This window comes from Pseudomonas sp. GW822-FHT03F04, from assembly GCF_058801405.1.
In genome coordinates this window covers 1-114910 of the sequence record NZ_JBXANF010000001.1, presented here as the reverse complement: position 1 = coordinate 114910, position 114910 = coordinate 1, and the positions used below count along the sequence as shown (strand labels likewise).

Below are 114910 nucleotides of genomic sequence, written 5' to 3'. Positions count from 1 at the left end.
GAATGAAGATTTCACGCGGTTTTGCCCTGGCATCGCTCCTGACCCTGGCGGCAGGTCCGGTATTTGCCGGTTTCAGCCTGAGCGACGTTGCCGGTGCGGTGTCGGGCATGCAGGGCGGTGACAAGGCTGCGGCAGCGGCGCCAACCTCGGAAACCGCCGGTCTGTTGAGTGCACTGAGCGCGCTGAACGTCACGCCGCAGCAAGCGGTCGGCGGTACCAGTGCCATGCTGGGGCTGGCGAAAAACCAGCTCAGCAACACTGACTATTCGCAGTTGGCCAAGGATGTGCCGGGGATCGACAAACTTTCCGGTGGCGGCGGCAATCTGGCGGCGTTGAGCGGGTTGCTCGGATCGTCCGGCAAATCCGCCGGGCTGGAAAACGCGCTGGGCAACGTCAAGGACACCAATGACTTGAACAATGCCTTTGGGGCGTTGGGCATGGACAGCGGCATGGTTGGCCAGTTTGCCCCGATACTGCTGCAATACCTCGGTCAGCAGGGTGTGGGCGGCTCGCTGCTGCAAAGCCTGGGCAGCATCTGGGGCACCGGCGCCGGCAGTTGATTCAACGGCGCCCGCCGCGCAGTTCGGCGATGCGCTGGTCTTTCTCGGTCCAGAGCTGGTTGACCCAGTTCTGGATCTTCTCGCGAAACACCGGATCGTTTTCGTAGTCGCCCTGCCACAGCGCCGGGTCGAGTTCACGAGTACGGATATCGATGATCACCCGCGGCACGTTACCGCTGATCAGGTCCCAGAAACCCGGAATCTTCGGCTGTGGGTAAACCACGGTCACATCCAGAATTGCGTCCAGCTGTTCACCCATCGCCGCCAGCACAAACGCCACACCGCCCGCCTTGGGCTTGAGCAGATGGCTGAACGGTGACTGTTGCTGAGTGCTTTTGGCCGCGGTATAGCGCGTGCCTTCCAGATAATTGACCACCGTCACCGGCTGACGCTTGAACAGTTCGCACGCGGCTTTGGTGATTTCCAGGTCCTTGCCGGCCAGTTCCGGGTGCTTCGCCAGGAACGCCTTGGTGTAGCGTTTCATGAACGGGTAATCCAGCGCCCACCAGGCAAGGCCCAGGAACGGCACCCAGATCAATTCCTTCTTGAGGAAGAACTTGAAGAACGGCGTGCGTCGGTTGAGGGTCTGGATCAGCGCCGGGATATCGACCCAGGACTGATGGTTACTGATCACCAGATACGACGTGTCGCCACGCAGATCATCGCCGCCCCGGATGTCCCATTGCGTCGGGATGCACAGGCGGAAGATCAGTTTGTCGATTTCCGCCCAGGTCTCGGCAATCCACATCACCGCCCACGAGGCGTAATCGCGAAAGCGTCCCGGCAGGATCAGCTTGAGCAGGGCGAACACCATCAGCGGGCCGAACAGCACCAGGGTGTTGAGCAATAACAGCAGGGTGACGAAACAGCCGGTGAGCAGGCGGCGCATAAGCAACTCTATGAAAGCGGATGGGCGCGCCATGATAAGTGGCTTCGGGCGACAGGCCAAATCGCGGGTTACGAATGTTTCACCTTTGGCGCGTTAGCCTTGCGGGAACGATCAAGTGAACAGCGGTCTAAAATCTCGCGTCTGACGCCCCATTTCTCAAGGAAGCCCCTTACGTGAAATCCCTCCTTGCTTTGCTTTCCCTTGTTGCCCTGCCGGTGCTGGCCGCCGAGCCGACCCTGTACGGGCGTTACGAATACATCGCGCTACCGGAAATCGGCGGGCAAGTGTTCAAGGCAAAAATGGACACCGGCGCGCTGACCGCCTCGCTGTCGGCCAAGGACATCGAGACCTTCACCCGCGACGGCGAAGACTGGGTGCGTTTCCGTCTCGCGACCAAGGACGCCAGCAACAAGGTGTTCGAACACAAGATCGCGCGGATCAGCAAGATCAAGAGCCGCTCCGACGAGGACGACGAGGATCGCGACACCACGGAAGCCGCCAAGCGCCCGGTGGTCGATCTGGAGCTGTGCCTGGGCAACGTCAAGCGTACCGTGGAGGTCAACCTGACCGACCGCAGCCATTTCAACTATCCACTGCTGATCGGTGCCAAGGCGCTGCGTGAGTTCGGCGCAGCGGTAAACCCGGCGCGTCGATTCACCGCCGACAAGCCAGACTGCTAAGTGGTCTCATTGACGTAACGTCAGGCTTGGGGCACCGTTCGCGCACTTAATCCACAGGCTCGGACGCCATGCCTCATATCCTGATTGTCGAAGACGAAGCGGCAATTGCCGACACGCTGATTTTTGCCTTGCAGGGCGAGGGCTTCACCACGACCTGGCTGAGCCTCGGCGCGGCGGCGCTGGAGCATCAGCGCCAGACGCCGGCCGACCTGATCATCCTCGACATCGGCCTGCCGGACATCAGCGGCTTTGAAACCTGCAAGCAACTGCGCCGGTTCAGCGAAGTACCGGTGCTGTTCCTCAGCGCCCGGGATGCCGAAATCGACCGCGTGGTGGGCCTGGAAATCGGCGCCGACGACTACGTGGTCAAGCCGTTCAGCCCTCGTGAAGTGGCGGCGCGGGTCCGGGCAATTCTCAAGCGCATGGCACCGCGTCCGCCGGCCGAAGCCTGGTCGGGGGTGTTTCGCATCGATCCCGAGCGCGTGCAGATCAGCTATCGCGGCCAGGCGTTGAGCCTGACCCGTCATGAATTCCGTCTGCTGCAATGCCTGCTCGAACAACCGGAGCGGGTGTTCAGCCGCGAGCAACTGCTCGATGCGCTGGGGGTGGCAGCGGATGCCGGCTACGAGCGCAGCATCGACAGCCACATCAAGAGCGTACGCGCCAAGTTGCGCCTGATTCGCGCCGAAGCCGAGCCGATCCAGACCCATCGCGGCCTCGGCTACAGCTACAGCCCGGGGCACAGCTGATGTCGTTGGGGCTGCGGATTTTCCTGGTGTACGTGCTGTTTATCGGCCTCACCGGTTATTTCGTGCTCAACACCGTGATGGAGGAAATCCGCCCCGGCGTGCGCCAGTCCACCGAGGAAACCCTGGTCGACACGGCCAACCTGATGGCGGAAATCCTCAAGGACGATTTCAAGGCTGGCACCCTCAGCCAGAATCGCTGGCCGGAACTGCTCCGTGCCTATGGCGAGCGCCAGCCGAAAGCGACGATCTGGGGCCTGCCGAAAAACCAGGTCAACCACCGCATCTACGTCACTGACGCCAGGGGCATCGTGGTGCTGGACTCCAGTGGCCTCGCGGTCGGTCAGGATTACTCGCGCTGGAACGACGTCTACCTGACCCTGCGCGGCGAATACGGCGCGCGCTCCAGCCGCAGCGACCCCAATGATCCGAACTCTTCGGTCATGCACGTCGGTGCGCCGATCCGCGACGCTGGCCAGATCATCGGCGTGGTCACCGTGGCCAAACCCAACAGCTCGTTGCAACCCTATGTCGACCGCACCGAGCGTCGCCTGCTGGGTTATGGCGCCGGGCTGATCGTCTTGGGTCTGCTGCTCGGTGCGCTGTTGTCATGGTGGCTGAGCCGGGCACTGCACCGTTTGACCCGTTATGCCGAGGCCGTGAGCGAAGGGCGTCGGGTGGAAGTGCCGCATTACCGTGGTGGCGAGCTGGAACAACTGGCGAGCGCCGTGGAACAGATGCGCACCCAGCTTGAAGGCAAGGCCTACGTCGAACGCTATGTCCACACCTTGACCCATGAATTGAAGAGCCCGCTGGCGGCAATTCGCGGCGCTGCGGAGCTGTTGCAAAGCGAAATGCCGTTGGCGCAACGGCAGCGTTTCGTCGGCAACATCGACAGCGAAAGTGCGCGCATGCAGCAACTGATTGAGCGACTGCTCGATCTGGCCCAGGTCGAGCAGCGTCAGGCGCTGGAAGAACGCGTCGCTGTGCCGCTCGCTGCGCTGGTCGATGAAGTGTTGCAGGCACAGGCTGCGCGCATTGAAGGTAAACAACTGCGAATCGAGTGCACCATCCCGGCGGATTTGTCGCTGATCGGCGAGCCGTTTCTGCTGCGTCAGGCTTTGGGCAATCTGCTGGAGAACGCACTGGATTTCACACCGCTACGGGGGTTGCTGCGATTTGACGCCGAGCGGGTTGGCGAGCAGATCGAGTTTCGGCTGTTCAACGAAGCCGCGCCGATTCCCGATTACGCGCTGGCGCGTCTGACCGAGCGATTCTATTCATTGCCGCGTCCGGACAGTGGCCGCAAAAGCACGGGGCTTGGGCTGAACTTCGTCGAAGAGGTGGTCAAGTTGCACGGTGGCTCTCTGCGCATCGACAACCTTGACGGTGGCGTGCAGGTGCAATTGCACCTGCCGTGAACACTCGGGCGAGCCGTCTTGCGCTCAGGACGGCGTCATCACCTCATTGATCCGGGCCTTGCTTCGGCGGTGCACCCATTGCAGTGCCGGTCGTTCGATCCACAGCCAGGACGCGATGGCCAACACGATCACGATCAGCGCCGACACGATCATGGACGGCACGAACGTCAGCGACGTCTTGTTGATCACCAATTGCTGTACGGGAAACGCATACAGATAGATGCCGTAGGAGAGGTCGAACCGGCCACGAATGGTGCTATCGATATACAACAGGCCCAGGCTCAACGTGGCCAGGCAAATGCACAGCGTGACGACCACCCCGGTCAACGGGGTTCCCACCGCCAATGGCATCAGGCCGAGACAGGCCACCAGCGTCATTGCCATTCGATGTCTGGCGCCCAGGTATTGTTTGTAGAAGGCCAGGAGCGACCCGGCAAAAAAGGCGATACCGGCACAGCCATACACCGCCAGTTTCTGCGTCAGCGCCGAGGCGGGGCCATTGCCCAGCACATAGGTCGCAATACAGAACGCCACCAGCATTGCACCGGCCGTCGCAGCCCGGCGGTACAGACTCAGCGCGGCCGCCACCAGCAGATAAAAGGCGAATTCGATCTTCAGTGTCCACAGGCTGCCATTGAACGACTCGCTGAAGATAAAACCGTTGGTGATTTCATCGATTGCCGCGCGGCCGAACAGCGAGATGCGCAGGAAGTCGATCAGCGCCGCAGGACCGGTGATATAGCCGTCGGCAAATATCCCGCCCGCCACAAACGTCATGATGAACGCGCAGGCGATCAGCGCCGGGAAAATCCTCGCGACACGTTTGGCCAGGTAGTCGGTGACGCTGCTGGCATTGAGGAAGCTATGGGTGATCAGCAGGCCGGAGATCGAGAAGAAGGCGATGACGGCGATGCCGCCCAATGAGTTGTAGCCGGCGATGCCTGGCTCTTCCAGGCCCCAAAGTGCGAAGTGGTGACTGACCAGCACCATCAGCGCGGCAAAATGCCTGATCAAGTCGAATGAGTTGTTTCGCAATTGAATAATCCTTGTTCGAACCTTGCCCTTATGGCGCGAAGTGGTCCTGCACTTGATGACGGAAAAGGCGTTTTACAGGTATTTCCACACAAAGCCCACACAACCTCCATCACAAACCCACACAGCGTTTACAGACTCGCTCCATTCCAACAAGGGAGCGTTCCGATGAACCGAAATCTGACATTCAAGCTCGGGGCCATTGCCCTGTTGATCCTGTTACTGCTGGTGCCGCTGCTGATGATCGACGGCGTCATCGATGATCGCCAGCAACTGCGCGACGGTGTGCTCGAAGACATCGCCAGAAGCTCAAGCTACAGCCAGCAGATCAGCGGGCCGGTGATGGTGGTGTCGTACCGTAAAGTGGTGCGCACCTGGAAAACCAGGGAAAAGACCGATGAGCGTTATCAGGAAATCGGTGAGGAACGTGGACGCTTGTACTTCCTGCCGGAGCGCTTCGAACTCGACGGCCAGGTGCAGACTGAACTGCGTGCCCGGGGCATCTATGAAGCGCGACTGTTCCACGCCGACAACCGCATCAGCGGGCATTTTTCGCTGCCGGCGCAGTTGGGGATCAAGGAAGATTTTGCTGATTACAAATTCGATGCGCCATTTCTCGCAATCGGCATCAGTGACATTCGCGGGATCGAAAATGCCCTGAAACTGGAACTCGGTTCGCAACGCCTGGACTTCGTGCCCGGCACGCAAGTGGGCTGGCTCGGCGAGGGCGTTCGGGCGACGTTGCCGGCACTCGATACAACTCAGGTCACGGAACTGGCCTTCGGTTTCGACCTGCGCTTGCAAGGCACCGGCTCGTTGCAGGTGCTGCCGGTGGGCAAGACCAGCCGCGTGAATCTTTCCGCCAACTGGCCGCATCCGAGCTTCATCGGCAACTTCCTGCCGGCCAAGCGTGAAGTCACCGATCAGGGCTTCACCGCCGATTGGCAGACCTCGTTTTTCTCCACCAACCTGCAAGAGGCCATGAACCGTTGCGTCTCGGGCAACGATTGCGAGGCGTTCAACGGCCGCAGTTTCGGGGTGAGCTTCATCGATCCGGTGGATCAATACCTGAAGAGCGATCGGGCGATCAAATATGCGCTGTTGTTCATTGTCCTGACGTTCGCCGGTTTCTTCCTGTTCGAGATATTGAAAAGCCTGGCCGTGCACCCGGTGCAATATGCGCTGGTGGGTGTGGCGCTGGCGTTCTTCTATCTGCTGTTGTTGTCGTTGTCGGAACACATCGGGTTTGCCCTGGCGTATCTGCTGTCGGCCAGTGGTTGTGTGTTGCTGATTGGCTTCTATGTCTGCCACGTGCTGCACAGCGTGCGTCATGGTCTGAGTTTTTCGGCGGGATTGGCGGCGTTGTATGGCCTGCTCTACGGCTTGCTCAGCGCCGAGGATTACGCGCTGCTGATGGGCTCGCTGTTGCTGTTCGGCCTGTTGGGCGTGTTCATGGTGCTGACCCGTAACCTGGACTGGTATGGCGTCGGGCAGAAACCGGCCAAGCCCCTGGAGTTTGATCTCGGAGCGGTGCAATGAGCCGGTTTGTGGGGTTGCGTGAGGATCAGCGGGAGGCAGAGGTATTGGTGACGCTGATCTTCGCGTCACTGCCTCCCGCCCCGCGCATCAAACCTTCGGCATTGTCGCAATCATCGACGGCCGCTGGCTCACTTCAAAGAACCAGTTGGCCAGTTGCGGGTTGGCTTCACGCCAGCCCAGATCCGGGAAGCGCAGATCCAGATAACCCAGTGCACAGGCCACGCTGATCGACGCGACGTCGAAATGGCAGGTCAGTTCGGCGATGGCGTCGCGCTCCAGCAGCGCCAGGGTCCGGCGGATCTTGTCGCGCTGGGCCTCGAGCCACTCGTCCCAGTGCTTTTCCGGGGCACGCAGCACTTGCTCGTAACGCACCATGACGGAGGCGTCCATGATGCCGTCGGCCATCGAGGCCAGGGTCAGACGACGCCAGCGGGCCGAGCCGTCGCGAGGGATCAGCGGGTTGCCGACGTGCTGGTGGTCGAGGTAATCGAGGATCACCCGGCTGTCATGGATGACATTGCCATCAGCCAGGCGCAGGGCCGGGATCTTGCCGAGCGGGTTGTCTTCGTTCAGCGCAGTGCTGGGGTTGACCGGTGTCAGGACGCAGTCCTGCAAGGCGACGCGATCCTGCTGGCCAGTCTCGTGCAGCAGCACCATGACTTTGCGCACGAACGGGGACAGGGTGTTGTGGAACAGGGTCATGCTGGGAGCGGACATCGGCAGGGTCTCGGTCAAGGGCAATGAACGGGCAGCATAGCGCGTTGCCCGTCAGGCTCAAGCCATTCAGTGCCGTTGCAACAGACCGCGAAGGGCGAGTGCGGCTGGCACACCCAGACCGATCCAGCTCAAGCCATCCCAGATCCCGTCGCCCAGCAGGGCGGCGAACAACCCCGCCGCACTGAGCAACGCGATCACCAGCGGTGTGCTGAAGACTTTCCAGAAATTCGACTGACGCGGTTTCATGCCGAAGCCTCCGCTGTTTCCAGCACCGGTTTCGCGGCCTTGCGCCGCACCACCCACAAGTACACGCCGCTGCCGAGGACGATGATGGTCAGTACATCGAGGGTGGCCCAGAGGATTTTCATCGGCATGCCGCCGTAGTCGCCAAAGTGCAGCGGCTGCGACATGCCCATGGCGTCCATGTACCACGGCCGTTCAGCGACCGCCGTGACCTGCAAGTTGCTGGCGTCGATCAGCACTGGCGTCAGCAAGTGCGAGGTCAGGTGGGTGCCACCCTTCATGAACACCGAGTAGTGGTGCTCGCTGGAAAACCGGGTGCCGGGGAACGCGATGAAGTCCGGTTTCATCCCCGGCGCGACTTCGCCGGCGATATCCAGCAGGCGGGTGGCCGGGGCGAGGTGAGTCAGCGGCGGCGCATCGCGGTAGGGCGCGATCATGGCGTTGAGCGAATCGTTGCGCCAGGCCGCGATGATCAGATCGGCACAGGCGCTGATCACTCCCGTCACACCGACCACCAGCGCCCAGGTCAGGGTCACCACGCCGATCAGGTTGTGCAGATCGAGCCAACGCAGACGGGTGGATTTGTCCCGGCGCACGGTGCCGAAGTCCAGGCGACGCATGAACGGCAGGTACAACACCGTCCCGGACACGATCGCCACCACAAACAGCACACCCATGAACGCCAGCAGCAACTTGCCCGGCAGTCCGGCAAACATGTCGACGTGCAGGCGCAGGATGAACAGCATCAGGCCGCCGTTGGCCGAGGGTGTTTCCAGGGCTTCGCCGGTGCGGGCGTCGAGCATGAAAGTGTGCGAGGAGTTCGGCTCGGTGCCGGCCGTCTTCGCCATGATCGTCAGCACGGTGTTCGGCTCGTCGTCTTCGAAACCGAAGTACTGCACGACTTCGCCGGGACGATGGGCTTCGGCGGCTTGCACCAGTTGCGCCAGATTCAGGTGCGGCGTATCGGCCGGCATCTCGCGCACCTGGGGTGCGTCACCGAGCAGATGCTCGATCTCGTGATGAAAGATCAGCGGCAGGCCGGTCAGGGCCAGCAACAGCAAAAACACGGTGCAGATCAGGCTGGTCCAGGTGTGGACGAACGACCAGCGGCGGATTGTTTTACTTTTCATTTCATGACCTTCAAAAACACCAAAGCCGTCCACGAGGGACGGCCTGGTTGCAGGGCCTGTTTCAGCTCAAGCGCTTACCACTTGTAGGTGGCACTGGCGACGACGCTGCGCTGGTCGCCGTAGTAGCAGTAGAAGCTGTCGCAGGTGGAAATGTAGTCCTTGTTCAGCAGGTTGGTGGCGTTGAGTGCCAGCGACGCGCCTTTGAGGCTGTTGTCCAGGCGACCGAGGTCGTAATGCACGGCGGCATCGAACACGGTGTAGGCATCAGCCTTGCCCAGCCAGGTGTTGGCCTTGTCGCCGTAGGTGTTGCCGGTGTAGCGCACACCGCCGCCGACGCCGAAGCCGTCGAGCACGCCGCTGTGCCAGGTGTAATCGGTCCACAGCGAGGCTTGCTGGTTCGGCATCAGTTGCAGGCGGTTGCCCTTGTCGGCGCCGTTCTGCACTTCGGACTTGGCCAGGGTGTAGGCGGCGATGACTTTCAGGTTGTCGGTGACATCGGAGGTGGCTTCCAGCTCCAGGCCTTTGACTTTCACTTCGCCGGTCTGGCTGGTGATCGATACGCCGTTGACGAAGGAGCTTACCGAGACGTTTTTCTGGGTCAGGTCATACGCCGCGGCGGACAGCAGGGTCTTGCTGCCGGGCGGCTGGTACTTGATGCCCAGTTCCCACTGCTTGCCTTCGGTCGGCTTGAGCGATTCAGTGGAAGAGGCGTCGGCGCCACTGGTGGGCTGGAAGGATTCGGCGTAGGAAATGTACGGCACGAAACCCGAGTCGAACACGTAGCTCAGTGCCGCGTTGCCGCTGAAGGCCTTGTCGCGGTCGGTGTTGGTGGCGTCGGCCTTGTTGATGAACTTCGTACCGGTGTGCACCCAGTCTTCACGGCCACCGAGGGTCAGGCGCCATTGGTCGAGGGCCATCTGGTCCTGCACGTACAGACCGGTCTGGTAGGTCTTCTGGTCGTAGTCGTAGAACGCGGTGGAGCGCGCCGGACGCACGATCGGCTGACCGTAGATCGGGTTGAGCACGTTGGTGGTCAGACCGTCACCGAAGATCGAGGTGTAGTTGGTGTTGCTGCGCTGGTGATCCAGACCCAGCAGCAGGGTGTGGCGGATGTCGCCGGTGGCAAAGTCAGCCTGGAAGTTGTTGTCGACGGCGAACTGGCTGATGTCCTCTTCGACACTGGTGCTGGTGCGACCGACGTTGCCAGCGTTGTCCACCTGGGTGTACGGATACGAACCCGGGGTCAGGCTCTGGAACGACAGATCCGACTTGGTGTAACGCAGGTTCTGCTTGAACTGCCACACATCGTTCAGGCGATGTTCGAAGGCATAACCGAGCGCGTAGTAGGTGCGGTCGTAGTATTCCCAGTCCGGATCGCCGAGGTTCTTGTGGTGGGAAACCTTGCCGAACGGCATGTCGATCTTGGTGCCCTGCACTGGCAGGAACTGGCTGGTGATGCCGGTATCGTCGCGGGTGAACTGGGTCAGCAGGGTGAACTTGGTGTCGTCGTCGATGTTCCAGGTCAGGCTCGGCGCGATGTTGTAGCGCTTGTTGTCGACGTGATCGACCTGCGTGCCGCTGTCACGTACCACGCCGCTGAGGCCGTAGAGGAACTGCCCGGCATCGTCGATCTTGCCGGTGCTGGCGAAGTTGATCTGACGGTGGTTGTCGCTGCCGTACTGCAACTGGATTTCGCTGCTCTGCACATCGCTAGGGCGACGGCTGACCATGTCCAGCAGGCCGCCCGGCGGGGTCTGGCCGTAAACCGACGAGGCCGGGCCGCGCAGCAGGGCGAGGCGGTCGAGGTTCCAGGTTTCCTGTTTCGGGTTGGCGTACACGCCTTTTGGCAGCGGCAGGCCATCGAGGAACTGGGTCGGTTCGAAGCCACGCACGCGCAGCCAGTCGGCGCGGGTGTCGCTGCCGTAGCTGCTGGCGGTGATGCCCGGCATGTAGCGCACGGCGTCATCGAGGCTGTGGACGCTGCGGTCGTCCATCTGCTGGCGGGTGGCGACGGAGATCGAACGCGGTGCTTCGACCAGCGCGGTGTCAGTCTTGGTGCCGGCGGCGGTGCGAGTGGCGGTGTAGCCTTCGACCGGGCCCCAGGCGCTTTCAGAGTTTTCCACACCGATTACCGAAGTTTCCGGCAGGGCCATCACGCCTTCCGGCACCGCGACCAGGGTGTACGTGCCGGTGCTGCTTTGTTCCAGTTGCAGGCCGGTGCCGCGCAGGGCGGCGCTCAGTGCGCCTGCCGCGTCATATTGGCCGTTGACTGGCGCCGACGTCTTGCCCGCCGCCAGCGACGGATTCAGCGACAGCGTGAGGCCGCCCTGGCTGGCGATCTGGTTCAGGGTGGTGGAGAGCGGCGCGGCCGGCAGGTTGTAGGCGCGAACGCTCGACGCCTGTTCTGCGGCGATCAGTTGGCTGCTGGCCAGCGGGGTGCAGAGGGCAATGGCGACCGCCAGCAAACTGGGGCGCAACAAGGTGTCTAGCGAACGGGACATACGGCGGCTCCTGAATGGAAATATTTCTCAATTGCCTGTGTGCCGGACGAGAATCGAAAAGTGATAGGGCTGGATGAAAATAATTTCCATTAACGCGAAATGGACGGCGTTATGGCAGAGGATCAGGGCTTCGGATCAGCCTTGGCCACGGTGACCCACCACGGCGTGTGCTGCTCGATCTGCACCGGCAGGGTCGGGAGCAGGGCGCTCAACGCCTTGTCGGTATCGTGCAGCGGGAAGCTGCCGGTAATGCGCAGGTCGGCCACTTCCGGCGCTGTGCCCAGATGGCCACGACGATAGCGGCCGAGCTCGTGCACCAGGTCTTCCAGACGCGCGTTGTCCACCACCAGCATGCCGCGCGTCCAGGCATCGGCACCGGGGTTGAGCGCGACGACGGCGTCCAGGCCGTTGTCGCGGATCAGCACCTGCTGGCCTTCGCGCAGGATCTGTTCCTGCGGATCGGATTGCGGATGCGCCGCGACGGCCGACTGCAACACGCTCAGGCGCGTGCCCTGTTCTTCGCGTTTGACCAGAAACCGCGTACCCAGCGCGCGCATGCGGCCTTCGCGGGTTTCGACGATGAACGGTCGTGCATCGCCATGACCGGTCTCGATGAGGATTTCACCTTCCTGCAGCACGATCAGCCGCTGCTTTTCATTGAATCGCACATCCACGGCGCTGTGAGTGTTGAGGTTGATCACGGTGCCGTCCGCCAGCCGTACGGTGCGTTGTTCACCGGTAGCGGTGCGCTGGTCGGCGAGCCAGTAATCCAGCGGCAGATAGTGTTCTGCGGCAAACAACGACAGGCCGACCACCGCGACAACACTGGCCAGTCCGCTGCCAAGCTTGCGCACCCGGCGGCGGATGCCTTCGCGCGATTGCAGCAACGCGCTGCGGGCCGGGCCGTTGGCCACGCTGAAACGCTGGTCGAGCATGCCCAACTGACGCCAGGCACGGGCGTGTTCTTCGTTGGCGGCGTGCCATTTGGCGAATTCTTCGCGCTCCAGCGGGCTGCTGGAATCGAGGGTCAATTGCCAGGCAATCGCCGCGTCCAGTACGTGGGCCGAGACCGGTTTGGAACTGGCCGGGTTCATGTCGGCTCACCGTACAGGGCGATGTAGCACTGGCGGATACCCTGGGCCAGGTACTGGCGCACGCGCGGCACCGACACGCCGAGTTTGTCGGCGATCTCGGCATGGGTCAGGCCGTCGAGACGGTTATAAAGGAATGCGGCGCGGGCCTTGGTCGACAATTGGCCGAGCAGACGATCGATAGCTTTGAGGTCTTCGAGTATCAGTTGCTGCTCTTCCACCGACGGCTGCTCGCCTTCGGGGATCAGCATCAGTTCGGCGAGATAGGCTTGTTCCAGGGCGGCGCGACGGAAGTAGTCGAACAGCAGACCCTTGGCGATGGCCACCAGAAAGGCTCGGGGTTCGCGAGGCGTCAGCAGTTCCTCGCGACCGAGCAGGCGGACGAAGGTGTCCTGGCTCAGGTCTTCGGCGCGTTGCGGGCAGGCCACGTTGCGGCGCAGCCAGCCCAGCAGCCAGCCGCGATGGTCGCGATACAACGCACCGACGAGCTCACTGTGAGGGCTTTGGGCTGACGACACGAAGGCACCGACTGGGAAATGTTAACTAACGAGAATTGTTCGCGATTGTGGCAGAGGTGGGAATGGTTAGCAATTGGCCACCGGTCGGGTTGTCGGGCGACAACCCGGGGCTCAGAACGAATGCGTCTGCTGGCGGCGCTTCCACTGACTCAGGCGTTGCTGCAAATTCAATGGGCTGTGAATCTGCTGCTGACGTGCCCGGCTGAACAGAATCAACGCCAGTTCCGCCGTGGCCAGTGCGTCGGCGCTGGCATGGTGACGCTCGAACACTTCGAGCTTGAACCAGTCGATCCACTCGTCCAGCCCAGCCTCGCGGATGTGCGCCTGCGGGCAAACCAGCGGTGCAATGTCGGCGACATCCAGAAACACTTGCTGCAACTTGTGGCCCAGGTGTTCTTTCACCGCCCGGCCCAGCATGTGCTGATCGAACGGCGCATGAAACGCCAGCACCGGACTGTCGCCAATAAACTCCAGAAGCTCGAGCAGCGCCTCGGCCGGCTCGCTGCCGGCGGCAATCGCGTTCGGTCCCAACCCGTGGATCAAAACACTGGGGCTGAGCTTGAGTTCGCGACATTGCAGGGTGCGTTCGAACTGCTGGCTGAAGTCGATGGCGCCGTCCTCGATCACCACCGCGCCAATCGACAGTACCCGGTCCTTGTTAAGGTTGAGCCCGGTGGTTTCCAGATCCAGCACCACCCAGCGCTGTTCGCGCAGGCTGCATTCGCTCAGTTCGCCGATCGCCGGCAGTTTCGTCAGGCGTTGTTGCAGATCGTCCGGCAGAACCGGGCTGGCCGGACGCAGCCACGAGAACAGGCTCATAGCTGATACCGCAGGGTCAGGCTGCTTTGCAGGCGCTGGGCCTGACGCAGGGATTCACGCAGGATGCGCCGGTCCAGATGATTGAGGCTGTCGGGATCGACCCGGTTCGAATACGGCAGGTTTTCCCGGGTCTGGAGCTGATGCTGCTGCATGCGTGTCTGCTGGATAAAGTGATAAGCCTCCTCGTACGCGGCGCCATCCAGTCGGTCGATGACTTCTTTCTCCACCAACTGGCGGAAGCGTTCGAGGGTGTTGTTGGCGTCGATGCCATTGGCCAGAGCCAGCAGACGTGCACCGTCGACAAACGGCGTCAGGCCCTGGATCTTCAGGTCCAGCGTGGCTTTCTCGCCGTTCTTGCGGGTCAACACGAATTCACGGAAACGCCCCACCGGTGGGCGGTTGCGCAAGGCGTTCTCGGCCATCATCCGCTGGAACAAACGATTGTCGCCGACCTGATCGAGAATCCCCCGACGCAATTGCTCGCAACCCTGTTCATCGCCCCAGACCACCCGCAGATCGAAATAGATGCTTGAGCCCAGCAGGTTCTCCGGCGTTGCCTCGCGAATGAACGCGGCAAAGCGTCGGGCCCATTCGGCGCGGGACAGGCACAGCTGCGGATTGCCGGCCATGACGTTGCCCTTGCACAGGGTGAAGCCGCATTGTGCCAGGCTGTTATTGATCTGCTGGGCGATGGGCAGCAACTTGCCGCGAATCTCCGCGGCATGGGCCGCATCCCGCGCATCGAACAGAATGCCGTTGTCCTGATCGGTGTGCAGGGTCTGCTCGCGCCGGCCTTCGCTGCCGAAGCACAGCCAACTGAACGGCACACCGGGGTCGCCTTTCTCCGCGAGGGTCAGCTCGATTACCCGGCACACGGTGTGATCGTTGAGCAGGGTGATGATGTGGGTGATCTGGGTCGACGATGCGCCGTGAGCCAGCATGCGCTCCACCAGTTGGCCGATCTCGCCACGCAGAGTCACCAGTTGTTCAACCCGCTGGGCGCTGCGGATGGTCCGTGCCAAGTGCACCAGATCGACCCGTTGCAGCGAGAACAGATCACGCTCGGAGACCACGCCGCACAGACGCTGATCCTTGACCAGACACACGTGGGCGATATGCCGCTCGGTCATCGCGATCGCCGCATCGAAGGCGCTGTGATCCGGCGACAGATAGAACGGCGAGGGCGTCATGTGGCGTTCGATCGGTTCATTGAAGTCGCCAACGCCCGCAGCCACCACATGGCGCAGATCGCGCAGGGTGAAAATCCCCAGTGGCGCCTTGTGCTCATCCACCGCGACGATGCTGCCGACCTGTTGTTCGTGCATCAGCTTCACCGCTTCGCGCAGTGGAGTGGAAGGGCTGCACGTCACCGGATGGCGCATGGCCAATTCGCCCAAGCGGGTGTTCAGCGAATATTGGGTGCCGAGGGTTTCCACGGCTTTCTGCTGGACTTGCTGGTTGACCTGATCCAGCAGGCTGCTGACCCCGCGCAGGGCGAAGTCGCGGAAGGTGTTGGATAGGGCGAACAGCTTGATGAACGCCAGTTTGTTCAGTTGCAGGCAGAAGGTGTCTTCGCCGGCCAGATGCTCGGTGCGGGTCGCCCGTTCGCCGAGCAGTGCGGCGAGGGGAAAACACTCGCCGGTGGTGATTTCAAACGTGGTTTCGGTGCCGCCCTTGGCCGTGTGCGGCCGCTCGCCGACCACCCGGCCCTGCTTGACGATGTAGAAGTGTTCGACCGGCCCGTCGGCGGGTTTGATGATGCTCTCGCCCTGACCGTAGAAGCGCAGCTGGCATTGCTCCACCAGATAGGCCAGGTGGGCGTGTTCCATCTGATTGAAAGGGGGGAAGCGCTGGAGGAATTGCAAAGTGCCCTGAATGTTCTGCAACACCGCGGTTTTCCCTGCCTGGGTGAAGGCGTCCGCTTTACTCATAACCATTACCGCAGTCTTTTTCGAATTGTTGTTATTGGATCGTTGCAGCCATGGTCGACCCCAGCGCGCGGGGTGCCCATTGGACGTAAGTCTAGGTTTGGCGTGCCGTTGGGTAGTTTTCGGATATGCCCTACACAAACAGTCGGAAATTCTCAGGTTAGCCCCTTGGAAAAAAATCCGACGAAGTGCACATTGAAGCTCTGCCCAGCGATGTCTGACCACTGTGCCAGGGGATCGATTTGAAAACGTAGAGAACGCCATGTCCGACCACGATATTTTGAGCGACGCCGAGCGGGAAGCGCTCAGCGCCGTCATGCTGGAACCCGACCTGCCGCCGCAGCGGGTACTGATCGTTGATGACGACAAGGACGCCCGCGAGTTGCTGTCGGAGATCCTGGCACTGGACGGCATTCGTTGCATGACGGCAGCCAGCGGCGAATCCGCACTCAAGATGATCGAGGAAAAACCTTCCATCGGCCTGGTGATCACGGATCTGCGGATGGGGCATGTCGGCGGTCTCGAGCTGGTCCGTCAGGTGCGCGAGTCGGTACGGGCGGCGATGCCGATCATCATTGTCTCGGGTGATGCGGACGTGAAGGACGCCATCGCGGCGATGCATTTGAGCGTGGTGGACTTTCTGCTCAAGCCGATCGATACCGCCAAATTGCTTGGACTGGTCAAGCATGAGTTGGGGATCGAGCCCTAGCTAATCCGACGCAAACAAAAAAGCCCTGATCGAAAGATCAGGGCTTTTTCATGTCCGGCATCAGCGCGGGTTACAGGCCATTGGCAGCCTTGAACTCGCGACGGCGACGGTGCAGGACCGGCTCGGTGTAACCGTTCGGCTGCTTGGTGCCTTCAATCACCAGTTCGACCGCCGCCTGGAAGGCGATGTTGCTGTCGAAGTTCGGTGCCAGCGGACGGTACAGCGGGTCGTTGGCGTTCTGACGGTCCACCACTGGCGCCATGCGCTTGAGGCTTTCCATCACTTGCGCCTCGGTGACGACACCGTGGCGCAGCCAGTTGGCGATGTGCTGGCTGGAGATACGCAGCGTCGCACGGTCTTCCATCAGGCCGACGTCGTTGATGTCCGGCACTTTCGAGCAACCCACGCCCTGGTCGATCCAGCGCACCACGTAACCGAGAATGCCCTGGGCGTTGTTGTCCAGTTCGTTCTTGATCTGCTCCGGCGTCCAGTTCGGGTTGACCGCCAGCGGGATGGTCAGGATGTCATCGACCGAAGCGCGAGCACGTTTGGCCAGCTCGGCCTGACGGGCGAACACGTCGACCTTGTGGTAGTGCAGCGCGTGCAGCGCGGCAGCCGTCGGCGATGGAACCCAGGCAGTGTTGGCACCGGCCAGCGGGTGAGCGATTTTCTGTTCGAGCATCGCCGCCATCAGGTCGGGCATCGCCCACATGCCTTTACCGATTTGCGCACGACCTTGCAGGCCGGTGCTCAGACCGATATCGACGTTCCAGTTTTCGTAGGCGCCGATCCACTTTTCAGCCTTCATGTCAGCCTTGCGCACCATCGGGCCGGCTTCCATGGAGGTGTGGATTTCGTCGCCGGTGCGGTCGAGGAAACCGGTGTTGATGAACACCACGCGCTCGCTGGCGGCCTGGATGCAGGCCTTGAGGTTGACCGTGGTGCGGCGTTCCTCGTCCATGATCCCGACTTTCAGGGTGTTGCGCTTGAGGCCCAGCACGTCTTCGATGCGACCGAACAGTTCGTTGGTGAACGCTGCTTCTTCCGGGCCGTGCATCTTCGGTTTGACGATATAGACCGAACCGGTGCGGGTGTTCTTGCGCGAAGTGTTGCCGCTCAGGTTGTGCATCGCCGCCAGGCAAGTCACCAGACCGTCGAGGATGCCTTCCGGCACTTCATTGCCGTGCTTGTCGAGGATCGCGTCGATGGTCATCAGGTGACCGACGTTACGCACGAACAACAGCGAGCGGCCGTGCAGGGTCAGTTCGCTGCCGTCGACCTTGGTGTAGGTACGGTCCGGGTTCATGGTGCGGGTGAAAGTCTGGCCGCCCTTGGAAACGGATTCCGCGAGGTCGCCCTTCATCAGGCCCAGCCAATTGCGGTAGATCACCACCTTGTCGTCGGCATCGACGGCGGCCACGGAGTCTTCGCAGTCCATGATGGTGGTCAGTGCCGCTTCCATCAGGATGTCTTTGACGCCGGCGGCATCGGTCTGGCCGACCGGGGTGCTGGCATCGATCTGGATTTCGAAATGCAGGCCGTTGTTCTTCAGCAGGATCGCGATCGGAGCCGACGCATCGCCCTGGAAGCCGATCAGCTGTGCATCGTTGCGCAGGCCGCTGTTGCTGCCGCCCTTGAGGGTGACGACCAGTTTGCCGTCATCGATCTTGTAACTGGTGGAATCGACGTGGGAGCCGGCCGCCAGTGGCGCTGCTTCGTCGAGGAACGCACGGGCGAAGGCGATGACTTTGTCGCCACGCACCTTGTTGTAGCCTTTGCCTTTTTCCGCGCCGCCGGCTTCGCTGATGGCGTCGGTGCCATACAGGGCGTCGTACAGCGAACCCCAGCGGGCGTTCGAGGCGTTGAGGGCGAAGCGGGCGTTCATCACCGGGACCACGAGTTGCGGGCCGGCGGTACGGGCGATTTCGTCATCGACGTTTTGCGTCGTTGCCTGGAAATCAGCCGCTTCTGGCAGCAGATAACCGATCTCTTGCAGGAAGGCTTTGTAGGCCACGGCGTCGTGTGGTTGACCGGCACGGCTCTGGTGCCAGCCGTCGATACGGGCCTGGAAGTCATCGCGTTTGGCGAGTAGGGCTTTGTTCTTCGGCGCCAGGTCGTGAATGACCTTGTCGGCGCCTTCCCAGAATTTTTCGGCGGTGAGGCCGGTACCGGGAATGGCTTCGTTGTTCACGAAGTCGAACAGGACTTTGGCGACCTGCAGGCCACCGACTTGAACGTGTTCAGTCATTGCTTGCCTCACTCTGCTCAGCTATTTCGCTTTTCAGCTCTTCAATTTAACAATGAAGCCTCTGGCCATTTAAACCACAAACCCCTCGACCAGTACATGCCATCGCTGGCGGCTGGGCTGGGACCAATCAACGGCTTGGGGCCTTGCTGACGGGGCTTTCAGGGTTGCGAACGTGCCTTGGGCAGACATCGATCCAACGTTATGTAGTGCGCGCTGCGGCATACTACATGATGCATTGCGGTTGTGAAAATCAGACTAATTACGTCGTTCTGCGACCCCATGACGCATTGCGGTCACGGCGCGGAACGGGATGTTCTCAAAAAACCAATGGATTGTTCCAGTTAAATATAAAAAGTTGTACACGATTTGTGATTTCGAGCGTCTGAGGCGTCTGTCGAACGCTTGCCTATACTTGTTTTTCTATAACAAAAGTCATGACAAGAGGGCTGCGCCATGGATCACCTCGTACTCACCGTCTTCGCGCCGGACAAGCCCGGGCAGGTCGAGCGCATCGCCCAATGCATCGCCGAGCACGGTGGCAACTGGCTGGAAAGCCGCATGTCACGGATGGCCGGGCAGTTCGCCGGGATTCTGCGGGTCGGCGTGCCGGCGGAGGCCTACGACGAATTAGTCGATGCCCTACAAGCTTTGTCGACTCAGGGCATTCGTGTGCTGGTCGCCGAAAGCGGTATTGAACAGGCCTGCACCTGGAAACCGATTGCCATGGAACTGGTGGGCAATGATCGTCCGGGCATCGTGCGGGATATCACCCGGTTGCTGAGCGAGCAGGGCGTGAACCTCGAACGGCTGGTGACCGAAGTGCGCCCGGCGCCGATGAGCAGCGAGCCGTTGTTCCACGCCGAGGCGATTCTGGCGGTGCCGCTGACCCTGTCGCTGGATGTGCTGCAATCGCGCCTGGAAACCCTGGCCGATGACTTGATGGTGGAATTGGTACTGCGCACCGACCCGTGAAGACGGATCGGGTTATCCAGTTTAAACGTGCACCTGCCTGTGGATAACCTGTAGAGACCGACCGCCAGGCCACGTCCGCCGTGGCTTTGCGAAGATTGATCAAAAAACCGCCAGCATTCAGTGACTTGCGCACAAACGGCGGGGATCACGCTGTGGATAACCTTGGGAAGGAACGATACAGGCCACGAGAACCGTGGCCTGTGGAGGTTTGTGCGTTTTTTGATCAGCTGCGACGACGCAGGCTCATCCACGCATCGACGCTGTACACCGCCAGACCGGCCCAGATAAACATGAAGGCGATCAGCGTACTCGACGACAAGTGCTCACCGAACAGCAGCACTGCCTGCAACAGCACCAGCGTCGGTGCCAGGTATTGCAGGAAGCCGATGGTGGTGTAGGGCAAATGCCGCGTGGCCGCGTTGAAACACACTAACGGCACCAGCGTCACCGGGCCGGCTGCCACCAGCCACCAGGCTTCGGAGGTGGTCCAGAACGCAGCTTGTGCACTGGTGGCGGTCGGATTGAACAGTAGCCACGCGAGGGCGATCGGCACCAGCATCCAGGTTTCCACCACCAGCCCCGGCAGTGCCTTGACCGGCGCCTGCTTGCGGATCAGCCCGTAGAAACCGAAGGTCAGTGCCAGCACCAACGACACCCACGGCAGACTGCCGACCTGCCATACCTGCTGCGCCACGCCGACCGCCGCCAGACCGACCGCCAGCCACTGCATGCGCCGCAGGCGTTCGCCGAGGATCAGCATGCCCAGCAGCACATTCACCAGTGGGTTGATGTAGTAACCCAGACTCGCTTCCAGCATCCGGCCGTTGTTCACCGACCAGACGTAGGTCAGCCAGTTGGCCGCGATCAGGGTGCCGCTGAGCGCGAGAATCGCCAGGCGTTTCGGGTTGTCGCGCAGCTCCTGCCACCAGCCCGGATGCTTCCAGACCATCAGCAACAGCGCGCCGAACAGCGCCGACCACAACACCCGGTGGATGATGATCTCCACCGCCGGCACTTCGGCGATGGCTTTGAAGTAGAGCGGGAACAGGCCCCAGATGATGTAGGCACTCAGGCCCAGAATGTACCCGCGACGCGGGTTGGCGGCTTGCATGCAGAATCCTTGCTTAGGCAGCTAACAAAGCAGCGATTGTACGGGCAGTTGTATAGACGTGTCGTGTCAGAAAAGCTTCAACGGCTCTTCATTCAATGCCGCCAGTTGTTCACGCAACGCCAGCACCTGATCGCCCCAATACCGCTCCGTGCCGAACCACGGAAAACTGTGAGGAAACGCCGGATCGTCCCAGCGTCGGGCCAGCCAGGCGCTGTAATGCATCAGGCGCAGGGCGCGCAGCGGTTCGATCAGCGCCAGTTCGCGCGGGTCGAAATCGTGGAATTCGTTGTAGCCGTCCATCAACTCCGACAGTTGTCCGAGGCATTCCTGACGATCGCCCGCGAGCATCATCCAGATGTCCTGCACGGCCGGGCCCATGCGGCAGTCGTCAAGGTCGACGATGTGGAACATCTCGTCGCGGCACATCATGTTGCCGGGGTGGCAGTCGCCGTGCATGCGGATGTTCTGATGCGGCGTGGCGGCGTAGGCGTCTTCCACGCGCTTGAGCAGGTCGCGGGCGACGGACTCGTAGGCCGGCAACAGGCTTTTGGGGATGAAGTTGCCTTCCAGCAAAGTGTTCAGCGAGGCGTGGCCGAAGTTCTGCACGGCCAGCGCTTCGCGATGCTCGAACGGACGTGTTGCGCCGACTGCATGAATGCGCCCCAGCAACTGACCGAGGCGATACAACTGGTCGAGGTTGCCCGGCTCCGGCGCCCGGCCACCGCGACGGGGAAACAGGGTGAAACGGAAACCGGCGTGTTCGTGCAGGGTCTGGCCGTTGTGGATAAGTGGCGCCACCACCGGGATCTCGACGTCGGCCAGTTCGAAGGTGAACTGGTGCTCTTCGAGAATGGCTTCGTTGGTCCAGCGCTGCGGGCGATAGAACTTGGCAATCAGCGGTTCGGAGTCTTCGATGCCGACCTGATAGACGCGGTTTTCGTAACTGTTGAGCGCCAGAATACGCGCGTCGCTCAGAAAGCCGATGCTTTCGACGGCATCGAGCACGAGGTCTGGGGTGAGGGTTTCAAACGGGTGGGCCATGCTGACTCCTGCGCGCGGCAGGCTGCCGCGTCCGGCCCAGCATGGTAGCGCAGACAAGCTGTCTTGAGGGGGATCGTTCCCGCGCGGAACGCGGGAACGATCTGACCGCTGCCGTATCAGGCGCCGACGATCCCGCCATCCTCACGGGTAATCGCCATCACCGAAGAGCGCGGCTTGCCGTTCGGCAAATGCTCGGGGAAGGTCGAGCCGCCGTTCTCGCCTGGATGCTGGATCCCGACAAACAGGGTTTTCTGATCTGGCGAGAAACTGATCCCGGTGACTTCGCAACCGATCGGCCCGACCATGAACCGGCGAATCTCACCGGTCTTGGGATCGGCGCAGAGCATCTGGTTGTTGCCCATCCCGGCAAAGTCCCCGGCGTTGCTCGAATCACCGTCGGTGAGAATCCACAGTCGGCCGGCCTTGTCGAAACCGAGGCCGTCGGGGCTGTTGAACATGTTCTGCGGGGTGATATTCGACGAGCCGCCCTTCGGCGTACCGGCATGCACGCCCGGGTTGCCGGCCACCACGAACAGATCCCAGGCGAAGGTCTTCGAACCGTGATCGTCGCGGTCGGTGCGCCAGCGCAGGATCTGCCCGTAGACGTTCTTCTCGCGCGGGTTCGGGCCGCCCACCGGCTGCCCGTCTTCGCCGCGTTTGGCGTTGTTGGTCAGGGTGCAATAGACCTGGCCGTCTTTCGGGCTGACCACGATCCATTCCGGGCGGTCCATGCGCGTGGCGCCGACCACACTGGCCGCCAGGCGTGCATGAATCAGCACTTCCGCCTGATCGGCAAAACCGCTGCTGGCGTCGATACCGTTCTTGCCGTGGGTCAGTTCGATCCACTGGCCCTGGCCTTTCGGGTGGTCGGGGTTGCCGTCGCCCGCGTCGAACTTCGCCACGTACAGGGTGCCGTGATCGAGGATGTCGCGGTTGGCTTTCGCGTTGCGGTGGTTGATGCGGTCGCGGCTGATGAACTTGTAGATGAACTCGCCGCGTTCATCGTCGCCCATGTACACCACGGCGCGACCGTCGTCGGTCTCGGCCAGGGCGGCGTTTTCGTGTTTGAAGCGACCGAGGGCGGTGCGTTTGACTGGCGTCGATTGCGGGTCGAACGGGTCGATTTCCACGACCCAGCCGTGACGGTTGAGCTCGTTCGGGTTCTTCGCCATGTCGAAGCGTGGATCGAACGGATGCCAGTTGATCTCGCGGCTGGCGACCGACACGCCGTAGCGTTTCTGCGCCGGGTCGAACTGCTGCTGGGCGTTGCTGCTGCCGAAGCAGTCAGTGAAGTTCTCTTCACAGGTCAGGTAAGTGCCCCACGGGGTCTTGCCGTTGGCGCAGTTCTGGAAGGTGCCGAGGACTTTCTTGCCGTGCTTGTCGGCGCTGGTCTTCATCAGCTCATGACCGGCAGCCGGGCCGCTGATGCGTAGTGGCGAGTTGCCGTGGATGCGGCGGTTGTAGCGCGAGCCCTGAACGAACTGCCATTGGCCGTTCTTGCGCGCCACTTCGATCACCGACACGCCTTCGCAGGCCAGCGCCTTGCGCACGTCTTCCGCCGACTGCGGCTGACCGCCATGGGGGTAGAGGTAGCGGTAGTTGGTGTATTCGTTGTTGATCGCCATCAGGGCGCGATTCTTGTCGTCCGGGAAGGCGAACAGGCTCATGCCGTCGTTGTTGTCGCCGAACTGCACTTCCTGTGCAGCCGCAGTGCCGTTGCCGCTCGGGTCGAAGGCCGGGCCGTTCTTGTGCAGGGGCTGACCCCAGCTGATCAACACCGACGATTTGTAGCCCTTGGGCAGGCTGATGACGTCGGTGGTGGCGGCCGGAATGCTGTCGAAGCCGAGCAGGCGGCTGTTGCCGGCGCTGACACCGGTGGCCAGCGCGCTGCGGCTCAACAGGCTGCCGCCGAGGAACATCGCCGCGCCGCACAGTGCGCCGGCGCCGATGAAACCGCGACGGCTCATGCCGACCATTTTTTCCAGGTCAGTGGATTGGTTTTCTTCTAATAGGCTCACATCAGGCTCCCTGCTTGGTTTTGGCAGCCACCTTAATGAGAGGCGATGACGCTTTTGTTGCAGGAACCCGCGCTAAAGCGGTGTGCCGATCAGCACATTGGACGGCGAGAACTGCACTTGCACCGGTTGTTCGACGGTCAGTCCCTGGGTGCGCAGGTGCAGCGGCTCAGCCAGGGCGCAGAGTGTCTGGCCATTGGGCAGGGCGACGCGTACTTCGCTGGGGCCGTCTTCGGCATCGAGAATGGCTTCGAGGGTACCGCTCAGAAGATTGTGACCAGATGTTGCAGCCTGTTCTCGCCCCAGCAACTCCAGCCAGCCGGCCTTAATCAGTGCCACCACTTCGGTGCCCGGTTGCAGCTCCAGATGCACGGTGCTGTCGTGGGTGATCTGCGCATCGATGCACAGGCCTTCGGCCAGTTCGAGACGGATCAGGTCATTGCGGCCCTGATGCTCGATGCTGACGACTTTGCCATGCAATTGATTGCGGGCGCTGGTCCGGAGCATCAAACGCCCCAGTAGATCCAGATCGCTGGCGTCTTCAGCGGCCTCCAGCACCTGCGCCTGTAAGGCTTGCAGCTTCTGATAAAGACGCAGCACCCGTTCGCCTTCGCTGGACAGTCTGGCGCCACCGCCGCCCTTGCCGCCGACAGCCCGCTCGACCAGCGGCTTTTGCGCGAGATTGTTCAACTCATCGATGGCGTCCCACGCCGCCTTGTAACTCAGGCCCGCGCTTTTGGCGGCGCGGGTGATCGAGCCCTGTTCGGCAATGTGTTGCAGCAGGGCGATGCGCTGCGGGCGGCGGACGATGTGCTGGGACAACAGGGAAGGCAAGGACATGTCGGGTGCTTTGTGCTGGGTTGATGGTGGAGGAAGTTGGCCGCTTGGCGCGTGTGAGTCAAGCCGCGTCGCCAGGTTTCGGTGTTCGGGCCAGGCAGTAGACGTCGACCCGCGTGGCGCCCGCGTCCACCAGCAGCCGGGCCAATGCCTGGGCGGTGGCGCCGGTGGTCAGCACATCATCCACCAAGGCGAGATGCCGGCCTTTTACATCAGCGTCCGGCACAAGGTTGAAGGCATTGCGCAGATTGCGTTTGCGCGCCTTGGCGTCGAGTGCCTGCTGGGCGCTGGTGTTCTGAATTCGGCGCAGGATATTTTCTTCACAGGGAAGATCCAGTTGCTTGCCGAGCCACCGCGCCAGCATTGCCGCCTGATTGAATCCACGTTGGCGCAGACGCTTGTTCGCCAACGGTATCGGTAACAAGGCATCCGGGCGTGGCAGGCCTTCATCGAAGCGATGTTGCAGGAATTGCCCGAGAACATCGCCGAGCAGGCGACCAAACGGCCATTTCGCATTGTGCTTGAATCGGGTGATCAGGCTGTCCACCGGAAAGCCGTAGGACCAGGGCACCGCCACGTGTTCGAAGGCGGGCGGATCCTTCAGGCAGCCGCCACACGTCAGGCCCGCAGCGGGCAGCGGCAAGGCACATGTCATGCATTGATCACCCAGCCAGGGCAGTTCGGTTTCGCAGGCCACGCAGAGAGGTGTTTCGGTTTCCGCCGGCTCATCGCACAATAAACAGTGCTGGTTGTTATTTAACCAGATGTAAACCGGTCTATCTTGATGTGGTTGACAGTGCATGGCTCTTCCTTAAATATGCCGAACATCCGTGTCGTGCCTGTGGGTATTCCGTTTCCCCAGGCGCCAGCCAAGCATAACCAAGGAATCGCCCATGAGCGCCAGCACCACTGCCACCCTGCGTCACGACTGGTCTTTGGCCGAAGTCAAAGCACTCTTCGTTCAGCCATTCAACGACTTGCTGTTCCAGGCGCAGACGGTGCACCGCGCGCATTTCGACGCCAACCGCGTCCAGGTTTCCACCCTGCTGTCGATCAAGACCGGCGCCTGCCCGGAAGATTGCAAATACTGTCCGCAGTCCGGTCACTACAACACCGGTCTGGAAAAAGAAAAGCTGATGGAAGTGCAGAAAGTCCTCGAAGAGGCTGCCCGCGCCAAGGCCATCGGCTCGACCCGTTTCTGCATGGGCGCGGCGTGGAAGCACCCGTCGGCCAAGGACATGCCCTACGTGTTGAAGATGGTCGAAGGCGTTAAGGCCATGGGCCTGGAAACCTGCATGACCCTCGGTCGCCTCGATCAGGATCAGACCGAAGCACTGGCCAAGGCCGGGCTCGACTACTACAACCACAACCTGGACACCTCGCCGGAGTTCTACGGCAGCATCATCACTACCCGCACCTACAGCGAGCGTCTGCAGACCCTGGCCTACGTGCGCGATGCCGGTATGAAAATCTGCTCCGGCGGCATCCTCGGTATGGGCGAGTCCCTCGATGACCGCGCGAACCTGCTGATCCAGCTGGCCAACCTGCCGGAGCATCCGGAGTCGGTGCCGATCAACATGCTGGTGAAAGTCGCCGGCACGCCGCTGGAAAACGCTGACGACGTCGATCCGTTCGACTTCATCCGCATGCTCGCCGTGGCGCGGATCCTGATGCCGCAATCCCACGTGCGTCTGTCCGCTGGCCGCGAAGCGATGAACGAGCAGATGCAGGCCCTGGCGTTCTTCGCCGGCGCCAACTCGATTTTCTACGGCGACAAACTGCTGACCACCGCCAACCCGCAGGCCGACAAGGACATGCAGCTGTTTGCGCGTCTGGGCATTCAGCCGGAAGCCCGCGAAGAACATGCCGACGAAGTGCATCAGGCCGCCATCGAGCAGGCGCTGGTGGAGCAGAAGAGCAGCGAGCAGTTCTACAACGCGGCAGTCTGATCGTCCGTTCTTTCAGGCGCTGCCTCGGGCGGCGTCTGCTGATTCATTTGCCACCCGTGAGGCTTGCATGTCTTTCGATCTCGCCGCACGCCTTGCTGCCCGTCGTGCCGAAAATCTCTATCGCCAGCGACCGCTGCTTGAAAGCCCCCAGGGGCCGCAAGTGGTGGTCGACGGTCAGCCATTGCTGGCGTTCTGCAACAACGATTACCTGGGCCTGGCCAATCATCCGCAAGTGATCGAAGCCTGGCGCGCCGGTGCCTCGAAGTGGGGCGTCGGCGGCGGTGCTTCGCATCTGGTGATCGGCCACAGCGGCCCGCATCACGCGCTGGAAGAAGCTCTGGCCGACCTCACCGGACGGCCACGTGCGCTGTTGTTCACCACCGGCTACATGGCCAACCTCGGCGCGGTCACGGCGCTGGTCGGGCAGGGCGATACGGTGCTGGAGGACCGGCTCAATCATGCGTCGTTGCTGGATGCCGGATTGTTGTCCGGCGCGCGGTTCAATCGCTATCTGCATAACGACGCCGAAAGCCTCGCCAAACGTCTGGAGAAAGCCACCGGCAATACGCTGGTGGTCACCGACGGCGTGTTCAGCATGGACGGTGATCTCGCCGACCTGCCGGCGCTGGCCCGCGAAGCCAAGGCCAAAGGCGCGTGGCTGATGGTCGATGACGCCCACGGTTTCGGTCCGCTAGGTGCCAATGGTGGGGGCATCGTCGAGCATTTCGGTCTGAGCCAGGATGACGTGCCGGTGCTGGTCGGTACCCTCGGCAAAGCGTTCGGCACGGCGGGCGCGTTTGTCGCCGGCAGTGAGGAGTTGATCGAAAGCCTGATCCAGTTCGCCCGTCCGTACATCTACACCACCAGCCAGCCACCGGCGCTGGCCTGCGCAACCTTGAAAAGCCTGGAACTGCTGCGCAGCGAACACTGGCGTCGCGAGCATTTGCAGACGCTGATCCGCCAATTCCGTCTCGGCGCCGAACAGATCGGTCTGGAGCTGATGGACAGCTTCACGCCGATTCAGCCGATCATGATTGGCGATGCCGGTCGCGCCGTACGTTTGTCGCAGATGCTGCGCGAGCGTGGGTTGATGGTCACCGCGATCCGCCCGCCGACTGTGCCCGCCGGCAGTGCTCGGCTGCGGGTCACGCTGACCGCCGCCCACAGCGAGGCGCAGGTGCAACTATTGTTAGAAGGACTGGCCGATTGCTTTGCCCAACTGAAGTCGGAGCCAAGCCATGCGTGATCGTCTGATTCTGCTCCCCGGCTGGGGCCTCGGTGTTTCCCCGCTGGAACCCTTGGCGGCTGCGCTGCGTGGGCTCGACGAACACCTGACGGTCGAAATCGAACCGTTGCCGGAGCTGGAATCCAGCGATCCTGCGGATTGGCTCGACGAACTCGATGAGCGCATTCCCCAGGACGTCTGGCTGGGTGGCTGGTCGCTGGGCGGCATGCTGGCTTCTGAGCTGGCGGCGCGGCGTGGTGAACATTGCTGCGGCTTGCTGACGCTGGCGAGCAATCCTTCTTTTGTTGCCCATGACCAGTGGCCGAGCGCGATGCCGGGGGAAACCTTCGATGCATTTCTGGCCGGTTGCAGTGCTGATCCGCGTCAGACCCTCAAGCGTTTTTCGTTGCTGTGCGCTCAGGGTGCGCAAGACTCTCGCGGCTTGTCGCGACTGTTGCAGGGCGGTGCGCCGAATACTTCACCGATCGCCTTGATGGCGGGTCTGGAGTTGTTGGCGCAGATCGATACGCGCAATGCCTTGCAGGTGTTTCGAGGCCCGCAATTGCATCTGTTTGCCGGGCTGGACGGGCTGGTGCCGGCGGAAGCCGCGGGCGAGTTGTTCGCCTTGCTGGCGGATGTCGAGGTCGGGCTGATCGAGCAGGCCAGCCATGCGTTTCTTCTGGAAGACCCCCACGGTGTGGCCGGTGCGATCCAGGCTTTTTTAAGTGAGTGTGGTGATGACTGATTTGTCTCTTGCTGCGCTGCCCGGCGGCTTGCCTGACAAGCGCCAGGTAGCGGCTTCCTTTTCCCGCGCAGCGGCCAGCTACGACAGCGTCGCCGAGTTACAGCGTGATGTGGGCACGCAGTTGCTGAATCGTCTGCCGGTGGATTTTCTGCCGTCGCGCTGGCTGGATCTGGGCTGCGGCACCGGGTATTTCACTCGGGCGCTGGCTGAACGTTTTGCGGGTAACGAAGGGCTGGCGCTGGACATCGCCGAGGGCATGCTCAATCACGCCCGGCCATTGGGTGGGGCCGCGCACTTTATTGCTGGCGATGCTGAGCGTCTGCCGTTGCAGAATTCGACCTGTGATCTGATCTTCTCCAGCCTCGCCGTGCAGTGGTGCGCAGACTTCGAATCGGTGCTCGGCGAAGCCTTCCGAGTACTGAAACCGGGAGGGATTTTCGCGTTTGCTAGTCTTTGTGTAGGGACGCTGTACGAATTGCGCGACAGTTGGCGTCAGGTCGATGGCCTGGTGCACGTCAACCGTTTCCGTGAGTTCGCTCGGTACGAGCAATTGTGTGCGGCCAGTGGTCTGCGCACGGTCAGTCTGGAGAACCGGCCACATGTGCTGCATTACCCGGATGTGCGCAGCCTGACGCACGAACTCAAGGCGCTAGGCGCGCATAACCTGAACCCCGGTCGGCCGGGCGGATTGACCGGTCGGGCGCGGATTCTGGGGCTGGTCGAAGCCTACGAGCAGTTCCGTCAGCCGCAGGGCTTGCCGGCGACTTATCAGGTGGTCTACGCCGTGTTGGAGAAACCCGTATGAGCGCAGCCTATTTCATCACCGGAACCGACACCGACGTCGGCAAGACGACGGTCGCCGCCGGGTTGCTGCATGCCGCCCGATCGGCAGGGTTGAGTACGGCGGCGGGCAAGCCGGTGGCGTCCGGTTGTGTCGTGACGCCCAGAGGTCTGCGCAACTCCGATGCCTTGGCGCTGCAGGCCGAGTGCTCGTTGCCGCTGACTTATCAACAGGTCAATCCGGTGGCGTTCGAGCCGGCGATCGCGCCGCATCTGGCGGCCCGTGAGGCAGGCGTGGCGTTGACCGTGCAATCGCTGCTGGCGCCGATGCGCGAGATTCTGGCCATGAACGCCGACTTCACATTGATTGAAGGCGCGGGCGGGTGGCGGGTGCCGTTGGCGGATCAGGACAATCTGTCGGACCTGGCCATTGCGCTGAATCTGCCGGTGATTCTGGTGGTCGGCGTGCGTCTGGGTTGTATCAGCCATGCGTTGCTGACGGCCGAGGCAATTGCCCGTGACGGGCTGCAACTGGCCGGTTGGGTAGCGAACATCATTGATCCGAAGACCTCGCGGCTGGAAGAAAACCTGGCGACACTGGCCGAGCGTATTCCGGCGCCGTGTCTGGGGCGGGTGCCGAAACTCAAGGCGGTCAGCGCCGAGGCGGTCGCCGATCACTTGCAACTGGATCTGCTCGACTGATTTTGACTATGGGAAGGCACTGTGCCATTAGTGTTTTTGACGGGTGTTTTTCTGACGCCTCTGATTCAATGGCACCCATTGATCCTTCCCAAGGATGAGAGCTCCCATGGAAATCTCCGGAAACACAGCTTTTTATGCAGGTCTGAGCAGCATTCAGACCGGGCAGAACCGTGTCGATCAGGCTGCCAGCCAGATCGCCAACAACACCATTGAGCGCTCAGTCACCAGTCAGTCTTCCGAGGCACAGATCGATCGCTTGCGCGGCGTGGATCGCAGCCAGCAAATGGATCCGGGCAGCGCCATGGCCGAGATGGCCCAGGGCAAGTTTCAAGTGGAGCTGGGCACGAAAGTCGCCAAGGCTTCCGATGAAATGCTCGGTACGATCATCGATACATTCGCCTGATTTTCTGATATCCGCTTTGCCAGACGCCGCGACTGTTCGCGGCGTTTTTCGTTGTAAGTCCTTCTCCCTCAACTAATCTTTTTTCATTGCACATGGCTCGCCCGGGCGCATGTCGCGTTGCTGTGTCCGGTGTTCGAAAAATGTGATGACGAATGGCAAAAGATCGACGCTTGACAAGATTTCGGCGTAAACGTATGTTTCAAACAACTGTTTGACCGTCACAACAAATCAATGCGGTCGTTCATTCCCGGTTACATCAGCAGAGGTTTATCGCTATGCCTGACTACAAGGCCCCCTTGCGTGATATTCGCTTCGTTCGTGACGAACTGCTCGGCTACGAAGCGCACTATCAGAGCCTTCCAGCGTGCGCAGACGCAACGCCGGACATGGTTGACGCCATTCTCGAAGAGGGCGCCAAGTTTTGTGAGCAGGTGCTGGCACCGCTGAACCGTGTGGGCGACATCGAAGGTTGCACCTGGAGCGAGTCCGGCGTGAAAACCCCGACTGGCTTCAAAGAGGCCTACAAGCAATTCGTCGAAGGCGGCTGGCCAAGCCTGGCCCATGACGTCGAGCACGGCGGTCAGGGTCTGCCTGAGTCGCTGGGTCTGGCGGTAAGCGAAATGGTCGGCGAAGCCAACTGGTCGTGGGGCATGTACCCGGGCCTGTCGCACGGCGCGATGAACACCATCTCCGAGCACGGTACTCCAGAGCAGCAAGAAGCCTATCTGACCAAACTGGTCTCCGGCGAATGGACCGGCACCATGTGCCTGACCGAGCCGCACTGCGGCACCGACCTGGGCATGCTGCGCACCAAGGCCGAACCTCAGGCCGACGGTTCCTACAAAGTCTCCGGCACCAAGATCTTCATCTCGGCCGGTGAACACGACATGGCCGACAACATCGTCCACATCGTACTGGCCCGCCTGCCTGACGCACCGGCTGGCACCAAAGGCATTTCCCTGTTCATCGTTCCGAAGTTCATGCCGAATGCCGATGGCACCGTTGGCGCTCGCAACGCTGTGAGCTGCGGCTCGCTGGAACACAAGATGGGCATCCACGGCAACGCCACTTGCGTGATGAACTTCGACGGCGCGACCGGTTTCCTGATCGGCCCGGCGAACAAAGGCCTGAACTGCATGTTCACCTTCATGAACACCGCACGTCTGGGTACCGCGCTGCAAGGTCTGGCCCACGCCGAAATCGGCTTCCAGGGCGGCCTGAAATACGCTCGCGATCGTCTGCAAATGCGCTCCCTGACTGGCCCGAAAGCGCCAGAAAAAGCGGCTGACCCGATCATCGTTCACCCTGACGTACGCCGCATGCTGTTGACCATGAAGGCATTCGCCGAAGGCAACCGTGCGATGGTGTACTTCACCGCCAAACAGGTCGACATCGTCAAATACGGCGTGGACGAAGAAGAGAAGAAGAAAGCCGACGCACTGCTGGCCTTCATGACCCCAATCGCCAAGGCGTTCATGACCGAAGTCGGTTTCGAATCCGCCAACCACGGCGTACAGATCTATGGCGGCCACGGCTTCATCGCCGAGTGGGGCATGGAGCAGAACGTTCGCGACAGCCGCATCTCGATGCTGTACGAAGGCACCACCGGCATCCAGGCACTCGACCTGCTGGGCCGTAAAGTGCTGATGACTCAAGGCGAGGCCCTGAAAGGCTTCACCAAGATCGTCCACAAGTTCTGCCAGAACAACGAAGGCAACGAAGCCGTTAAAGAATTCGTCGCACCGTTGGCTGCACTGAACAAAGAGTGGGGCGAGTTGACCATGAAGGTCGGTATGGCTGCCATGAAAGATCGCGAAGAAGTCGGCGCGGCCTCCGTGGACTACCTGATGTACTCCGGTTACGCCTGCCTGGCTTACTTCTGGGCTGACATGGCGCGTCTGGCTGCTGAAAAACTGGCTGCCGGTACCACCGACGAGGCCTTCTACACCGCCAAGCTGCAAACCGCGCGCTTCTACTTCCAGCGCATCCTGCCGCGTACCCGTACGCACGTGGCAACCATGCTGTCGGGCGCAAACAACCTGATGGACATGAAAGAAGAGAACTTCTCGCTGGGCTACTAAGCCTTAACGCGGTCGTTCTGAAAACCGCTGCTCCTTCGGGGGCAGCGGTTTTTTTTGTGCCCGGATTTCCCCAATCCCGGGGCTGATTCCCCAGCATTGATGACGGCTTTGCTCAGCCGAACCCCTGCGCTTATTGATTCAAGATGTTTCCAGAAGGGTGGCCAATTAATTGCACTGTCCGAATTACCGGTGCTAACGAGAACTGCCTGCTCAAAGAAGCATGACGCCCGGCACTTAACAACAACAGTCAGGGTGAAGCCTATGAACATCAGTCGACTCGCTCGTTTGACCTTCTGGTTACCCATCGCGCTGTCAGTCCACAGCGCCTGGGCCGCCGACCCCGCCGAAGTCGATCCCCCGGTGCCGGAAGTCCCGTCGCTGCAATCGTTGCGCGGGATGGTGCCTCCCGATCCGTCCGGGACGGAAGGCGGGCGCAAGGTCGACCTGATGACCGACTACGTGCTCAACCGCTCTGCCGCGATCCTGTTGGGCAAGGCGTTGTTCTGGGACATGGAGATCGGCAGCGACGGCGCGACTGCGTGCGCCTCCTGTCACTACCATGCCGGTGTCGATCACCGCATCACCAACCAGCTCAACCCCGGCCAGGCCAACACCAACGCCAACGTCGCGTCGATTTTCAACAAGCCGTTTGTGGCTTCCGACATTCCCGGCGACGTGGCGACCTACGCCACGTTGTCCGGCGGCAAGGGTGGCCCGAACTACACGCTGAAAAAAACCGACTTCCCGACCCACGTGCTGAGTAATCCACTGGAGCGCAACTCGCCGATCGTTTACTCGACCGACGATGTGGTCGGTTCCCAAGGCGTGTTCGACGCCAACTTCGTCAAACCCAACCAGCCACGGTTCGACAAATGCACCCAGCAGCCGGACGGCCTGTTCCAGGTCGGCGGCATCAACGTGCGTCGTAGCACCGGGCGCAACGCGCCGTCGGTGATCAACGCCGCGTTCAACGTGCGCAATTTCTGGGACGGTCGGGCCAACAACGTGTTCAACGGATTTTCGCCGTTCGGCAATCGCGACCCGGATGCGGGGATCTACGTGACCAGCGAACGCAGCACGGTCGCCACCAAAGTCAGGCTGGCGCTCAACGATGCGTCTGCCGCCTCGCAAGCCGTTGGCCCGCCCGGCAGCCCGGTGGAAATGTCCTGCGGTGGCCGTACCTTTGCCGACATCGGTCGCAGGATGCTCGACACCCTGATGCTCAAGCAGCAGCGGATTTCCTCCAGTGATTCGGTGCTGGGGCCAGTGTCCGGCGCACGGCGTCCGACTTATCGCGAACTGATCAAGAATGCCTTCCAGCCCCGGTTGTGGAACGCCACGCAAAACGTCTCGGTGGGCGGCGCGCCGTACACCCAGATGGAGGCCAACTTCCCGCTGTTCTTTGGCCTGGCGATTCAGATGTACGAAGCCACGCTGGTGTCCGATCAGGCACCGATCGATGCCTACCTGCAAGGTGACCACACCGCGATGAACGCGCAGCAGGTCGAGGGGATGAACCTGTTCCTCGGCAAAGGCAAATGCGTCAATTGCCACGGCGGCGCGGAGCTGACCAACGCGGCCAGCCGCTTGTTGATGCACCCGCGTGAACGTATCGAGCGCATGGTGATGGCTGACAACCTGACCACCCTTTACGACAACGGCTTCTACAACACCGGTGTGCGTCCGACTTCCGAAGATCTGGCCCTCGGCGGCGCGGATGCCTGGGGCAATCCGTGGTCGTTCACCCGTCAGTACAACACCGTGTTGCAGGGCGGCCGCTCGGTCGACCCACTGGATGTCGACGTGTGCACCTTCGAAGCGCCGCTGAGTGCCGCGATTCCGTGCGACGCCACGCTCAAGCCGAATGTCGGGTTCCGCGACTCGGTCGACGGCGCGTTCAAGACGCCGACCCTGCGCAATATTGCCCTGACCGGCCCGTACTTCCACAACGGCAGTCGCGCCACGCTCAAACAGGTCATGGAGTTCTACAACCGTGGCGGTGACCGGCGCGGCGAGGATGCCAACAACACCAGCGGGTTCGAGCACCCGGCGGTGAATCAGCACAACACCTCCAACCTCGATCCGGACATGACGGCGCTGAACCTGACGCCTGACGAAATTGACGCCTTGGTGAAATTCATGGAAGTCGGCCTGACTGATCCGCGCGTCGCCTGGGAGCGGGCGCCATTCGATCATCCGTCGCTGGTCATCCCGCAGGGCCACATCGGGGATGAGAATGCCGTGACCCAGCGCCCGGCCAGTCCGAAGGTCACGACTCGTCAGGCAACGGATGCATCGCTGAATCTCAAGCCTTACGGCGCTGAAGGCCGGCCGGCGGCGGAGGGGCCGTTGCAGCCGTTCTACAACGATCTTTGAGTGGAAATGATCGTCATGGCCATCAAGCATGATGGCCATGACGAAAGTTTCATGCTTCTCAGGCAAAAAACCTTGATTGAAGGCTCAGAAACCGAGGGATTCGGCCGTTAAAGAGACAGCCTGTGATCTGGATCACATTGTGTGTGCTTAACTGGCCACATTGCAGGCACAATGCCATCTCTTTGCCAAGACGGTCGGAGCTTTACCCTTGCCGCGTTCTTCCGCTGTACGTTTCAGTCATTTCATACCTTCACTGCTGTTGTTGCTTGCGGGGTTGGCGGCTGCGTACGTCAAAGACCTCAACGTGTTCTTCACCTCGCTGTTCAACGTGCTGCCAACCCTGGTGCTGTTGCTGGGCGGGTCGTATTGCGCGGTTTATCGACGCCAGCGCGAACTGTTTCTGATGGTCACGGTGTACATCGCCTACTTCCTGCTCGACACCCAGACCGACTATTACCGCGATAACGGCAAGGTGCGCGAAGACGCGGCCGTGGTGTTCCATCTGGTCTGCCTGCTGTTGCCCCTGTTGTTTGGGTTGTTCGCCGCGTGGCAGGAGCGCACGCACCTGTTTCAGGACATGGTGGCGCGGTTTGCCGTGCTGCTGGCGTTTGGCAGCGTGGCGCTGGGGCTTGAGCAAAGCTACCCACAGGCGTTGCTGATGTGGCTCTCGGAGATTCGCTGGCCAGCCCTGCACGGCGCATGGATGAGCCTGATCCAGATGTCCTATCCGGTGTTCCTCTCGGCGTTCCTGTTGCTGGCCTGGCAGTACTGGCGCAACCCGCGACCGCTGCACGCGGCGCAACTGGTGGGGTTGCTCGGAGTGTTCTGGATGCTGCCGAAAACCTTCATCCTGCCGTTTACCCTGAACATCATGTGCAGCCAGGTGATGCTGATGATTGCGGCGGCCGTAGCGCACGAGGCTTACCAAATGGCCTTCCGTGACGAACTCACCGGCCTGCCGGGCCGTCGCGCACTCAACGAGCGCATGCAGCGTCTGGGGCGCAACTATGTGCTGGCGATGAGCGACGTCGATCATTTCAAGAAATTCAACGACACCCACGGTCACGACGTGGGTGACCAGGTCCTGCGACTGGTGGCCAGCAAGCTGTCCAAAATCAGCGGTGGCGGTAGGGCGTATCGCTACGGGGGTGAGGAATTCGCCCTGGTGTTTGCGGGCAAGACCCTTGAAGAGTGCATGCCGCACCTGGAAGTCATCCGCGAGTCGATTGCGTCCTACAACATCCAGTTGCGCAATCAGGAAAACCGCCCGCAGGACGACCAGCAGGGTCGCCAGCGTCGTGCCGGTTCCGGTGCGTCCAGTGTGTCCGTGACGGTGAGCATCGGCGTCGCCGAGCGTGTGGAGCAGCGCAACCCGGAGCAAGTGCTCAAATCCGCCGACGAAGCGCTCTATGCCGCCAAAGGAGCAGGGCGGAACTGCGTGATGGCGTTCGGTCAGAACCGTCGTGGCGCGGTGCGCATGGACAGCGCCGCAGGTTGAGTGATGACGGCGCATTCAGCGTCTGGACAGTGATTGTGGGGCAGGGTGGCCGGCAGTAGGTTGGAGAAATCTGCTGAAGGAGAAGCCACCATGCCCGAGTACAAAGCCCCCCTGCGCGACATGCGCTTTCTGATCGACCACGTCTTTGACTTTCACACCCAGTACGCGGCCCTCGGCGCCCACGACGCCAGCCCGGACATGGTCAACGCGATCCTCGACGAAGGCGCGAAGTTCTGTGAGAACGTTCTGGCACCGCTCAATCGCAGCGGTGACGAAGAGGGCTGCCATTTCGACAACGGCGTGGTGACAACGCCTACAGGCTTCAAGCAGGCCTTCGCACAATACGTGGAAGGCGGCTGGCACGGTCTGGCGGCAGACCCGGCTTACGGCGGTCAGGGTCTGCCGAGTTCGCTGGGGCTGGTGATCAGCGAAATGGTCGCCTCCAGCAACACTTCCTGGGGCATGTACCCGGGCCTGACCCACGGCGCCATGTCGGCGATCCACGCCCACGGCACCGAGGAACAGAAAAACACCTATCTGCGCAAACTCACTGCGGGCCAGTGGACCGGCACCATGTGCCTGACCGAAGCCCATTGCGGCACCGACCTGGGCATCATCAAGACCCGCGCCGTGCCTCAGGCCGACGGTAGTTACGCGGTCACCGGCAGCAAGATTTTCATCTCCGCCGGCGAGCACGACATGAGCGACAACATCATTCATCTGGTGCTGGCCAAACTGCCGGACGCGCCGGCCGGGACCAAGGGGATTTCGCTGTTCATCGTGCCGAAATTCCTGCCGGATGCAGCCGGTGAGGCGGGGGAACGCAACGGCGTTTCCTGCGGTTCGATCGAACACAAGATGGGCATCAAGGCCTCTGCCACCTGCGTGCTGAACTTCGATGACGCCAAAGGCTTCCTGATCGGTGAGCCGAACAAAGGCCTGAACTGCATGTTCACCATGATGAACCACGCGCGCCTCGGCACCGGGATGCAGGGCCTGTGTCTGGGCGAGGCAAGTTTCCAGGGCGCAATCAAATACGCCAACGACCGTCTGCAGATGCGCGCCTTGACCGGCGCCAAAGCCCCGGACAAACCGGCGGATCCGATCATCGTCCACCCGGACGTTCGACGCATGCTGCTGACCATGAAAGCCTTCAACGAAGGCAACCGCGCGCTGACCTATTTCACCGCGCAAATGCTCGATGTTGCGCACCTGAGCCCGGACGCCGACGCGCGTCAGGAGGCCGAGGATCTGTTGGCGTTCCTGACCCCGATCTGCAAGGCGTTCATGACTGACACCGGGCTGGAGGTGACCAACCACGGCATGCAGGTGTTTGGTGGCCACGGATTTATCCGCGAGTGGGGCATGGAGCAACTGGTTCGCGATTGCCGGATCGCGCCGATCTACGAAGGCACCAACGGCATTCAGGCGCTGGATCTGCTCGGGCGCAAAGTGTTGGGCAGCCAGGGCAAGCTGCTGCGCAACTTCACCAAAATCGTCCACAAGTTCTGCGCGGCAAATGCCGGGCATCCGCAACTGGGCGAGTTTGTCGCGCAGCTTGATGGCCTCAATCAGCAGTGGGGCGAGCTGACCATGAAGGTCGGCATGGCGGCAATGAAGAACCCGGATGAAGTCGGCGCCGCGTCGGTGGATTACCTGATGTACAGCGGTTACATCGTCCTCGGCTATCTGTGGTTGCGCATGGCGCTGGTCGCCCAGGCACAGCTGGAGTCGGGCGAGGGTGATGGCGATTTCTGCCAGGGCAAACTGGCGACGTGCGAGTTTTACTTCAAGCGGTTGTTGCCACGTACTGCGGCGCATCGCGCGGCGATCGAGGCGGGCAGTGATTGCCTGATGAAATTGCCGGCGCAGTTGTTCTCGCTGTAACACGCCACTGTTAAACAAAAGAGCCCGCTGATTGCGGGCTTCTTTATGGCTGATTGATGGTGACTAAAAATAACAAATCAGTCACCGCCTGACCCTATGTGTCGCAAAAGTTGTTGGGTTACACTCCGACTCAACGAAAACACCCTTCCACGATTCACCTGTTTTGATCTTTGCGAGGTTTGCCATGGCTGACTACAAAGCGCCGCTGCGCGATATGCGCTTCGTCCTCAATGAAGTGTTCGAAGTCGCCAAACTCTGGGCCGAACTGCCGGCACTGGCCGAGACTGTAGACGCAGAAACTGTCGAAGCCATTCTTGAGGAGGCCGGCAAGGTCACCAGCAAAAGCATCGCGCCCCTGAGCCGTGCCGCCGACGAAGAAGGCTGCCACTGGGCCGACGGTGCCGTCACCACGCCGGCCGGTTTCCCACAGGCCTATCAGACGTATGCCGAAGGCGGCTGGGTCGGTGTTGGCGGTGATCCGGAATACGGCGGCATGGGCATGCCGAAAGCCGTGTCGGCCCAAGTCGAAGAAATGGTCAACTCCGCCAGCCTGTCCTTCGGTCTGTATCCGATGCTGACTGCCGGCGCCTGCCTGTCGATCAACGCCCACGCCAGCGAAGAGCTGAAAGCCGCTTACCTGCCGAACATGTACGCGGGGATCTGGGCCGGTTCCATGTGCCTGACCGAGCCGCATGCCGGCACCGACCTGGGCATCATTCGCACCAAGGCCGAACCTCAGGCGGACGGTTCCTACAAGGTCAGCGGCACCAAGATCTTCATCACCGGCGGTGAGCACGACCTGACCGAAAACATCATCCACCTGGTGCTGGCCAAGCTGCCGGACGCACCGGCAGGGCCGAAAGGCATTTCGCTGTTCCTGGTGCCGAAGTTCATGGTCAATGCCGATGGCAGCCTGGGCGCGCGCAACCCGGCGAACTGCGGTTCGATCGAACACAAGATGGGCATCCAGGCCTCCGCCACGTGCGTGATGAACTTCGACGAAGCCGTGGGTTACCTGGTCGGCGAGCCGAACAAAGGCCTGGCCGCGATGTTCACCATGATGAACTACGAGCGTCTGGGTGTCGGTATCCAAGGCCTGGCTACCGGCGAGCGCTCGTACCAGAACGCCATCGAATACGCCCGCGATCGCCTGCAAAGCCGTTCGCCGACCGGCGCGCAGAACAAGGACAAGGTTGCCGACCCGATCATCGTCCACCCGGACGTGCGTCGCATGCTGCTGACCATGAAAGCCTCGAACGAAGGCGGCCGTGCGTTCTCCACCTACGTGGCGATGCAACTCGACACCGCCAAGTTCAGTGAAGACGCTGCCACCCGTAAACGTGCCGAGGACCTGGTTGCCTTGCTGACGCCAGTGGCCAAGGCATTCCTGACCGACCTGGGTCTGGAAACCACTGTCCACGGTCAACAGATCTTCGGCGGCCACGGCTACATCCGCGAGTGGGGCCAGGAGCAATTGGTGCGTGACGTACGCATCACCCAGATCTACGAAGGCACCAACGGCATTCAGGCGCTGGACCTGGTGGGTCGCAAGATCGTCGGCAGCGGCGGCGCGTTCTACAAACTGTTCGCCGACGAGATCCGCCATTTCACTGCGACCGCCAGTGCCGATCTCGGCGAGTTCACCAAACCGCTGAATGACGCCGTCGACACCCTCGACGAATTGACCTCGTGGCTGCTGGACGTGGCGAAAACCAATCCGAACGAAATCGGTGCGGCGTCGGTCGAGTATCTGCAGGTGTTTGGCTACGTGTCCTACGCCTACATGTGGGCACTGATGGCCAAGGCATCGCTGGGCAAAGAAGCGCAGGACGATTTCTACGCGAGCAAACTCGGTACTGCGCGGTTCTATTTCGCCCGTCTGCTGCCGCGGATTCACTCGTTGAGCGCGTCGGTCAAGGCTGGCAGCGAGTCGCTGTTCCTGCTGGATGCCGGGCAGTTCTGATGATGTAACGTCATGTAAGCAATCTCTTACATGACGTGCTGCTGTTCTCCCATAGGCGCAGATTGGATCCAGAGCTAATCTACATTTCATGGACGTCGCGCAGGAAGCGCAAAGCAACAACACGGACACGTAGGATTCTGCCAGGGTGGCGGAGTGAAATGGATGTCAGGGAAACAGTCTGCAAAGCCCCGCTTCGGCGGGGTTTTCTTTTGCCCGCAGAAAAGTTTTCAGCTCAGCGGATCCATGGCCGGCGCGCCTTTGAGCGGTTTGTCCTCGCGCTGCATCACCTCTTCCAGCAAGGTTCGCAGCAAGGCCAATGGCGCCTGCTGGCGTTGTACGTCGCGACATACCAGCCCGACCTTCAACGGCACACGCGGCTCACTTAGCGGTTTCCACAGTAGATCCTGATCGTCGTACTCCTTTTGCGAACGACCGGGCAGCACCGTCGCCAGACGTGTGTGCGGCAGGCTGTCGAGAATCCCCACCATATTGTTCAGTTCCGCCTGCACTTGTGGGCGGCGTCCAAGGCTGGCCAGTTGCGCCTGCCAGATCTGGCGGATCTGGAATTCTTCACCCAGCAGCAACATCGGCAGTTCGGCGGCCTGGCTCATTGAAACCTTCTTGAATTCACGCAGCGGATGATCCGCCGGGATGACCAGCGTCAGTTCATCTTCGTACAGCATCACGCCGTGCAGCCCGGGCTGGCGTGGCGGCAGATAACTGATGCCAATGTCCAGCGAGCCATTGAGCAGGCGCCGCTCGATCTCCAGCCCCGTCAATTCATAAATCTGCACCACCAGATGCGGCTGGGCCTTGCGCACCCGCTCAAGCATTTGCGGCACCAGGCTGGTGTGCACGGTTTGCAGCACACCGATCGCCAGTGTGCGCAGCGCCTGACCCTTGAAGTTGCCCAGCGCCTCACGCGCGCGTTGCATGCCGTCGAGCAGTGGCAGGGCGTGGTTGTACAGCGTATGGGCGGCGAGGGTCGGCAGCAGGCGCTTGCTGCTGCGTTCGAACAGGGTCACGTCGAGGTTCTGTTCCAGGTGGCGGATCTGCTGGGACAGCGCCGGTTGGGAGATCGACAGACGTTCGGCGGCACGCCCGACGTGACCTTCTTCGTAGACCGCGACGAAATACCGCAGTTGTTTGAAATCCATAAGTAACACTTATCGAAAATGCTGGGAAATCGAAATGGCCGGCGGCCGTGTGTGAGCCTAGTCTAACCGCATCCACGGGGCTTACAGGGCCGGAAAGGGCAATGACCAGCGATTGTTTCGATAACGATTACATAGGCAGTTCAAAAAACCTCAATCGAGTTTTTTTTCAATGAATCTGTTCAGCCTGCGGCGCCAGACACCAAGCCTCGATGACCTGGCTTTTGAAACCCATGAATCGGACGCCGCTGATGGCCTGAATGCCGAGCGCCTGATGCCCAGCGTCGAACGCCCGCAACAGGTATTTGTTCGCGGCCAGGGTTCCTGGTTGTGGGACAGCAATGACCGCGCCTATCTGGACTTTTCCCAGGCCGGTGGCGCTAACAGCCTCGGTCACAGCCCTTCGGCACTGGTCAAAGCCATCGCCAGCCAGGCCCAGGCCTTGATCAATCCCGGCTTCAATCTGCACAATCGCGGCATGCTCAGCCTCGCCGAGCGTCTGTGTGCCAGTACCTCAAGCGATCAAGCATATTTGCTCAACAGTGGCAGCGAAGCCTGTGAAGCCGCAATCAAGCTGGCGCGTAAATGGGGTCAACTGCATCGCGGTGGTGCCTCGCGGATCATTGTCGCCAGACAAGGCTGCCACGGACGTAGTCTGGCGACGATTTCGGCGTCGGACAGTTGCAACCTGCACAATCGCTTTGCGCCGCTGCTGCCGGGCTTTGATCTGGTGCCGTTCAATGACCTGCCAGCGCTGCATGCAGCGGTCGATGCGCAGACCGTGGCGATCATGCTCGAACCGATCCAGAGCGATGCCGGTGTGATTCCAGCGACCGAGCATTACCTCAAGGGTGTTGAACGTCTGTGCCGTGAGTTGGGGATTCTGCTGATCCTTGACGAGGTGCAGACCGGCATCGGCCGCTGCGGCACCTTGCTCGCCGAACAATCCTACGGCGTGCGCGCCGATATCGTCGTGCTCGGCAAAGGCCTCGGCGGTGGCGTGCCACTGGCTGCATTGTTGGCGCGAGGCAAGGCCTGCTGTTTCGACTCCGGCGAGTTGGGCGGTACTCATCACGGCAACGCGCTGATGACCGCTGCAGGGCTGGTGGTGCTAGACAGCGTGCAGGACCGCGCATTCCTCGAACAGATCCGGGACAACGGCCGGCATCTGCGCGAAGGGCTCGCTCGTCTGGCGCATCGTTATGAACATGGCGAGTTGCGCGGGCAAGGGCTGTTTTGGGGACTGACCCTGTCGGAAGACTCTGCCGAGGCCGTCGTCAAAGCTGCGCTCCATGAAGGTTTGCTGCTCAACGCCCCGCAGGCCAACTGCCTGCGCTTCACCCCGGCGCTTACCGTCAGCAAGGCCAATATCGACGAGATGCTCCTGCGCTTGGCCCGTGCCTTTTCCCGGGTACGCACCGCGCAACTGCAATGCCGCAAAGGGATTGCCGTCTGACCTGAAGTTTCCCACCCGAATTCAAGAACCGTCTCGCGGTATAACGCACGCCCCACGCCTGATTCTTTTGGCGTGGGGCGTTTTTTTGTGGCCGGGTAATGGCATTCAAATGGCGAGATCGCGGGTTGTACTGAACCCTGACAAACGGCACAGGTCGATTAGCTTGTATGGCTCAGTCGAGCCAACCCCCAATCAGGAGCTGCCCCATGGACTTCATTCGAATCATCATCGCCATTCTGTTGCCGCCACTGGGTGTGTTTCTGCAGGTCGGGTTCGGCGGTGCGTTCTGGCTGAACATTCTGCTGACGCTGTGCGGTTACATCCCGGGGATCGTGCATGCGGTGTACATCATCGCCAAGCGCTGAGCTTCAGTCCGCCAGACCCATCACTCGCCGGTAGAAGCGCCACTCCTGCTCCAGCGCATGGGCCTGATTGACGGCCCGGCGGAAGCCGTGACGTTCGTCGGCGTAGTAATGCGCTTCGACCTCAATGCCGTTTTGCTCCAGAGCCGCGACCATGTCGCGGCTCTGTTGCGGCACGACCACGGCGTCCAGTTCACCCTGGAAGAAAATCACCGGTACGCGAATGTTGCCTGCGTGCAGCAACGGCGTGCGGGCCGCATAGCGTTCGGCATCTTGCTCGGGATCGCCGATCAGCCAGTCCAGATAATCGCCTTCGAACTTGTGTGTCGCGCGGCCCAGGGCGACCGGGTCACTGACGCCATACAGGCTGGCGCCGGCGCGGAACACGTGATGGAACGCCAGGGCACACAACGTTGTGTAGCCGCCGGCGCTGCCGCCACGGATGAATGCACGCTCGCCGTCGATCATGCCGCGTTCAGCCAGATAGGCCACCACTGCGCAGGCATCCTCGACATCCACCGCGCCCCAGCTCAGATGCAATGCTTGCCGATACTCCCGGCCGTAGCCGCTGCTGCCGCGGTAGTTGAGGTCGGCGACGGCGAAGCCGCGTTGCGCCCAGTACTGGATGCGCGGGTCGAGCATCGGGTAGCACGCTGACGTCGGGCCGCCGTGGATGAACACCACCAGCGGCGGTTTCTCATCGCCACTTGTGGACGGGTAAAAGAAGCCGTGCGCTTCACCCGAACCGCTGGGATAGCGCAGGGTTTGCGGGCGGCTGATGCGCTCGGCAGGCAGCGGTGCAATGCCGCCGGCCAGCACTTTCACTTCACGCGACTCGCGATCGATGGCGAGTACCGCTGAAGGGCTGATCGGTGAGGCGGCGATGCAGTAAATGAACTGATCATCGACAGCCAGATGACGGAAGCGACTGTAGTCGCCGGTGAAGTCTTCGCCGTTGAGTGCCAGACGACCAAAACCGCCTTCGCTCCAGCTCGCCAAAAAGTCTTCGTCGGTGGGCAGCCAGGTGCAGCCGCCGAGTTGCCATGGGGCCGGCGCGTGATCGGCCGGAGCGCAAGGTAACGGTTGCAAGCCGTCTGCAGACTCGCTCCACAGCTGCCAATATCCGTTACGGTCGGTCAGGCAGCCCAGTCGGCCATTGGCATCGAAGCGCGGTTGCTGGATCGACTCTTCAATCGTTTCACCGGCCACGCAACGTGGGGCAGAAAATCCATTACCTGTGCGCTCGGCGAGCATCAAACGGGTGGACGTCCACGGTTGATGCGGGCGGCTCCACTCGATCCACGCCAGGTGCTGACCATCCGGGCTGATGATTGGCGAGGCGTAGAAATCCGCGCCTTCAGCCAGCCTATGGCGGGCACCAGTCGCCAGATCGATGGCCACTAGCCGATGGCGATCACCGTTCTCTTCAACGGCCAGCACCTGCCCGTTGGCAAAGTGCAGATCACCGTATCGGCACTCGCCCGACGTCAGAACCTCGGGCTCTCCATCCAACGTCTGGCGATACAGCTGTTGATCCGCCTCGTTGACGAAAACCACTCCATCAGGCGTCAGACAAAACGCCCCACCACCATATTCGTACACCCGGCTGCGCACGCTGAAGCCCGCAGGCGTCAGACATTTCGCCGCGCCTTCGCGCCAGTGCCAGATCCGGCATGCGGCGTCTGCGGGGCGGTATTCATTCCAGAACAAGCCATGGGCACCGAGCTGCAATTCGGCGAAATCCACGCCGGCGGCAACCGCGGCAGTGGCGCTGAAAGGCTCAGCCTTTGGCGATGAGGCGCGAGTTTCGTTCATTGCGAAAGGCCAGTTGTTCGATGGTCTGGGTGGCGTGCTCGGCTTCTTCGCGGGCCTTGAGGATCACACCGTGATGTTCGGACTTGCTGCACACCGGGTCGGCATTGCTGGCATCGCCGGTGAGCATGAACGCCTGGCAGCGGCAGCCGCCAAAGTCCTGTTCCTTTTCGTCGCAGGAACGGCACGGCTCGGGCATCCAGTCATAACCACGAAAGCGGTTGAAACCGAACGAGTCATACCAGATGTGCTGCATGCTGTGGTCGCGCACATTGGGAAATTGTACCGGCAGCTGTCGGGCGCCATGACAGGGCAGGGCAGTGCCGTCCGGCGTGACCGTCAGAAACAGGCTGCCCCAGCCGTTCATGCAGGCTTTCGGGCGCTCCTCGTAGTAGTCCGGGGTGACGAAAATCAGCTTGCACGGATGCCCTTCGGCTTCCAGTTTGGCGCGGTATTCATTGGTGATGCGTTCGGCGCGGACCAGTTGTTCCTTGGTCGGCAACAGGCCGACACGATTGAGCTGCGCCCAGCCGTAGAACTGGCAGGTGGCGAGCTCGACGAAGTCCGCTTCGAGCGCGATGCACAGCTCGATGATGCGGTCGATCTTGTCGATGTTGTGCCGATGGGTGACAAAGTTAAGCACCATCGGATAGCCGTGTGCCTTCACGGCGCGGGCCATTTCCAGTTTCTGCGCGAAGGCCTTTTTCGAGCCGGCGAGCAGGTTGTTCACTTGCTCGTCGCTGGCCTGGAAACTGATCTGGATGTGGTCGAGCCCGGCTTTCTTGAAGTCGCTGATCTTCTGCTCGGTCAGGCCGATACCGGAGGTGATCAGGTTGGTGTAGAAACCCAACTGGCGCGCTTCACGAATCAGCTCGGCGAGGTCCTGGCGTACCAGCGGCTCGCCCCCGGAAAAGCCCAGTTGCGCCGCGCCCATCTCCCGCGCTTCGCGAAAAACCTTGATCCACTGCTCGGTGCTCAGCTCTTTGCCCTGCTCGGCGAAATCCAGCGGATTGGAGCAGTACGGGCATTGCAGCGGGCAGCGGTAAGTCAGCTCGGCGAGCAGCCACAGCGGCAGGCCGATTTCCGGTTTGGCCGGGACTTGCACCGATGACTCAGGCAAGTTCGATCCAGTGCTGCGCACGGGCAACCTCCATGAATTGCTCGATGTCGTCACCGAGCTCGGGCACGCCGGGGAACTGTCTGTCGAGTTCGGCGATGATCGCCGCGACATCCCGCTCACCGTCGATCAGACCGCCGATCAGCGCGGCGCTTTCATTGAGCTTGATCATGCCTTCCGGGTACAGCAGCACATGGCCTTTCTGCGCCGGTTCGTACTGGAAACGGTAGCCGGGACGCCAGGTCGGGGTCTTGCTGCGGTCGAAACTCATAAGGCGATTCCTTTATGCCAGACCCGTTGATCGGTGACGCTGTGATACGGCGGGCGGTTCAGTTCGTAGGCCATGCTCATGGCATCGAGCATGCTCCAAAGGATGTCCAGTTTGAACTGGAGAATTTCCAGCATGCGCTCCTGACCCTCGCGGGTCTTGTAGTGCTCCAGCGTGATCGCCAGACCATGCTCGACATCACGCCGGGCCTGACCGAGACGGGTGCGGAAATATTCGTAGCCGGCCGGGTCGATCCACGGGTAATGCTGCGGCCAGCTGTCGAGACGCGACTGGTGGATCTGCGGCGCGAACAGCTCGGTCAGAGAGCTGCTGGCGGCTTCCTGCCAACTGGCGCGGCGGGCGAAATTGACGTAGGCGTCGACCGCGAAGCGCACGCCGGGCAGCACCAGTTCCTGGGAGCGCAGTTGATCCGGATCGAGACCGACGGCCTGGCCGAGACGCAACCAGGCTTCGATACCGCCGTCTTCACCTGGGGCGCCGTCGTGGTCGAGCAGGCGCTGAATCCACTCGCGGCGGATCTCGCGATCCGGGCAGTTGGCGAGGATCGCCGCGTCTTTCAGGGGGATGTTCACCTGATAGTAGAAACGGTTGGCGACCCAGCCCTGGATCTGCTCGCGGGTGGCCCGGCCTTCATACATCGCCACGTGATACGGGTGATGAATGTGGTAATAGGCGCCCTTGGCGCGCAGGGCCGCTTCGAATTCGGCGGGGGACAGCGGGGTGTCGGTCATTGCGGTTCTCCGGGGCATTCGTTACAGGACAATGCTCATGCCGTCATACGCCACTTCAACATTGCGTCGCACCAGTTCCGCGCGCTCCGGGGAGTCTTCGTCGAGGATCGGGTTGGTGTTGTTGATGTGGATAAGCACCTTGCGCTGCTCGGGAAGCTGTTCCAGCACTTCGAGCATGCCGCCGGGGCCGTTCTGCGCCAGGTGGCCCATTTCGCGGCCGGTGCGGGTGCCGACGCCACGGCGCTGCATTTCATCGTCGTCCCACATCGTCCCGTCCACCAGCACGCAGTCGCTGCCGGCCATGATGTCCAGCAACGGCGCGTCGACCTTGCCCAGGCCCGGGGCATAGAACAGTTTGCCGCCGGTGCTGAGGTCTTCGACGATCAGGCCAATGTTGTCGCCCGGGTGCGGGTCGAAACGGTGTGGCGAATAGGGCGGTGCGGCGCTGCGCAACGGCAGCGGGGTGAAGCGCAGGTTCGGGCAGGCGGCGACGGTGAAGCTCTGGTCGAGTTCGATGCGGTTCCAGTCCAGCCCGCCGTTCCAGTGCTTGAGCATGGTGAACAACGGGAAACCGGTGCTCAGGTCTTCGTGGACCATATCCGTGCACCAGACCTGATGCGGGCAGCCTTCGCGCAGGCTGAGCAGGCCGGTGGTGTGGTCGATCTGGCTGTCCATCAGGATGATCGCGCTGATGCCGGTGTCACGCAGGGCTCGGCCCGGTTGCATCGGGGCGAAGCTCTGAAGCTGCGCGCGGATGTCCGGCGAGGCGTTGCACAGCACCCAGTTCACGCCGTCATCGGAGATGGCAATGGACGATTGGGTGCGGGCCTTGGCATTCAGGCTGCCGTCGCGAAAACCGGCGCAATTGACGCAGTTGCAGTTCCACTGCGGAAAACCGCCACCGGCGGCCGAACCCAGAATCTGGACGAACATGAACGCTCCATCATTTCAACGCTGAAAATAAAACGCCCCGGCGAGCCGAGGCGTTGCACTGCAGTGTTCTGCTTGAGGCAGGACTCAGCGGCTGGCGAAGTACATGGTGACTTCGAAGCCGATGCGCAGGTCGGTGTAAGCAGGTTTGGTCCAGGCCATCGGGTGACTCCTTTTTCAGGTGGGTGAGATAGCGCTATCCATAGGTATAGTCCACGGCAGCGCAGGGATGTTCCAAATAGTTAGGTGGCTATGTTACTCAAAATTTCAGGGGGTTGGCCCGTGAATCTTTGAGAAAGCTCCTTGCAGCCCCGGTAATGATCATTTTGCCGCTTGCCATGGCGAGCCCGGCGCAAGGTTGTTGGACAGGCCGTGCCAGCCGCTTTCGGCGCGGATCAGGCGTTGTGCAGCGGCCAGTAATGCCGGGCGATCCAGTTGAGCGATGGCGCAGCGCAGTTGTGCCAGATAATCCGACGAGTGGCCGGCGAGTCGGGCCTGCCACAGGAACTCGGCCGCATCTTTGCTGGACAGGGCGCTGTCATCGAACTGATCGGCAAGCGTCTGGTGTTGCTGGGTGAGGCTGGCGTCATCGAGTTGTTCGATCAGGGCTGGCAGGCCATCGAGAAACTGCTGAATGTGGTCGAGCAATTGCGCGGCGGTAGCCGAGGGCGATTGCACACCGAACAGCAATCCGCTCTGGCCATGAATCTGACGCAACCCGCTGAACACCGCGTAACCGAGTTGCAGTTCGACTCGCAGGCGTTGGTAGAAAGGTGTCTGGCACAGGTGCGCGAGCAGGCGCCACGCGGCTTCATCGGCGATTTCGTGGCTGGCGGTCGGGCAGAACAGCAGCAAGGCGTGTTCGCTGGAGTCGCTGTCGATTTGCTGCCACAGGTATTGGGCCTTAGGTGCCGAGGGGGTGCGCAATTGACTGTCCGGGATGCCGGGGATGCGACTCAGGGCCAGGCCCATGGCGGATTGAGTCTGTGGGTTGAGTCCCAGCGCCAGACCGTCCCAGCGGGAAGTTGTCCACAGGTGTGCGGCATCGTCAGACGTCGTTAGCGATTGCAGGTCGTGTTCGGGTAATGCCCTGAGCAATTGGCGAATCGGCATCAACGGTTCTTCCGGCTCACTTCGCGCGGAAACGGCATCAACTTGTGTCAGATGTTTCAGCGCATGCTCCAGGACGCCGGGCAATATGTCCTGCAGGCCGGTCACCTTCAACAACCACTGATTGCCCGTGGTGCTGAACGAAAGCTCGACCCCGGCCTGGCGTGCTTCATCCGACACTTCCCGCAGACTGCGTTGCAGTTTCGCTTGCAGGTCGGCCGTGGCCGCCGCTTCCATCTGCCAGCGCACATACACCGCACCTTCGTCAGCGTTATCCGGCAGCGCCTGGCTGAATTGCATTGGGGAGCGTTCGCGGCGGGTGCGCGAGCGATCCTGAGCAAACGTGCGCAGACCTCGGTGAGCGCTGGTCTGGCCACGGATCAGGCCGGCGTTGGCCAGTGGTTCGGCCGTACGCAGAAACGGGTTGGCAGCGGGCAAATGCCAGTGGCCGCTGAAGTTATCCACAGTGCCGATTTTGTCGAAGATCTCTTTGAGCGCCGCAACGGCCGATTCGGACAAGCCGCTTTCGAGTTGTTCGCTGTCGAGCCGCGCCAGATTCAGTGCGCCGCAGACTTGCTGCTGGCGTTGATGCAGCGCCGCATACTCCTCACGCAATACCGGCCAGTCCTGCTGTGCGGCGAAGAAACTCAGCCAATCCAGCCATTGCTCGCGAATGGCATCGAGTGACCCGCAAGGTGCAGTGAACTGAAGATGCAGCAAAGCCTGCCCTGCGAACTGGTACTGCACGCAGGCCTGCAAACCATTCGCGAGACCCTGCTGCTGCAAATGCGCGAGCAATCCACCGGGTTTGGCGCTGTTCAACCAGTGACAGAGAAACGCCAACGCTTCGGCCGACGACTCCGGCAGGTCCTCCAGCGCAAACAGCAGATTGCTGCGCCGCTCGCCGACCTGTTGATAACTTGTCTGTGGGTTGTCCATCAAGCGAGCTGGGGCTGCCTGTGCAGTTTTATCCCCAGCGGTCAGCGCGGCGGCAAACTGCTCGGCCAGCACTCGCAGCTCTTCAATGCTCTGCGGCCCGACCAGACTCAGGGTCATCTGCCCGGTGCGGTAAAACTGCTGATGGAAGTCTTTCAGTGCCTGCTGAAACTCCGCGTGTTCTACCGGCAGGCTGTCGCGGTTCCCTGCATGAAAGCCGCGCAACGGATGCTCTGCTGACAATCCCTCGAACAGCGCCTCTTGCTGCTGAGCTTTGGCGTCCTGGGACCACGCGACAAACTCTGCCTGCAACACTTCCCGTTCCCGCAACTGATCGTCCGGATTCATACGGGGATGGGTGAGCATGTCTGACAGACGCTCCAGCCCACCGTTGAAGGACGCTGGCGGCAACTCAAAGAAGAAATCGGTGGTGCGCTCGCGGGTGCTGGCATTCACCTGGCCGCCGTGACCTTGCACGTAGGCCATCAGCCCTTGGCTTGCAGGAAAGCGCTCGGTGCCGAGAAACAGCAAATGCTCAAGGAAATGCGCCAGCCCCGGCCACGCCAACGGCACGTCATGACTACCGGCAGCCACCCGCAACGCGGCGGCACTGCGCTTCAGGCCGGGCACGTGACGCAGGGTCACGCGCAAGCCGTTGGCCAGGGTTTCGGTGTGGGGGCGGGGATGAGTCGGCGCAGGCATGGGCACTTCCAGAACAGTGAAGTGCCAATGCTAGCGGATTAGCGCTTGTTGAGCGCGTCGTAAAGTTCGGGGCGGCGGTCGTTGAAGTAGCGGTTGGCGCTGCGGGAGTCGACCATCAACTGGCGATTGAGCTCACCGACGATCAAGGCTTCATCCAGTCCGGCCTGGGCGATGCGGCTGCCATCCGGCGCGGCAATGCTGCTTTGTCCGCAGTAATGGATGTCGCCTTCGTGGCCGCAGTAGTTGGCGTAAGCCACGTAGCACTGGTTTTCGAAAGCGCGGGAGCGCACGGAAACATCGGCAATGAAATCGAAAGGAATCATGTTCGCCGTCGGCACCAGAATCAGCTCGGCACCTTCAAGGGCCAGGCGCCGGGCGTTCTCCGGGAACTCCAGGTCGTAGCAGATCAGGAATCCGAGCTTCCAGCCGTTGAGTTCGACGATGGGAAACTCGCCATCGCCGGGGCTGAACATCGAACGATCCAGATCGCCGAACAGATGCGTCTTGCGGTAATTGCACAGGCGCTCGCCGTTCGAATCAATTAGCTGCACGGCGTTGTAGATTTGCCCATCCGCCGTGCGCTCAGGATACCCGTAGAGAATCGCCAGGCCGGCAGCCTTGGCGATCCGTCCGACTTGCTGCGCCCATTCACCGTTGTAGACCTCGGCCAACGTCGCGACCGCTTCTTTGCCGATGTTGTAGCCGGTCAGGAACATTTCCGGCACCACCAGCAGGTCGGCACCTTTGGCCTCCATCGCCAGTTGTTGCAGGCGCTGAAGGTTGGCGGCGGGTTCCAGAGGCAGCGGTGGGCATTGGTAAAGGGCTACACGCATCAGGGATTCCTCTTACTCGGGCAGGGCGATCGGGCCGATGTCGTTGAACACATCACCCGGACCGGGGTTCTCTTTATGTGTGGACCCGCCGAAGTGCTTCATGATTCCCCACACCGCGTTGAGCGAGGTCTGCACTGCGCCTTCAACCCACGCAGGCGTCCACGATACGTCGTCGCCGGCGATGAAAATCCCGCGCTGCTCCGCCGGCATGTCGTCCTGCATGAAATGCGCGTACATGCGCTGGTTGTAGCGATAGTGACCGGGCAGGGCACCCTTGAACGCGCCGAGGAAATGCGGGTCGGCTTCCCACGACACGGTGATCGGATCGCCGATGATCCGCGCGGCGATGTCGACTTTCGGGTAAATTTTCTTCAACGCATCCAGCGCCAGTTTCACGCGTTTTTCCACCGGGTGCGGGAGCATCTTCAGCGCGTCGCTCATCCACGAGTACGACAGGCAGATCACGCCCGGTTTGTCGTCGCCGTTGTCGAACAGGTAGGTGCCACGGGTCAGGCGATCGGTGAGGGTCATGCTCATCAGGTCGCGGCCGGTTTCCGGGTCCTTGTCCTTCCAGAACGGGCGGTCGACCATCACGAACGTCTTCGACGATTGCATGTAGCGAGTGCGGTCCAGCGCCATCCACATTTTTTGTGAGAACAGGCTTTCGTCGCATTCGATCTGGGTGGTCAGCAGCCAGCTCTGGCAGGTTGTCAGCACGGCGGCGTATTCGCGGGTGTCGCCATTGTTGTCGGTGACCGCGAAACGTCCGTCAGGTGCGTGGGCAATTTTCTTCACCCCGGAACGTGGCGCGCCATGGTGCAACGACTTGAGGCTAGTGCCTTGCGGCCAGTGAACGCAGCGCTCCGGCGCATGACGCCAGATGCCCTGCGGCACTTGTTCGACGCCGCCGACCACCAGGTGCTGGTGATCGTCGCAGTTGGTCATCACCACACGGAAGATTTCCAGCATCGAGTTGGGGAAGTCCGAGTCCCAGCCGCCGGTACCGAAACCGACCTGGCCGAACACTTCGCGGTGATGGAACGACAGTTTGGCGAAGGCTTTCGACGTGGCGACGAAGTCGTAGAACGTGCGGTCGTCCCACAGCGGCACCAGGGTGTTCCACAGCTCTTTGAGGCGTGGCACGTCGCGGTCGCGGATCGCTTGCTGGATGTCGGCGAACTGCGAACCGGCCTCCAGAGCATCGGCCCATGCGTCAGCCACTTCCTGGAACAGTGCAGGAAGATCCTTCAGGCTCTGTGCGTAGTGGGTTTTGCCTTCCAGGTCGATCACGGTGCTACCGGAGGCCGGCGTCAGCGGGTTGGGGAAAGGCTTGGTCTCCAGACCGAGTTTGTCGACGTAGTGATAGAAGGCGGTGGAAGACACCGGGAAGCGCATGCCGCCGAGCTCGGCGACGATGCCGTCAGTGCCGTTGAATGCTTGGGAACGCAAACGGCCGCCGAGCTTCGAGGCCTCATAAACGACGGGTTTCAAGCCCAGTTTCATCAGCTCGTAAGCCGCCACCAGACCTGCAATGCCGGCACCGACGATCGCCACTTCGGCGCCGTGATTGTGCTCGGGAATGCTGCCGAGACCGGCCGGGTGTTCGATCCAGTCGTCGAAGGCGAAAGGAAAGTCCGGGCCGAAAATGGTGATCGGTTTCTTACCGTCTGCAGGATGGCGATTGTTCTTGTTCATGGCTGACCTTGCTGGCGACCCGACGCAGGATGCGCGTCTGAGTATAGGAAAAGATGCCAGCCATTCTAGGGAGCGTAGAACACGTTAATAAGACGCAAAGTGTCGTCGTTTTGAGCGTTGGTGCTGCAATCTGACGAATATAATGATCAGACTGGATGTCCGCGATCAATTTTGCTGCTGAGGATGATCGAGGTCGTGGTCTTCTCCACGCCGTCTACGCTGCCGATCTGATCGAGAAGCTGATCGAGCTGTTCCGGCGAGTCCGTACGCAGCCACGCCACGTAATCAAATTCGCCACTCACTGCACACAATTGCTGCACCTGGGCCATCGCACTCAACCGCCGCAACACCTCTTTGCCGGAGCGCGGCTGCACCTTGATCCCGACATACGCCTGCAACCCGCCATCCACGACGCGTTGGCCCAGACGTACGCCGTAGCCGGTGATGACTTTGGCCTTTTCCAGTCGCGCCAGCCGCGAAGTTACGGTCGTGCGTGCGATGCCCAGTTGCCTGGCCAGCATTGCCACGCTTTCACGGGCGTTGATTTGCAGGGCAGCGATCAGCTGGCGGTCGATTTCATCAAGCACGGGTGGGCGGATGTCGGGCAAGGGCAGGCTCCAGCGGTACGGATCAATGGGGCTGCATGTTACAGGCTCGTCACGCGAGGCGCTTGTGGGCGCTGATTGAACGGCTGGGGTCAGGCAGTCGCTGGATCGGAGGATTTTACTGAAACAAAAGAACGGACAAATGATTTGACTTGCCTGCTGCCTTTATCAAAAATGGCCTCAAGAGCGCGAAATCCGCTGCCTTGCAGGGCTTCAGCGGACGTAGGTACCTCAGCGATGCTGCAACATCGGTGTAAGGTGAGACCTCTTCATCCCATTTCCTGAGGATGCCAATATCAGGATTCAAATACTCAAGGGGAGCCAACAGGCTCCCCTTTTTGTTTGTCCTGAAGAACGTATCTCTTGTAGAGAAGTTCGCCCTGGCGGTGCCTGTTCATAGCTCTTGCCGGGGCATGCATGAAGTTCCACAGGACGTGTCCGTGCCTGACATCCACCACGACGAGCATGTCATTCTTTGCCTCGTAGGCGTTGATGAAGGCTAGGCGGTATCCGCCGTTGTCGTACAGGATTCTCCAAATTTCAAAAGGCCCCGTCAGCGTATCAATGGCATGCCGAACGTAGCGCTCTCGTGAGTCAGCGCGTTTTTCGACGATGTGGGCGAGCTTGTCCCTCATCACCGCAACGTTTCCGATCGGCGTGAGGATGGTCACTGCCAGTAGCGCCTCGTCGATGAAGCCGAAGTGAGCCAGGAGAATCTTGAGGGCGCCTTGCGCATCGTCTGCCCTTTTTACCTCATCGATTACCGCTGACCGAAACTCCCTGGCCAGCGTTCGCAGGTCGGGCAAAGCTAAGTCGATCCATGTTTTTTGGCCACCTGCTTCTTTGACCAGTGGCGCAGCACTCATGAGCATGAAAGTAATCCTTGGCGGGCAGCGGCGCCCGGAGATTACTCGCTCGGAGAAAAGGCCAACAAGGCCGAAAACTGAGTAGAAACATAGCTTGGGAAATTACCTACAGACCTTGCGGTAGTCTTCCGAACATTGCGTTGTTGAATATCGTAATCGCCAAACGACAGGCGAAAAAAAGCCGCACATATGCGCGGCTTTTTCATGTTTGGTGGGCCCACACGGACTTGAACCGTGGACCAAAGGATTATGAGTCCTCTGCTCTAACCAACTGAGCTATAGGCCCTCAGTAGGCCGCGGATTATAGCGACGGTTTCTCGGCTGTGCTATCCGAAAAATCTGATACGGCTATGCGAAGAAACGTCGCGGCGAATTCCTCGGGTGGCAGCGGCAGGCTGACGATGTAGCCCTGGATCTGTTCACAGCCTTCGGCGGCGAGGAATTGTTGTTGGGCCTGGGTTTCCACGCCCTCGGCGATCACGGTGAATTGCATGCTGCGGCCCAGGGCGATGATGGCGCGGACAATCGCCGCGTCGTGCGGGTCGTCGGGCAGGCCGCGGACGAAAGACTGGTCGATCTTGAGGATGTCCAGCGGCAGGCGTTTGAGGTAGCTCAGCGAGGAGTAACCGGTGCCGAAGTCGTCGATGGCCAGTTGCACGCCGAGGTGTTTGAGTTGATGCAGCACCGCCAGGGCTTCTTCGGCCTGGCTCATGATGAAGTTTTCGGTAATTTCCAGTTGCAGTAAATCCGGCCTGAGGCGGTTGTCCTTGAGCAGTTGTTCGATGCGTCCCAGCAGGTTCGGCTGGCGCAGTTGTGCGCCGGCCAGGTTGACCGACAGTGGGCCCAGGGATTCGTAAATCTGGTTCCACTCGAACATCTGCCGGCAGGCGGTTTCCAGCACCCAGTCGCCGATTTGCAGGATCATGCCGTTCTCTTCCGCCAACGGTATGAAGTGCTCCGGAGGCACCTCGCCGAAGGTCGGGTGGCGCCAGCGGATCAGGGCTTCGGCGCCGACCAGAGAGTGATCGTCGAGGCTGATTTTCGGTTGGTAGTAGAGGTACAACTCCTCGCGTTCGATAGCCCGACGCAGCTCATGTTCCAACGCCACCCGCTCGCTGGCCTGGGCGGTGAGGTCGCGGGTGTAGCTTTCGACACGGTTGCGGCCCTTGGCCTTGGAGCGGTACATCGCCGCGTCGGCGTTCTTGATCAGGGTGGCGACGTCACAGCCGTCACGGGGATAAAGACTGGTGCCGATGCTGGCGCTGATGAAAAACTCATGCTCGCCCGCCTGGAACGGTGCGCCGAAGCAGTTCAGCAGTTTGGTGGCAATGTTGTCGGCATCACCGGCCTGTTGCAGGCCGGGCAGCAGGATGATGAATTCGTCGCCCCCCAGCCGCGCCACGGTATCGATATCGCGCAGTTGTTCTTTGAGGCGTACGGCGATGCCCTTGAGCAGCAGGTCGCCAACCGGGTGACCGAGGCTGTCGTTGATGTGCTTGAAGCGGTCGAGGTCGAGGAACAGCACTGCGCCGAGGCTGCCGTTTTCCTGCTGGCTGTTCAGCGCCATCTGCAGACGGCTTTCGAACAGCGTGCGATTCGGCAGGCCGGTCAGCGGATCGTGGTGGGCCTGGTAATCGAGTTTGGCCTGGGCATGCTTGAGGCTGGAGATGTCGGCGAATACCGCGACGAAGTGGGTGATGAACTTGTCGCGATTGCGCACGGCGCTGATGGTGAGCCAACTTGGGTACAGCTCGCCATTCTTGCGTCGGTTGGAAATCTCGCCTTGCCAGTGGCCTTCGTCCGTCAGCTGATGCCACATCGCCGCGTAAAACGCGCTGTCGTGCAGCCCTGAGGCCAGCAGGCGCGGGGTATGCCCGAGCGCCTCGCTTTCGCTGTAACCGGTGATTTCGGTAAACGCACGGTTCACCGCACTGATGTGCTGTTGAGTGTCGGTGATCAATACGCCTTCAGCGGTGCTCTCGAATACGGTGGCGGCCTGTTGCAGTTTTTCCTGCATCAGGTGGCGCTCGGTGATGTCCCGGGCGATGGTCAGCATGCAGTCTTCGTCGCCGATCGGCAGTGGACGGCTGGACACCTCGCAGAGGCGGATCTGCCCGTCACTGCGGCGGATGTGGCAGGTGAAATCGCGAACGAAACCGTCGCGGTGCAGCAGATCAAGCATCTGTTTACGTTCGTTGAGGTTGACCCAGATCCCCAGATCCAGCGCCGAGCGGTCCACCGACATGGCGCTGTTGAAACCGGTGATGCGGCTGAAACCTTCGTTGACCTCCAGCAGCAGGCCATCGCTCTGACGCGACAGCAGCAGTCCGTCCGGCGAGGCGTGGAAGGCCTTGGCGAACTTCTCTTCGGAGGTTTGCAGTTGTTGCTGGGTTTCCTTGAGCGGAGAAATGTCGCGCACCACCACGACCAGCGCCGGTGTGGTGTCGAGTTCGAATGGTTCGGCAGAAATCAGCCCGGTGAACACCTGGCCATTGTTGCGACGAAAGGGCATCTCCAGGTTACGGATGCTGCCAGCCTGCAGGCGCTGCAGCAGGCCAGGCCCGACGCCGGGAATGCCCCAGATGTTGAGTTCGGTGGCGGTCTGGCCGATGACTTCTTCGGCTTTCAGCCCGATCTGCTCTTCAAAGGCCTCGTTGACCTCCAGCAGGCAGCCGTCGGACAGCCGCGCAATCACCAGAATGTCCGGGCATTGCTGGAATACCGAGGCGAATTTCTGCTCTGACAGACGTAGCGCTTCTTCGGTGCGCTTGGTTTCGCTGATGTCGATCATCAGACCGCGCATCACCGGCTCGTGACCGTGTTCGATCAGGCTGACGATATCGCGCACCCACAAGCAACGGCCGTCAGCGGTGATCACCCGATAATCGAGGCTGTGATCGCGCCCGGCAAGGACTTCGTGATCGCAGAAGCTTTGCGCGCGGGTCAGGTCTGCCGGGTGGATGATGTTGCGCCAGAAGCCCGGTATCAGCCAGTGCGACAGTGGATAACCGAGCAGATCCTCGGCGTGGGGCGAAACGTAGCTGTAGGTGAAATCGCTGATTCGCGCTTCCCAGGCGATGGCCGACAGGCTCTCCACCAGTCCGCGATAGTGGTATTCGCTGCTGCGCAGTTCCTGCTCGAGGTCTATGCGTCGGGCAATTTCCGAGCTCAAGCGGCGGTTGATGCGGATCACCACGGCCAGGATGATCACCAGCAGCAATAGTCCTGGTAAACCGTAAACCAGCAGATCAGACCAGAATGTCCGATGATCGAGGACGTTGCCTACCCAGTGTTCCTGAATGCTGCTGATTTCTTCCGGGGACATGTCGGCCAGCACTTTATCCAGGATGCTCACCAGCATTTTCTTGTCCCGTGGCACCCCCATGGCCAGTTGATAGCGATAGGGGGTTTCGCCGCTGACATACAGCCCGTCGAGCTTGAGCTGGCGCAGGCTCCAGACGCTGGAGGCCAGATCGCCGACCACCGCGTCTACTTCATCTGTGGCCAGGGCCTGAAGGGTCGAGCTGACATTGGGCATGGCGACCAGGTTCAGGTCGGGATGGTGCGTGCGCAGCAGTTCGTGAGGGGCATAGTTTTCGACAACGGCGATCTTCAGCCCGTACAGATCCTCGATCTTGCGCGGTTGCGGGCCGCCGACGTGGGCGAGGATGACGATCGGAAAGTCGAGGTAGGGGCGGGTGAAAGCCAGGTAATTCTGGCGTTCCGGGGTGGACATGATGCCCGGCAGCAAATCGATTGTGCCGTTTTTGGCCTGTTCGAGCACCACCGTCCAGCTCACGGGCTCGATCGGTGTCAGTTTGATCGCCAGGCGCTGACGGATCACATCGATATAGTCCGCCGCCAGGCCCTGATAACGGTTCTGGTCGTCCCGGAACTCAAATGGCGGCCACGATGCATCGACACCCAGGCGCAAGTCCGGGTGAGCCGCCAGCCAGCTACGTTCTTCATCGGTCAGAGTCAGCGCGTCAGCCGTTGCGGTCCAGATCATCAGTGACAGCAAAAAAAGCACGGACGCCAGTCTGGGCATAACGGTCTCGTTATGGCTCGGGGGAATGTTTCGAGTGTAGACGGGCTGTGCGCGAGGGAAGGGCGGAGCGAGGTATTTAATCTGCCCATAAACAAAACCCCCGGCCTGGGCCGGGGGTTCTGGTGTCACTCGTCGAGGAAGGAGCGCAGATGCTCGCTTCGCGTCGGGTGGCGCAGCTTGCGCAGCGCCTTGGCTTCGATCTGACGGATCCGCTCGCGGGTCACGTCAAACTGTTTGCCGACTTCTTCGAGCGTGTGGTCGGTGTTCATGTCGATACCGAAACGCATGCGCAGTACCTTGGCTTCACGGGCAGTAAGGCCGGACAGTACTTCGCGAGTCGCTTCTTTCAGGCTCTCAACAGTGGCGACATCGATTGGCGACTGCATGGTCGAGTCTTCGATGAAGTCACCCAGATGGGAGTCTTCGTCATCACCGATCGGGGTTTCCATGGAGATCGGCTCTTTGGCGATCTTCAATACCTTGCGGATCTTGTCCTCAGGCATTTCCATGCGTTCACCCAGCTCTTCCGGGGTCGGTTCGCGACCCATTTCCTGCAGCATCTGCCGGGAAATACGGTTGAGCTTGTTGATCGTCTCGATCATGTGCACCGGAATACGGATGGTGCGGGCCTGGTCGGCGATCGAGCGAGTGATCGCCTGACGGATCCACCAGGTGGCATAAGTCGAGAACTTGTAACCGCGACGGTATTCGAACTTGTCCACCGCTTTCATCAAGCCGATGTTGCCTTCCTGGATCAGATCGAGGAATTGCAGACCGCGGTTGGTGTACTTCTTGGCGATGGAGATCACCAGACGCAAGTTCGCTTCAACCATCTCTTTCTTCGCGCGGCGGGCTTTCGCCTCACCGATCGACATGCGACGGTTGATGTCCTTGATCTCGGCGATGGTCAAACCGGTCTCGGTTTCCAGCGCAGTCAGCTTTTGCTGGCAACGAATGATGTCCGGTTGCACGCGGCCAATGGCTTCGGCGTACTTGCTCTTGCCTTTGGCCAGGGCGTCGGACCAGCTTTCGTCGACTTCGTTGCCCGGGAACTGGCGCAGGAAATCGGCACGCGGCATACGTGCATCACGTACGCACAATTGCATGATCGCGCGCTCTTGCTGACGCAGACGATCCAGGGCACTGCGAACGCGCTCGACCAAGGCTTCGAATTGCTTCGGCACCAGTTTGATCGGCATGAACAGCTCGGCCAGGGCCAGCAACTCGGCAACGGCTGCCTTGTTGTGACGACCGTGCTTTTTCAGCGCCTTGCGGGTGATTTCCATCTGGTCAGCCACGGCGCCGAAACGCTGGGCAGCAATGACCGGATCCGGACCGCTTTCGGCTTCTTCTTCGTCATCGGAAGCTTCGGCGTCATCGTCCTCGGAATCGTCGTCCGCTTTCGCGGCTTTCGCATCGATCGGCGGCGGCACTTCGGCGGCCGGCGGTGTAATGCCGTCGTCCGGGTCGATGTAACCGCTCAGAACGTCGGACAGGCGACCGCCTTCGGTGGTGACCCGAGTGTATTCGGAGAGAATGTGGTCAACCGTGCCCGGGAAGTGCGCGATTGCGCTCATCACCTCACGGATGCCCTCTTCGATACGCTTGGCGATTTCGATTTCGCCTTCACGAGTCAGAAGCTCGACCGTACCCATTTCACGCATGTACATGCGCACTGGGTCAGTGGTGCGACCGATATCGGTCTCCACCGCTGCCAACGCAGCGGCTGCTTCTTCCGCAGCGGCCTCGTCGGTATCGGCGTCGGCCAACATAAGGGCGTCCGCATCCGGAGCACTCTCGTGTACGGGGATCCCCATGTCGTTAATCATGCGGATGATGTCTTCCACCTGCTCAGGATCTGAAATATCCTCGGGCAGGTGGTCGTTGACCTCGGCGTAAGTCAGATACTTCTGCTCACGACCCAGTTTGATCAACTCAATAATACGAGACTGCTGTTGCGCTTTTCCGGACATAACACCCTATCCACTGAAGGTCTTGGCGGGCAAAAAACAAGCCGAGGATTATACCTGAGCTATGACCTCACGCGCCAGTTGAGGTCGGGTTTGATGCAGGAACATCCCGTTTAAGCAACTCGAGCAGCAAAGATTTTTCTTCGGCGCTCAAATCGCTTTGACGTGATTTCCTGGAAAGTTGTTCCAGCTTTCGCTCGCGCTGGCGGGCGGACAAGCTAGTTATGGTGTCGAAAAACTGTTGTTCAAGGTTTTCTCCGTTGATCAGCCATTCCTTTTCTGCCAGGCGGGTCAGCAATCGACCCTGCTCGGTGCCGTGCCATCGCGAGATCAACTGAAAAGAGTTTAGCTGAGGATTCTTTTGTACGGCCTCAAGCGAGGCCACCAGAAGCTGGGTGTTGGTATTGTCTTCGTCCGCGAAGTGACCGGCGGTCTCGACTTTCAGGGCCAGCTGCGGGTGGTGGATCACGGTTCGCAGGGCGGCCATGATCGGTGTTTCGACGGCGGCCGGTATCCGTGGGGCACGCGGTTGATCGCGATCACCACCACGTTTGCCATTTTTGTCCCAGGGTTTCTTGTCCCATTTCTTGCCGCCGGCGCCGGATTTCTTCGGCGTCCATTCCTGCTGCGGCACATACGTGTCCTGTGCCTGCGGCTGATGGTAGTCGCTGTAGTCCGGTATTGCGTCGTAATCGATGCCTGGATCGTAGGCGGGCGGCGCTTCCTGTGGTGCGCTCTGGGCCAGCTGACTGACGGTCTCGCTGCTCAGGCCGGTGATTTCAGTCAGGCGCTGACGCATCAGGATGCGCAGGTTGGCCCCCGGTACCTTGTCGATCAGCGGTGCGGCAAGGGTGGCCAGGTGCGCCTTGCCTTCGAGCGAGCGAGGGTCGGCCTCTTCGGTCAGTTGCTGGAAGAAGTAGTCCGCCAGCGGTTGTGCGTGCTGGTTGATTCGCGCCCGGAAGGCGTCGGTGCCTTCGGCTCGGATCAAGGTGTCCGGGTCTTCGCCTTCAGGCAGAAACAGGAAGCGCGCGCGGCGACCGTCCTGCAGGCTGCTCAGTGTAGCTTCCAGCGCGCGCCAGGCGGCGTTGCGGCCAGCCTGGTCGCCGTCAAAACAGAACAATACGTTCGGCACGACGCGAAAAAGACGCTTCAGGTGTTCTTCACTGGTGGCCGTGCCCAGCGTCGCGACGGCATTGCGCAGGCCTTGTTGGGCCAGGGCGATGACGTCCATGTAGCCTTCGACGACGATGATTTCGTCGAGGTTGCGGTTGTTCTTGCGTGCTTCATAAAGGCCGTAGAGTTCCTGGCCTTTATGGAATACCGGGGTTTCCGGCGAGTTCAGGTATTTCGGCTTGTCGTCGCCGAGAACTCGGCCACCGAAGGCAATGATGCGCCCACGGGTATCGCGGATCGGGAACATCACACGATCACGGAAGCGATCATAGCGTTTGCCGGTTTCGGCGTTCTCGATCAGCAGGCCGGCGTCGATCATGGCTTTCTGCTGCAGAGTGTCGCTGCTCAGGTGCTTGAACAGGTTGTCCCAGCCCGGTGGGGCAAAGCCGAGGCCGAAGTCTCGGGCAATCTCGCCGGTCAGGCCGCGACCTTTTAGGTAGTCCACGGCAGCCTTGCGTGCCGGGTGGCTCTTGAGCGCCTGCCGGTAAAAATCGGCGGCGGCGATCAGCAGCGGATAAAGCGGCGAATCGGTCGGCTGTCGCGGTTTGTGCGAGCGGCCACCTTCTTCGCGCGGGATTTCCATGCCCGCCGCCTTGGCCAGATCCTCGACGGCCTGGGGAAAGTCCAGGTTGTCGTGATCCATGAGAAAACCAAGCGCGTTGCCGCCAGCGCCGCAGCCGAAGCAGTAATAGAACTGCTTGTCGGGGCTCACGCTGAACGACGGGGTCTTCTCTTTATGAAACGGGCAACAGGCGGTGTAGTTTTTGCCGGCCTTCTTCAGTTGCACGCGCGAGCTGACCACGTCGACGATGTCGGTGCGGTTCAGCAGGTCGTCAATGAAGCTCTGGGGAATCAGCCCGGCCATGGCGTTCTCGTCTGCGCTGTAATGGGTCCGATGCGAAGGGCGGCCGGACGATCATGGTGTGAGGCGCGCAAGATAAAGTGCGGCTCGACCAGTGTCGTTGACGTAATCGCTGTCGGGAAGTGTATCTGCCGAAAATTCACTGACGTTAGTACTCATCAGTCTTCGACTATTTGAAAGTGTTGCGCTGAATCCGCTGACGGCCGGTATGCTGGCCTCGGATAGCTCATGAAACGGGCACGCAAGCAGGTGCCTTGGGCTGATCGTCGTAAGAGGAATCAGTGGGTGTGCTCGTCAGTAGCCTTGAAAGGCTCGTCAGAAAAGACGTGCACCGCTGGCAAAAGAGCCAGGCCTGACGCGGTGAAGCGGATTTGTCTCGGTCGCGTGTGCGGCTTCGACGGTGAAGCATCAAGCGTTTTACGCAAATGCCATAAGCCCGGCTGAGGGCCGGGCTTGGCAGAAGCTTGCTACGATCGTCTGTGTATTAGTACAGACGAACGGCGCGGCGCTGTTCGCGCTGAACTTTCTTGGCGTGACGCTTAACAGCGGCTGCTGCCTTGCGCTTACGCTCAGAAGTTGGCTTCTCGTAAAATTCGCGGCTACGAACTTCAGCCAGTACACCGGCTTTTTCGCAGGAGCGCTTGAAACGACGCAGAGCTACGTCGAAGGGTTCGTTCTCTTTAACTTTGACGGCTGGCATCCAGAGCTACCTTCATTCATTACCGGGGTCAACATCCTCGCGGCAAAAGAGCACTTGAAGACGTCGGTTTTTAAGGGTTGCGGATGTTAACCCCTCAACGCTCGGAATGCAAAGCCTCTGATCGAAAACCGCTGGTCGGGGCATCCAGTGGCGACTATTATGCGCGCCTTCGAATTCAGCCTAAACAAGGCGCAAACCCATGCTAGTACTGGGATTAGAAACTTCCTGCGACGAAACCGGCGTCGCTTTATACGACAGTGAACGCGGTCTGCTGGCCGACGCATTGTTCAGTCAGATCGACCTGCATCGCGTCTACGGCGGTGTGGTGCCGGAGCTGGCCTCGCGCGATCACGTCAAGCGCATGCTGCCCTTGATCCGTCAGGTGTTGGCCGAGGCCGACTGCGTGCCGACCGAGATCGACGCCATCGCCTACACCGCGGGTCCTGGCCTGGTCGGTGCCTTGCTGGTCGGTGCTTCGTGCGCTCAGGCGCTGGCGTTTGCCTGGGGCATTCCGGCCCTCGGTGTGCACCACATGGAGGGCCACTTGCTGGCGCCGATGCTGGAGCCAAAACCGCCGGAATTTCCGTTCGTCGCTTTGTTGGTCTCCGGTGGTCATACGCAGCTGGTTCAGGTCGATGGCATCGGCCAATACAGCCTGCTGGGCGAAACCCTTGATGACGCCGCAGGCGAAGCGTTCGACAAGACTGCGAAGATGATGGGCCTCAACTACCCGGGCGGCCCGGAAATCGCCAAATTGGCGGAGAAGGGCGTCGCAGGACGTTTCACCTTCCCGCGTCCGATGTGCGATCGCCCAGGCCTTGATTTCAGCTTCAGTGGCTTGAAGACCTTTGCCCTCAATACCTGGCAGCAGTGCGTCAGCGCCGGGGACGACAGCGAGCAAGCCCGTTGCGACATCGCGCTGGCGTTCCAGCAGGCCGTGGTGGAGACTTTGACCATCAAGTGCAAGCGTGCGTTGAAGCAGGCCGGCATGAAGCGTCTGGTGATCGCTGGCGGCGTCAGCGCCAACAAGGCGTTGCGTGTATCGCTGGAGAAAATGCTCGGCGACATGAAGGGCGATGTGTTCTATGCCCGTCCAGAATTCTGCACCGACAATGGCGCAATGATTGCGTTTGCCGGTTGCCAGCGTTTGCAGGCTGGCCAGCAGGAAAGCCTGGCGATCAGCGTGCAGGCGCGCTGGCCGATGGAGCAGTTGTCGGCGCTGTGATGAGCGGCGCTCACGTGCGGTATTTAAAAATGCCGTTCGCGCCCGGCAAACAGGTCGCGTAGATTGCCCCGGTGGCGCCAGACGATCAGCAGCGTCAGCGTGCTCATCGGCAGCAGCGCCTCCGGTTCCTGCCAGGCCAGTAATGGCAGGGTCAGGGGCGTGGCGATCAGCGCTGCCAGCGAGCTGGTGCGGGTCAGATAGAACGTCAGCAGCCAGGCACACACGGCCAGCAACGCGGCAGGCGGATACAGGCCCAGCAGCATGCCGGCCGCCGTGGCAACGCCCTTGCCGCCGCGGAAACGGAAGTACAGCGGGAACAGGTGACCGATCACGGCGCAGACGCCGATCCAGGCCTGATCCTGTAGTGGAAGGCCCGCTGCCGAAGCGATCAGCACCGGCAGCAGGCCTTTGCACAGATCACCCAGCAGGGTCAGGATCGCGAGTTTGCGACCGGCCAGGCGCAGCATGTTGGTGGCACCGGCATTACCCGAGCCACTCATTCGCGGGTCCGGATTTCCGGTCAGGCGGCTGAGCAGAATGGCGAAGGACAGCGAGCCGAGCAGGTAGGCGAGGATCGCCAGTAACCAAAACATGCTAACTATTCCGGGCGAGGACGCCCTGATTCTAACGGCGCATTGCGCCCTTGTCGTGCAGCGGAGAAAAGTGCTTGGACAGAGTGTTTATCGAGGGCCTGGAAGTCGACACCGTGATCGGTGCCTACGACTGGGAGCGCGGCATCCGACAGTGCCTGCGCCTTGATCTGAGCTTCGCCTGGGACAATCGCCCGGCTGCTGCCGGTGACGACCTGACCCTGGCACTCGATTACGCCAGTGTTTCCACGCGGATCCAGGCCTTTGCCGAGCAATCCCAGTATCAACTGGTCGAGACCTTCGCCGAGCGTCTGGTCGAAGTGCTGATGAACGAATTCAAGATTACCTGGGTGCGTCTGAAGCTGACCAAGCCTGGCGCGGTGCCGGCCGCCAAGGGTGGTGTGGGCGTGGAGATCGAGCGCGGATGTCGCTGACTCAGGTCTATCTCGGGCTCGGTAGCAATATCGAGCGCGAAACCCATTTGCGCGCAGGTCTGGATGCCCTGGCCGGTTTTCTGGTGGATATCCGCTGTTCGGCGGTGTTCGAAAGCCAGCCGGTGGGGATCAAGAGCGGGCCTTTCTACAACTTCGTGGTCTCGGCGTTTACCGATCTGCCGTTGATGGAGCTGGATCGTCGGCTGAAATTCATCGAGGCGGATAACGGTCGTTATGCCCCGGATCGCAAGGGGTTGCCGCTGGATATCGACGTCTTGCTGTACGGCGAGCTGGCAGGCAATTTCGACGGGCTGATCCTGCCCCGGGCCGAAATTCTGAAAAATGCCTTTGTGCTGTGGCCGCTGTCGCTGATTGCGCCGGATCGTGTACATCCAGGCGTGGGAAAAAGTTTTGCCACGTTGTGGGCCGAGGCGCAGATCGATCAGGTGTTGGCACCGGTCGGATTTGAATGGCGCGGTATTCAGCTCACGCCTTCAGATCTGTTGAACTGACTGGAGCCATCGCGAGCAGTCTCGCGATGGCTCCAGATGTTCTCAGGAAGACGCTGATTCCTTGTAAGCCTTCAACGCCTTGAGCCGTTCGCGCTTGAGCGCTTCGCCCAGTTCGGGGCCCTGGAAGCCCTTCTCCAGCAGCGGCTGTACCGCAACGCCCCGAGCAGCGCTGGCTGCGCCGCGCAGGTAATCCGCCTGTGGATAACTGCGCTGCTCAAGTCCTTTGCGGCCTCGGGCATCCATCTCGCACGCGACGATAAATTCTTCGAAACGCTGCGGTCGGCGATAAACATCAAAGCTCTGCAGCAATTCCAGCAAGGTCGACGCCTTCAGCTCCAGGGCGCGATGACCGTGGGTGTGGTACTGGCCGACCAGCAAGGCCAGTTCCTGACAATCCTTCGGTGCCTTGAAGCGCTCGTTGACGGCTTTGATCAGCTTCAGGCCTTTGTGCTCATGGGCGATATGCCGCGGCCATTCCTCTTCCGGCGTCAGACCTTTGCCGAGGTCGTGCAGCAGGCAGGCCCAGCGCACTGTCAGCGGTTGCTGGTGGAGGGCGGCTTGCTCAAGCACGCTCAGCGTGTGAATGCCGCTGTCGATTTCCGGGTGATGGGCTTCCGGTTGCGGTACGCCGAACAAGGCATCGACTTCCGGCATCAGTACTTTCAGAGCGCCGCAATCGCGCAGTACCTGAATGAACACCTGCGGCTGATTTTCCATCAGTGCGCGGGAAATCTCTTTCCAGCTGCGTTCGGCGGTCAGTGCCTCCAGTTCGCCGGATTCGCTGAGCTCGCGCATCAGTTCCAGCGTCTCGGGCGCGACCTTGAAGCCGAGTTCCGCGTAACGAGCTGCAAAGCGGGCAACACGCAAGACTCGCAGGGGATCTTCGGCGAACGCGGGGGAAACGTGACGCAGGATTCGATCGTCGAGATCGCGCTGGCCGTGATACGGGTCGGTCAGATTTTGCTGATCGTCCTCGGCCATGGCGTTGATCGTGAGGTCGCGACGGATCAGGTCTTCTTCGAGCGTGACCTCGGGACTGGCGTGAAAGGTGAATCCGCCATAACCGCGACCGCTCTTGCGCTCGGTGCGGGCGAGGGCGTACTCCTCGCCGCTTTTCGGGTGAAGAAACACAGGGAAATCCGCGCCTACCGGGCGAAACCCTTTGGCGAGCATTTCTTCTGCGGTGGCACCGACCACCACCCAATCGATGTCGGTGACCGGTTTGCCCAGCAGGCGATCACGTACTGCGCCGCCGACCTTGTAAATCTGCATAAAAAACCTCCGTTGGCCCGACAGGATAACCCTTGCGCCGGACTTTCGGAGGCCAGAACGGGATCAAAGATGAATGACGGCCAGATCGAGCCGACCGTAATCCCCCTCGCCGTGTTCGCTGCGGGGCGGTACGTGGTGGGTTTTCATGATCTGGTCGCCCTGCAGGGTTTCCAGATGAATGTCGAAACCCCACAACCGGTGCAGGTGCTTGAGTACCTCTTCGGTGGAGTCGCCCAGCGGTTTTCGGTCGTGCTGCTGGTGACGCAGGGTCAGTGAGCGGTCGCCGCGCCGGTCGATGCTGTAGATCTGCACGTTCGGTTCACGGTTGCCGAGGTTGTACTGCGCGGCCAGGGTCTCGCGGATGATCCGGTAGCCGCCCTCGTCATGAATGGCGGGCACCAGCAGATCGTCCTTCTGGTCGTCATCGAGGATGCTGAACAGTTTCAGGTCGCGGATCACCTTGGGTGACAGGTACTGCAGGATGAAACTCTCGTCCTTGAAGCTGCTCATGGCGAACTTGATGGTCGACAGCCAGTCGGTGCCGGCGATTTCCGGGAACCAGCGACGGTCTTCTTCCGTCGGTTCTTCGCACATGCGCCGGATGTCGCGGTACATGGCAAAACCCAGTGCGTAAGGGTTGATGCCATTGTAGTAGGGACTGTCGAAACCTGGCTGGAACACCACGCTGGTGTGAGACGTGAGGAACTCCATCATGAAGCCGTCGGTGACCAGACCCTCGTCGTACAGGTCGTTCATCAACGTGTAGTGCCAGAAGGTTGCCCAGCCCTCGTTCATCACCTGGGTCTGGCGCTGTGGATAGAAATACTGGGCGATCTTGCGCACGATCCGCACGATCTCCCGCTGCCAGGGCTCCAGCAGCGGCGCGTGTTTCTCGATGAAGTACAGGATGTTTTCCTGTGGCTCGGCCGGGAAGCGTGCGTTGTCCTTGTCGCTGTATTTGTCTGCGCCCTTGGGAATGGTGCGCCACAGGTCGTTGATCTGTTTCTGCAGGTGTTCTTCGCGATCCTTCTGCCGGCGCCGCTCTTCCTCGGCGGAAATCGGGTACGGACGTTTGTAGCGGTCGACGCCGTAGTTCATCAAGGCATGGCAGGAGTCGAGCAGGTCCTCGACCGCGTCGATGCCATGGCGCTCCTCGCATTGCATGATGTACTGCTTGGCGAACACCAGGTAATCGATGATCGAGCTGGCATCGGTCCAGGTGCGGAACAGGTAGTTGCCCTTGAAGAAGCTGTTGTGGCCGTAGCAGGCATGGGCCACCACCAGCGCCTGCATGCAGATGGTGTTTTCCTCCATCAGGTAGGCGATGCACGGGTCGGAGTTGATCACGATCTCGTAGGCCAGCCCCATCTGCCCGCGACTGTAGGATTTCTCGGTGCTGAGGAAGTGTTTGCCGTAGGACCAGTGGTGATAGCCCAGCGGCATGCCGACCGAAGCATAGGCGTCCATCATCTGTTCGGCGGTGATCACTTCAATCTGGTTGGGATAGGTGTCCAGGGCGTACCCGGCCGCGATCCGGGCAATTTCGCGGTCGTAGGTCTGGATCAGCTCGAATGTCCATTCGGAGCCGGTGGAAATGGGTTGGCGCTTCTGCTCTTTGGCGGTCATGTCACTAACCTGCGCTGGAAGAGTTCACGGAAGACCGGATAGATATCTCCGGCCGAGACCAGCTGCTGCTGGGCAAAAGTGTCAGAAAAGGCTTCGGCGATGCGTTCGTACTCGTACCACAGGGCCTGATGTTCGCGCGGGGTGATCTCTACGTAAGTGTAGTACTGCACAAACGGCATGATCTGATTGATCAGGATGTCGCGGCAGATCGGCGAGTCGTCGTTCCAGTTGTCGCCGTCGGAAGCCTGTGCGGCGTAGATGTTCCATTCGTTGCTCGGGTAGCGCTCGGCCATGATCTCCTGCATCAGTTTCAGTGCGCTGGAAACGATGGTGCCGCCGGTTTCCCGCGAATAGAAAAACTCTTCTTCGTCCACTTCCCGTGCGCTGGTGTGGTGGCGGATGAACACGACGTCGATCTTGTCGTAGTTCCGCTTGAGGAACAGGTACAGCAGGATGAAGAAGCGTTTGGCGATGTCCTTGGTCGCCTGGGTCATGGAGCCGGAAACGTCCATCAGGCAGAACATTACAGCTTTGGAGCTAGGGTTCGGTTGCTTGATCAGCAGGTTGTACTTGAGGTCGAAGGTGTCGAGGAACGGCACACGGTGGATACGTGCGCTGAGTTTTTCGATTTCGGCTTCGAGATTCTGGATATCGCCGAAGTTGTCCGGTTCTTCGCGTTTCAGGCGGGCCAGTTCTTCCTTGGCTTCGCGCAGTTTGGCGCGGCTGCTGCCGGACAGCGCGATTCGCCGGGCGTGGGCCGAGCGCAGTGTGCGAATGATGTTGATCCGGGACGGGTTGCCCTCGTTGCTGATCCCGGCGCGGACGGTCTTGAAGGTATCGGTGCCGCTCAGGTTGCGTTTGACCAGGTTGGGCAGTTCGAGGTCCTCGAACATGAATTCGAGGAATTCTTCCTGGGTGATCTGGAAGACGAATTCATCCATGCCTTCGCCGGAGTTGCCGGCCTTGCCCGGTCCGCGACCGCCGCCGCCTCCCGGTGGGCGGGCGATGTGTTCGCCTGCGGTGAATTCCTTGTTGCCGGGGTGAACCACGGTCTGCTTGCCGCCACGGCCGTGGTGAAGCACCGGTTCGTCGATGTCGCGACCGGGAATGCTGATTTGCTCGCCGTGCTCCATGTCGGTGATGGAGCGCCGGCTGACCGCCTCTTCGACAGCCTTCTTGATGTGGTCACGGTAACGCCGCAGGAAGCGCTGACGGTTCACCGTGCTCTTGTTCTTGCCATTGAGACGTCGGTCGATCACATAGCTCATGACTGCTCCTTAGAAGCTGTCCTGCAAAGGGGCGAGCGGTCATGCAGCGTTGAACCGAATGCCAAGGGACGCACACGCTCCCCCAAGCGCTTTGGGTGCTGCCTGAACCTCGCTACCGCCTTTCGAACACCTTCCAGAGGCCTGTGTAGCAGAAAATGTGCACACAAGCCTCGGGCTGACGACAACCGGTCTGACCGGCCGCGGTTTACTGTGATTTTCTGACCCGCAGATACCACTCGGAGAGCAGTCGTACCTGTTTGTCGGTGTAGCCGCGTTCGACCATTCGTGTAACGAAGTCGTTGTGTTTCTGCTGATCCTCTTTGCTGGCCTTGGCATTGAAGCTGATGACCGGCAGCAGATCCTCGGTGTTCGAGAACATTTTCTTCTCGATGACCACCCGCAGTTTTTCGTAGCTGAGCCAGGTCGGGTTCTTGCCGTTGTTGTTGGCCCGGGCGCGCAGTACGAAGTTGACGATTTCGTTGCGGAAATCCTTCGGATTGCTGATGCCGGCCGGTTTCTCGATTTTTTCCAGTTCCTCGTTGAGGGCGACGCGGTTGAGGATCTCGCCGGTTTCCGGATCGCGGTATTCCTGATCCTGAATCCAGAAGTCCGCATACAGCACGTAGCGGTCGAAGATGTTCTGGCCGTACTCGCTGTAAGACTCGAGGTAGGCGGTCTGGATTTCCTTGCCGATGAATTCGATATAACGCGGCGCCAGGTATTCCTTCAGGTAGCGCAGATAGCGCTCGCGGGTTTCGGCCTGGAACTGTTCCTGTTCGATCTGCTGTTCCAGCACATAGAGCAGGTGCACCGGGTTGGCGGCGATTTCATGCGGGTCGAAGTTGAAGACCTTGGACAGGATCTTGAACGCGAACCGGGTCGACAGACCGTTCATGCCTTCGTCGACGCCCGCCGAGTCGCGATATTCCTGGATCGACTTGGCCTTTGGATCGGTGTCCTTGAGATTTTCGCCGTCGTACACCCGCATCTTGGAGTAGATGTTGGAGTTTTCCGGCTCCTTCAAGCGTGACAGCACGGTGAACTGCGCCAGCATCTTGAGGGTGTCCGGCGCGCAATGGGCCTTGGCCAGGGAACTGTTGAACAGCAGTTTGTCGTAGATCTTCACTTCGTCGCTGACCCGCAGGCAGTACGGCACTTTGACGATGTAGATCCGGTCGATGAAGGCTTCGTTGTTCTTGTTGTTGCGGAAGGTGTGCCACTCCGATTCGTTGGAGTGGGCCAGCAGGATCCCGGTGAACGGAATCGCGCCGAGGCCTTCGGTACTGTTGTAGTTGCCTTCCTGAGTGGCGGTCAGCAACGGGTGCAGCACCTTGATCGGTGCCTTGAACATTTCGACGAATTCCATCAGACCCTGGTTGGCCCGGCACAGCGCGCCCGAGTAGCTGTAGGCATCGGCGTCGTTCTGCGGATATTCCTCGAGTTTGCGGATGTCGACCTTGCCGACCAGCGCCGAGATGTCCTGGTTGTTCTCGTCACCGGGTTCGGTCTTGGCCACGGCGATCTGGTTGAGGATCGACGGGTAGAGCTTGACCACGCGGAACTGGCTGATGTCGCCGCCGAATTCGGCCAGGCGCTTGGTCGCCCATGGCGACATGATGGTGTTCAGGTAGCGCCGGGGAATGCCGAAGTCTTCTTCGAGGATCGCGCCATCTTCGGTGGCGTTGAACAGACCCAGGGGAGATTCGAAAACCGGTGAACCCTTGATGGCATAGAAAGGCACTCTTTCCATGAGTTGTTTCAGCTTCTCGGCCAGGGAGGATTTACCACCACCGACGGGGCCGAGCAGGTAGAGGATCTGTTTCTTCTCCTCGAGGCCCTGGGCGGCATGGCGGAAATACGACACGATCTGGTCGATGCATTCTTCCATCCCGTGGAAGTCTTCAAAGGCCGGATAGCGGCGGATCACCTTGTTCGAGAAGATTCGCGACAGCCTCGAGTTGGTCGAGGTGTCGAGCAGCTCCGGTTCGCCGATGGCCATTAACAGACGTTCGGCAGCGGAAGCGTAGGCGCTACGGTCTTTCTTGCACAGCTCCAGGTACTCTTGCAGCGAGAGTTCTTCCTGGCGTGTGGACTCGAAGCGTTGTTGGAAGTGGCTAAAGATACTCATGACGTCACCTCGCTCGATACGTGGAGCCGACGCCGGATCACTCAGTCGATGCTGGCAAGCAGCCGCTAAGGCAGCTGTTGTTTACCCCCCAGAACCCCTCCGCGATCGACAACCGCGAAAGTCACTCCCGATGACCCGTGCGCCGGTGTACCGGCTCTCCCCTGTTTTGGATGGCCTGGGCTTAAGGATAGTTGGGAATTCAGGAGGTAAAGGCGAGATACGTAATTAGTTGTGGCAGACCGTTCGTCTGCCACCGCGCGAGCCCACGGGAGCCGGGGCTTGCACGTTACAAAAAAATTATTCGGAGGTGCCTTGCGCGGTTTCCGAAGGAAAAGTCGTACGCCACAGCTCGAAGCCACCGTCCATGCTGTAGACGTCGGAGAAGCCCTGGCTCACGAGATACGCCGCAGCACCCTGGCTCGAGTTGCCGTGATAGCAGACCACGACGGTCGGAGCATCGAGGTCGGCCCCCTGGATGAAGGCGTGCAGGGAATGATTGTCCAGATGCTTCGAGCCGCTGATGTGCAGCGCCGCGAATGTGGCAGGGTCACGGACGTCGACCACCACGGCACCTTGCTCGCGCAGGGCCTGGGCCTGTTCCGGGGGGATACGTTTGAATTCGCTCATGGCGGGTTCCTGTGGCTCGGCTGAAAACGCAGTCTAACGCGCAGCGCTGACTGGCGAGGATTCGGTGATCAATGGCGCGACCGGGGGCAGGACGCCGCCGTGTTCGTCGCATTTGCACGACAGCCGTTCAAAGCTGTCGATGTTCATCAGGGTCAGGCTGCCGCCCCACACGCAACCGGTGTCGAGGGCTGAAATGCCGGGTTCATGGACATTGCCTTCCAGCGCCGCCCAGTGGCCGAAAATGATTCGCAGGCCACGGGTCTTGCGCTCCTTGTGCTGGAACCAGGGCTTGTAGCCCGGTGGCGCGGTGTCGACGCCTTCCTTGCTCTTGAGGTCGAGCTTGCCCTCGGCGGTGCAGAAACGCATGCGCGTGAAATAGTTGGTGATGACCCGAAGGCGGGTGACGCCTTTGAGCTCGCTGTCCCACTTCGCTGGCTCGTTGCCATACATGCCATCAAGGAAGGCCGGGAACAGGTTGTCGTCGCGCAGTGCGGTTTCGACTTCCTCGGCGTACTTCAGTGCCTTGCGCAGCGACCATTGCGGTGCAATGCCGGCGTGCACCATGGCGACTTCACGTTGCTCGTCGTAGTGCATGAGCTTCTGCTGGCGCAGCCATTCCATCAGTTCGGCGCAGTCCGGCGCTGCCAGAATCTCGCGCAGCGTGTCGGACTTCTTCATCCGCTCGATGTTTTTCGCCGCCGCCAGCAGGTGCAAGTCGTGGTTGCCGAGTACGCAGACCAGCGATTCACGCATGCCATAAAGGAAGCGCAGGGTTTCCAGCGATTGCGGGCCACGGTTGACCAGGTCACCCACCAGCCACAACCGATCCACTGCCGGGTCGAACGCGACCTGCTTGAGCAGGCACTTGAGCGGTTCGAGGCAGCCTTGCAGGTCGCCGACGGCATACGTCGCCATTAGTGCAGGGCTCCGGGAACGGCGAGGCGGAAGGGTTTGATGATTGCGTCGAAATGCTTGCCGTCGCTGGCGACCATTTCATAGCTGCCCTGCATGGTGCCGACCTTGGTGGTCATGACCGTGCCGCTGCTGTAGGTGTGGCTTTTTCCCGCGTCGATCAGTGGCTGTTGGCCCACCACGCCGGCGCCGCGCACCTCTTCGACATGACCGTCGCCATCGGTGATCACCCAATGCCGGGAGATCAGTCGGGCTGGCTGCTCGCCATTGTTCTGCACGGTGATGGTGTAGGCGAAGGCAAAGCGGTCGTGCTCGGGTTGCGATTGGTCTGCCAGATAGTGAGTTACGACACTGACATCGACCTGATAACGAGGATCAGACATGCAAAAGGCCTTAAGGACAAAGCGGAACGCGGGGTGTCGCCGATGGGTTGAGTCTAGGCAAGTATCGGGCAGGAGACCAGAGCGGTGTCCTGCCCGAGCGCAATGCTTGCCTGTCAGTCGGCAGCGGGTGTTGGTGCGGGCTGTTCGGCGAGCTTGTCGGCCAGGCGCACGAATGCCGCCAGGTCAAGCTGCTCGGGGCGCAGACTGCCATCGACGCCGGCGGCTTCGATTTCAGCGTTGCTCAGCAATTGTTTGAGGGTGTTGCGCAAGGTCTTGCGGCGCTGGTTGAAGGCTTCGCGCACGACGCGCTCCAGCAGGCGATGGTCCTTGGCCGGGTGCGGCAGTACCGCGTGCGGCACCAGGCGGACGATGGCCGAGTCGACCTTCGGCGGCGGGTTGAAAGCACCCGGGCCGACGTTGAACAGGTGCTCGACCCGGCAATGGTACTGAACCATGATCGACAGACGGCCCCAGTCACCACCACCCGGACCTGCGGCGAGACGCTCAACCACTTCCTTCTGCAGCATGAAGTGCATGTCGCGGATGATGCTGGCGTTGTTCAGCAGGTGAAAAATCAGCGGCGTGGAGATGTTGTACGGCAGGTTGCCGACCACGCGCAGGCTGTTCGGTGCGGCGTTCAGGGTATTGAAGTCGAACTTCAGCGCATCGCCCTGATGCAGGTTGAAGTTGCTCTTGCCGGCGAACTGCTGGTTGAGGATCGGGATCAGGTCCTTGTCCAGTTCCACCACGTCGAGCTGTGCACCGCTGTTCAGCAGGCCTGCGGTCAATGCGCCCTGGCCCGGGCCGATTTCCAGCATCCGGTCGTCAGGCTTGGCGCTGATGGAGCGCAGGATGCGGTCGATGACGCCAGCATCGTGCAGGAAGTTCTGGCCAAAGCGTTTGCGCGCCTTGTGTTGGTATTGCTCGGTCATAAACGGGTCTCGGCCATCTGGTAGGCGGTTTCCAGGGCGACCTGCAGGCTGCCGGTGTCGATCTTGCCGCTACCGGCCAGATCCAGGGCGGTGCCGTGGTCGACGGAGGTGCGGATGATCGGCAGGCCCAGGGTCACGTTGACCGCAGCGCCGAAGCCTTTGTACTTGAGCACGGGCAGGCCCTGGTCGTGGTACATCGCCAGCACTGCGTCGCAGTGCTCCAGATATTTGGGGGTAAACAGAGTGTCGGCAGGCAGCGGGCCACGAAGGTCCATGCCCTCGCCGCGCAGGCGCTCCAATGTGGGTTCGATGATGTCGATTTCTTCATGGCCCAGGTGTCCACCTTCACCGGCGTGCGGGTTGAGTCCGCAGACCAGGATGCGCGGTTGGGCGATGCCGAATTTGTCTTGCAGGTCGGCGTGCAGAATTCGCGTGACCCGTTCCAGTCGCTCCGGCGTGATCGCATCGGCGATGTCGCGCAGGGGCAGGTGAGTGGTGACCAGCGCCACGCGCAAACCGCGGGTAGCGAGCATCATCACGACCTGGGCGGTGTGGGTCAGGTCGGCGAGGAATTCGGTGTGGCCGGAAAAAGCGATGCCCGATTCGTTGATCACGCCCTTGTGCACCGGGGCGGTGATCATCCCGGCGAAATCGCCGTTCAGACAGCCATTGCCGGCGCGGGTCAGGGTTTCAAGAACGAATGCGGCGTTGGCCTTGTCCAGTTGCCCGGCGACCACGGGGGCGCTGAGCGGGGTGTCCCAGACATAAAGGCTGTCGGCCGGCGCCGGAAGATCCGGCCATTGACCGGGCGACACAGGCAGCAGACTGACGGCCAGCCCCAGCTGCGCGGCCCGCTCTTGGAGCAGGTCGCGGCTGGTGATGGCAATCAGGGGATGTGGCTGGGCTTGCGAGGCGAGCAGCAGGCACAGGTCGGGACCGATGCCGGCTGGTTCGCCGGGTGTCAGCGCGAAACGCTTGGGTTTCACTGCGCTGCCTGGTCTGCACCAGGGAGTTTGATCTCTACGTACGCTTCGTCACGGATCTGACGCAGCCAGGTTTGCAGCTCTTCATCGTATTTGCGGTTACGCAGTACGGTCATGGCTTGCTGCTCACGGGCCTGTTCGGTGCTGTCAGTGGCGCGACGGCCAAGGACTTCCAGAACGTGCCAGCCGTACTGGGTCTGGAATGGCTTGGACAGCTGACCCTGAGGGGACTTGGCCATCACGGCGCGGAATTCCGGTACCAGTGCGTTCGGGTCGATCCAGTTCAGGTCGCCGCCGTTGAGGGCAGAGCCTGGGTCTTCCGAATACTTCTTGGCCAGTTCGGCGAAATCTTCACCGGCCGAGATGCGGTTATAGAGCGATTGAGCCAGTTCCTTGGTCTTTGCTTCGTCGCGAACCGGACTTGGCTTGACCAGGATGTGGCGCACATGCACTTCATCGCGCATCTGGCTTTCGCCGCCGCGTTTTTCCAGCAGCTTCAGGATGATGAAACCACCCGGAGTGCGTGCTGGCTGAGTGATGTCGCCGACAGCCATGCTGCTCAACTCGCGGTCGAACGGCGGTGGCAGTTGAGCAGCTTTACGCCAGCCCATGTCGCCGCCTTCCAGAGCGTTGTCGCTGCCGGACTTGGCAACGGCCAGTTGACCGAAATCGGCGCCTTGCTTGAGTTGCTGATAAACCTCCATCGCCTGACGTGCAGCGCTCTGAATTGCTTCAGAGTTGGCGCTTTCCGGGGTCGGAATCAGGATGTTGGCCAGGTGCAGCTCTTCGGACAGTTGCATCTTGCCCAGGTCGGAGGCGAGGAAGTTCTTCACTTCCTGCTCCGATACCTGAATGCGTTCTGCAACACGGCGCTGACGCACGCGGCTGATGACCATTTCCTTGCGGATCTGCTCACGGGCGCCTTCGTAACTCAGGCCGTCGTGAGCCAGGGCTGCGCGGAACTGATCGACAGTCATGTTGTTGCGCTGGGCAATGGTGCCGACAGCCTGGTTCAGTTCTTCATCGGTGATGCGGATACCGGAACGTTCGCCGATCTGCAGTTGCAGGTTTTCGACGATCAGGCGCTCGAGCACCTGTTGGTCCAGTACGCCCGGAGGCGGCAAGCCGCCACCGCGCTTGGCGATGGTTTGCTGAACTTCGTGGACGCGTTGATCCAGCTGGCTCTGCATGACCACGTCGTTGTCGACGATGGCCACCACTTTATCGATGGACTGCACCGCGGCGTTGGCCGCGGTACCCAGGAACAGCGCGCCCAGCATCAGCGGGCGCAGACAATCAGAAAGCTTGGTCTTCACGTTGACGATAACCTTGGATGCCTTTGTCGAGGAAGCTCTCTACTTTGGCGCCAGTGAGGCCGCCGAGTCCCTTCAGAACAATTTGTAGGAAGACGCCGTGGTCGCCTTTTTCGTTTTGCGGAGCTTCCTGACTGAACTCGTCGTAGGAAACCCAGTAACGGTTGATCAGGCGCAGTTTCCAGCAGCAGTTGTCGTACTCGAAACCACCGAAGGCTTCCAGTGTACGGTTGCGGTTGTAGTCGTACTGCCAGCGGCTGATTGCGCTCCACTGTGGAACGATCGGCCAGATGACCGAGAAGTCATGCTGCTGGATCTTGTAGTAGTCCTTCACGTAGCCAGGCTGGCCCGGGGTGCCGTAGTCGCCACCACCCACCGACCATTTGCCGGTGTTCTGGTCGTAACGAACCTGGTCGTTGCGATAGCGATAACCGAGGTTGACCACCTTGTTCGGGTTGTCTTCAGGCTGGTAGTGGAACATCGCGCTGCCGGAACGTGGGCTGCGGCTGTCCGGATCCCAGTTGTAGTCGGCAGTGGTGCGCCAGTCGCGGTTCCAGCGGTATTCGTATTCCAGCGCATAAGGCGAAACGTTGGAATGCGCATCGTCGCGGGTCTTTGGATCGATACCTGGCAGTTGGACTTCGCGATCCTTGAAGTACAAGGCCTGGCCGACACTGATACGTTGACGTTCGAAGCCGTCGTCTTCGATCCAGCGGCTGGTTACACCCAACGAAAGCTTGTTCTCGTCGCCGACCCGGTCGGAACCGGAGAAACGGTTGTCACGGAACAGCGAGGAATAGTTGAACGTGTATTCGCTGGTGTCGAACACTGGAATGTCTTCTTGATCCACCTCAGGTACATAGAGGTAGAACAGACGCGGTTCCAGGGTCTGGCGGTAGTTCTTGCCAAAGAACGATGTGTTGCGGTCGAAGTACAGGCCGCTGTCGATGCTGGCGATCGGCACGCCACGGTTTTGGTTGCTGCCAAAATTACCGTTGACGTATCGGGCGCCGTTCGCTGCAGCGAATGCCTTCTGGGCAACGATGTCGCTTTTGCCCTGGCCGTCCAGGTCCAGTTGGTACTGGGTGTACTGGTACTTGAGCGATGGCTTGAGGAAGCCATACGTCCAGTTCAGCGGCAGGCTGACGCCAGGCTTCAGATTCAGGCGATCACCGTTGGCACGAGCCAGGCCGGTCACGTTGGTATCCAGGCGCGGCGAGACAGTGCCGTCTTCGTTGACGAAGTCACCGGTTTTCAGATCGCGGTCAAAGCGAACGAGTTCGGTCTCGTAATCGAAGTTCAGACCTTCCGGGTGGTACGGCAGTTTGCCATTGAAGGTGATCTGCGGCAGGCGCCCGTAAGGTGTGATGTTCGAAACGGTTGCCAGCTGATACTGCTGAGCATTCAGGATGGCGGTGTAGTTATCGCCACGGTAGGCAACCAGACCCTGCTGATTCACGAAGTCCTGGCTCTTCACGCCGATCTGGTCGGTGGTCAGGTCCTGGAAGTAGTACGGATCGCTGATCTTGGTGTAGTCAACCTGGGTGAACACGCGGGAGTCGAGACCGCCCTTGTGTTGCCAGTTGTACATGTAGCGATTTTTTTCGTAATCGGTCTGCTTGCTGCGATCGGTGTCTTCGTCGTTGAGGTACGCGGCGCCGAACTGACCTTCGCTGGATTTGGTCAGATAACGGAATTCGCCTTCCACCAACATGCCGCGCTTGCTCATGTAGCGCGGGTACAACGTGGCATCGTAGTTCGGTGCCAGGTTGAAGTAGTACGGGGTGACCAGCATGAAGCCGGTGTCGCTGCCGGTGCCGATGGTCGGCGGCAGGAAGCCCGACTGACGACGGTCGTCGATCGGGAAATAGATGTACGGGGTGTACAGGATCGGAATGTCCTTGACCCGCAGTGTCACGTTGGTCGCGGTACCGAAGCCGGTGGCAGGGTTCAGGGTAATGTTGTTGCCCTTGAGCTGCCAGGCGTTGCTGTTCGGTTCGCACGTGGTGTACGTGCCGTCCTTCAAGCGGATGATCGCGTTCTCGGCGCGCTTGGCGTACAGCGCGTTACCGCGGATGCGCGACTTGTGCATCACGTATTCGGCGTTGTCGACTTTCGCTTCACCGGTGTCGAGCTGCACATCGGCGTGGTCGCCGACGATCAGCGCGCCATTGTCGCGGATGCGCACGTCGCCCTTGAGTTCGGCGCGGCTCTCGGCCTGATAGAGGCTCGCTTCCTGGGACTCGACCTGCATGCTGCCCTGACGCAGAACCACGTCACCGGCCAGCGTGCCGACCTGATCTTCGGTGTTATAGCGCGAGGCTTTCGCGCCGATGAAGGTCGGGGCGTCACTTTTATTCGTCTTGTCATTCATGCCAGGACGAATTGGTTCGATATAGGAACCAGAGCAGTAAGGACCTGTCTCGGCCAGTTGGGCGGCGGTGAGCTTCTCGCGCGGAACCCAGTCGAGGTGACTGTAGTCTTCGCTACGGGATTTCAGGCCGCGGCCCTTGGACTCGGTGACCAGCACGGGTTTGGGACCGGAGTCCGAAACGCTGCCGTTCTCGGCCGGGGTTTCGCCGGTGGCGCTGACGGCACTGCCGTCATGCACCGGACGCGGTGGCAATGCAGCCGCCGACGTCTTTGGCGAACAGGCCCAGCCGCCCGTAGCCGAGACGGCGCAGTCATACTGCTCGGCGGCGACAACGAATGAACTGGCCAGAGGTTGCATAGCCAGCAGACTGCCGGTTACCAACAACGGAAATTTTTTACGAAACGCGGGGGATTTCAATGCCATCTTATTAGTCCGGGCTTCCTGCGTGCCATCTGCCCGCGGTGTGGGCCGCACGCCTCTCGATGGTCTGAAAAAGATGCTGGATAATAAAGCATGACCCGCTTGACGGCTAGCGCCGTCGGAGACCCTTGCAATGCCTGACCAAGATGTACGCTTGCAACACCTGAAAGTTTGGCTCGATGAGCAGTTGGCAACCCTTTTTGCCGATCAGGGCTGGGGTGTCGTACCCCCGGCCACGTTGACTGCGGCCAGCAGCGACGCGAGTTTCCGCCGTTATTTCCGTTGGGAAGGCGCCGGTCGCAGTTTCGTCGTGATGGACGCGCCGCCGCCCCAGGAAAACTGCAAACCGTTCGTGGATATCGCCTTTTTGCTGGCGAAATCCGGAATTAACGTGCCGAAAATTTATGCCGAGGACCTCGAGCGCGGATTTCTTTTGCTCAATGACCTGGGCAACAAGACCTATCTCGACGTGATCGACAGCGAAAATGCCGATGCATTGTTCAGCGATGCCTTGCAGTCGCTGCTGGCATTTCAGCAGTTGCCGATGGTGGCACCGCTGCCGAGTTATGACGTCGCGCTGTTGCGTCGCGAGCTGGAACTGTTCCCCGAGTGGTACGTGAAACGCGAACTGGGTGTGGAATTCGACGCCACGCAACAGCAGCAATGGCAACAGGTCAGCGATCTGCTGATCGACAGCGCGCTGGCCCAGCCAAAAGTGCTGGTGCACCGCGACTACATGCCGCGCAACCTGATGCTCAGCGAGCCGAACCCCGGCGTGCTGGATTTCCAGGACGCGGTGTACGGCCCGGTGACCTACGACGTGACCTGTCTGTTCAAGGACGCCTTCCTCAGTTGGCCTGAAGAACGCGTACGTGGCTGGCTGGAAAACTACTGGCAGCAGGCGGCAGCGTTGAACATCCCCGTGCAGCCGGACTTCGAAGACTTCCTGCGCGCCAGCGACCTGATGGGTGTGCAACGCCACCTCAAAGTCATCGGGATCTTCGCCCGCATCTGTCACCGCGACGGCAAGCCACGCTACCTCGGCGATGTGCCGCGCTTCTTCTCTTATATAGAAGCGGTGATCGCACGCCGTCCGGAATTGGCGCAACTGCAGGCACTGCTGGTCAGCCTGCGTGGCGGAGTGACTGCATGAAGGCAATGATTCTGGCGGCCGGCAAAGGCGAGCGCATGCGCCCGCTGACCCTGACCACCCCCAAACCGCTGGTGCGTGCCGCTGGCGTACCGTTGATTGAGTACCACCTGCGTGCCCTGGCGACGGCGGGTTTCAGCGACATCGTGATCAACCATGCCTGGCTCGGTCAGCAGATCGAAGATTACCTGGGCGACGGTTCGCAATTCGGCCTGAGCATCCGTTACTCGCCCGAAGGCGAACCTCTGGAGACCGGTGGCGGTATCTTCCGCGCCTTGCCGTTGCTCGGTGACGAAGCGTTCCTGGTGGTCAACGGTGACATCTGGACCGATTACGACTTCAGCGTGCTGCACCAGCCGATCACCGGGCTGGCGCATCTGGTGCTGGCGGACAATCCGGCCCATCACCCGACGGGCGATTTCTGTCTGGTCGGCGACCAGGTGCAGGACGGGCAACCGGAGACGGCGACCCTGACCTACAGCGGCATCGCTGTGCTGCACCCGCAATTGTTCGATGGCTGCACGGACGGCGCCTTCAAACTGGCACCGTTGCTGCGCAAAGCCATGGCGGACGGGCAGGTGAGCGGTGAGCGACTGAAAGGCCACTGGGTCGATGTCGGCACGCACGAGCGTCTGGCTGAAGCCGAAACCTTGATAGAAGCGAGTCGCTGATATGTTGTGGCCAGGGACTCTGATTGGAGCCGGAGCGGGTTTTGCTATCGCCAGCATTCCGGGGGCCATGCTTGGGGCTTTGTTGGGGCAGGCGCTGGATCGGCGCCTGCATTTGCAGAGCTGGGGGCATTTGCGGGAAAAACTCGGCGGCCAGCCGATGCTGCGCAACGACGAGTTGTTGTTCGTCTTGCTCGGGCGTCTGGCCAAGAGTGACGGGCGGGTCACCGACGGTCATATCCAGCAGGCGCGTCAGGAGATGCGCGCGCTGGACATGAGCGAGCCGGCGCAGCGCCGGGCCATTGCCGCGTTCAATCGCGGCAAGTCCGGCGGGGATCGCCTGCGCGGTTATCTGCGGCGTCTCAGCGCTCAGCCCCATGCGGCCGAAGGCGTGTTGCGCGCCTGCTGGCGGATGGTCTGGGCCGATGGTCGGGCCGGCAGCAGCGAGCGCGAACTGCTGGCGCAATGGGGCAAGTGGCTGGGCTGGACGACTCACCAGATTCAGGCGCTGGCGGCGGATTACGAGCCGAACAAGCGCCCGATCGTCAGCGCAGCGGTGAGTTACCAGGATGCGATGCGCCTGCTCGGCGTGTCGGCGACCAGCGAACCGGCACAGATCAAACGCGCCTATCGTCGCCTGCTCAGCCGCCATCATCCGGACAAGGTGGCCGGGACTGGTGCGACGGCGGCACAGGTGCTCGAGGCAACGGAAAGAACTCGCGACTTGCACAATGCCTACACATTGATTCGCGAGCGGCGGGATTTCCGCTAGACGAAAAAAAGATCGCAGCCCAGGCTGCGATCTTTTTTTGTGCGGTCGGTCAGTCCGGGGTTTGCGGATTCAACCAGCCGCGCACCCGGCGGAACAATTGTTCCTGCTCGGCCTTGTTGTCGGGCAACGCCTTGAGCGCGACCTGGCTGAACGCCGACGTCTTCAAGCGCTTGCTGGCCTGCAAACGCTCCAGTGCGGCGTTGCGATCCAGCGGCTTGTCCATATAGAAGATATCGGCGGTCGGCAGCTTCAGCAGTGGCGTCAGTTCTGCCAGTTCAGGCTTGGCCTTGGGCGGCACTTGCGCGGCGACCATCACCAGTTTTTCCACTTGTGCCGTCTGCTTTTCGTTCAGGAAACGCGCGGCCCAATAGGCACCGGTGCCGTGCCCGAGCACCACGATGCTGTGCGCGCCTTGCTGTTCGGCGTAGGCAATCGCTGCGTCGATGCGGGCGAAGATTCGTTCGGCGTCGGCCTTGGCCTGTTCTTCGGTGGTTTCGGCGACGACCTTGTCCGCCACATCCGCTTCACCGCCAGCGGCTTGCTCGATCGGTTCGGCAGTGGTCGAATCCTTGCTGCCTGCATCGGCGGTTTTCGGCGCTGCGGGCGCTTCGATCACGCGTGGTGCGATGGCATCGCTTTGCAGGTCGGGCAGGGTGATACTCAGGCTGTTCCACTCGACGTCCGGCAATTTACGTCGCAGCGGGCCGATTGCCTGGGGCCAGTCAGCGGTTTCGCCGGCGCCGGGGATGAGGATCACCACGCCTTTGGGGTCAGCCGTGTTGGCCGGTTTCCACAGCGCGAGGAAAGTGTCGCTGCCGGCCTGCAACTGTTGCTGTTCCTGGGCCGGGACTTTGCGTTCGAGTGCCGAGGCTTCTTCCTGACTACGCTCAAGCAATGGCTGGCGTTCGACCGGTTTTTCTTCGGCGGGTTTTTCCGCGGCTGCGGCGGGTGCCGGATCGGCGGCTTCGACGGAAAACGCACAAGGCAGGATCAGCGACAGGCACAATGCTGGCATTGCCAGGCGAGAGACAGGGGGCATCGGTTATTCCAGGCCAGAAAGTATCCCGGCAGCCTAATGGGTTGGTCAGAATTTGTCAGTGTATGGGATTTCAATGATGCGTTTTTGCTGCCTGTGGGTTATCGGCTGTCTGGCGTTTCCCTTGATGGGGTGGGCCGCGCCTGCGCCGCCGAGCCATGTTGCGCAGTTGTCGACGAGCCAGCAACAGTGGCTGGTGCAGCACAATGAATTGCGCGTCGGTCTGATTCTGCAGGCGCCGTACGCGCAATACGACCGGCGCTTGCAGCGGCTGTCCGGGGCCAATGTCGAGTTGATGAAATGGATGGCCAAGGCCCTCGACATCGAACTCAGCTGGCGCAACTTCCCCGATCTGGAACAACTTGAAGCCGCCGCGCGGGACGGCGAAATCGATATTGCGCCGGGCCTGACCCAGACGCCCGGCTCGCTGCGTCTCTGGCAGTTTTCCGATCCCTACATGCGCGTGCCGCAACTGGTGGTCAGCGACCAGAAAGTGAGCAGTTCGGTCGAGCTGGAAAAACTCGACAGCCAGGCCCGGGTAGCCGTGCGCATGCCCAGCGTCACCGCCGATTACTTGCGCGGCAACTATCCCCATTTGAATCTGCAAGGCGTGCCGCTGGAACGTCAGGCGTTGCAGTTGTTGTTGAGTCAGCAGGCGTCTTACGCGGTGGTGGACGAAGCGCAATTGGGGCGGCTGTCGACAGAACCGGAGTTTGCCGGGCTGGTCGTGGTCGGCGACATTGGTCTACCGCAGCTGCTGCGGGTCGCCACCCGTCGTGACTGGCCGGAGCTGGCCGGGATTGTCGAAAGTGCCTTGCGGGCGATCCCGGCAAAAGATCTGGAGCGCCTGCACACCCAATGGCTGCAACCCAAATACCCGCGGCTCTCGGAGTCGCCGGGGTTCTGGCAGAACCTGAGCCTGTTGTTCGCCGTGTTGCTGCTCAGTTGTGCGGCAATCGTCTTCTGGCAGCGGCGCCAGCAACACAGCCTTGAACAACGCCTGCTCGCCGCCCGGGAAGACATCGCCCTGCGCGCCGCCAGCGAAGAAGCCCTGCGCCTGACCCAGTTTTCCATCGATCAGAGCACCGTCGGCATCCTCTGGGTCAACTGGGACAGCCACGTGCGCTACGCCAACCGCGCGGCGGAGCACATGCTCGGTTATCCACAGGGCGCGCTGATCGAACGACCGCTGATCGACTTCGAACCCGGCCTGCACATGGATCGCTGGCTCAACCTGTGGAAACGCGCCCGGGCCAGTGAAGAAGGGCCGCTCAGCTTTGAAACGAGTTGTGTGCGCGCCGATGGCAGCATCCTGCCGGCGGATGTGTCGTTGAGTTTTCTGCGCTTTCGCGACAGCGAGTATCTGGTGGTCTACCTCACCGACGTGACTGAACGTCGACGTGCCCTGGCCGCGTTGCAGGAAAGCGAGGCGCGCTTGCAGGGCATCGCCGCCAACGTGCCGGGGCTGGTGTTCCGCCTGGAGCGGGCGCCGGTGACCGGGCAGATCGACTTTGCCTACATCAGCGAGGGCAGCGAAAGTCTGGTGGGCTACGCGCCGGCCGCCATCGCCCATCGCGACATGGGCCTGCGCAGCCTGGTGCACCCGGACGACAAGGCCGGTTATCACCAGACTCAGGACCGGGCGCTGGACACCGACAGCGACTGGTCGTGGCAGGGGCGGATCCTGACGCGGCAGGGCGAACAGCGCTGGGCCGAGATCAAGGCCATCACCCGGCAACTGGAGGACGGCGCCTACGTCTGGGACGGCATCGTCTGGGACATCACCGAAAGCAAACGCATCGAACTGGAACTGGCGGCATCGCGCGAACAACTGCGCGAGCTGTCGGCGCATCTCGAAAGCGTGCGGGAAGAGGAAAAAGCACGCATTGCCCGCGAGGTTCACGATGAGCTGGGGCAGATGTTGACGGTGCTGAAACTGGAGACATCGATGTGCGAACTGGCCTACGCGCAACTCGATCCGGGTCTGAACGAACGCCTGAACAGCATGAAGCGCCTGATTGCGCAGTTGTTCCAGTTGGTGCGCGATGTGGCAACGGCATTGCGCCCGCCGATCCTCGATGCGGGGATTGCCTCGGCAATCGAGTGGCAGGCCCGGCGATTCGAGGCGCGTACGCAGATTCCGTGTCTGGTGCAGGTGCCGGACAATCTGCCGCCGCTGAGCGATGCCAAGGCTATTGGCCTGTTCCGCATCCTTCAGGAAGCGCTGACCAACGTCATGCGCCATGCCCAGGCGCATACTGTGGAACTGACGCTGGCGCTCGAAGGCGCCGATTTGTGTCTGACAGTCAGCGATGATGGCGTAGGATTTGTCGCCGCTGCGGGCAGGCCGACGTCCTTTGGGCTGGTGGGCATGCGTGAGCGGGTGTTGATCATGGGCGGGCAGTTGTCACTCGACAGCGAACCGGGCGAGGGCACCACGCTGAGCGTGCGGGTGCCACTGGATGAGGAGAAGTAAGTGATCCGTGTACTGGTAGCCGAAGACCACACCATCGTTCGCGAAGGCATCAAGCAATTGATCGGCCTGGCCAAGGATCTGCAAGTGGTGGGGGAGGCGAGCAATGGCGAGCAGTTGCTCGAAACCCTGCGCTGTGTGCCGTGCGAGGTAGTGCTGCTGGATATTTCCATGCCCGGGGTCAACGGGCTGGAAGCGATTCCGCGTATCCGCGCACTGAACAACCCGCCGGCGATTCTGGTGCTGTCGATGCACGACGAGGCGCAAATGGCCGCCCGGGCGCTGAAGGTCGGCGCCGCCGGGTATGCGACCAAGGACAGCGATCCGGCGCTGTTGCTGACGGCGATTCGCAAGGTCGCGGCGGGCGGGCGCTACATCGATCCGGAACTGGCCGACCGCATGGTCTTCGAAGTCGGCCTGACCGATACACGACCGCTGCATTCGTTGTTGTCCGAACGCGAATTCTCGGTATTCGAGCGCCTGGCCCAGGGCGCCAACGTCAACGACATCGCCCAGCAACTGGCCCTGAGCAGCAAGACCATCAGCACCCACAAGGCGCGGCTGATGCAGAAGCTCAACATCACTTCACTCGCCGAGCTGGTGAAGTATGCGATGGAACACAAGCTCCTTTAATCCGCATATCCAATAACGACAGGCGCTTTTGCCGGTTCCTGCGGCTGGAACTTCAGGGCTCGCACCTGACGTGTCCAAACGCGCCATCCTTGTAGGGCAATCCCTACCCCCGGCCTTCCATCCGGCTGAGGCGATTCTCTCCTGCGCCCCGATTTGCGTGACCGCAAGCAGCCACTAGGCTTAATCCCACAGCAGTCATCAATAACAAAGGTGTGGGTATGAGCCAGGTCGAATCAAACGCAGGGGCCAGCGATGTGCTGGTCAGCTTTCGTGGAGTGCAGAAGAGCTACGACGGCGAGAACCTGATCGTCAAAGACCTCAACCTGGACATCCGCAAGGGCGAGTTCCTGACCCTGCTCGGGCCGTCCGGCTCCGGCAAGACCACCAGCCTGATGATGCTCGCCGGTTTCGAAACACCGACCGCCGGTGAAATCCTCCTGGCCGGGCGGGCGATCAACAACGTGCCGCCGCACAAACGCGATATCGGCATGGTGTTCCAGAACTACGCGCTGTTCCCGCACATGACCGTCGCCGAGAACCTGGCGTTCCCGCTGACCGTGCGCGGCCTGAACAAGAGCGATGTCAGCGACAAGGTCAAGAAAGTCCTGAGCATGGTCCAGCTCGATGCCTTCGCTTCGCGCTATCCGGCGCAGTTGTCCGGCGGCCAGCAACAACGTGTGGCGCTGGCCCGTGCGCTGGTGTTCGAACCGCAGTTGGTGCTGATGGACGAACCCCTCGGCGCCCTCGACAAACAGCTGCGCGAACACATGCAGATGGAAATCAAACACCTGCACCAGCGCCTCGGCGTGACCGTGGTCTACGTGACCCACGACCAGGGCGAAGCCCTGACCATGTCCGATCGCGTCGCTGTATTCCATCAAGGTGAGATCCAACAGATCGCCCCGCCGCGCACCCTCTACGAAGAACCGAAAAACACCTTCGTCGCCAACTTCATCGGCGAGAACAACCGCCTCAACGGTCGCCTGCTCAGCCAGAGCGGCGAGCGCTGTGTGGTCGAGTTGGGGCGTGGGGAAAAGGTCGAGGCGCTGGCGGTCAACATCGGCCAGACCGGTGAACCGGTCACCCTGTCGATCCGTCCGGAGCGCGTCAGCCTCAACGGTTCGAGCGATCAATGCGTCAACCGCTTCTCCGGGCGGGTGGCCGAATTCATCTATCTGGGCGACCACGTCCGGGTGCGCCTGGAAGTCTGCGGCAAGACTGACTTCTTCGTGAAACAACCGATTGCCGAGCTCGATCCAGCGCTCGCGGTCGGCGACGTGGTTCCGCTTGGCTGGCAGGTCGAGCACGTTCGTGCACTCGACCCACTTCTAGAGGCGCATTAATCGCCCCGGCAATACCAACACCAACCCTGCACGTGGAGAGAACAATAAATGTTGAGATCCCTGAAGTTCACAGCCCTGACCCTGGGCCTGATGGGTGCGGCAAGCGCAATGGCCGCTGGCCCGGATCTGACCGTGGTGTCGTTTGGCGGGGCGAACAAGGCGGCGCAAGTCAAAGCCTTCTACGCACCGTGGGAAGCATCAGGCAACGGCAAGATCGTCGCCGGCGAGTACAACGGTGAGATGGCCAAGGTCAAAGCCATGGTCGACACCAAGAGCGTGTCCTGGGATCTGGTAGAGGTTGAATCGCCGGAACTGTCCCGTGGCTGCGACGAAGACATGTTCGAGCAACTCGATCCTGCGCTGTTCGGCAAGACCGAAGACTACGTCAAGGGCGCGATCCAGCCGTGTGGCGTGGGCTTCTTCGTGTGGTCGACCGTGCTGGCCTACAACGCCGACAAGCTGAAAACCGCACCGAGCAGCTGGGCGGACTTCTGGGACACCAAGAAATTCCCGGGCAAGCGCGGCCTGCGCAAAGGCGCCAAGTACACCCTCGAATTCGCACTGATGGCCGACGGTGTTGCGCCGAAAGACGTCTACAAAGTGTTGGCCAGCAAAGATGGTCAGGATCGCGCATTCAAGAAACTGGACGAACTCAAGCCAAGCATCCAGTGGTGGGAAGCCGGTGCCCAGCCGCCGCAATACCTCGCGTCCGGTGACGTGGTCATGAGCTCGGCCTACAACGGCCGGATCGCTGCCGTGCAGAAAGAATCCAACCTGAAAGTGGTGTGGAACGGCGGCATCTACGACTTCGACGCATGGGCCATCCCGAAAGGCCTGGACGCCAAGCGTGCGGAAGCGGCGAAGAAATTCATCGCCTATTCGGTGCAACCGCAACAGCAGAAGACCTATTCGGAAAACATCGCCTACGGGCCGGCCAACACCCAGGCTGTACCGCTGCTGGCCAAGGATGTCCTGAAAGACATGCCGACCACCCCGGAAAACATCGCCAACCAGGTGCAGATCGACGTCAGCTTCTGGGCTGACAACGGTGAGCAACTGGAGCAGCGCTTCAATTCCTGGGCTGCGAAGTAAGGCGTGATGCCTACGCGGCGTCACCCCAAGGGTGACGCCGTCATTCAAAAGATTTTCGGAGTACGTCATGGCCATCGCCGTTCCCCTGAACGAGGGCAACAGCCCCACCTTGAAGCAGCGGCTCAAGCACGCCGAGCGGGTCAACCGCTGGAAGGCCCAGGCGCTGATCGCGCCGCTGGTGCTGTTTCTGTTGCTGGTGTTCCTGGTGCCGATCGTGGCGCTGCTCTACAAAAGCGTCGGCAACCCGGAAGTGGTGGGCGGCATGCCACGCACCGTGGCAGCCATTGCCAGTTGGGACGGTCGCGGACTGCCCGCTGAGCCGGTCTACAAGGCCGCCGGCGAAGACCTCGCCGAAGCTCGCAAAAACCAGACCTTGGGCGATCTGTCCAAGCGCTTGAACATGGAGTTGGCCGGCTATCGCAGCCTGCTGACCAAAACCGCCCGTTCGCTGCCATTCGCCAGCGAGCCGACCTCTTATAAAGAAGCGCTGGAAGGCCTCGACGAGCGTTGGGGCGATCCGGCCTATTGGCAAGCGGTGAAGCGCAACACCAGCAGCATCACCCCGTTCTACCTGTTGGCGGCGGTGGATCATCGCATCGACGATCTCGGCGAGCTGGCCCCGGCCACCCCGGATCAGGCGATCTACCTCGACATCTTCGCCCGGACCTTCTGGATGGGCCTGATCATCACCGTGATTTGCCTGGTGCTGGCCTATCCATTGGCGTACCTGTTGGCCAACCTGCCGTCGCGTCAAAGCAACCTGCTGATGATTCTGGTGCTGCTGCCGTTCTGGACCTCGATCCTGGTACGAGTCGCCGCGTGGATCGTGTTGCTGCAATCCGGCGGATTGATCAACAGCGCGCTGATGGCAATGGGCGTGATCGATAAACCGCTGGAGCTGGTGTTCAACCGTACCGGGGTTTACATCTCGATGGTGCACATCCTGCTGCCGTTCATGATCCTGCCGATCTACAGCGTGATGAAAGGCATCTCGCCGACTTACATGCGCGCCGCGATTTCCCTGGGCTGCCATCCGTTCGCCAGTTTCTGGCGGGTGTACTTCCCGCAGACCTACGCCGGTGTCGGCGCCGGTTGCCTGTTGGTGTTCATCCTCGCCATCGGCTACTACATCACCCCGGCGCTGCTGGGCAGCCCGAACGATCAGATGGTCAGCTACTTCGTCGCGTTCTACACCAACACCAGCATCAACTGGGGCATGGCCACTGCGCTCGGCGGGCTGTTGCTGCTGGCGACCGTGGTGCTTTATCTGATCTACAGCTGGCTGGTGGGCGCCAGTCGCCTGCGCCTGAGCTAAAGGGGAATTTGAAATGCTGAGTCCTTATATGTCGCCCGTCGAGCGGGTGTGGTTCTACAGCTTGCGGATCCTCTGCGGCTTGATCCTGTTGTTTCTGATCCTGCCGGTGCTGGTGATCGTGCCGCTGTCGTTCAACTCGGGCAGTTTCCTGGTGTACCCGCTGCAAGGTTTTTCGCTGCACTGGTATCAGGACTTCTTCGCCTCGGCGGAATGGATGCGCTCGCTGAAAAACAGCATCATCGTCGCCCCGGCGGCGACGGTGCTGGCAATGGTCTTCGGCACGCTGGCGGCCATCGGCCTGACCCGTGGCGACTTCCCCGGCAAGGCGCTGGTGATGGCGCTGGTGATTTCGCCCATGGTGGTGCCGGTGGTGATCATCGGTGTGGCCAGTTACCTGTTCTTCGCGCCGCTGGGCCTGGGCAACAGTTTCTTCTCGCTGATCGTGGTGCACGCGGTGCTGGGTGTGCCGTTCGTGATCATCACGGTGTCGGCAACATTGCAGGGGTTCAACCATAACCTGGTGCGGGCGGCGGCCAGCCTTGGCGCTTCGCCACTGACCACGTTCCGCCGGGTGACCTTGCCGCTGATTGCGCCGGGGGTGATTTCCGGTGCGCTTTTCGCCTTCGCCACCTCGTTCGATGAAGTGGTGGTGACGCTGTTCCTTGCCGGCCCTGAGCAAGCGACGCTGCCTCGGCAGATGTTCAGCGGGATTCGCGAGAACCTGAGTCCGACGATTGCGGCGGCGGCGACTCTGTTGATTGCCTTCTCGGTGATCCTGCTGCTGACGCTTGAGTGGCTGCGTGGGCGTAGCGAGAAACTGCGCACCGCTCAGGTCTGACGACTGCACGATCCGGGTTGTCTGCCATTCATGCGCTGAATGACAGACAACCCGAATTCCCCAGCTACGCTTGTGCTCAGCTCCCACATCTATAAGAGGCTGCGCACGATGAGTCTTTCCTCGTTCAAAATCGCTCACAAACTGATCACCGGCGCCGGGGCCATCGAGCAACTGGCGGCCGAGCTCACACGGCTGGACATCGACAACCCGCTGATCGTCACCGATGCCGCGCTGGTCAAGTCCGGCACGGTGCAGTTGGCGCTGGCGCAGATTGGCGAGCGCGAGTACGAAATCTTCGACCGCGTGTTGCCGGATCCGGAAATCGCCATCGTCGAGGACTGCATGCGCGTCTACCGCGAGGGCGGGCATGACGGGTTGATCGGCCTCGGTGGCGGCAGCGCCATCGACATCGCCAAGAGTGTCGCGGCGTATGCCGGTTATCACGGTGCGCTGGAGGATCTGTTCGGCGTCGATCAGGTGCCGCGCAAGGGCCCGCCGCTGATCGCCATCCCGACCACCGCCGGCACGGGTTCTGAAGTGACCAACGTCGCCATTCTTTCGGACAAGGTCGCGCAATTGAAGAAGGGCATTGTCAGCGATTATCTGTTGCCGGATGTGGCGCTGGTCAGCCCGCAAATGACCCTGACCTGTCCGCGCAGCGTCACCGCCGCCAGTGGTGTCGATGCGCTGGTGCATGCCATCGAGTCCTATCTGTCGCTGAATGCCTCGCCGATCACCGATTCGCTGGCCATCGGCGCGATCAAGTTAATCGCTCGCTCATTGCCCAAGGCCTACGCCAATCCGTCCAATCTGCAAGCCCGGGAAGACATGGCCACCGCGAGCCTGATGGCCGGCATGGCGTTCGGCAATGCCGGGGTCGGCGCGGTGCATGCGCTGGCGTATCCGCTGGGCGGGCGTTTCAACATTACCCACGGCGTCAGCAATGCGCTGTTGCTGCCTTATGTCATGACCTGGAACAAGATGGCCTGCGTCGAACGGATGCAGGATATCGCCGAAGCCATGGGGGTGAAGACCGCTCATCTGAGCCTCAATGAAGCGGCGGACCGTGCCGTCACGGCGATGACCGAACTGTGCGCAGCGGTGGACATTCCGCAGGGTCTGCGCAGTTTCGGTGTGCCCGAAGAGGCGATTCCGGCCATGGCCGTAGAGGCCGCAGGCATCGAGCGCCTGATGCGCAACAACCCGCGCAAGCTCAGCGCTGCCGACATCGAGAAGATCTACCGGGCAGCGTACTGAGAACCCGCCGGTCATCGGTCATGGCACAACCCAATCATCGCGGTCACGGTGCGCGCGCGGAAACTTGAGGTATACAATGCGCGCCATCGTGATTTAGCTCAGAAAAGGTGCGTCATGCAGCCCTTCGTTATTGCTCCGTCGATTCTCTCCGCCGACTTCGCCCGCCTGGGCGAGGAAGTGGACAACGTTCTGGCCGCCGGTGCCGACTTCGTTCACTTCGATGTCATGGACAACCACTACGTACCGAACCTGACCATCGGCCCGATGGTCTGCGCCGCGCTGCGCAAGTACGGCGTGACCGCGCCGATCGACGCGCACCTGATGGTCAGCCCGGTGGATCGCATCGTCGGTGACTTCATCGAGGCCGGCGCCACCTACATCACCTTCCACCCGGAAGCCACGCTGCACGTCGATCGTTCGCTGCAACTGATCCGTGAAGGCGGCTGCAAATCCGGCCTGGTGTTCAACCCGGCGACCCCGCTGGACGTGCTCAAGTACGTGATCGACAAGGTCGACATGGTCTTGCTGATGAGCGTCAACCCGGGCTTCGGCGGGCAGAAATTCATTCCTGGCACCCTCGACAAGCTGCGCGAAGCGCGCGCGATCATCGATGCCTCGGGCCGTGACATCCGCCTGGAAATCGACGGCGGCGTCAACGTCAACAACATCCGTGAAATCGCCGCTGCCGGCGCCGACACCTTTGTGGCCGGCTCGGCGATCTTCAATGCGCCGAACTATCAGGAAGTCATCGACAAGATGCGTTCCGAACTGGCGCTGGCTCGCCCATGAGCGGATTTGAGCAGCTGTTCCCGGGGCAACTGCCGCGGTTGGTGATGTTCGATCTGGATGGCACGCTGATCGATTCGGTACCCGACCTGGCGGCGGCGGTGGATAACATGCTGCTCTCCCTCGGGCGCAAGCCTGCCGGTATCGAGTCGGTGCGCGAGTGGGTCGGTAACGGTGCGCCGGTGCTGGTGCGCCGCGCTCTGGCCGGCGGCATCGACCATTCTGCGGTGGATGACGTCGAAGCCGAGCATGCGCTGGAGGTGTTCATGGAAGCCTACGGCGCCAGTCATGAGCTGACCGTGGTCTATCCCGGCGTGCGCGATACCCTGAAATGGCTGCACAAGCAGGGCGTGGCCATGGCGCTGATCACCAACAAACCGGAGCGCTTCGTCGCGCCGTTGCTGGATCAGATGAAGATCGGCCGCTACTTCAAGTGGATCATTGGCGGCGACACCCTGCCGCAGAAGAAGCCCGATCCGGCAGCGCTGTTCTTCGTCATGAAGATGTCCGGCATTCCGGCCTCGCAATCGCTGTTCGTCGGTGACTCGCGCAGCGACGTGCTGGCGGCGAAAGCGGCGGGGGTCAAATGTGTCGCGCTCAGTTATGGCTACAACCATGGCCGGCCGATTGCCGAGGAATCCCCGGCGCTGGTGATCGACGATCTGCGCAAGTTAATTCCCGGTTGCCTGGATACGGCCGCTGAGATAACGTTGCCCGACGCTTCTCAATCCCCTTCTGGAAACGCCATCGTGGTGGTCACCCGCAAACTCTGGATGAAAGTCATCAAGGCCCTGGCCCGCTGGCGTTGGCGCGCCTGACTTGTTCCTGGCCGGCCTGCCGGCGCGTTTGCACACCTGACTGATTTGCACCTCACACCACGAGGCACCCTATGATCCGCGAAGAATTCCTGCGTCTGGCCGCTGAAGGCTACAACCGCATCCCGCTGGCCTGCGAAACCCTGGCCGACTTCGACACGCCGCTATCGATCTACCTGAAACTGGCCGACCAGCCCAACTCCTACCTGCTCGAATCGGTGCAGGGCGGCGAGAAATGGGGCCGTTACTCGATCATCGGCTTGCCGTGCCGCACCGTGCTGCGGGTTCACGATCATCACGTGAGTATCACTGTCGATGGCGTCGAGACCGAAAGCCATGACGTCGAAGACCCGCTGGCCTTCGTTGAAACCTTCAAGGCCCGCTACAACGTGCCGACCATTGCCGGTCTGCCGCGTTTCAACGGCGGCCTGGTGGGTTACTTCGGTTACGACTGTGTGCGTTATGTAGAGAAACGCCTCGGCAAATGCCCGAACCCGGATCCGCTCGGCGTGCCGGACATCCTGCTAATGGTCTCCGATGCGGTGGTGGTGTTCGACAACCTCGCCGGCAAGATGCACGCGATCGTGCTGGCCGACCCGGCGCAGGCCGATGCCTACGAGCAGGGCCAGGCGCAACTGCAGGAACTGCTGGAAAAGCTGCGTCAGCCGATCACCCCGCGCCGTGGCCTGGATTTCAGCAAGCAGCAGGCGGCCGAGCCGGTGTTTCGCTCCAGTTTCACCCAGGACGACTACGAAAAAGCCGTCGACACCATCAAGGAATACATCCTCGCCGGTGACTGCATGCAGGTCGTGCCGTCCCAGCGCATGTCGATCGACTTCAAGGCGGCGCCGATTGATCTGTACCGTGCGCTGCGTTGCTTCAACCCGACGCCGTACATGTATTTCTTCAACTTCGGTGATTTCCATGTCGTCGGCAGTTCGCCGGAAGTACTGGTGCGGGTCGAAGACAACCTGATCACCGTGCGCCCGATTGCCGGCACCCGTCCTCGCGGGGCCACCGAAGAGGCTGACGTGGCGCTGGAAGAGGACCTGCTGTCCGACGACAAGGAAATCGCCGAGCATCTGATGCTGATCGACCTTGGTCGCAACGACACCGGGCGTGTTTCGGAAATCGGCTCGGTGAAGCTCACCGAGAAGATGGTCATCGAGCGTTATTCCAACGTGATGCACATCGTGTCCAACGTCACCGGCCAGTTGAAGGCCGGGTTGACGGCGATGGACGCACTGCGGGCGATCCTGCCGGCGGGCACCTTGTCCGGCGCGCCGAAGATCCGCGCGATGGAAATCATCGACGAACTGGAACCGGTCAAGCGTGGCGTGTATGGCGGGGCGGTCGGTTACTTCGCCTGGAACGGCAACATGGACACCGCGATTGCAATTCGCACCGCGGTGATCAAGAACGGCGAGCTGCACGTGCAGGCCGGTGGCGGCATCGTTGCCGACTCGGTGCCGGCGCTGGAATGGGAAGAAACCATCAACAAGCGTCGGGCAATGTTCCGAGCTGTTGCGTTGGCCGAGCAAACCCCGGACTGAGTGACGGGTGATTCAGCCATAAAAAAACGCGGCGCCTGTGAGGGCGCCGCGTTTTTTATGGCCTTCTGATCAGAAGTCGAGACTTACGCCAACATTGACCCCTTGCTGGGTAAAGTCGTCATCCTTGCGAATGTTGTAGCTGGCGCGAAGGGCCACGTCCTTGGTGAGGTTGTGGCTCACGCCCAGATTCAGGCGGTTCAGGTTGGTTTGCGGTGTGTAGCCTTCCAGGGTGTAGCGATTGTTCGGCAGGCTGTTGAGGTTCATCGTCAGATCCTGGGCGTCGTCGTTGTATTCGCGCTCGTGGGCGAATTCGCCGAATACCTGGGTTTGTGCGGTGATCTGGTATTTGCCCTGGATGCCGAGGCCGAGGCGGCGGGAGTTGCGCGATTGGTCATCGAAGGTCAGCGCAGTAGAGTCCGCGCCTTTTTCCGAGTAGCCGTCGACTTCCACCTTGCCGAAATCGGCGCTGACGAAAGGCGACAGGTGCCACGGGCTGTTCGCCTCTGGCGCGATGTCGTAGCCGACACGGCCGCCGATGGCCAGTACGTAGCCGTCGGTGTCGCCTTTCTCGCCACGTTCGTTGACCCCCAGCTGGAACTTGCGCTTAAGGCTGTCGTAGTCCAGATGTCCGGCGGTAACGGCCAGGTCACCCCACCAGCGGTTTTGCTGGTACTGGGCGAACGCGGTGCCCATGTAGGAGTTGAGTTTGTACTCGGAGTCGTTGTCGCCGGCTTCGATTTTCTGGTGATAGAAACCTGCCGCCACACCGACACGCCAGGCGTCGTCGAGGCGGTAGCTGCCGCCGATGTTCAGGTTGTAGCCATTGCCATCGGCACTTGCCCCGGCGTGCTGGTCATCGAAGTCCTGGTGCTGGCCGCCGCCGGCGACAATCGCCCGCCATTGGCCAACGCCTTGCCAGTTTTCCCAGTCGGCCAGCCATTGATTGCGCAGTTCGTCCTGATGCGCGCGCAACGTGCCCTGGGCCATTTCCGGCAGCAGGGTCAGCTCCCAGGGTGCAGCCAGCAACGAGTAGGCGTAATCGGCAATCAGCCGTTGCCCGGCTTCGGTCGGGTGCACCGAGTCGTTGTAGATCAGCTTGGTCGGATCCGGCGTGGCGCTGTTGATCCCGTACCGGGCGTTTTCGAGGCAACTGTTGCCGCTGAAGCAGGTCGTGACCAGATTCTGATCGGTGGCGAGGCCGAACTGTGCCGGGTTGGCAAACGTCTCTTTGAGCAATACCGGAATGTTCAGCGGGATGATGTTGGCGTTGATGGTTTGCAGTTGGCTCACCAGTTCGGTGTTGAACTGGGCGCTGAGCTGGGACGTGAACGTCTGCAGTGCGGTGCCATTGAAAGCCGGGGTAAAGCCGATGTCAGGCAGCAACCAGACCATGATGTAGCGGGCGCCTGCGCCTTGCAGAGTCCGAACACTGCTGGCCAGGCGATCAGCCGCAGCGCTGGCCTGATCGAGACTGGTGACGCGACCTTGCAGGAAGTCGTTACCGCCCCCGGTCAGGTAGTACAGGGCATTCGGATCAGCACGAAAGCCGTTCGACGGCAGGTAGCCGGCGCGGGTGCGTTCGCCGGTGTCGGACGTGCTGGTGATCGAATCAAGAATCTGGTCAGTGCGGTATCCGCCCACCGCCCAGTTGTTGCCGTCCGGCAAACCCTGGCCGGCGCGTACTGCCGAGTCCGCGGAAGCGGTCTGGTCCGGCGTGAAGCCCAGCCGACCGCCGATCAATTGGGTGGCATTGAGCGAGTACAACTCACCGCTGCCGTTGTGGTAGTTCGGGCCGGTGCGGTTGGTGAATCGCTCGACTGAACCGGCGGGGCCGCCGCTGTCGGTGAACGTCCCGGCATCACTGAGGCTGTCGCCGAAGACAATGAAATTCGAATAAGGATTGGGCGCGGCATTCGCCTGGGCGCAGGCCATCGCGAGCAGGCATCCGGCGAGCGGTACAAACAACGTCTGTTTGATCATGAGCAAGTCCGTTTATTTATTGTTGTATGGAACGAAACGACAGTACCAAAAACTTCCGGCGTTTTGCCATCGGTCGTCAACCCTCCCATAGTTTTCCCCCCGTCAGGCCCGGCCATATTGCACGCTCTGCCCAGCTAAGTTACTGTGCGGGAACGTATGAACGAGACCTTCCCCGTGTTGATCACCAGCAAACTCCTGGATCAAGTCATCAAGGCACACGCCCGCTGGCGTTGGCGCGCCTGAATCTTTTCTGCCGGCCCCGCCGGATCTGTATCGCTTTGCCTTCCTTGCCCGTTTGAAATGCCGCTTTGCCGTCGCCACTTGTGCGTCCGACATCGTGCAGTGTCCTGGCAAGTCATCCGAAGGCTGTTTCCAAGTCAGAATTCAAGAGGTTCGAAACGCCATGTTGCTGATGATCGACAACTACGACTCCTTTACTTACAACGTTGTGCAATACCTCGGCGAGCTGGGTGCCGAGGTCAAGGTCGTGCGCAACGACGAACTGACCATCGCCGAAATCGAAGCGCTCAACCCGGAGCGAATCGTGGTGTCCCCCGGTCCGTGCACACCGACCGAAGCCGGCATCTCCATCGAAGCCATCAAGCACTTTGCCGGTAAACTGCCGATCCTCGGCGTCTGCCTCGGCCACCAGTCCATCGGCCAGGCCTTTGGCGGTGACGTGGTGCGTGCCCGGCAAGTGATGCACGGTAAGACTAGCCCGGTATTCCACGAGGACAAGGGCGTATTCGCCGGCCTGAATCGTCCGCTGACCGTCACCCGCTATCATTCCCTGATCGTCAAGCACGAGACCTTGCCCGATTGCCTGGAGCTGACCGCGTGGACTCAGCACGATGACGGCTCGGTGGATGAAATCATGGGCCTGCGTCACAAGACCCTGAACATCGAGGGCGTACAGTTCCACCCGGAATCGATCCTCACCGAGCAGGGCCACGAACTGTTCGCCAACTTCCTCAAACAAACCGGCGGCACGCGCTAAGGACTCTCCATGAATATCAAGACAGCCCTGAGCCGTATCGTCGATCACCTCGACCTCAGCACCGATGAAATGCGCGACGTGATGCGCGAAATCATGACCGGCCAATGCACGGACGCGCAGATCGGCGCGTTCATGATGGCCATGCGCATGAAGAGCGAAAGCATCGACGAAATCGTCGGCGCGGTATCGGTAATGCGCGAGCTGGCCGACCAGGTCGAACTCAAGACCCTCGACGGCGTGGTCGATGTGGTTGGCACCGGCGGTGATGGCGCGAATATTTTCAACGTTTCCACCGCTTCATCCTTTGTCGTTGCCGCTGCCGGCTGCACAGTGGCCAAACATGGCAACCGCGCGGTGTCGGGCAAGAGCGGCAGCGCCGACCTGCTGGAAGCGGCCGGGATCTACCTCAACCTGACCCCGGTTCAAGTGGCGCGTTGCATCGACAACGTCGGCATCGGTTTCATGTTTGCCCAGACTCACCACAAAGCCATGAAATACGCCGCCGGCCCGCGCCGCGACCTCGGCCTGCGTACCCTGTTCAACATGCTCGGCCCGCTTACGAATCCGGCCGGCGTCAAACATCAGGTCGTCGGTGTATTCACTCAGGCACTGTGCCGGCCATTGGCCGAAGTCTTGCAGCGTCTGGGCAGCAAACATGTGCTGGTGGTGCATTCGAAGGACGGTCTGGACGAATTCAGCCTTGCTGCGCCGACTTTTGTGGCCGAGCTGAAGAACAACGAGATCACCGAATATTGGGTCGAGCCGGAAGATCTGGGTATGAAGAGCCAGAGTCTGCATGGCCTGTCGGTCGAAGGTCCGGAAGCTTCGCTGGCGCTGATCCGCGACGCGCTGGGCAAGCGCAAGACCGAGAATGGCCAGAAGGCTGCGGAAATGATCGTGCTCAATGCCGGTGCGGCGCTGTACGCCGCCGATCTGGCAACAAGTCTGAAAGAAGGCGTGGCACTTGCCCACGACGCTCTGCACACCGGTCTCGCTCGGGAAAAACTCGAGGAGTTGGGTGCCTTTACCGCGGTATTCAAAGTGGAGAATGAGGGATGAGTGTACCGACGGTTCTGGAAAACATTCTGGCCCGCAAGGTTCAGGAAGTCGCCGAGCGTAGTGCCCGTGTGAGCCTGAGCGAGCTGGAAAGTCTGGCCAAGGCGGCCGATGCACCCCGTGGTTTTGCCCGTGCCTTGCTGGCGCAGGCCAAGAAAAAACAACCGGCAGTGATCGCCGAAATCAAGAAGGCTTCGCCGAGCAAAGGCGTGATCCGCGAGAACTTCGTTCCTGCCGATATCGCCAAAAGCTATGAGAAGGGCGGGGCGACCTGTCTGTCGGTACTGACGGATATCGACTACTTCCAGGGCGCTGATGCTTATCTGCAGCAGGCCCGTGCCGCGTGTTCGCTGCCGGTGATCCGCAAGGACTTCATGATCGATCCGTACCAGATCGTCGAAGCCCGTGCGCTGGGCGCCGACTGCGTGCTGCTGATTGTCTCCGCGCTGGATGACGTGAAAATGGCCGAGCTGGCTTCGGTGGCCAAAGGCGTCGGTCTCGATGTGCTGGTGGAAGTCCACGACGGCGATGAGCTGGAACGCGCATTGAAGACCCTCGACACGCCGCTGGTCGGGGTCAACAACCGCAACCTGCACACCTTCGACGTGAGCCTGGAAACCACCCTCGACCTGCTGCCGCGCATCCCGCGCGATCGTCTGGTGATCACCGAGAGCGGGATCCTCAACCGTGCCGATGTCGAACTGATGGAAATCAGCGACGTTTACGCGTTCCTGGTCGGCGAAGCGTTCATGCGCGCCGAAAGCCCGGGCATTGAACTGCAACGCCTGTTCTTCCCTGAGCGCGGCGTTCCGGTGAGCGGTTCGACCCTCGACTGATCGACTCTTCGCAGGCGCCCGTATCCCTGTGGGAGCGGGCTTGCCCGCGAAGGCAGCATAAGATTCACCTCAGGCTCAACGTCCTATGGAAACCTTATGATCCCCACTTCCCTGACCATCGAAACCGGCCTGCAAGCCGAGCAGGATCTGCTGGCCTCGGTCTGCGCCGGTGATGCCGAATTCGGTCTGCTGTTCTGGCAGCCCAGTGATCGCGCTCTGGTCATGCCGCGCCGCTTGAACCGGCTTCCCGGATTCGATCACGCCTGTGAAGTCTCCGCGGCTGCCGGTTGGCCGGTGCTGTTGCGTGAAACCGGCGGTGAACCAGTTCCGCAATCAGCGTCGACGATCAACATTGCACTGGTCTACGCGCCGCCTCGCAGCGAAGGCGATCTGAACCGCATCGAAACCGGTTACCGGCGTCTGTGTGATCCGATCTGTCAGTTGCTGGATGAGTTGGGTGGCAGGTCGTCGTTGGGTGAAATTGACGGTGCGTTCTGCGACGGTCGTTTTAACGTCAACCTCGACGGCCGCAAGATGGTCGGCACCGCTCAGCGCTGGCGCCAGAGTCAGGGTGGCCAGCGCCCGGTGGGATTGGTGCACGGTGCAATGCTGCTGGATGACGAGCGCGAATCGATGGTCGCGGCGGTCAATCGCTTCAACGAAGCGTGTGGCCTGGAGCAACGGGTACGTGCCGCCAGCCACATCGCGTTGCATGAGAAGTTCCCGGCGCCCCATGCATTGGCGCGACTCGATGAACTCTTTCGTTTAATGCTGGCGCAGATCTACGCCGCCTGAGCGTTCGAACTCAGCGAGTGCCGAAGACCACCATGGTCTTGCCTTTCACATCCACCAGGTTGCGTTCCTCAAGATCTTTGAGCACGCGTCCGACCATCTCCCGCGAACAACCGACAATCCGCCCGATTTCCTGACGGGTCACCTTGATCTGCATGCCGTCCGGGTGGGTCATCGCATCGGGTTGCTTGCACAGCTCCAGCAGGCAGCGGGCCACACGGCCGGTGACATCGAAGAACGCCAGATCGCCGACCTTGCGCGTGGTGTTGCGCAAGCGTTGTGCGATTTGTCCGCTGAGCACGTAAAGAATGTCTGGATCCTGCTGCGACAGCTCACGGAATTTGGCGTAGCTGATTTCCGCGACTTCGCACTCGACCTTCGCCCGCACCCAGGCACTGCGCTCCTGTTCCTGGCCGGCCTGTTCGAACAGGCCCAGCTCACCGAAGAAATCCCCGGCATTCAGGTAAGCGATGATCATCTCGCGGCCGTCGTCATCCTCGATCAGGATCGTGACCGAGCCGCGGATGATGAAGTACAGCGTGTCCGAGCGATCCCCGGCGCAGATGATGTTGCTCTTGGCCGCATGGCGCCGGCGCTGGCAATGCATCAGCAGTTTGTCGAGGTTCTTGATTTTAGGTGTGGGGGTAATACCAACCATGGTTGTATCCCGAAAAGACTGCACGGTTATATTTGGTTTTTATATGAGGCGCTGAGGCGGTCGCTACAAATACTGGCTAGGCGCCAGTGAATTGGCGCCAGCTTACCAGACACTTCGTCGAAAATTCGAGAAATTACCTACGCGGTAAAGGCATCCGTCCTAGGATCAGCGCTCGCAGTCAAACCGGGGCCCTGTGCTAAGCTGGCGACCCTTTTTTCTACAGTGGAGTCTTGGCGATGAAGGCACGCATCCAATGGGCTGGCGAAGCCATGTTCCTCGGCGAATCCGGCAGCGGTCATGTCGTGGTCATGGACGGTCCGCCGGACGCCGGTGGTCGCAATCTGGGTGTTCGCCCGATGGAAATGCTCCTGCTGGGCGTTGGCGGTTGCAGCAATTTCGACGTGGTCAGCATCCTGAAGAAGTCCCGTCAGGCGGTTGAAAGCTGCGAAGCTTTCCTGGAAGCCGAACGCGCGACCGAAGATCCGAAGGTGTTCACCAAGATCCACATGCACTTCGTGGTCAAGGGTCGTGGCCTGAAAGAAGCCCAGGTCAAACGCGCCATCGAGCTGTCGGCGGAGAAGTATTGCTCGGCCTCGATCATGCTCGGCGCGGCCGGCGTGGCGATCACCCACGATTACGAAATCGTCGAACTCGGCTGAGCCGACATTCAACTATCATAAAAGCAGTGCAGACTCTGGCGATCCCCCGCTGACGTCTGCATAATGCGCCACTTTTTTCAGGGCAGTGATCGGTCAACCGACGGGTCTTCCGCCTGAACAGATAACCAAAATCGCCATCGCGAAGAGGTGTTAACCGTCCTACGCAGGTGCGTCGTTCGCACTTGACGGGCATGCTTGATCACGCGGCCGGGCCGCATACATAGAGAGTTTTTAACGGTGAAAAGCAAACTCAAGCTCCACGGGTTCAATAACCTGACAAAGACCTTGAGCTTCAACATCTATGACATCTGCTACGCGGAAACCCCGCAAGACCAGCAGGCTTACGTCGAGTACATCAATCAAGAGTACAACGCGGAACGCCTGACGCAGATCCTCACGGAAGTTGTCGAAATCATTGGTGCCAACATTCTGAACATTGCCAGTCAGAACTATGAGCCTCAGGGTGCCAGCGTCACGATTCTGATCTCGGAAGAACCGGTCACCCCGACCGAAAGCCAGATCGAAGAGTCCCCGGGTCCGCTGCCGGAAATCATCCTGGCCCACCTCGACAAGAGTCATATCACGGTGCATACCTACCCGGAAATCCATCCGGACGCCGGTATTGCGACGTTCCGTGTGGACATCGACGTGTCGACCTGTGGAGTCATTTCACCGCTCAAAGCGCTCAACTTCCTGATTCACCAGTTCGATTCGGACATCGTGACCGTGGATTACCGTGTGCGCGGCTTCACCCGTGACGTTGAAGGCAACAAGCACTTCATCGACCACGAGATCAACTCGATCCAGAACTACCTTTCTGAAGACACCCGCGACGCGTACCAGATGACCGACGTGAACGTGTACCAGGAAAACCTGTTCCACACCAAAATGCTGCTGAAGAACTTCGAACTGGATAACTACCTGTTCGGCGATGCCACCAGCAATCTGTCGTCTGAGCAACGCGCCCAGGTGACCGAGCGCGTGAAGCACGAAATGCTGGAAATCTTCTACGCGCGCAATATGCCGAGCTAAGACGTCCAGGCACAAAAAAGGCGACTGCTTTGCGGCAGTCGCCTTTTTTATGGGCGGTTTTCAGATTCGGTAAGTGCTTTTGGTCATCACTTTGGCCAACAGGCTCATGCCGAACTTCACCGGCGCCGGGAAGCGAAAACCGCCAGCCTCCAGCGCACTTTCTGCGTGATGTTCTTCATCGATACGCATCTGCTCCAGAATTGCCCGGGATTTCTCATCCTCGGCCGGCAATTGTTCCAGATGCTCGTTCAGGTGTTTGCACACCTGATGCTCGGTCGCGGCGACAAAACCGAGGCTGACCTTGTCGCTGATCAGCCCGGCGACTGCGCCAATCCCGAACGACATGCCATAGAACAGCGGATTGAGCACGCTGGTGTGGCTGCCCAGCTGATGAATGCGCTGTTCGCACCAGACCAGATGATCGATCTCTTCTTCGGCCGCATGCTCCATGGCTTCGCGAACCTGCGGCAGCTTGGCGGTCAGGGCCTGACCTTGGTACAGCGCCTGGGCACAGACTTCACCGGTATGGTTGATGCGCATCAGGCCGGCGACGTGGCGGGTGTCTTCGTCGCTCATCTGCACATCGGGCTGCACGATGGCCGGCGACGGACGGTACGGCTGGCCGCTGAAGGGCAGCAGGGTTCGCATTGCGGCATCGGCTTGCAGCAGAAGACGGTCAATTGGCGAATAGTGACGTTGGGTAGTCATGCTGACCTCCGGGAAGAATCTCGGCGGCCAGTTTAACCGAATCGGCCGGGGAAGGTTTGCGCTGGGTCATGTGGGAGCAGGGCGCTCCCACAGATGTTGAGGTCGATCAGCCCGGTGGCCAGTTCATCTGGCGTTGACCGAGTACGTGCATATGAATGTGGTAGACCGTCTGCCCACCCTTTTCATTGCAGTTCATCACCACCCGGAAGCCTTCCTCGCAACCCAGCTCCAGCGCCAGGCGCTGGGCGGTGAACAGGATGTGCCCGGCCAGTGCCTTGTCGTCTTCCGTCAGGTCGTTGAGGGTGCGCACCGGTTTCTTCGGGATCACCAGAAAATGCACCGGTGCCTGTGGGGCGATGTCGTGGAACGCCAGAACCTGGTCGTCCTCGTAGATGATCTTCGCCGGGATTTCCCGGTTGATGATCTTGGTGAACAGAGTATCCACAGCTGTTTTCTCCGTTGTGTGAGCTGGGCTGAGTGTACCCACGAGGGATCACCGCGCCCAGCCATTTGCCTGCCGGCCCTTCAGCGCGGGCAGTAAGCTTTGTTGACCATGCCGACGATGGTGCGGTTGAGCCAGCGCGAACCCAGTCGTGGCAGAAAGGCGAACCAGCGGTTTCTGCGCCCGGGAATGATGATCGCGCGGTTTTTCTCCAGGGCGCGCACGGTGTATAGCGCGACCTCTTCGGGGCTCATCAGCAGTTTGCTGGCGTTGAGTTTGTCGTTGTTCAGTTGCGCCGTGCGAAAGAACGCCGTGCGCGTCGGGCCTGGGCAGAGCACCGAGACTTTCACGGCGCACTTTTTCAATTCCACCCGCAACGCTTCGGAGAAGTGCAGAACGTAGGCCTTGCTGGCGTAGTAAGTGCTCATCCACGGGCCGGGATTGAACGCGGCGACCGATGCCACATTGAGAATCTGCCCGCCACCCTGCAGGGCCATGCTGTTGCCGATCGCGTGGCACAGGCGGGTGAGGGCGAGGATGTTCACCTCGATCAGGTCCTGCTCGGTCATCCAGTCCTGAGCCAGGAAAGGGCCGCAGGTGCCGATGCCAGCGCAGTTCACCAGCAGATCGATCTGCCGGTCACCTTCTTCAAGCTCCAGCAGAAACCCGGACAGTCGCAACGGCTCGCCCAGATCGCAGGCCCGGAACAGTACCTCCACGCCGAAACGCTGGGTCAGTTCAATCGCAATGCTTTCCAGCTGATCACGCTGTCGGGCCACCAGAATCAGGCTGCGGCCACGGCGGGCCAGGGCTTCGGCCATGGCCAGGCCGATACCGCTGGAGGCGCCAGTGATCAGAGCGTAACGGGTCATGCAGTTCTCCATCGCAACAGCTCCGCGCCGTGGACGCAGGTGTCACGGCGGGGAGCGCTGTTCATTCTTTCGCAGAGTCTACAGGGGCCGGCGCGGCTTCGGCTGCATCGTCCACCGAATTCGGCGCGGGCTCGACTTCGACATCGACTTCATCAGCGGTCACCGAACCGCTCTCATAACTGCTTTCGAGGCTGGTTTCGTACTCCTGCTGGATCGCGGAGATCCCGCCCAGCATTCCGCCGACGAAGAACAACCCGATAAAGACGATCCACAGAGAGCACAGCACTTTGACGGCGGTGCTGTTCGGCGGCGGTGGCGGGCCATAGCGATTGGCGCCGGTATTGCCGGGCATGACCATGATCACCAGCGGGAAGAAGCTGCCCACGAACGGTACCAGGGTCAGTAGCCAGAGCCAGCCTGACCAGCCGATATCGTGCAGACGCTGAATACTGAACAGGATGCCGACGATCGCGAAGGCCAGGAACAGGAAGAAGGCGAAGATACCGCCAATGATCAGGCCGGAGGTCGAATCGGCGCTCACCAGGCCCAGACCGATCAGCGCAAACACACCGATGATTGGCAGTGTCACCAGACTCAGTACCATCGACCATGCCAGGTAGCGCAGACGTCCGATCCGTCCTTCGACGCTCAATGGCTTGAGCGCGGAGAACTCCGGCAGGTGTTCACCGACACTGGCCCGAGGTGGTGCATAGGGTGAGTCGGGCTCAGCCACGGCAGCGGAGTGTTCCTGGACATCGGACAGATTCAGTTCGATGGCTGTTTCTGTCTCGATCCGGGCGTCGATCCCGGTCTTGCCCAGCGCTTGCAAATAAGCCTGGGCGTCGCTGTGTGACAGGTCGCGCTTGAGGGCAACGGCGCGTCCATTGAACAGGCGCTCGATGCCGGCCACGTCACTCTTGAACAGATCGGCCAGATTGAGTTTGGCCGTGGTGATATCGACGCCAGGCTGAAGGGCTCCGTCGAAAACGATCTTGTAACGCGGTTCGCTCATGACCGAGGCATCCTTGTCGCGAAAGAAATTGAATTGAAACGTGTTGCAGTCGCCAAGTGTAAGGCCAGTCGGGCAACGACTGGCCGGAATTTTCTCAGCGTGGCCAGCGTTTCGGAAGTTGCGCTGCGTGCTCCAGGGCCTGGCGATACTCGGCATCGAGGCGTGCCACCAGTTGGTCAACGCTCGGCAGATCCTCGATTTCGCCTACCCCCTGGCCGGCCGACCACACGGTTTTCCAGGCCTTGGCTTCATCGTTGATCGGTTTGAGCTTGTCGCCGAAGTTCACTTCACCCTTGCCTTGCAGCGCAGCCGTGTCGAACCCGGCAGCTTCCAGGCTTTGACGCATGAAGCTGGCCGGTACTCCAGACACGGCAGGAGTATGAATGATGTCCGCTGCCTTGGCTGTCAGGAGCATCTCCTTGTAGGCGTCGGGCGCATGGCTTTCAGTCGTACCGATGAATCGCGTACCGAAGTAGGCCAAATCCGCGCCAAGCAACTGTGCGGCGAGAATCTCATGGCCGTGGTTCAAACATCCTGCAAGCAGCAGCGTCTTGTCGAAGAACTGACGAATCTCGGCAATCAGCGAGAACGGACTCCAGGTGCCGGCATGTCCACCGGCGCCGGCGGCAACGGCGATCAAGCCATCGACGCCGGCTTCGGCGGCTTTTTCCGCATGGCGGCGAGTCGTCACGTCGTGGAACACCAGGCCGCCGTAGCTGTGCACGGCGTCCACCAACTCCTTCACCGCACCGAGGCTGGTGATGACGATGGGCACTTTGTGCTCGACGCAGATGTTCAGATCCGCCTGCAGACGCGGATTGCTCTTGTGAACAATCAGGTTCACGGCATACGGCGCCGGGTTGTCCAGTGTCGCCAGTCCCGCTTCGATCTGTTCCAGCCAGGCCTTGAACCCGCTGCTTTCGCGTTGGTTGAGCGCCGGAAAACTGCCCACCACGCCATTGCGACAGCATGCGAGCACCAGTTCGGGATTGGAAATCAGGAACATCGGCGCAGCCACTACGGGCAGGCGTAGACGTTGTTCGAGCAGAGCGGGCAGCGACATCGGAAGTACCCCGGAAAGTTGAACCAGTTGAAGTTAGAACGGCTTGACCACGACCAGAATTACGATAGCCAGCAATATCAGAACCGGCACTTCATTGAACCAGCGATAAAAGACATGGCTGCGGGTGTTCTCGCCACGGGCAAAACGTTTTACCTGCGCGCCGCACATGTGGTGATAACCGATCAACAGCACGACCAGGGTCAGCTTGGCGTGGATCCAGCCACCGCTGCTGAAGATGCTCGGGTTCAGGTAGATCAGCCAGCCGCCGAAGATCAGGGCAGCGATCATCGCCGGGCCCATGATGCCGCGATACAGCTTGCGTTCCATGACGCTGAAGCGTTCTTTACTGATCGTATCTTCACTTTGGGCGTGATACACGAACAGTCGCGGTAGGTAGAACAGCCCGGCAAACCAGCACACGATGCTGACGATATGAAGCGCTTTGATCCACAGATAGAGCATTTTTGTTTATTCCCTCATTCACGGTAGGCCGGATAGTAGAGGCTTGAGCGTCCGCACGTCACCTTGACGGTTGTCGCAGGGGCGCGCGGCCCCTATTATCGACGGCTTTCCAGTGGGTTCGTTGAGGGCAGGTTTATGGTCAAGGTCGGTATCGTCGGCGGCACGGGTTACACCGGTGTCGAACTGCTGCGTCTGTTGGCACAGCATCCGCAGGCAGAAGTGGTGGTGATCACTTCCCGATCCGAGGCCGGTCTGGCCGTGGCTGATATGTACCCGAACCTGCGCGGTCACTACGATGGCCTGGCATTCAGCGTGCCGGACATCAAGACCCTGGGCGCCTGCGACGTGGTGTTCTTCGCCACTCCGCACGGGGTTGCCCACGCACTGGCAGGCGAATTGCTGGCAGCGGGCACCAAGGTCATCGACCTGTCGGCGGATTTCCGTCTGCAGGACGCGGATGAATGGGCCAAGTGGTACGGCCAGCCGCACGGTGCGCCGGAGCTGCTGGACGAAGCGGTTTATGGCTTGCCGGAAGTCAACCGCGAGCAAATCAAGAAAGCACGCCTGATCGCGGTGCCGGGTTGCTATCCGACCGCAACGCAGCTGGGTTTCCTGCCGTTGCTTGAGGCAGGTCTGGCCGATACTTCGCTGCTGATCGCCGACTGCAAATCCGGTGTCAGCGGTGCCGGTCGTGGTGCTTCCGTGGGCTCGCTGTATTCCGAGACGTCGGAAAGCATGAAGGCCTATGCGGTGAAAGGTCACCGTCATTTGCCGGAAATTCGTCAGGGGCTGCGTCGTGCGGCGGGCAAGGATGTCGGTCTGACCTTCGTGCCACACCTGACACCGATGATTCGCGGCATTCATTCCACGCTCTATGCGACCGTGGTTGATCGCTCGGTGGATCTGCAGGCACTGTTCGAAAAGCGTTATGCCAATGAACCGTTCGTCGACGTGATGCCGGCCGGCAGCCATCCGGAAACCCGTAGCGTGCGTGGTGCCAACGTTTGCCGTATTGCGGTTCACCGTCCACAGGATGGTGATCTGGTGGTGGTGCTGTCGGTGATCGACAATCTGGTCAAGGGCGCGTCGGGTCAGGCGGTGCAGAACATGAACATCCTGTTCGGTCTGGATGAGCGCTTTGGTCTGTCCCACGCGGGCATGCTGCCGTAACGGCTTGTTGGACTCGTAAAAAGGCCCGTTGAACGGGCCTTTTTGCATTCTGGTCGGTTGATCAGCTTTATTGATATACCGTAACAATAGTTGACCGATTTTCTAGGACAAGCGGATAATGCCCGTCATCACGCATTATGGCGGCGTAACGCCGGGAGATAGTCAGCATGAGCGTCGAATCCTTCACCCCCACGGCTTTGCAATTCACCCAGGGTGCCGCGCACAAGGTGAAGAGCCTGGTCGATGAAGAGGGGAATGATCGCTTGAAGCTGCGCGTATTCGTTACGGGCGGCGGTTGTTCAGGGTTTCAGTACGGCTTCACCTTCGATGAGGATGTGGCCGAGGACGACACCATCGTCGAGCGCGAAGGCGTGAGTCTGGTGGTTGATCCGATGAGCTTCCAATACCTGGCAGGTGCCGAGGTGGACTACCAGGAAGGTCTGGAAGGTTCGCGGTTCGTGATCAAGAACCCGAATGCCACCACGACTTGTGGTTGCGGCTCCTCGTTCTCGATCTGATTTCGCTTCAACGTACAAAATAAAACGCCGCAGAACTCCAGGGTTCTGCGGCGTTTTGTTATCTGCATTTTGCCTTAGTTGGGGTAGATGGCGCCGAGTACGCGCAAGCCCTTTGCGCCGGTGACGCTGGGGCGATTGGCGGTGATGCCCTCCAGGCAGCAATGGGCCAGCCAGGCGAAGGCCATGGCTTCAACCCAGTCTGGATCAACACCGTGAGTCGCAGTGCTGGCGACTTTCGCGTTGGGCAGCAGGTCTGCAAGGCGCTTCATCAGCGTGGCGTTGTGGGCGCCGCCGCCGCAGACCAGGAGTTCTTCGGTATCTGTTTGAGCGCTTTGCAGCGATTCGACGATGGTCAGCGCCGTCAGCTCGAGCAGCGTTGCCTGTACGTTTTCGGGTGTGAAACCCGGCAGGTGTGACAGATGCTGTTCCAGCCAAGGCAGGTTGAACACTTCCCGGCCGGTACTCTTCGGGCCTTGGGTCGAGAAGAAGGGATCGCTCAGCAATGCCTTGAGCAGGACCGGCTCAACCTTGCCGCTGGCTGCCCATTGACCGTTGCGATCATAGTTTTCCCCGCGCTGCTGGTGAATCCACGCATCCATCAGAACATTCCCAGGCCCGCAGTCGAAACCGGCTACAGGCTTGTTCGGCTCGATCAGGCTGAGATTGCTGAAGCCGCCGACATTCAGGACCGCGCGGTTACCGGTACGCTCTTCGAACAACGCTTCGTGGAAGGCAGGAACCAGAGGGGCGCCTTGACCGCCGGCGGCCACATCACGGCTGCGGAAGTCACTGACGACCGTAATGCCGGTCAGCTCGGTCAGCAGGGCAGGGTTGCCGATCTGTACGGTGAAGCCGCGTGCCGGCTCATGGCGAATGGTCTGGCCGTGGCTGCCGATCGCGCGAATGGCTTCGGGTTTGAGCTGTTGCTGCTCGAGCAGGGCGTGGATCCCTTGGGCCGCAAGCCTCACCCAGTTCTGCTGGGCAATGGCCGAGCGGGCGATCTCGTCGGGGCCGCTGGCGCACAAGCCAAGCAGCTCGGCGCGCAGGGAGTCAGGCATGGGAATGTAGTGCGTGGCGATCAGGTTGATCGCCGAGGTCTGTTCGATCAGGGCGATGTCCAGACCGTCGAGGCTGGTTCCGGACATCACGCCGATATAGAGAGCCATTGCTTAACGCTTGCTCGAGGCCAGCATGGTGGCCTTCTCTTGGTCCATGCGAGCCATCAACGGCTGGCTCTGTGCCAGGAAGCGGGCGCGTTCGGCTTTGGCAATCGGGTCGGCCATTGGCAGCTTCTGGCCCAGTGGATCGACGTGAACACCGTTGACCTGGAACTCATAGTGCAGGTGCGGACCGGTGGACAGGCCGGTGGTGCCGATGTAGCCGATCACCTGGCCCTGCTTGACGGTACCGCCGGTTTTCACTCCTTTGGCGAAACCCTGCATATGGCCGTACAGCGTGCGGTAGGTATTGCCGTGCTGAATGATCACGGTGTTGCCGTAACCGCCACGACGACCGGCCAGCAATACTTTGCCGTCACCGGCAGCCTTGATTGGCGTACCGCGTGGGGCGGCGTAATCGACACCTTTGTGGGCGCGGATCTTGTTGAGGATCGGGTGTTTGCGGCCCATGGAAAACTTGGAGCTGATGCGGGCGAAGTCCACCGGCGTGCGGATGAACGCCTTGCGCATGCTGTTGCCATCGGCGGTGTAGTAGCTGCTGTTGCCCTGCTTGTTGGTGTAACGCACGGCGGTGTAGGTCTTGCCGCGGTTGGTGAAGCGGGCGGACAGGATCGGGCCGTTGCCGACGGCTTTGCCATTGACCACTTTCTGCTCGTAGATCACGTCGAACTCGTCACCCTGGCGGATATCCTGGGCGAAGTCGACGTCGTAGCCGAAAACGCTGGCCATATCCATGGTCAGGCTGTGGGACAGGCCGGCGCGGGCGGCGGACTGGGACAGCGAGCTGTTGATCACGCCGTGGACATAAGCAGTACGAACGGTAGGTTTGGCGGTTACGCGGTTGAATACATAACCCTTGTCGTTCTTGGTCAGGGTGATGGTTTCGACGTCGCTGACCTTGCTGTGCAGGTTGGTCAATTGGCCTTGCGGGTTGAGCTCGAATTCGAGTTTCTGGCCGTGTTTGAGCTGGCTGAACTGCTTGGCCTGTTTGTCGCTGGCCAGCACGTCATGCACGGCTGCAGCGGGAAGGCCGACCTTCTCGAACAGTGTCGAAAGGGTATCGCCCTTGGAGACGATCACTTCCCTGTGGCCTGGAGCCTTCTTTTCAGGAGCGACCGGAGCAGGCGCTGGCGCGGCCTGGGCGGTTTGAGGTGCGTCTTCTGCGCTGTTTTCGATCTGCGCGAAGGGCGAGGCTACTGGCTCATTTGTGGCTTGAACCGCGTCAGCAGCGTCTTGATCTTGTGTCAGTTGTTCAGCAGGACTTTCCAGTTCAAGGCTCAGGGTCGTCTTTTTGGCTTCAACATCACTGGAAGGAAATACCAGGAGCGCCAGGCTGAGAAGGGCGGCGATCCCACTTGCGGCAAGCAGGTGGGTCTTCGGGTAAAGCGGTGGCGCTTTAGACGGTTCAGTGGTCATAAGTAGTTTTGACTTTGAAAAGATGAATTGGAAAAGATGAATGACATGATGAAGATGAAATAACTGTATAAAATATAACCAAATCATCTCTGAGGCAAGTCCGCAGGCATCTCGCCCGTGGATTGGTGTCCGTGCGCCGGGCAAAACTTGTAATTGGTGCGCGATCTTGTATGGTTGGTTCCCTTTGAATCTGAGCCTTGCGGGTCTGTTATGAAGTCGGTTGAAGAGCAGCTAGCGCTGATCAAACGTGGTGCGGAAGAATTGTTGGTCGAGTCCGAGCTGATCGAAAAGCTCAAGCGTGGCCAGCCGCTGCGAATCAAGGCCGGCTTCGATCCAACGGCGCCGGATCTGCACCTTGGTCACACCGTGCTTATTAATAAGCTGCGCCAGTTCCAGGAGCTGGGGCATCAGGTGATCTTCCTTATAGGTGACTTCACCGGAATGATCGGGGATCCGAGTGGCAAGAGTGCAACTCGTCCTCCGCTGACCCGTGAGCAGGTTCTGGAAAATGCCGAGACCTACAAGACTCAGGTCTTCAAGATTCTTGATCCGGCGAAAACCGAAGTCGCGTTCAACTCCACCTGGATGGATCAGATGGGGCCAGCGGACTTTATTCGTCTGACTTCGCAGTACACCGTGGCTCGTATGCTTGAGCGTGATGACTTCGACAAGCGCTACACCACCAATCAGCCAATCGCCATTCATGAGTTCCTCTATCCGCTGGTACAGGGGTATGACTCGGTTGCATTGCGCGCGGACGTGGAGCTGGGCGGTACTGATCAGAAGTTCAACCTGTTGATGGGGCGCGAGCTGCAGCGTGGTTATGGTCAGGAAGCTCAGTGCATTCTGACGATGCCCCTGCTCGAGGGGTTGGATGGCGTTAAGAAGATGTCCAAGTCGTTGGGCAACTACGTCGGTATCCAGGAAGCGCCGGGCGTCATGTACGGCAAGCTGGTTTCGATCCCGGATGCGTTGATGTGGCGTTACTTCGAGCTGCTCAGCTTCCGTTCGATGGATGAGATCAATGCTTTCCGTGCTGATGTAGAGGCGGGTGCCAATCCTCGCGACATCAAGATCAAGCTGGCTGAAGAAATTGTTGCGCGTTTCCATGGTGAAGAGGCTGCTGCCAGTGCCCACCGTGGTGCGGGTAACCGTATGAAGGATGGCGAGTTGCCGGATGATTTGCCGGAAGTCGAACTGACTGCTGCCGAAGATATGCCGATTGCTGCCGTCCTTAATAAGGCTGGCCTGGTGAAGAACTCGGCGGCTGCTCGTGACCTGCTGGCTTCTGGCGGTGTGCGCGTAGATGGTGAGGTTGTCGATCGTTCCTTTATATGCGTGCTGGGTGCGACTCATGTTTGCCAGGCCGGCAAGAAGGCTTTTGCACGGATTACGCTGAAATCCGAGTAAGGTTGAAATTAGGGGTTGACGGCAGATTCTGGAGGCCTATAATTCGCCCCACTTCCGGCGCAGTCGAAACGGAAAACTCCTTGAAACTCAATGAGTTACGCAGTTTTCGGCAGCGACTTGCTTCAGGTCATCGAAGCCTGGAAGGAGTTGAAAGAGTGGTGATGTTTGGCTCTTTTGACGTTTCGATCTTCTCGGTCGAAAGCGGAGAAAAA

At 60.7% G+C, this 114910-nt stretch carries 100 protein-coding genes and 1 tRNA gene; 45 read left to right on the top strand and 56 right to left on the bottom strand.

The genetic code is table 11. From position 1 onward, the window contains the following. Positions 1-2 precede the first annotated feature (2 nt). Complete coding sequence (locus AC1RMX_RS00505; RefSeq protein ID WP_096817801.1) at positions 3-560, top strand: DUF2780 domain-containing protein; 558 nt, start codon at positions 3-5, stop codon at positions 558-560. 1 nt (position 561) lies between these two features. Here AC1RMX_RS00505 and yihG read toward each other — a convergent pair whose 3' ends face one another. Next, positions 562-1449: a 1-acylglycerol-3-phosphate O-acyltransferase, YihG family gene (gene yihG / locus AC1RMX_RS00500; RefSeq protein ID WP_102619756.1), complete on the bottom strand. Its 888-nt coding sequence runs from the start codon at positions 1447-1449 to the stop codon at positions 562-564. A 173-nt stretch (positions 1450-1622) separates the two neighbouring features. Here yihG and rloA2 point away from each other — a divergent pair, with 173 nt between their 5' ends. The 3 genes from rloA2 to creC all read left to right on the top strand — a co-directional run bounded on the left by rloA2 (position 1623) and on the right by creC (position 4296). After that, the gene (gene rloA2 / locus AC1RMX_RS00495) at positions 1623-2129 is read left to right on the top strand and encodes a retropepsin-like aspartic peptidase RloA2 (RefSeq protein WP_096817804.1); all 507 of its coding nucleotides are present in this window, start codon (positions 1623-1625) and stop codon (positions 2127-2129) included. A 68-nt stretch (positions 2130-2197) separates the two neighbouring features. Continuing rightward, entirely contained in the window at positions 2198-2878 is a 681-nt protein-coding gene (gene creB / locus AC1RMX_RS00490) for a two-component system response regulator CreB (RefSeq protein ID WP_096817806.1), read from the top strand. Beyond that, positions 2878-4296, top strand: coding sequence for a two-component system sensor histidine kinase CreC (gene creC, locus AC1RMX_RS00485; RefSeq protein WP_493070034.1), 1419 nt, complete (start codon positions 2878-2880; stop codon positions 4294-4296). The genes creB and creC overlap by 1 nt, the downstream gene beginning before the upstream one ends. 24 nt (positions 4297-4320) lie before the next feature. Here the strand turns inward: creC and AC1RMX_RS00480 are convergent, their stop codons facing one another. Next, the gene (locus AC1RMX_RS00480; RefSeq protein WP_493070032.1) at positions 4321-5331 is read right to left on the bottom strand and encodes an acyltransferase family protein; all 1011 of its coding nucleotides are present in this window, start codon (positions 5329-5331) and stop codon (positions 4321-4323) included. 165 nt (positions 5332-5496) lie between these two features. Between AC1RMX_RS00480 and creD the strand changes: the two genes are divergently transcribed. Further along, a complete protein-coding gene (creD, locus tag AC1RMX_RS00475) occupies positions 5497-6867 on the top strand; it encodes a cell envelope integrity protein CreD (RefSeq protein WP_493070030.1) in 1371 nt (456 codons plus the stop codon). Between the two features lie 87 nt (positions 6868-6954). Here creD and AC1RMX_RS00470 read toward each other — a convergent pair whose 3' ends face one another. The 8 genes from AC1RMX_RS00470 to AC1RMX_RS00435 all read right to left on the bottom strand — a co-directional run bounded on the left by AC1RMX_RS00470 (position 6955) and on the right by AC1RMX_RS00435 (position 15823). Continuing rightward, positions 6955-7584, bottom strand: coding sequence for a glutathione S-transferase (locus AC1RMX_RS00470; RefSeq protein WP_096817813.1), 630 nt, complete (start codon positions 7582-7584; stop codon positions 6955-6957). 66 nt (positions 7585-7650) lie between these two features. After that, positions 7651-7830, bottom strand: coding sequence for a hypothetical protein (locus AC1RMX_RS00465; RefSeq protein ID WP_096817815.1), 180 nt, complete (start codon positions 7828-7830; stop codon positions 7651-7653). Then, positions 7827-8957: a PepSY-associated TM helix domain-containing protein gene (locus tag AC1RMX_RS00460; RefSeq protein WP_096817817.1), complete on the bottom strand. Its 1131-nt coding sequence runs from the start codon at positions 8955-8957 to the stop codon at positions 7827-7829. Before AC1RMX_RS00460 ends, AC1RMX_RS00465 begins: the two co-directional genes overlap by 4 nt. 74 nt (positions 8958-9031) lie before the next feature. Further along, positions 9032-11458: a TonB-dependent siderophore receptor gene (locus tag AC1RMX_RS00455; protein WP_493070028.1), complete on the bottom strand. Its 2427-nt coding sequence runs from the start codon at positions 11456-11458 to the stop codon at positions 9032-9034. A gap of 122 nt (positions 11459-11580) precedes the next feature. Further along, positions 11581-12552: a FecR family protein gene (locus AC1RMX_RS00450; protein ID WP_273539992.1), complete on the bottom strand. Its 972-nt coding sequence runs from the start codon at positions 12550-12552 to the stop codon at positions 11581-11583. Beyond that, complete coding sequence (locus AC1RMX_RS00445; protein ID WP_096817822.1) at positions 12549-13067, bottom strand: RNA polymerase sigma factor; 519 nt, start codon at positions 13065-13067, stop codon at positions 12549-12551. The genes AC1RMX_RS00450 and AC1RMX_RS00445 overlap by 4 nt, the downstream gene beginning before the upstream one ends. Before the next feature lie 111 nt (positions 13068-13178). Then, positions 13179-13886 (bottom strand): 3'-5' exonuclease, encoded by a 708-nt coding sequence (locus AC1RMX_RS00440; protein WP_096817824.1) that lies wholly within the window; start codon positions 13884-13886, stop codon positions 13179-13181. Beyond that, entirely contained in the window at positions 13883-15823 is a 1941-nt protein-coding gene (locus tag AC1RMX_RS00435; protein WP_096817826.1) for a putative nucleotidyltransferase substrate binding domain-containing protein, read from the bottom strand. Before AC1RMX_RS00435 ends, AC1RMX_RS00440 begins: the two co-directional genes overlap by 4 nt. 253 nt (positions 15824-16076) lie before the next feature. On the opposite strand from AC1RMX_RS00435, the gene AC1RMX_RS00430 reads away from it, so the two are divergent. Continuing rightward, positions 16077-16523 carry a response regulator gene (locus tag AC1RMX_RS00430; RefSeq protein ID WP_096817828.1) on the top strand — a complete coding sequence of 149 codons (447 nt, stop codon included), beginning with the start codon at positions 16077-16079 and terminating at the stop codon, positions 16521-16523. A gap of 70 nt (positions 16524-16593) precedes the next feature. Here the strand turns inward: AC1RMX_RS00430 and AC1RMX_RS00425 are convergent, their stop codons facing one another. Then, a complete protein-coding gene (locus AC1RMX_RS00425) occupies positions 16594-18771 on the bottom strand; it encodes a malate synthase G (protein WP_493070024.1) in 2178 nt (725 codons plus the stop codon). 453 nt (positions 18772-19224) lie between these two features. On the opposite strand from AC1RMX_RS00425, the gene AC1RMX_RS00420 reads away from it, so the two are divergent. Continuing rightward, complete coding sequence (locus tag AC1RMX_RS00420; RefSeq protein ID WP_490840630.1) at positions 19225-19743, top strand: glycine cleavage system transcriptional repressor; 519 nt, start codon at positions 19225-19227, stop codon at positions 19741-19743. Positions 19744-19966: 223 nt separating this feature from the next. Here AC1RMX_RS00420 and rarD read toward each other — a convergent pair whose 3' ends face one another. The 5 genes from rarD to AC1RMX_RS00395 form a co-directional block, all read right to left on the bottom strand. After that, the gene (rarD, locus tag AC1RMX_RS00415; protein WP_096817833.1) at positions 19967-20854 is read right to left on the bottom strand and encodes an EamA family transporter RarD; all 888 of its coding nucleotides are present in this window, start codon (positions 20852-20854) and stop codon (positions 19967-19969) included. A gap of 66 nt (positions 20855-20920) precedes the next feature. Then, positions 20921-21895 (bottom strand): serine/threonine protein kinase, encoded by a 975-nt coding sequence (locus AC1RMX_RS00410; RefSeq protein WP_096817835.1) that lies wholly within the window; start codon positions 21893-21895, stop codon positions 20921-20923. 116 nt (positions 21896-22011) lie between these two features. Beyond that, entirely contained in the window at positions 22012-23913 is a 1902-nt protein-coding gene (locus tag AC1RMX_RS00405; protein ID WP_096817837.1) for a PhoX family protein, read from the bottom strand. Positions 23914-23985: 72 nt separating this feature from the next. Then, positions 23986-24750, bottom strand: a complete 765-nt coding sequence (locus AC1RMX_RS00400) for a TOBE domain-containing protein (RefSeq protein ID WP_096817838.1) — start codon at positions 24748-24750, stop codon at positions 23986-23988. A 58-nt stretch (positions 24751-24808) separates the two neighbouring features. Further along, entirely contained in the window at positions 24809-25549 is a 741-nt protein-coding gene (locus tag AC1RMX_RS00395; RefSeq protein ID WP_493070021.1) for a ComFC family protein, read from the bottom strand. Positions 25550-25640: 91 nt separating this feature from the next. Between AC1RMX_RS00395 and bioB the strand changes: the two genes are divergently transcribed. From bioB to AC1RMX_RS00340, 11 genes are all read left to right on the top strand, one after another. After that, the gene (gene bioB / locus AC1RMX_RS00390) at positions 25641-26696 is read left to right on the top strand and encodes a biotin synthase BioB (RefSeq protein WP_085731680.1); all 1056 of its coding nucleotides are present in this window, start codon (positions 25641-25643) and stop codon (positions 26694-26696) included. Positions 26697-26763: 67 nt separating this feature from the next. Continuing rightward, positions 26764-27942: an 8-amino-7-oxononanoate synthase gene (bioF, locus tag AC1RMX_RS00385; RefSeq protein ID WP_493070019.1), complete on the top strand. Its 1179-nt coding sequence runs from the start codon at positions 26764-26766 to the stop codon at positions 27940-27942. Continuing rightward, a complete protein-coding gene (locus AC1RMX_RS00380) occupies positions 27935-28666 on the top strand; it encodes an alpha/beta fold hydrolase (protein ID WP_493070017.1) in 732 nt (243 codons plus the stop codon). Before bioF ends, AC1RMX_RS00380 begins: the two co-directional genes overlap by 8 nt. After that, positions 28659-29471 (top strand): malonyl-ACP O-methyltransferase BioC, encoded by an 813-nt coding sequence (bioC, locus tag AC1RMX_RS00375; protein ID WP_096817846.1) that lies wholly within the window; start codon positions 28659-28661, stop codon positions 29469-29471. The genes AC1RMX_RS00380 and bioC overlap by 8 nt, the downstream gene beginning before the upstream one ends. After that, positions 29468-30148, top strand: a complete 681-nt coding sequence (bioD, locus tag AC1RMX_RS00370) for a dethiobiotin synthase (protein ID WP_096817848.1) — start codon at positions 29468-29470, stop codon at positions 30146-30148. Before bioC ends, bioD begins: the two co-directional genes overlap by 4 nt. A gap of 106 nt (positions 30149-30254) precedes the next feature. After that, the gene (locus tag AC1RMX_RS00365; protein WP_085731685.1) at positions 30255-30551 is read left to right on the top strand and encodes a pyrroloquinoline quinone biosynthesis protein PqqE; all 297 of its coding nucleotides are present in this window, start codon (positions 30255-30257) and stop codon (positions 30549-30551) included. 275 nt (positions 30552-30826) lie between these two features. After that, the gene (locus AC1RMX_RS00360; RefSeq protein WP_096817852.1) at positions 30827-32632 is read left to right on the top strand and encodes a phenylacyl-CoA dehydrogenase; all 1806 of its coding nucleotides are present in this window, start codon (positions 30827-30829) and stop codon (positions 32630-32632) included. Positions 32633-32893: 261 nt separating this feature from the next. Continuing rightward, positions 32894-35008, top strand: coding sequence for a cytochrome-c peroxidase (locus AC1RMX_RS00355; RefSeq protein WP_493070013.1), 2115 nt, complete (start codon positions 32894-32896; stop codon positions 35006-35008). Between the two features lie 208 nt (positions 35009-35216). After that, on the top strand, positions 35217-36506 hold the full coding sequence (locus tag AC1RMX_RS00350) for a GGDEF domain-containing protein (RefSeq protein WP_096817856.1): 1290 nt from the start codon (positions 35217-35219) through the stop codon (positions 36504-36506). Positions 36507-36596: 90 nt separating this feature from the next. Further along, positions 36597-38393 carry an acyl-CoA dehydrogenase C-terminal domain-containing protein gene (locus AC1RMX_RS00345; protein WP_096817858.1) on the top strand — a complete coding sequence of 599 codons (1797 nt, stop codon included), beginning with the start codon at positions 36597-36599 and terminating at the stop codon, positions 38391-38393. A gap of 184 nt (positions 38394-38577) precedes the next feature. Next, the gene (locus AC1RMX_RS00340; protein ID WP_493065741.1) at positions 38578-40356 is read left to right on the top strand and encodes an acyl-CoA dehydrogenase C-terminal domain-containing protein; all 1779 of its coding nucleotides are present in this window, start codon (positions 38578-38580) and stop codon (positions 40354-40356) included. Positions 40357-40583: 227 nt separating this feature from the next. Here AC1RMX_RS00340 and AC1RMX_RS00335 read toward each other — a convergent pair whose 3' ends face one another. Then, the gene (locus tag AC1RMX_RS00335; protein WP_192559142.1) at positions 40584-41513 is read right to left on the bottom strand and encodes a LysR family transcriptional regulator; all 930 of its coding nucleotides are present in this window, start codon (positions 41511-41513) and stop codon (positions 40584-40586) included. A 169-nt stretch (positions 41514-41682) separates the two neighbouring features. Here AC1RMX_RS00335 and AC1RMX_RS00330 point away from each other — a divergent pair, with 169 nt between their 5' ends. Further along, positions 41683-42966: an aspartate aminotransferase family protein gene (locus tag AC1RMX_RS00330; protein ID WP_493070010.1), complete on the top strand. Its 1284-nt coding sequence runs from the start codon at positions 41683-41685 to the stop codon at positions 42964-42966. 206 nt (positions 42967-43172) lie between these two features. Continuing rightward, positions 43173-43331 carry a YqaE/Pmp3 family membrane protein gene (locus tag AC1RMX_RS00325; RefSeq protein WP_003228885.1) on the top strand — a complete coding sequence of 53 codons (159 nt, stop codon included), beginning with the start codon at positions 43173-43175 and terminating at the stop codon, positions 43329-43331. Positions 43332-43334: 3 nt separating this feature from the next. On the opposite strand, the gene AC1RMX_RS00320 is transcribed toward AC1RMX_RS00325, so the two are convergent. The 16 genes from AC1RMX_RS00320 to rpsU all read right to left on the bottom strand — a co-directional run bounded on the left by AC1RMX_RS00320 (position 43335) and on the right by rpsU (position 63707). Beyond that, positions 43335-45143, bottom strand: a complete 1809-nt coding sequence (locus AC1RMX_RS00320; RefSeq protein WP_493070008.1) for a S9 family peptidase — start codon at positions 45141-45143, stop codon at positions 43335-43337. Next, positions 45109-46245: a pyrroloquinoline quinone biosynthesis protein PqqE gene (pqqE, locus tag AC1RMX_RS00315; protein WP_371807421.1), complete on the bottom strand. Its 1137-nt coding sequence runs from the start codon at positions 46243-46245 to the stop codon at positions 45109-45111. The genes AC1RMX_RS00320 and pqqE overlap by 35 nt, the downstream gene beginning before the upstream one ends. A 7-nt stretch (positions 46246-46252) precedes the next feature. Then, positions 46253-46528: a pyrroloquinoline quinone biosynthesis peptide chaperone PqqD gene (gene pqqD, locus AC1RMX_RS00310; RefSeq protein ID WP_007959876.1), complete on the bottom strand. Its 276-nt coding sequence runs from the start codon at positions 46526-46528 to the stop codon at positions 46253-46255. Then, the gene (gene pqqC / locus AC1RMX_RS00305) at positions 46525-47277 is read right to left on the bottom strand and encodes a pyrroloquinoline-quinone synthase PqqC (RefSeq protein WP_011336228.1); all 753 of its coding nucleotides are present in this window, start codon (positions 47275-47277) and stop codon (positions 46525-46527) included. The genes pqqD and pqqC overlap by 4 nt, the downstream gene beginning before the upstream one ends. A gap of 21 nt (positions 47278-47298) precedes the next feature. Continuing rightward, positions 47299-48210 (bottom strand): pyrroloquinoline quinone biosynthesis protein PqqB, encoded by a 912-nt coding sequence (pqqB, locus tag AC1RMX_RS00300; RefSeq protein WP_493065745.1) that lies wholly within the window; start codon positions 48208-48210, stop codon positions 47299-47301. A gap of 84 nt (positions 48211-48294) precedes the next feature. Further along, positions 48295-48369 carry a pyrroloquinoline quinone precursor peptide PqqA gene (pqqA, locus tag AC1RMX_RS00295; RefSeq protein WP_003444522.1) on the bottom strand — a complete coding sequence of 25 codons (75 nt, stop codon included), beginning with the start codon at positions 48367-48369 and terminating at the stop codon, positions 48295-48297. A 159-nt stretch (positions 48370-48528) separates the two neighbouring features. Then, the gene (pqqF, locus tag AC1RMX_RS00290) at positions 48529-50955 is read right to left on the bottom strand and encodes a pyrroloquinoline quinone biosynthesis protein PqqF (RefSeq protein ID WP_493070006.1); all 2427 of its coding nucleotides are present in this window, start codon (positions 50953-50955) and stop codon (positions 48529-48531) included. A gap of 38 nt (positions 50956-50993) precedes the next feature. Beyond that, positions 50994-51788 (bottom strand): carbon-nitrogen hydrolase family protein, encoded by a 795-nt coding sequence (locus AC1RMX_RS00285; protein ID WP_493065747.1) that lies wholly within the window; start codon positions 51786-51788, stop codon positions 50994-50996. Between the two features lie 12 nt (positions 51789-51800). After that, on the bottom strand, positions 51801-53483 hold the full coding sequence (locus tag AC1RMX_RS00280) for a flavin monoamine oxidase family protein (protein ID WP_493070004.1): 1683 nt from the start codon (positions 53481-53483) through the stop codon (positions 51801-51803). A gap of 146 nt (positions 53484-53629) precedes the next feature. Continuing rightward, positions 53630-54091: an Lrp/AsnC family transcriptional regulator gene (locus AC1RMX_RS00275; RefSeq protein WP_007959884.1), complete on the bottom strand. Its 462-nt coding sequence runs from the start codon at positions 54089-54091 to the stop codon at positions 53630-53632. A 308-nt stretch (positions 54092-54399) separates the two neighbouring features. Further along, positions 54400-54960 (bottom strand): PBECR2 nuclease fold domain-containing protein, encoded by a 561-nt coding sequence (locus AC1RMX_RS00270; RefSeq protein WP_493070002.1) that lies wholly within the window; start codon positions 54958-54960, stop codon positions 54400-54402. 203 nt (positions 54961-55163) lie between these two features. Beyond that, positions 55164-55240, bottom strand: a tRNA-Ile gene (locus tag AC1RMX_RS00265). A 15-nt stretch (positions 55241-55255) separates the two neighbouring features. Further along, entirely contained in the window at positions 55256-59002 is a 3747-nt protein-coding gene (locus tag AC1RMX_RS00260; RefSeq protein WP_493070000.1) for an EAL domain-containing protein, read from the bottom strand. 125 nt (positions 59003-59127) lie between these two features. After that, positions 59128-60975: an RNA polymerase sigma factor RpoD gene (rpoD, locus tag AC1RMX_RS00255; protein WP_096817878.1), complete on the bottom strand. Its 1848-nt coding sequence runs from the start codon at positions 60973-60975 to the stop codon at positions 59128-59130. Positions 60976-61042: 67 nt separating this feature from the next. Then, positions 61043-63010, bottom strand: a complete 1968-nt coding sequence (gene dnaG, locus AC1RMX_RS00250) for a DNA primase (protein WP_493069998.1) — start codon at positions 63008-63010, stop codon at positions 61043-61045. Positions 63011-63491: 481 nt separating this feature from the next. Beyond that, positions 63492-63707 carry a 30S ribosomal protein S21 gene (gene rpsU, locus AC1RMX_RS00245; RefSeq protein ID WP_002551877.1) on the bottom strand — a complete coding sequence of 72 codons (216 nt, stop codon included), beginning with the start codon at positions 63705-63707 and terminating at the stop codon, positions 63492-63494. A 199-nt stretch (positions 63708-63906) separates the two neighbouring features. Here rpsU and tsaD point away from each other — a divergent pair, with 199 nt between their 5' ends. Further along, the gene (gene tsaD / locus AC1RMX_RS00240; RefSeq protein WP_039768071.1) at positions 63907-64932 is read left to right on the top strand and encodes a tRNA (adenosine(37)-N6)-threonylcarbamoyltransferase complex transferase subunit TsaD; all 1026 of its coding nucleotides are present in this window, start codon (positions 63907-63909) and stop codon (positions 64930-64932) included. Between the two features lie 23 nt (positions 64933-64955). On the opposite strand, the gene plsY is transcribed toward tsaD, so the two are convergent. After that, complete coding sequence (gene plsY, locus AC1RMX_RS00235) at positions 64956-65525, bottom strand: glycerol-3-phosphate 1-O-acyltransferase PlsY (RefSeq protein WP_096817882.1); 570 nt, start codon at positions 65523-65525, stop codon at positions 64956-64958. 74 nt (positions 65526-65599) lie between these two features. Between plsY and folB the strand changes: the two genes are divergently transcribed. Beyond that, positions 65600-65956, top strand: coding sequence for a dihydroneopterin aldolase (folB, locus tag AC1RMX_RS00230; RefSeq protein WP_011336216.1), 357 nt, complete (start codon positions 65600-65602; stop codon positions 65954-65956). Continuing rightward, positions 65947-66468, top strand: a complete 522-nt coding sequence (folK, locus tag AC1RMX_RS00225; RefSeq protein ID WP_096817884.1) for a 2-amino-4-hydroxy-6-hydroxymethyldihydropteridine diphosphokinase — start codon at positions 65947-65949, stop codon at positions 66466-66468. The genes folB and folK overlap by 10 nt, the downstream gene beginning before the upstream one ends. A 42-nt stretch (positions 66469-66510) precedes the next feature. On the opposite strand, the gene AC1RMX_RS00220 is transcribed toward folK, so the two are convergent. From AC1RMX_RS00220 to AC1RMX_RS00170, 11 genes are all read right to left on the bottom strand, one after another. Next, positions 66511-67740: a multifunctional CCA addition/repair protein gene (locus tag AC1RMX_RS00220; RefSeq protein ID WP_096817886.1), complete on the bottom strand. Its 1230-nt coding sequence runs from the start codon at positions 67738-67740 to the stop codon at positions 66511-66513. Positions 67741-67803: 63 nt separating this feature from the next. Then, positions 67804-69366 (bottom strand): SpoVR family protein, encoded by a 1563-nt coding sequence (locus AC1RMX_RS00215; protein ID WP_096817887.1) that lies wholly within the window; start codon positions 69364-69366, stop codon positions 67804-67806. After that, complete coding sequence (locus tag AC1RMX_RS00210; RefSeq protein WP_096817889.1) at positions 69363-70634, bottom strand: YeaH/YhbH family protein; 1272 nt, start codon at positions 70632-70634, stop codon at positions 69363-69365. The genes AC1RMX_RS00215 and AC1RMX_RS00210 overlap by 4 nt, the downstream gene beginning before the upstream one ends. 205 nt (positions 70635-70839) lie before the next feature. Beyond that, positions 70840-72762: a PrkA family serine protein kinase gene (locus AC1RMX_RS00205; protein WP_096817891.1), complete on the bottom strand. Its 1923-nt coding sequence runs from the start codon at positions 72760-72762 to the stop codon at positions 70840-70842. 297 nt (positions 72763-73059) lie between these two features. Beyond that, the gene (glpE, locus tag AC1RMX_RS00200; RefSeq protein ID WP_007959911.1) at positions 73060-73389 is read right to left on the bottom strand and encodes a thiosulfate sulfurtransferase GlpE; all 330 of its coding nucleotides are present in this window, start codon (positions 73387-73389) and stop codon (positions 73060-73062) included. A 33-nt stretch (positions 73390-73422) separates the two neighbouring features. Continuing rightward, positions 73423-74304: a symmetrical bis(5'-nucleosyl)-tetraphosphatase gene (locus tag AC1RMX_RS00195; protein WP_096817892.1), complete on the bottom strand. Its 882-nt coding sequence runs from the start codon at positions 74302-74304 to the stop codon at positions 73423-73425. After that, positions 74304-74684 carry a Co2+/Mg2+ efflux protein ApaG gene (apaG, locus tag AC1RMX_RS00190; RefSeq protein ID WP_096817894.1) on the bottom strand — a complete coding sequence of 127 codons (381 nt, stop codon included), beginning with the start codon at positions 74682-74684 and terminating at the stop codon, positions 74304-74306. Before apaG ends, AC1RMX_RS00195 begins: the two co-directional genes overlap by 1 nt. Positions 74685-74797: 113 nt before the next feature. Then, positions 74798-75616 carry a 16S rRNA (adenine(1518)-N(6)/adenine(1519)-N(6))-dimethyltransferase RsmA gene (rsmA, locus tag AC1RMX_RS00185; protein WP_493069995.1) on the bottom strand — a complete coding sequence of 273 codons (819 nt, stop codon included), beginning with the start codon at positions 75614-75616 and terminating at the stop codon, positions 74798-74800. Continuing rightward, a complete protein-coding gene (gene pdxA, locus AC1RMX_RS00180) occupies positions 75613-76602 on the bottom strand; it encodes a 4-hydroxythreonine-4-phosphate dehydrogenase PdxA (protein WP_096817898.1) in 990 nt (329 codons plus the stop codon). Before pdxA ends, rsmA begins: the two co-directional genes overlap by 4 nt. After that, positions 76599-77915, bottom strand: coding sequence for a peptidylprolyl isomerase SurA (gene surA / locus AC1RMX_RS00175; RefSeq protein ID WP_141401754.1), 1317 nt, complete (start codon positions 77913-77915; stop codon positions 76599-76601). The genes pdxA and surA overlap by 4 nt, the downstream gene beginning before the upstream one ends. Then, positions 77896-80709 (bottom strand): LPS-assembly protein LptD, encoded by a 2814-nt coding sequence (locus AC1RMX_RS00170; RefSeq protein WP_096817900.1) that lies wholly within the window; start codon positions 80707-80709, stop codon positions 77896-77898. The genes surA and AC1RMX_RS00170 overlap by 20 nt, the downstream gene beginning before the upstream one ends. 130 nt (positions 80710-80839) lie before the next feature. On the opposite strand from AC1RMX_RS00170, the gene AC1RMX_RS00165 reads away from it, so the two are divergent. From AC1RMX_RS00165 to AC1RMX_RS00155, 3 genes are read left to right on the top strand one after another with little or no spacing between them, the layout of a single operon-like run. Beyond that, complete coding sequence (locus tag AC1RMX_RS00165) at positions 80840-81859, top strand: aminoglycoside phosphotransferase family protein (protein WP_102619791.1); 1020 nt, start codon at positions 80840-80842, stop codon at positions 81857-81859. Next, positions 81856-82527 (top strand): N-acetylmuramate alpha-1-phosphate uridylyltransferase MurU, encoded by a 672-nt coding sequence (gene murU / locus AC1RMX_RS00160; protein ID WP_096817903.1) that lies wholly within the window; start codon positions 81856-81858, stop codon positions 82525-82527. The genes AC1RMX_RS00165 and murU overlap by 4 nt, the downstream gene beginning before the upstream one ends. Before the next feature lies 1 nt (position 82528). Then, positions 82529-83296, top strand: a complete 768-nt coding sequence (locus AC1RMX_RS00155; protein WP_102619793.1) for a TerB family tellurite resistance protein — start codon at positions 82529-82531, stop codon at positions 83294-83296. 49 nt (positions 83297-83345) lie between these two features. Here the strand turns inward: AC1RMX_RS00155 and AC1RMX_RS00150 are convergent, their stop codons facing one another. Further along, positions 83346-84335 (bottom strand): alpha/beta hydrolase family protein, encoded by a 990-nt coding sequence (locus tag AC1RMX_RS00150; protein ID WP_493069991.1) that lies wholly within the window; start codon positions 84333-84335, stop codon positions 83346-83348. A gap of 73 nt (positions 84336-84408) precedes the next feature. Between AC1RMX_RS00150 and AC1RMX_RS00145 the strand changes: the two genes are divergently transcribed. The 10 genes from AC1RMX_RS00145 (at position 84409) to trpE (ending at position 96437) form a co-directional block, all read left to right on the top strand. Then, a complete protein-coding gene (locus AC1RMX_RS00145; protein WP_493069988.1) occupies positions 84409-86808 on the top strand; it encodes a PAS domain-containing sensor histidine kinase in 2400 nt (799 codons plus the stop codon). Then, entirely contained in the window at positions 86809-87438 is a 630-nt protein-coding gene (locus AC1RMX_RS00140) for a response regulator (RefSeq protein ID WP_493069986.1), read from the top strand. A 218-nt stretch (positions 87439-87656) separates the two neighbouring features. Next, positions 87657-88781, top strand: coding sequence for an ABC transporter ATP-binding protein (locus AC1RMX_RS00135; protein WP_085667439.1), 1125 nt, complete (start codon positions 87657-87659; stop codon positions 88779-88781). Positions 88782-88829: 48 nt separating this feature from the next. Beyond that, positions 88830-89873 carry an ABC transporter substrate-binding protein gene (locus tag AC1RMX_RS00130; RefSeq protein ID WP_493069984.1) on the top strand — a complete coding sequence of 348 codons (1044 nt, stop codon included), beginning with the start codon at positions 88830-88832 and terminating at the stop codon, positions 89871-89873. Positions 89874-89940: 67 nt separating this feature from the next. Further along, positions 89941-91188 carry an ABC transporter permease gene (locus tag AC1RMX_RS00125; RefSeq protein ID WP_096817913.1) on the top strand — a complete coding sequence of 416 codons (1248 nt, stop codon included), beginning with the start codon at positions 89941-89943 and terminating at the stop codon, positions 91186-91188. Between the two features lie 13 nt (positions 91189-91201). After that, positions 91202-92026, top strand: a complete 825-nt coding sequence (locus AC1RMX_RS00120; protein WP_096817915.1) for an ABC transporter permease — start codon at positions 91202-91204, stop codon at positions 92024-92026. Positions 92027-92134: 108 nt separating this feature from the next. Continuing rightward, positions 92135-93283, top strand: coding sequence for an iron-containing alcohol dehydrogenase (locus AC1RMX_RS00115; protein WP_192559128.1), 1149 nt, complete (start codon positions 92135-92137; stop codon positions 93281-93283). A 114-nt stretch (positions 93284-93397) separates the two neighbouring features. Next, positions 93398-94072 (top strand): ribulose-phosphate 3-epimerase, encoded by a 675-nt coding sequence (rpe, locus tag AC1RMX_RS00110; RefSeq protein WP_007918813.1) that lies wholly within the window; start codon positions 93398-93400, stop codon positions 94070-94072. Then, positions 94069-94887, top strand: a complete 819-nt coding sequence (locus AC1RMX_RS00105) for a phosphoglycolate phosphatase (protein WP_085688443.1) — start codon at positions 94069-94071, stop codon at positions 94885-94887. The genes rpe and AC1RMX_RS00105 overlap by 4 nt, the downstream gene beginning before the upstream one ends. 71 nt (positions 94888-94958) lie before the next feature. Beyond that, positions 94959-96437: an anthranilate synthase component I gene (gene trpE, locus AC1RMX_RS00100; protein WP_102619797.1), complete on the top strand. Its 1479-nt coding sequence runs from the start codon at positions 94959-94961 to the stop codon at positions 96435-96437. 69 nt (positions 96438-96506) lie between these two features. On the opposite strand, the gene estP is transcribed toward trpE, so the two are convergent. Next, positions 96507-98417 (bottom strand): esterase EstP, encoded by a 1911-nt coding sequence (estP, locus tag AC1RMX_RS00095; protein WP_493069981.1) that lies wholly within the window; start codon positions 98415-98417, stop codon positions 96507-96509. Positions 98418-98820: 403 nt separating this feature from the next. Between estP and AC1RMX_RS00090 the strand changes: the two genes are divergently transcribed. From AC1RMX_RS00090 to AC1RMX_RS00075, 4 genes are all read left to right on the top strand, one after another. Further along, positions 98821-99414, top strand: coding sequence for an aminodeoxychorismate/anthranilate synthase component II (locus AC1RMX_RS00090; RefSeq protein WP_007956309.1), 594 nt, complete (start codon positions 98821-98823; stop codon positions 99412-99414). A gap of 9 nt (positions 99415-99423) precedes the next feature. Then, positions 99424-100473, top strand: coding sequence for an anthranilate phosphoribosyltransferase (gene trpD / locus AC1RMX_RS00085; protein ID WP_096817925.1), 1050 nt, complete (start codon positions 99424-99426; stop codon positions 100471-100473). After that, positions 100470-101306, top strand: a complete 837-nt coding sequence (gene trpC, locus AC1RMX_RS00080) for an indole-3-glycerol phosphate synthase TrpC (RefSeq protein ID WP_096817929.1) — start codon at positions 100470-100472, stop codon at positions 101304-101306. Before trpD ends, trpC begins: the two co-directional genes overlap by 4 nt. A 96-nt stretch (positions 101307-101402) precedes the next feature. Beyond that, positions 101403-102101 carry a lipoate--protein ligase family protein gene (locus AC1RMX_RS00075; RefSeq protein ID WP_493069979.1) on the top strand — a complete coding sequence of 233 codons (699 nt, stop codon included), beginning with the start codon at positions 101403-101405 and terminating at the stop codon, positions 102099-102101. Between the two features lie 10 nt (positions 102102-102111). Here the strand turns inward: AC1RMX_RS00075 and crp are convergent, their stop codons facing one another. Continuing rightward, a complete protein-coding gene (crp, locus tag AC1RMX_RS00070; RefSeq protein WP_085709238.1) occupies positions 102112-102756 on the bottom strand; it encodes a cAMP-activated global transcriptional regulator CRP in 645 nt (214 codons plus the stop codon). Between the two features lie 236 nt (positions 102757-102992). On the opposite strand from crp, the gene AC1RMX_RS00065 reads away from it, so the two are divergent. Next, the gene (locus AC1RMX_RS00065) at positions 102993-103415 is read left to right on the top strand and encodes an OsmC family protein (protein WP_003228794.1); all 423 of its coding nucleotides are present in this window, start codon (positions 102993-102995) and stop codon (positions 103413-103415) included. Between the two features lie 237 nt (positions 103416-103652). Next, positions 103653-104447 (top strand): adenosylmethionine decarboxylase, encoded by a 795-nt coding sequence (speD, locus tag AC1RMX_RS00060; protein WP_007956315.1) that lies wholly within the window; start codon positions 103653-103655, stop codon positions 104445-104447. A gap of 60 nt (positions 104448-104507) precedes the next feature. On the opposite strand, the gene coq7 is transcribed toward speD, so the two are convergent. The 6 genes from coq7 to hemJ form a co-directional block, all read right to left on the bottom strand. Next, complete coding sequence (coq7, locus tag AC1RMX_RS00055; RefSeq protein ID WP_007956317.1) at positions 104508-105155, bottom strand: 2-polyprenyl-3-methyl-6-methoxy-1,4-benzoquinone monooxygenase; 648 nt, start codon at positions 105153-105155, stop codon at positions 104508-104510. Between the two features lie 106 nt (positions 105156-105261). Next, on the bottom strand, positions 105262-105600 hold the full coding sequence (locus AC1RMX_RS00050) for a histidine triad nucleotide-binding protein (RefSeq protein ID WP_003228789.1): 339 nt from the start codon (positions 105598-105600) through the stop codon (positions 105262-105264). A gap of 80 nt (positions 105601-105680) precedes the next feature. Further along, on the bottom strand, positions 105681-106469 hold the full coding sequence (locus AC1RMX_RS00045) for an SDR family NAD(P)-dependent oxidoreductase (protein ID WP_007956321.1): 789 nt from the start codon (positions 106467-106469) through the stop codon (positions 105681-105683). Positions 106470-106530: 61 nt separating this feature from the next. Continuing rightward, a complete protein-coding gene (locus AC1RMX_RS00040) occupies positions 106531-107481 on the bottom strand; it encodes a DUF805 domain-containing protein (protein ID WP_493069977.1) in 951 nt (316 codons plus the stop codon). A gap of 94 nt (positions 107482-107575) precedes the next feature. Then, positions 107576-108544 (bottom strand): NAD(P)H-dependent flavin oxidoreductase, encoded by a 969-nt coding sequence (locus AC1RMX_RS00035; RefSeq protein WP_192559121.1) that lies wholly within the window; start codon positions 108542-108544, stop codon positions 107576-107578. 33 nt (positions 108545-108577) lie between these two features. Continuing rightward, positions 108578-109006 (bottom strand): protoporphyrinogen oxidase HemJ, encoded by a 429-nt coding sequence (hemJ, locus tag AC1RMX_RS00030; protein ID WP_085709241.1) that lies wholly within the window; start codon positions 109004-109006, stop codon positions 108578-108580. 135 nt (positions 109007-109141) lie between these two features. Here hemJ and argC point away from each other — a divergent pair, with 135 nt between their 5' ends. Beyond that, a complete protein-coding gene (gene argC, locus AC1RMX_RS00025) occupies positions 109142-110176 on the top strand; it encodes an N-acetyl-gamma-glutamyl-phosphate reductase (protein ID WP_096817941.1) in 1035 nt (344 codons plus the stop codon). A 167-nt stretch (positions 110177-110343) separates the two neighbouring features. Continuing rightward, positions 110344-110694, top strand: a complete 351-nt coding sequence (erpA, locus tag AC1RMX_RS00020; protein ID WP_003228776.1) for an iron-sulfur cluster insertion protein ErpA — start codon at positions 110344-110346, stop codon at positions 110692-110694. 74 nt (positions 110695-110768) lie between these two features. On the opposite strand, the gene AC1RMX_RS00015 is transcribed toward erpA, so the two are convergent. After that, positions 110769-111860 carry an anhydro-N-acetylmuramic acid kinase gene (locus tag AC1RMX_RS00015; RefSeq protein WP_493069975.1) on the bottom strand — a complete coding sequence of 364 codons (1092 nt, stop codon included), beginning with the start codon at positions 111858-111860 and terminating at the stop codon, positions 110769-110771. 3 nt (positions 111861-111863) lie between these two features. Then, positions 111864-113288, bottom strand: coding sequence for a peptidoglycan DD-metalloendopeptidase family protein (locus tag AC1RMX_RS00010; RefSeq protein ID WP_096817945.1), 1425 nt, complete (start codon positions 113286-113288; stop codon positions 111864-111866). 210 nt (positions 113289-113498) lie between these two features. Here AC1RMX_RS00010 and tyrS point away from each other — a divergent pair, with 210 nt between their 5' ends. Further along, complete coding sequence (tyrS, locus tag AC1RMX_RS00005) at positions 113499-114698, top strand: tyrosine--tRNA ligase (RefSeq protein WP_493069973.1); 1200 nt, start codon at positions 113499-113501, stop codon at positions 114696-114698. Positions 114699-114910: the final 212 nt, after the last annotated feature.

Bases quoted from the DNA above. Each gene is read 5' to 3' on its own strand.
- AC1RMX_RS00505 (WP_096817801.1), top strand. From the start codon at position 3: ATGAAGATTTCACGCGGTTTTGCCCTGGCATCGCTCCTGACCCTGGCG.
- yihG (WP_102619756.1), bottom strand. From the start codon at position 1,449: ATGCGCCGCCTGCTCACCGGCTGTTTCGTCACCCTGCTGTTATTGCTC.
- creB (WP_096817806.1), top strand. From the start codon at position 2,198: ATGCCTCATATCCTGATTGTCGAAGACGAAGCGGCAATTGCCGACACG.
- creC (WP_493070034.1), top strand. From the start codon at position 2,878: ATGTCGTTGGGGCTGCGGATTTTCCTGGTGTACGTGCTGTTTATCGGC.
- creD (WP_493070030.1), top strand. From the start codon at position 5,497: ATGAACCGAAATCTGACATTCAAGCTCGGGGCCATTGCCCTGTTGATC.
- AC1RMX_RS00470 (WP_096817813.1), bottom strand. From the start codon at position 7,584: ATGTCCGCTCCCAGCATGACCCTGTTCCACAACACCCTGTCCCCGTTC.
- AC1RMX_RS00465 (WP_096817815.1), bottom strand. From the start codon at position 7,830: ATGAAACCGCGTCAGTCGAATTTCTGGAAAGTCTTCAGCACACCGCTG.
- AC1RMX_RS00460 (WP_096817817.1), bottom strand. From the start codon at position 8,957: ATGAAAAGTAAAACAATCCGCCGCTGGTCGTTCGTCCACACCTGGACC.
- AC1RMX_RS00455 (WP_493070028.1), bottom strand. From the start codon at position 11,458: ATGTCCCGTTCGCTAGACACCTTGTTGCGCCCCAGTTTGCTGGCGGTC.
- AC1RMX_RS00450 (WP_273539992.1), bottom strand. From the start codon at position 12,552: ATGAACCCGGCCAGTTCCAAACCGGTCTCGGCCCACGTACTGGACGCG.
- AC1RMX_RS00440 (WP_096817824.1), bottom strand. From the start codon at position 13,886: ATGAGCCTGTTCTCGTGGCTGCGTCCGGCCAGCCCGGTTCTGCCGGAC.
- AC1RMX_RS00435 (WP_096817826.1), bottom strand. From the start codon at position 15,823: ATGGTTATGAGTAAAGCGGACGCCTTCACCCAGGCAGGGAAAACCGCG.
- AC1RMX_RS00430 (WP_096817828.1), top strand. From the start codon at position 16,077: ATGTCCGACCACGATATTTTGAGCGACGCCGAGCGGGAAGCGCTCAGC.
- AC1RMX_RS00425 (WP_493070024.1), bottom strand. From the start codon at position 18,771: ATGACTGAACACGTTCAAGTCGGTGGCCTGCAGGTCGCCAAAGTCCTG.
- AC1RMX_RS00420 (WP_490840630.1), top strand. From the start codon at position 19,225: ATGGATCACCTCGTACTCACCGTCTTCGCGCCGGACAAGCCCGGGCAG.
- rarD (WP_096817833.1), bottom strand. From the start codon at position 20,854: ATGCAAGCCGCCAACCCGCGTCGCGGGTACATTCTGGGCCTGAGTGCC.
- AC1RMX_RS00410 (WP_096817835.1), bottom strand. From the start codon at position 21,895: ATGGCCCACCCGTTTGAAACCCTCACCCCAGACCTCGTGCTCGATGCC.
- AC1RMX_RS00400 (WP_096817838.1), bottom strand. From the start codon at position 24,750: ATGTCCTTGCCTTCCCTGTTGTCCCAGCACATCGTCCGCCGCCCGCAG.
- AC1RMX_RS00395 (WP_493070021.1), bottom strand. From the start codon at position 25,549: ATGCACTGTCAACCACATCAAGATAGACCGGTTTACATCTGGTTAAAT.
- bioB (WP_085731680.1), top strand. From the start codon at position 25,641: ATGAGCGCCAGCACCACTGCCACCCTGCGTCACGACTGGTCTTTGGCC.
- bioF (WP_493070019.1), top strand. From the start codon at position 26,764: ATGTCTTTCGATCTCGCCGCACGCCTTGCTGCCCGTCGTGCCGAAAAT.
- AC1RMX_RS00380 (WP_493070017.1), top strand. From the start codon at position 27,935: ATGCGTGATCGTCTGATTCTGCTCCCCGGCTGGGGCCTCGGTGTTTCC.
- bioC (WP_096817846.1), top strand. From the start codon at position 28,659: ATGACTGATTTGTCTCTTGCTGCGCTGCCCGGCGGCTTGCCTGACAAG.
- bioD (WP_096817848.1), top strand. From the start codon at position 29,468: ATGAGCGCAGCCTATTTCATCACCGGAACCGACACCGACGTCGGCAAG.
- AC1RMX_RS00365 (WP_085731685.1), top strand. From the start codon at position 30,255: ATGGAAATCTCCGGAAACACAGCTTTTTATGCAGGTCTGAGCAGCATT.
- AC1RMX_RS00360 (WP_096817852.1), top strand. From the start codon at position 30,827: ATGCCTGACTACAAGGCCCCCTTGCGTGATATTCGCTTCGTTCGTGAC.
- AC1RMX_RS00355 (WP_493070013.1), top strand. From the start codon at position 32,894: ATGAACATCAGTCGACTCGCTCGTTTGACCTTCTGGTTACCCATCGCG.
- AC1RMX_RS00345 (WP_096817858.1), top strand. From the start codon at position 36,597: ATGCCCGAGTACAAAGCCCCCCTGCGCGACATGCGCTTTCTGATCGAC.
- AC1RMX_RS00340 (WP_493065741.1), top strand. From the start codon at position 38,578: ATGGCTGACTACAAAGCGCCGCTGCGCGATATGCGCTTCGTCCTCAAT.
- AC1RMX_RS00335 (WP_192559142.1), bottom strand. From the start codon at position 41,513: ATGGATTTCAAACAACTGCGGTATTTCGTCGCGGTCTACGAAGAAGGT.
- AC1RMX_RS00330 (WP_493070010.1), top strand. From the start codon at position 41,683: ATGAATCTGTTCAGCCTGCGGCGCCAGACACCAAGCCTCGATGACCTG.
- AC1RMX_RS00325 (WP_003228885.1), top strand. From the start codon at position 43,173: ATGGACTTCATTCGAATCATCATCGCCATTCTGTTGCCGCCACTGGGT.
- AC1RMX_RS00320 (WP_493070008.1), bottom strand. From the start codon at position 45,143: ATGAACGAAACTCGCGCCTCATCGCCAAAGGCTGAGCCTTTCAGCGCC.
- pqqD (WP_007959876.1), bottom strand. From the start codon at position 46,528: ATGAGTTTCGACCGCAGCAAGACCCCGACCTGGCGTCCCGGCTACCGT.
- pqqC (WP_011336228.1), bottom strand. From the start codon at position 47,277: ATGACCGACACCCCGCTGTCCCCCGCCGAATTCGAAGCGGCCCTGCGC.
- pqqB (WP_493065745.1), bottom strand. From the start codon at position 48,210: ATGTTCGTCCAGATTCTGGGTTCGGCCGCCGGTGGCGGTTTTCCGCAG.
- pqqF (WP_493070006.1), bottom strand. From the start codon at position 50,955: ATGCCTGCGCCGACTCATCCCCGCCCCCACACCGAAACCCTGGCCAAC.
- AC1RMX_RS00285 (WP_493065747.1), bottom strand. From the start codon at position 51,788: ATGCGTGTAGCCCTTTACCAATGCCCACCGCTGCCTCTGGAACCCGCC.
- AC1RMX_RS00280 (WP_493070004.1), bottom strand. From the start codon at position 53,483: ATGAACAAGAACAATCGCCATCCTGCAGACGGTAAGAAACCGATCACC.
- AC1RMX_RS00270 (WP_493070002.1), bottom strand. From the start codon at position 54,960: ATGCTCATGAGTGCTGCGCCACTGGTCAAAGAAGCAGGTGGCCAAAAA.
- AC1RMX_RS00260 (WP_493070000.1), bottom strand. From the start codon at position 59,002: ATGCCCAGACTGGCGTCCGTGCTTTTTTTGCTGTCACTGATGATCTGG.
- rpoD (WP_096817878.1), bottom strand. From the start codon at position 60,975: ATGTCCGGAAAAGCGCAACAGCAGTCTCGTATTATTGAGTTGATCAAA.
- dnaG (WP_493069998.1), bottom strand. From the start codon at position 63,010: ATGGCCGGGCTGATTCCCCAGAGCTTCATTGACGACCTGCTGAACCGC.
- rpsU (WP_002551877.1), bottom strand. From the start codon at position 63,707: ATGCCAGCCGTCAAAGTTAAAGAGAACGAACCCTTCGACGTAGCTCTG.
- tsaD (WP_039768071.1), top strand. From the start codon at position 63,907: ATGCTAGTACTGGGATTAGAAACTTCCTGCGACGAAACCGGCGTCGCT.
- plsY (WP_096817882.1), bottom strand. From the start codon at position 65,525: ATGTTTTGGTTACTGGCGATCCTCGCCTACCTGCTCGGCTCGCTGTCC.
- folK (WP_096817884.1), top strand. From the start codon at position 65,947: ATGTCGCTGACTCAGGTCTATCTCGGGCTCGGTAGCAATATCGAGCGC.
- AC1RMX_RS00220 (WP_096817886.1), bottom strand. From the start codon at position 67,740: ATGCAGATTTACAAGGTCGGCGGCGCAGTACGTGATCGCCTGCTGGGC.
- AC1RMX_RS00215 (WP_096817887.1), bottom strand. From the start codon at position 69,366: ATGACCGCCAAAGAGCAGAAGCGCCAACCCATTTCCACCGGCTCCGAA.
- AC1RMX_RS00210 (WP_096817889.1), bottom strand. From the start codon at position 70,634: ATGAGCTATGTGATCGACCGACGTCTCAATGGCAAGAACAAGAGCACG.
- AC1RMX_RS00205 (WP_096817891.1), bottom strand. From the start codon at position 72,762: ATGAGTATCTTTAGCCACTTCCAACAACGCTTCGAGTCCACACGCCAG.
- glpE (WP_007959911.1), bottom strand. From the start codon at position 73,389: ATGAGCGAATTCAAACGTATCCCCCCGGAACAGGCCCAGGCCCTGCGC.
- AC1RMX_RS00195 (WP_096817892.1), bottom strand. From the start codon at position 74,304: ATGGCGACGTATGCCGTCGGCGACCTGCAAGGCTGCCTCGAACCGCTC.
- apaG (WP_096817894.1), bottom strand. From the start codon at position 74,684: ATGTCTGATCCTCGTTATCAGGTCGATGTCAGTGTCGTAACTCACTAT.
- rsmA (WP_493069995.1), bottom strand. From the start codon at position 75,616: ATGACCGAGCAATACCAACACAAGGCGCGCAAACGCTTTGGCCAGAAC.
- AC1RMX_RS00170 (WP_096817900.1), bottom strand. From the start codon at position 80,709: ATGGCATTGAAATCCCCCGCGTTTCGTAAAAAATTTCCGTTGTTGGTA.
- AC1RMX_RS00165 (WP_102619791.1), top strand. From the start codon at position 80,840: ATGCCTGACCAAGATGTACGCTTGCAACACCTGAAAGTTTGGCTCGAT.
- murU (WP_096817903.1), top strand. From the start codon at position 81,856: ATGAAGGCAATGATTCTGGCGGCCGGCAAAGGCGAGCGCATGCGCCCG.
- AC1RMX_RS00155 (WP_102619793.1), top strand. From the start codon at position 82,529: ATGTTGTGGCCAGGGACTCTGATTGGAGCCGGAGCGGGTTTTGCTATC.
- AC1RMX_RS00150 (WP_493069991.1), bottom strand. From the start codon at position 84,335: ATGCCCCCTGTCTCTCGCCTGGCAATGCCAGCATTGTGCCTGTCGCTG.
- AC1RMX_RS00145 (WP_493069988.1), top strand. From the start codon at position 84,409: ATGATGCGTTTTTGCTGCCTGTGGGTTATCGGCTGTCTGGCGTTTCCC.
- AC1RMX_RS00135 (WP_085667439.1), top strand. From the start codon at position 87,657: ATGAGCCAGGTCGAATCAAACGCAGGGGCCAGCGATGTGCTGGTCAGC.
- AC1RMX_RS00130 (WP_493069984.1), top strand. From the start codon at position 88,830: ATGTTGAGATCCCTGAAGTTCACAGCCCTGACCCTGGGCCTGATGGGT.
- AC1RMX_RS00125 (WP_096817913.1), top strand. From the start codon at position 89,941: ATGGCCATCGCCGTTCCCCTGAACGAGGGCAACAGCCCCACCTTGAAG.
- AC1RMX_RS00120 (WP_096817915.1), top strand. From the start codon at position 91,202: ATGCTGAGTCCTTATATGTCGCCCGTCGAGCGGGTGTGGTTCTACAGC.
- AC1RMX_RS00115 (WP_192559128.1), top strand. From the start codon at position 92,135: ATGAGTCTTTCCTCGTTCAAAATCGCTCACAAACTGATCACCGGCGCC.
- rpe (WP_007918813.1), top strand. From the start codon at position 93,398: ATGCAGCCCTTCGTTATTGCTCCGTCGATTCTCTCCGCCGACTTCGCC.
- AC1RMX_RS00105 (WP_085688443.1), top strand. From the start codon at position 94,069: ATGAGCGGATTTGAGCAGCTGTTCCCGGGGCAACTGCCGCGGTTGGTG.
- trpE (WP_102619797.1), top strand. From the start codon at position 94,959: ATGATCCGCGAAGAATTCCTGCGTCTGGCCGCTGAAGGCTACAACCGC.
- estP (WP_493069981.1), bottom strand. From the start codon at position 98,417: ATGATCAAACAGACGTTGTTTGTACCGCTCGCCGGATGCCTGCTCGCG.
- AC1RMX_RS00090 (WP_007956309.1), top strand. From the start codon at position 98,821: ATGTTGCTGATGATCGACAACTACGACTCCTTTACTTACAACGTTGTG.
- trpD (WP_096817925.1), top strand. From the start codon at position 99,424: ATGAATATCAAGACAGCCCTGAGCCGTATCGTCGATCACCTCGACCTC.
- trpC (WP_096817929.1), top strand. From the start codon at position 100,470: ATGAGTGTACCGACGGTTCTGGAAAACATTCTGGCCCGCAAGGTTCAG.
- AC1RMX_RS00075 (WP_493069979.1), top strand. From the start codon at position 101,403: ATGATCCCCACTTCCCTGACCATCGAAACCGGCCTGCAAGCCGAGCAG.
- crp (WP_085709238.1), bottom strand. From the start codon at position 102,756: ATGGTTGGTATTACCCCCACACCTAAAATCAAGAACCTCGACAAACTG.
- AC1RMX_RS00065 (WP_003228794.1), top strand. From the start codon at position 102,993: ATGAAGGCACGCATCCAATGGGCTGGCGAAGCCATGTTCCTCGGCGAA.
- coq7 (WP_007956317.1), bottom strand. From the start codon at position 105,155: ATGACTACCCAACGTCACTATTCGCCAATTGACCGTCTTCTGCTGCAA.
- AC1RMX_RS00045 (WP_007956321.1), bottom strand. From the start codon at position 106,469: ATGACCCGTTACGCTCTGATCACTGGCGCCTCCAGCGGTATCGGCCTG.
- AC1RMX_RS00040 (WP_493069977.1), bottom strand. From the start codon at position 107,481: ATGAGCGAACCGCGTTACAAGATCGTTTTCGACGGAGCCCTTCAGCCT.
- AC1RMX_RS00035 (WP_192559121.1), bottom strand. From the start codon at position 108,544: ATGTCGCTGCCCGCTCTGCTCGAACAACGTCTACGCCTGCCCGTAGTG.
- hemJ (WP_085709241.1), bottom strand. From the start codon at position 109,006: ATGCTCTATCTGTGGATCAAAGCGCTTCATATCGTCAGCATCGTGTGC.
- argC (WP_096817941.1), top strand. From the start codon at position 109,142: ATGGTCAAGGTCGGTATCGTCGGCGGCACGGGTTACACCGGTGTCGAA.
- erpA (WP_003228776.1), top strand. From the start codon at position 110,344: ATGAGCGTCGAATCCTTCACCCCCACGGCTTTGCAATTCACCCAGGGT.
- AC1RMX_RS00015 (WP_493069975.1), bottom strand. From the start codon at position 111,860: ATGGCTCTCTATATCGGCGTGATGTCCGGAACCAGCCTCGACGGTCTG.
- AC1RMX_RS00010 (WP_096817945.1), bottom strand. From the start codon at position 113,288: ATGACCACTGAACCGTCTAAAGCGCCACCGCTTTACCCGAAGACCCAC.
- tyrS (WP_493069973.1), top strand. From the start codon at position 113,499: ATGAAGTCGGTTGAAGAGCAGCTAGCGCTGATCAAACGTGGTGCGGAA.